Origin of the sequence: Micromonospora echinospora (assembly GCF_014203425.1) — a bacterium.
GTDB lineage: Bacteria > Actinomycetota > Actinomycetes > Mycobacteriales > Micromonosporaceae > Micromonospora > Micromonospora echinospora_A.
Map to the genome: position 1 here is coordinate 6,671,364 of NZ_JACHJC010000001.1, position 113,592 is coordinate 6,784,955.

The following is a 113,592-nucleotide window of genomic DNA, read 5'->3' on the forward strand; positions in this document are numbered from 1 at the left end:
ATGGCCACGATCCGCCCGACCGTGTGCCGCGGGTTCAACGACGCGTACGGGTCCTGGAAGATGATCTGCAGGTCCTGCCGCAACGCGCGCAACTCACGCCGCCCACCGTGGGTGATGTCCCGCCCCGCGAACTCGATCGACCCGGCGGTGGGCTCCAGCAGGCGCACCAGCATCCGCCCGGTCGTGGTCTTCCCACACCCCGACTCCCCCACCAGGCCCAGCGTCTCGCCCGGACGCACGTCGAAGTCCAGGCCGTCCACCGCCCGCACCGCACCCCGGGCGCGCAGGCCCTGCCGCACCGGGAAGTGCTTCGTCAGCCCCCGCACCCGCAGCAGCGGCTCGGTTTCGGCGCTCATCGGGCCACCCCCACCTGTGCGACCTCGTCGCGGTAGATCCGCTCCCGGTCGGCCGCCGACAGGTGGCAGGCCACCAGGTGACCGGGTGCTCCGGCCGGCCCCAGCTCGGGCACGTCGGTGCGGGAGCGGTCGCCGTTGACGTCGGCGTACCGGCAGCGCGGGTGGAACGCGCACCCCGACGGCAGGTTGATCAGACTGGGTGGGTTGCCGGGGATCGGCACCAGATCCGCGTCGGCGTCGGCGTCGGCGTCGGCGTGCAACGACGGCACGCTCGACAACAACCCCCAGGTGTACGGATGCTGCGGCGCCCGCAACACCCGCTCCACACTGCCGTGCTCCACCGCCCGCCCGCCGTACATCACCAGCACGTCATCAGCCACCTGCGACACCACACCCAGGTCATGGGTGATCAGGATGATCGCCGAGCGGAACTCCTCCTGCAGGTCGCTGAGCAGGTCCAGGATCTGCGCCTGCACCGTCACGTCCAACGCCGTCGTCGGCTCGTCGGCGATCAACAGATCCGGGTCGTTGACGAGCGCCATCGCGATCATCGCGCGCTGCCGCATCCCACCCGAGAACTCATGCGGATACTGGTCGAACCGCTTGGCCGGCTGCGGAATGCCGACCCGGTCCAGCATGTCCACCGCCCGCGTCCGCGCCTCGCGCCTGCCGGCCCTCGGGTGGTGCACCCGGTACGCCTCGGCGATCTGCTTCCCCACCGTGTAGTAGGGGTGCAACGCCGACAACGGGTCCTGGAAGATCATCGCCATGTCCCGGCCCCGCAGCCGACGGATCTCCTCCTCGGACAGCCCGACGAGCTGACGCCCACCGACGGAGATCTCCCCCGAGATGGTCGTGCGCTTCGCGTTGTGCAGACCCAGGATCGCCAGCGACGTGACGCTCTTGCCCGACCCGGACTCGCCCACGATCCCGAGCGTGCGGCCCCGCTCGACAGCGAACGACACGCCGTCCACGGCCTTGACCACGCCGTCCTCGGTGTCGAACCGCACCCGCAGGTCTCTGACCTGGAGATAGGGCCCGTCGCCGGATCGCTGCTCCGGCACCTCCGGACGGTCCGGCTCCCCGGACGGCACCGCCTCCGACCTGCCCATTGACCGCCTCCCCTTCGGTGATGAAGAGAACCTACAGGAAAACCCAGGAGGCGAAAATAAGCTACATCGAGCGGTCTGTCAGCGGCCTGAGCGTAACGACTGGGTTTCCGTCTCGCACGCCCGTCACCTGGGACATCCACGCCCGCGACTGCCCGTCGTCGCCTCGCCGCCGCACCCGTGGTGCGACGATGGTCCCGGCGACGAAGGGACGATTCCCGTCGGCACGAGGTGGAGGCGACCATGACCGCGGCGGTGTTCGGCCACGACGGCCGGCCTGGAACTACTACGCCGCCGCGGGCATCGAGTGGTACCTGCTGGTGGAGCAGGAGACCGGCACGCTGCACCTCCACCGGCGGCAGGGTCGGCACTACCGGGAGGTGTCGGTGACCAAGCCCGGTTCCGTGCTGGAGCTGACCGAGCCCGTCCGGGCCACGATCCGGCCGGAGGATCTCGTCCCCTGACGGATGTCGGCCCGCTCGCCTAGGGTCGGGCGCATGAGCGAGCGTCAGCGAGCGAATCATCGGGGCAGCGCGAAGGTGCCTCATGCCGGCACGCAGCGCAGCGGAGCGCCGGCATGAGCGAGTTCGACGCGGCGACCGCCGCCGTCCAGGCCGCTCTCGACGCGGGCGCCCGGTACGCCGACGCCCGGGTCATGCACCGCCGCTACGAGTCGATGTCGGCCCGCAACGGCGACATCGAGGAGCTGAGCCAGGACGAGAGCATCGGGCTGGGCGTACGCGCGCTCGTCGGATCGGGGTGGGGCTTCCACGCCGTACCCGATCTGTCCGACGCGGCGGCCCGCGACGCCGGCCGGCGCGCCGCGGCGATCGCCACCGCGAGCGCGCGGGTTCCCGGCCCGCCGATCGACCTGGTGCCGGCCGAGGCGGCGGTGGCGAGCTGGGCCTCGGAGTGCGCCGTCGACCCGCTCGGAGTGCCGCTGTCGGACAAGGGTGACCTGCTGGTCCGCGCCACGGCCACGATGCGTGAGCACGGCGCCGACCTGGCCGAGGGGCTCTACCAGATCTGGGACACCACGAAGTGGTTCGTCTCCAGCGAGGGCCATCGGATCGACCAGCACATCCGGGAGTGCGGCGGCGGCATCTCCGCCACGTCGATCGGCGACGGCGAGACGCAGCGCCGGTCCTACCCGAGCTACCGGGGGCAGTACGGCACCACCGGCTGGGAGCTGGTCACCTCACTCGACCTGGCCGCGCACGCCGCCCGGATCGCCGAGGAGTCCCGCGAGCTGCTCACCGCCCCGCAGTGCCCGGCCGGCGAGACCGACCTGATCCTCGGCGGCGAGCAGCTCGCCCTGCAGATCCACGAGTCGGTCGGGCACGCCATCGAGCTGGACCGCATCCTCGGCTGGGAGGCGGCGTTCGCCGGCACCTCCTGGCTCGACCTCGCCCGGCTCGGGTCGCTGCGCTACGGCTCGGAGCTGATGAACGTGACCATCGACCCGACCATCCCCGGCGCGCTGGGCAGCTTCGGCTACGACGACGAGGGCTCCCCGGCGGTCGCCCGGGACGCGGTCCGCGAGGGGCGGTGGGTCGGGGTGCTCGCCGGCCGGGACTCGGCCGCCGTCGCCGGCCTGGACTACGGCGGCAGCGTACGGGCCGACGGCTGGGCGCGTCTGCCGATGGTGCGGATGACGAACGTGGGCCTGGAGCCCGGCCCGCACACGCTGGACGAGATCATCGCGGCCACCGACGACGGGGTGCTGATGGACATCAACAGGTCCTGGTCGATCGACGACAAGCGGCTCAACTTCCAGTTCGGCTGCGAGGTCGGCTGGGAGGTGAAGAAGGGCCGTCGGGGGCGGATGCTGCGCAACCCGACGTACACCGGTATCGGGCCGGCCTTCTGGCGCTCGATGGACATGCTCTCCTCGGAGACCGTCGCCTGGGGCACGCCCAACTGCGGCAAGGGGCAGCCCGGCCAGGTCGGGCACACCGGCCATCCGGCCGCGCCGGCCCGGTTCCGGGGCGTCCGGGTGGGGGTGCGCGCATGAGCGAGCGCAGCGAGCGAATCAGCAGACTCAGGGCGACGGTGCCTCATGACGGCACGGAGCGAAGCGGAGTGCCGGCATGAGCGCCGAGTTGGGGATCGCCGCGGGGGTGGTGGACCTGGTCCGGCGTACCGCCGGGGCGGATGCCGAGGCCGAGGTGCTGGTGACCCGCTCCGACCTGGCGCTGACCCGGTTCGCCAACTCGTTCATCCACCAGAACGTGGCCGAGACCGGCGTCGCCGTACACCTGCGGTTGCACGTGGACGGGCGGACCGCGACCGGCAGCGGTAGCCGGGCCGACGCCGACGGGCTGGCCGCGCTCGTCGAGCGGACCCGGGCCGCGGCCCGGCTCGCGCCGCCCGACCCGGCCTGGCCGGGACTGACCGCGCCGACCGCGACGCCGTCCGGCCCGGCCGTCGACGAGGCCACCGCGTTCGCCTCGCCCGACGAGCGGGCCGAGCGGGTACGCGCGTTCGTGGACGCGGTCGACGGGCTGGAGGCGGCCGGCTACTGCCGCACCGCGTACCGGTCGGGGGCGTTCGCCAACTCCGCCGGGCACACGGCGGCCGGAAGCGCGGCCGAGGCGGCCATGGACGGCATCGCCCGCGCCGGCGCGGCGGACGGGGTGGCGCGGCTCTGCGCCGACCGGCTCGCCGACCTTGACGGCGCGGCCCTCGGCGCGCACGCGGCGGCGAAGGCACGGGCCGCGGCCGACCCGGTCGAGCTGCCGCCGGGGCACTACGAGGTGGTGCTCGAACCGGCTGCCGTCGCCGACCTGCTGCAGAACCTCGCCTGGTTCGGCTTCAACGGCAAGCGGTACGCCGAACGGCAGTCCTTCGCCGAGCCGGGCACCGCCCAGTTCGACCCGCTGGTGACGCTGGTGGACGACCCGCTGCACGCCGGCACGCTGCCGTTCGACCTGGAGGGCACGCCCCGGCGGGCGCTGCCGCTGGTGGAGGCGGGCACCACCCGGGCGGTGGCGTACGACAGGCGCGGCGGTGCGGCGGCGGGCGCCGGGTCCACCGGCCACGGTATGCCGGGTAGCGCGACCTTCGGGCCGATCCCGCACAACATCCGCCTACTGGCGGACCCGGGCGTCGCCGATGCGGGCGCGACCGTCGCGGCCGGGCCGGTGAGCGCGGGCGTCACCGGAGCGGTGGGCGACCCGGACACCGCCGCGCTGGTGGCCGGGATGCGGCGCGGGCTGCTGGTGAGCGACTTCTGGTACACGCGGGTGCTGGACCCGAAGCAGTTGGTGGTCACCGGGTTGACACGCAACGGGGTCTGGCTGGTCGAGGACGGCGTGCCGACCCGGGCGGTGCGCGACTTCCGGTTCACCGAGTCGTACCCGCGGGCGCTGGGGGCGGGGCGGGTGCTGGGCCTGGGCCGGGCACCGGTCCGGCTGCCGGGCCGGGTCGACGGGTCCTGGTACGAGGCGCCGGCGTTGCGGCTGTCCTCCTGGCACTTCACCGGCGGCGCGTCCGGGTGATCCCGGCGCGCCGCCGGGCGCACCGAGGCGCCGGTCGGCGCACCGTTCGACCGACCCGCCACATTGATCATGAAGTGACTCTTTCCAAGCTGCGGGACACACGGGACACTGCGTTGCGCGGCCGGGCCGTGAAGATCGGCGTAACGTGTGTCACTTAGCCGCACCGGTTCGCCGGTGTGGCCTCGTGCGTGCGCAAGACGTGACAGTGACGTCAGGGAGATGACTCGAATGACAACTACGTCGGCCAAGACGCCGAGATCGCAGCCGCGGGGAGGGCGGGCGCGCGCCGCCATCGCGGCGAAGACCTTGCGGACCGACCGATGGTGGTTCGCTCCGCTGATCACCGTGGTCGGGCTCAGCGCCTGGGTCATCTACGCGACGGTCCGGGTCTTCATGCACAAGTGGTACTGGGTGGAGCAGTACCACTACCTGACACCGTTCTACTCCCCCTGTGTCACCGACCGCTGCGTCGAGGGCTCCTCGCACTTCGGCCAGTTCCTGCCCGGCTGGTGGATCATCCCGGACGCGGCGCTCACCCTGCCGTTCCTGCTGCTGTTCCGGCTGACCTGCTACTACTACCGCAAGGCGTACTACCGGTCGTTCTGGCTGTCGCCGCCGGCCTGCGCGGTACCGGACGGGCACCAGTCGTACAGCGGCGAGACGCGGTTCCCGCTGCTCGGGCAGAACCTGCACCGCTACTTCTTCTACGCCGCCGCGATCATCTCGCTGGTCAACACCTGGGACGCGATCCTGGCCTTCCACTCCCCAGAGGGCTTCGGCTTCGGCCTGGGCAACATCATCCTGGTCGGCAACGTGGTGATGCTGTGGGCGTACACGATCTCCTGCCACTCCTGCCGGCACATCATCGGCGGGCGGCTCAAGCACTTCTCCAAGCACCCGATGCGCTACAAGGCGTGGACCGGGGTGTCCTGGTTGAACGTCCGGCACATGCAGCTCGCCTGGATCACCCTGGGCACCCTGGCCCTCACCGACTTCTACGTGATGGCGGTCGCCGCCGGCTGGATCAACGACCTGCGGTTCATCAACTGAGAGCCTGGACATGACTGAGACGCGAATCGAACGACACCACTACGACGTCGTCGTGATCGGGGCCGGTGGCGCCGGCCTGCGCGCGGCGATCGAGGCCCGGCTGGCCGGCAAGAAGACCGCGATCATCTCGAAGTCGCTGTTCGGCAAGGCGCACACGGTGATGGCCGAGGGCGGCGCCGCCGCCGCGATGGGCAACGTGAACTCGCGCGACAACTGGCAGGTGCACTTCCGGGACACCATGCGCGGCGGCAAGTTCCTCAACAACTTCCGGATGGCCGAGTTGCACGCCAAGGAGGCGCCGCAGCGGATCTGGGAGCTGGAGACGTACGGCGCGCTGTTCGACCGCACCAAGGACGGGAAGATCTCGCAGCGCAACTTCGGTGGCCACGAGTACCCGCGCCTGGCGCACGTCGGCGACCGGACCGGCCTGGAGCTGATCCGGACGCTCCAGCAGAAGATCGTCTCGCTCCAGCAGGAGGACAAGCAGGAGTTCGGCAGCTACGACGCGCGGATCCGGGTCTTCTCCGAGACCACGATCACCGAACTGCTGCTCGACGGTGACCGCGTCGCCGGCGCGTTCGGCTACTACCGCGAGTCCGGCGAGTTCGTCCTGTTCGAGGCGCCCGCCGTGGTGCTCGCCACCGGCGGCGTCGGACGGTCCTACAAGGTCACCTCGAACTCCTGGGAGTACACCGGGGACGGTCACGCGCTGGCGCTGCGCGCCGGGGCGACGCTGATCAACATGGAGTTCCTCCAGTTCCACCCGACCGGCATGGTCTGGCCGCCCTCGGTGAAGGGCATCCTGGTCACCGAGTCGGTACGCGGCGACGGCGGGGTGCTGAAGAACTCCGAGGGCAAGCGGTTCATGTTCGACTACGTCCCCGACGTGTTCCGCAAGCAGTACGCGGAGACCGAGGAGGAGGCGGACCGCTGGTACACCGACCCGGACAACAACCGGCGTCCGCCGGAGCTGCTGCCCCGTGACGAGGTCGCCCGCGCGATCAACAGCGAGGTCAAGGAAGGCCGGGGTACGCCGGCCGGCGGCGTCTACCTGGACATCGCCTCCCGTAAGTCGGCCGAGGAGATCCGCCGCCGCCTCCCGTCGATGTACCACCAGTTCAAGGAGCTGGCCGACGTCGACATCACCAAGGAGCCGATGGAGGTCGGCCCGACCTGTCACTACGTGATGGGCGGCGTCGAGGTGGACCCGGACTCCGGCGCGGCGTTCGGCACGGTGCGCGGGCTCTACGCCGCCGGCGAGGTGTCCGGCGGCATGCACGGCTCCAACCGGCTCGGTGGCAACTCCCTGTCCGACCTGCTGGTCTTCGGCAAGCGCGCGGGCGGGCACGCGGCCACGTACACCGATCAGCTCACCAGCCGCCCGGCGGTGTCGGTGGCGGCGGTGGAGGCCGCTGTGGAGACGGCGCTGGCGCCGTTGCAGCGCGACACCGGCGAGAACCCGTACCAGCTCCAGCAGGACCTCCAGGTGGTCATGGGCGATCTGGTCGGCATCATCCGGCGCGAGGGTGAGCTGGCCGACGCGCTCGGCCGGCTGGCCGAGCTGCGCGAGCGGGTGGCGAAGGTGAGCGCGGTCGGCGGCCGGCGCTACAACCCGGGCTGGCACCTGGCGCTGGACCTGCGCAACATGCTCGTGGTCTCGGAGTGCACCGCGATGGCGGCGCTGGAGCGGCAGGAGTCGCGCGGCGGGCACACCCGGGAGGACTACCCGGCGATGGACCCGAAGTGGCGCGGCGTCAACCTGGTCTGCTCGCTGGACGGGGAGACGGTCCGGCTGACCCACAAGCCGCTGCCGAAGATGCGGCCGGAGCTGATCGGGCTGTTCGACCGGGCCGAGCTGGCCAAGTACCTGACCGACGAGGAACTCGCCGAGTTCGACGCCCTCACCGAGGAGGCGAACAACTGATGGGAAACAAGCGCCAGTTCCGCATCTGGCGGGGCGACGAGACCGGCGGCGACCTGAAGGACTACACGGTCGAGGTCAACGAGGGTGAGGTGGTCCTCGACGTGATCCACCGGCTCCAGGCCACCGAGGCGCCCGACCTGGCGTGCCGGTGGAACTGCAAGGCCGGCAAGTGCGGCTCCTGCTCCATGGAGATCAACGGCAAGCCGCGGCTGGGCTGCATGACCCGGATGTCGACGTTCGAGGAGGCCGAGACCGTCACGGTGACCCCGCTGCGTACGTTCCCGGTGATCCGGGACCTGGTCACCGACGTCTCGTTCAACTACGAGAAGGCCCGGGAGACCCCGGCGTTCGCGCCGCCGGCCGACGTGGCGCCCGGCGACTACCGGATGCAGCAGGTCGACGTGGAGCGCTCGCAGGAGTTCCGCAAGTGCATCGAGTGCTTCCTGTGCCAGAACGTCTGCCACGTGATCCGTGACCACGAGGAGAACAAGCCGGCGTTCTCCGGCCCCCGGTTCTTCATCCGGGCGGCCGAGCTGGACATGCACCCGCTGGACGCCCGTACCGACCGCCGGGAGTACGCGCAGTCCGACATGGGACTCGGCTTCTGCAACATCACCAAGTGCTGCACCGAGGTCTGCCCCGAGCACATCAAGATCACCGACAACGGGATCATCCCCATGAAGGAACGGGTCGTCGACCGCAGGTACGATCCCCTTGTGTGGCTCGGTAACAAGATCTTCCGGAGGGGTCAGGTGCCTCAGACCAGCGCGACCAGCGGGCATTCCAGCGGTGCCGTCACGTCCGGAGGGGCGCACGGCGGGGCGCACGCGCACTCCGGCGGGACGCACTCGCACGGCGGGGTGCACTCGCACGCGGGCGGCTCGCACGACAGCGCCGCCGAGCGGCAGGCCCAGCAGGGCGTCAACTGGCACCGCGAGGTGCCGCACCCGACCGCCCCGGCGGTGGACGCCAACGGCAAGCTGCCGCTGACCGAGCTGACGTTCAACCGGGCCGCCGCGCCGTCGCCGTTCGGCGACGACGTGACGTTCCCGCTGCCCCCGGAGCACCTCAACTTCGCTCACCCGCAGCAGGACGAGCCGAAGCACTGAGCAGCGGCGCGACGACGACGGGGGCCAGCGGCACACGCCGCCGGCCCCCGTCCCGTTTCGGCCCGGCTGTCCGGCTCGGCCCGCCGCGCTCAGTCGGCGGCGAGCAGCGGGCGCAGCGCGGCCACGATCGGCACGTCGGCCGGCAGCCAGTCGACGCTGTCCAGCTCGGCGGCGGAGAGCCAGCGCAGGTCCGCGTGTTCCAGGGCCTTCGGCTGGTCGCCGTGGAGCAGCCGGGCGGCGTAGACGCGCAGCACGGACCGGCCATGAGCCATCCGTACGTCGCGACCGACGCGGGCGCCGACAACCACCCGTACGCCCAGCTCCTCGGCGCACTCGCGGGCCAGCGCGTCGGTCTCGGCCTCACCCGGCTCGACCTTTCCGCCGGGGAACTCCCACCGGCCCGCCACCTCGGGGGGCGCGGAGCGCTCGCACGCCAGCACCCGGCCGCCCTCGATGATCGCGGCTCCGACGACCACCCTCGGCTCCCGCCGGTCGGCCTGCCCGTTCCCGCTAATCCGTTCGGTCCGCACGGGCCACCAGCGTGCCAGATCAATCGGCGGTTTGGGTAGCTGCGTCGACCGTCAGGTCAGCAGAACACGGAAGTGTGGGCGTGGACACACCATCTGAGTGGCGAGAGACTAGAGGGCGTCGACTGGGACACGGGATGGCGACGATTTGGCCACAAGCCGGCAACGACGCCTGGGAGGTGCGGTGATGCGCGTGCTGTTCAGCGGCCGTGCGAAGCACGACTACCTCAGCGACGCACTGGCCCTGCTGTCCGGATGGACGCGCGAGGGCGAACAGATCCGCCGCACGATCGTTCTCGACGACACCCAGCACGCCGCGCTCACCGAGCGGGTCGCGGTGGTCGCCGACGCGCTGCGGCTGCGCCCGGAGATCAGCCGCCGGGCCGATCGTACCCAGATCCGGCTGGGCCACGGCGACGGCGAGCCGCTCACCGAGGGTGAGGTGCTGCTCGCGGCACGCATCGAGGACGCGGTCCGCGCGGTCACCGAGACCTGAGCGCTGGCGCGCCCCGCCTACCCTCGGGTACATGTCTGGCCCCACGTACGACCGCAAGGAACAGTTCCAGCAGATCCAGAGCGGGCTGCTGCCCGGTGAGCAGATCATCGCCGTCTACGACGCGGTGGGCACCGGCACCGGCTTCATCGGCCTGACCGACCGGCGGGTGATCATCCAGGACCGCTCCTTCGTCGGCAAGCGGTACGCGATCACCAGCATCCCGTACTCGAAGATCACCAGCGTGAGCGTGGTGAGCAACAAGTCCTGGGGCGGCTCGTTCTTCTCCACCGGGTCGATCGCTGTGCACGTCGGCACGCACACCTACGAGGTGGAGTTCCGGGGCGCGGAGAAGAGCCACCACGTGCACAACGTGATCCTGCACCACATCTCCTGACCCGCGCTGGCACAATCGCCGCCATGCGAGGGCTGACGGCGCGATGGCGGGCCTGGCGGGGCGACCATCGGCAGGCCGTACGCCTGGTCCGCCGGCTGCTGGTGCTCGCCACGGCCGCCGTGGTCCTGCTGGGCGCCGCCACCGTCGCCAGCGTGACCTGGGTCCGCGGCGCCGCCGAGGGTCGCCTGTTCGACGCCGCGGACGTGCCCGAGACGCCGGTGGCGCTGGTGCTGGGCACCAAGGTGGAGCCGGACGGCACCCCGGCGCCGTTCCTGGCCGGCCGGCTGGAGATCGCCCGCCAGTTGTACGCCGCCGGCAAGGTCCAGGTGCTCCTGCTCTCCGGCGACCACATGGACTGGGACTACGACGAGCCGGACGCGATGCGGCGCTGGCTCGTCGACCGGGGCGTCCCGGCGGAGAAGACGGTGCTGGACCACGCCGGCTTCGACACGTACGACTCGTGCGTCCGCGCGCACCGCGTCTTCGGAGTCCGGCGGGCCACAGTGGTCACCCAGTCGTTCCACCTGCCGCGCGCGGTGGCGCTGTGCCGGGACGCCGGCATCGAGGCCGTCGGCGTCGGCGACGACACCGCCCGCCGGTACGCCGACCAGTGGCGGATCAGCTCCACCCGGGAGCACGCCGCCTGCGTCAAGGCCGCCGTGGACGTGCTCAGCGGGCGTGATCCGGTGCACCTCGGCCGCCGGGAGACCGGTGTGGACGACGCGCTACGGGCGTAATCCGGTTGTCCCCCCGGACGGCTGCTGGTCTGCTGGACCCCTCGAAGCCGACCGGAGGGAGCACCGCCATGCCACACGCTGCGAAGCCCAGCCGACCCGTCGTCACCCTTGCCGAAACGAGGCTTCGTGTTTCCGTACCCCATTCCGGCGGAGGTCGCTGACCTCGCGCCGCGTCCTGCCCCTTCCGCCCGGCGGGAGGGCGTGTGATGTCCGTCTTCGACGATCCCGGCCTGTTCGGCCGGCTCTGGGCCGACACCTACGACGGCCCCGGCAATCCCGACCCGGCCCCGGCCGTCGACTTCCTCGCGCCGCTGGCCGACGGCGGCCCGGTGCTCGAACTGGCAGTCGGCACCGGCCGGGTGGCCCTGCCGCTGGCCGCCCGCGGTCTGACCGTGGAGGGCGTCGAGGCGTCCCCGGAGATGGTCGCGCACCTGCGCGCCAAGCCGGGCGGCGCGGACCTGCCGGTGACCATCGGCGACATGGCGGACGTCCCGGTCACCGGGCCGTACCGTCTGGTCTTCCTGGTGTTCAACACGCTGTTCAACCTGGTGTCCGAGGAACGCCAGGCGGCCTGCTTCCGCAACGTCGCCCGGGTGCTCGCGCCCGGCGGCGCGTTCGTCATCGAGACCTTCGTGCCCGACCCGGCGGACTTCGACCGGGACGAGCAGGTCCAGGTGCGGGAGGTGACCGAGGACTCGGCCACCATCCGCCTGCACCGGTACGACCGGGCGGCGCAGACGTTCGTGCGGCAGACCGTCACGTTCGACGCCTCCGGCGTGCACCTGAAGCCGTTCGCGATGCGCTACGCCTGGCCGGAGCAGGTCGATGAGCTGGCGGAGCGGGCCGGGCTCCGGCTCGCCGAGCGGTACGCCGACTGGGACCGGTCGCCGTTCGACGCGGACAGCAACTCGCACATCTCCGTCTACCGGCGGCGGTAGCGCTCACGTCGAGGGGCCGGGCATCACGTCCCGGCCCCTCGGCGCGCGACTACGCTGACGACCGCCGGGTCCGGACAGGGGGAACCGATGACCGTCACCGTCGCCGCCATGGACGACTCGCACGCCGACGCCGTGCTGGAGATCTACCGTCTGGGAATCGCCGAGGGCAACGCCACGTTCGAGACCGAACCGCCGGACTGGGCGCGGTTCACCGCCACCCGTCTGCCCGGCCACCGCTGGGTGGCGCTCGACGAGGCCGGCGACGTGCTCGGCTGGGTGGCCTGCTCGGCGGTCTCCGACCGCTGCGTCTACGCCGGGGTGGTCGAGCACTCCGTCTACGTGCATCCGCGCGGGCGTGGGCGCGGGGTCGGCCGGGCGCTGCTGGAGGCGTTGATCGCCTCGACCGAGGCGGCCGGGATCTGGACCATCCAGTCCGGCGTGTTCCCGGAGAACACCGCGAGCCTGGCGCTGCACGCGACGTGCGGCTTCCGCGTGGTCGGCACCCGGGAACGGGTCGGCCGCCACCACGGCCTCTGGCGCGACGTGACTCTGCTCGAACGCCGCAGCCCGCGCGTCACCTGAGCCGGCTGCCGTCGCTGATCACCGGGACGGCCGGTCAGCCGCCGACCAGGTGCCGGCGTACCAGGGCGTGCGAGCCGTGAGCGGCCGCGCGTACCCGAAGAAGACTTGACGCCCCGGCCCGCGAGCGCCATGGTTAGTTACATGAGTAATGAACCAAAGAACCAGGATGGATGACGGCCGGCCGATCTTCGTCCAGATCGCGGAGATGATCGAAAACTCGATCATCGACGGGACGTACGCGGAGGAGACCCAGGTGCCGTCGACGAACGAGCTGGCGGCGTTCCACCGGATCAACCCGGCGACCGCCGCCAAGGGGATCAACCGCCTGGTCGATGACGGGCTTCTCTACAAGCGCAGGGGGATCGGAATGTTCGTGGCAACGGGCGCCGTCGAAACACTCCGGGAACGCCGCCGGCGCGAGTTCTCCGACCAGTACGTGCGGCCCCTCATCGAGGAGGCACGCAAGTTGGGCATCGGCACCGAGGAGCTGAAGAAGCTCATCGACACAGGGGAGGAACAGCGATGAGCGTCGTGGCGGCAGCCGGACTCACGAAGCGGTTCGGCGAGGTGACCGCTCTCGATGACGTCACCTTCACGTTGACGGGCGACAAGATCTATGGGCTTCTCGGCCGCAACGGCGCCGGCAAGACGACGCTGATGCAGCTGATCACCGGCCAGAACAGCGGCACCAGCGGCGACCTCATGCTCTTCGGTGAGCGGCCGTACGAGAACGAGCGGGTGCTGTCGCGGGTGGTCTTCATCAAGGAGAGTCAGACGTACCCGACCGCGTACCAGGTCCGGCACGTGCTGAGCCTGGCCAAGCGGCTGTTCCCCAACTGGGACGAGGACTTCGCGCAGTCCCTGGTGGACGACTTCGACCTGCCGCGCAAGCGCAAGGTACGCAAACTGTCCCGCGGCATGCTGTCCGCGCTGGGCGTGACGATCGGCCTGGCCGCACGCGCGCCGCTGACCTTCTTCGACGAGCCGTACCTCGGTCTCGACGCGGTCGCCCGGCAGCTCTTCTACGACCGGCTGCTCGCCGACTACGCCGAGAACCCGCGCACCGTCGTGCTCTCCACGCACCTCATCGACGAGGTGGCCGACCTGATCGAGCACGTGCTGCTGCTCGACCGCGGCAAGCTGCTGCTCGACGCGCCCAGCGACGAGCTGCGCGGCGAGGTGGTGGAGGCGTCCGGCCCGGCCGCTGCGGTGGACGAGTTCGCCGCCGCGCACCAGGCGCTGCATCGTGAGCAACTCGGCGGCGCAGTCCGCGCGTCGCTGCGCGGGTCGTTCGACGACGCCGAACGGACGCGCGCCGAGAAGCTCGGCATCGACCTGGCGCCGGTGTCGCTCCAACAGGCCGTGGTGCGCCTGACGACGGAAAGGACGAACGCGCGATGACTCGTATCCTCGACGTCGCCCGGATGCACACCATCGCCTGGGTCAGCCAGTTGGCCTGGCCATGGGCCATCATGGCCATCTCGCTCGGCGTCAACCTGCTGATCTTCGCCTCGATCGACGAGGCCTCGCCGGGCAAGAACACCACGGGCGGTCTGGCCAGTATCTACATCGTCTGCTCGATCGTCGCCGCCGCCTCGATCAGCCAGGCGTTCCCGTTCGCGCTCGGCATGAGCGTCACCCGGCGCACCTTCTACCTCGCCACGGTGCTCGTCAACGTGGTGCAGGCGGTCGTCTACGGCGTCCTGCTCTACCTGCTCAACCTGATCGAGGGCGCCACCGGCGGCTTCGGGATCCAGCTGCGGTTCTTCCGGATCCCGTACGTCGACGTCGACAACGGGCTGCTGCAGATCGCCGTCTACGCGGTGCCGTTCCTGTTCCTGAACTTCGTCTCCGTCTTCGTCGCCGTCTGGTACGTCCGGTTCGGCATGAACGGCCTGTTCGGGGCCGGCGCGGCCCTGATCCTGGTGACCGGCCTGCTCGTCGCGTTGATCACCTGGCAGGGATGGTTCGGTGACATCTGGCAGTGGCTGAGCAGCCAGCACCAGGTCAGCCTGCTGGTGGGGTGGCCCGCCCTGATCGCCGCGGTGGCCGCCCTCGGGGGGATGGCGGCCATCCGCCGGGCCAACGCCTGACGGCGGGCACGGATGGTCGGCCGACGATCCGCGCGATGCGGGTCGTCGGCCGCCACCCGCAGCTCCCCGGTTCGGTCGCATCGACAGCTGTTGTCGGACCCGCTCGCTAGCATTGCCGCGATCGCCGACGGGAGGGGTGCGCCGTGGACCAGAGTGACCTCACGACGTTCGTGGACAGGGACCTGCAAGGCGCGCGCTTCACCAGGTCGACGCTGGCCGGCGCGGTGATGCGCGGCGTCGACGTGCGCGGGCTCGACATCGACGCGCCGTGGCTCACCGACGGCGCGCTGCTGGTCAACGGTGTCGACGTCGTGCCGCTCGTCGAGGCCGAACTCAACCGGCGGTTCCCCGGGCGCGAGCTGAGGCATGCCGAGGATCCCGACGGCCTGCGCGCGGCGTGGGCGGCGCTCGAACGAGCCTGGGCGGCCGCGGTCGACCGGGTCGTGTCCATGCCCGACGGCGCCGCCGACATCTCGATCGACGGCGAGTGGTCGTTCGCGCAGACCCTGCGCCACCTCGCGTTCGCCACCGACGCCTGGCTCGGCAAGGCGATCCTGCGACTGCCGCAGCCCTTCCATCCGCTCGGGCAGCCACACGCCGAGTACGAGACGGACGGACTCGACATGTCGATCTTCCCCGCGGCGCGTCCGAGTCTCGCCCAGGTGCTCGATCTGCGGGCCGAGCGGCAGGCCATGGTGCGGGAATTCCTCACGGGCGTCACTCCAGAGCTGCTCGCCGAGCCTCGACCGACAGCGTGGTCACCCGGACACGAGAAGCCGGTCCTGCACTGCCTCCACGTCATCTTCGACGAGGAGTGGGAACACCTCCGCTTCGCAGTGCGCGACCTGGACGCGCAGGAGTAGCGTCCGGTGTCCACGTGGACCGGCCTCGCATCGGAGGCCTCGTCGGACGGCTCTGGCAAGGCACGCATCGTCACCGGGTTGCTGTGCGACGGCGACCGGATACTCCTGTGCCACCGCTCTCCCCTGCGTCGTGTGCTGCCCGACGTCTGGGACCTGCCCGGCGGGCACGTCGAGCCCGGGGAACCGCCCCGTGTCGCACTTGCTCGTGAGCTCCGAGAGGAACTGGGCGTCGACGTGGCGGTGCCGTCGGGTCCGCCCGTGCACGAGGTTCACGCCGACACGTTCTCCATGCGGATCTGGCTGGTCGAAGCGTGGACGGGGTATCCGGCCAACCTCGCGCCGGAGGAACACGACGCCATCGGCTGGTTCACCGAAGACGCGCTCGGAGCGCTACCGCTGGCTCATGCCAGCTACCCCGCCCTGTTCCGCAGGGTCCTTGCCGAGCGTCGCGCCTGACCACGACGGACACGTTTCTCGGCACGAGCGCGCGCAGGGGGAGCCTGCGGCTCGGTCGATCCCTCGCCGGGCTGGGACCAAGGCTGAAGCAGGCTACCGGCGGCCCGGGTGGCGGTGGTCAGCGACGTCGCAGCCAGTCCGGCGTCGGCGGCGACGAGACCCGGATCGGTCCGCGGCGGTCGCGGACGTACGTCGCGTAGTCCGCGACATGACGGCGGCGGCTCAGGTAGTGCGGGTAGTGGTCGAAATGCCACCGGCACTCCTCGATGAACCCGGTGTGGTCGTCGAGTCCGAGGCGGGCACAGGTGCGAGCGAACTCGTCCAGACCGTCCAGCATCTCGGCGCACTGTGCGGGTGTAGCGCCGTCGGTGCCCCACAGCACCCCGGCCGGAAGCTCGTGCACCGCGTGTTCGAGCCACCGGCGGTCATGCCGGTAACGGTCCTGGTCAGCGCTCACGTCGCGCCTCGCGCCACAACTCGTGGCCGCGCATCAGCCAGCCGACCCAGAACACCGCGAACATGATCAGGAAGCACGCGAACAGCACCACGGCGAGCACCGCCGCGATCGGCTGGAACCGCCCTGCGTCGCCGTTCCATCCGCTCGCCGCAAGGGTCCCGAGGCCACCACAGACGATCATGGAGATGAGCAGGCCCGGCCGGTCAACCGGGTGGGGCTCACGGGGCAGACGCACATCGGCTCCTCGGTCGATGAGACACGAGACGTCCACACACGGCCGCCTCCGACGGCCTGCATCGTCGCAGTGCCAGCCAAGAGATCAAAGACCCGGAATCCGGCGTACGGGAGCCCGACCGCTCGGACCGATCGCCGGCCTGGCCGAACCCTCTCGCTGCCACTGCGCCGCCCGGTCGTCCCGCTCCCGCTCCCAGCGCTCCTGACCCCGCTCGCGTTCCAGCTCCCATCGCCGGTCTTCGCGACGCGTCGTCAGGACCTGAGCCGAGATGGCGGCCCCGAGAGTGCCGACAACGCCGAGCGCGGCGACGAGAGGCACTGGCCAGATCTGGTTCATGGTGGCAGTGTCCAGCCCTGATGCAACGAGACCCGCACCCGACCCGCGGCTGCGAACCGGAGGTGACGCGCGTGGATACCGGCCGGCTGGTGACCTGGCGGGAGGATCTGCGGAAGGCGGTCGCTTCCGCGGTGCTCGACTTCGAGCACCGCTACGGGTACCCGCCTGGCGAGAACGCCGTCAGTGAGCCCGCGACGACCTCAGCCGCGCTGATCGCCGCCGCCCGTCCCACCGTCCCCGCTGTCCTTGCCGGCCTGTACGCGGTGGTGGACGCCGTCGACCTGGCCGACATCGACAACGGGTTCTTCCTGCACAGCGCCTCCCACATGGTCCACGTCCACGAGGCACGGGACCTCTGGCGCGTACGTGGCCGCCACGACGCCGACGTCGTCGTGTTCGCCAGCGACGGCGGCGGCACACAGTACGCGCTGGCGACTCCGGACGGGTCGCCCGTCTACCGGCTCCCTCCCGACCTCGTCCTCGACGGCATCTACACCTCGGAGGACCCGCGCTTCGACGTGGCGGCCCCGGACCTGGCCACCTTCCTCGACCGCTTGCTCCAGGACGTGAAGACGTTCGCTGCGTCGAGCACGTGTCGGTAGCCTCGCGCAGTGACATCTGCTGATCGGGAAGGCTGGTCGTTCGCCACCGCACGGGTACCCGCCGAGTTCGGCGCTGCGATCCACCCGCTCACACCCGTTGTGCAGCACGCCTGGAACGGCGAGGAAACCCTGTGCGGCCTCATCGAGGATCAGATCGAGTTGTATCGGCACCTCTTCGACGGCGAAAACGACTCGGCCTGCCCGACCTGCCGGCAGCAGGCCGCCGCCGCCCCGACCCGGCCTTGCGCACAGGAACGCCTGCACGACCGGGTCCTGGCGACTGCGGCGGGGCCGATGCGCGAGGAGCTGCTCGCCGCTCTGCGCCGAGGCGCCCGGATCAAGCTATGGATCAACGGCCCCGCCGCCAGCCTGGCCAGGCACTACGCCCGGCTGGACCAGATCGTCGAAGGCGACCCCGCGATGGTCGCGGCACTTGGCGTCAACGGATCGATCGGGCTTGCCCGGGTCGAGCACGGACCGTGGCAGTTCATCGTCGTCCTGCCCGACCATGGGGCATCCCGGATCGCTCGCGCAACGGCCGACCGGTAGGCGCCCGCCTCCACCACCGGGCCGTACTCAACGTTGAAGCGGGCTGCTGTCACCAACTCCGCTCGCGCCTGTCAAGTCCTCAGCCCAAAGAAGCACCCGGAGGACTGCGGCTTGAGTCAGCCCCTCTGCCGGATCGACATCGACCAACAGCGTCGGTGCCTTGCGGCCCTCGGCCCAGGCATGCGCCTCCGGCGTCAACGCATCGTCGATCCACACCGCAGGTCGTGAGCCGACATAGCTGGCGATGGCAGGCACCTTCTCCCGTGGCTCGAACGGGATCGGAGGAAAGCCGATCACGGGTAGCTGTGGAAGCTGTAGCACCGGCGCGAGAAGTTGGTTCGCCTCGGCACCCCACCCGGTTGCCCAAGCCATCTCGAACCGGTCACCCAGTTCCCGAAGCCAGGCCACGTGAGCGCGGCACAGTCGTACCGGCTCCTCGTCAGGGAAGAAGTCGAACTCCTCGTAGCCAGGTGGACACCGGTCGGCCCCGAACGGGTTCAGAACCCCGTCGACGTCCAGCAGGAGAAGAGGCAGACCGCGTGACATGGCTGCCACGATACGGATCCGGAGCACACGTCGACTCGTCCGTCGGTGTGCCCCAGAGCGAGAGGCCGACGTACTGACCTGCGGAGCCGGGCCGGATTCAGACGTTGAAGCGGAACTTAGAGCCGCACTCCCACCGCCAGCGTGAACGCTGGTCGGCACCTGCTCACACGGCGTATCTGGCTGCCATCGTTGGTGGTCGGTTCACGACGTTTGACGCTGTCTTGTGCCCCCTGTGTGCCCCACCGGCCGGTGAGTTCCCCCCGCTTTGATGGAGCGGTGGTTACCTGCTGCCGGCTGGTGCAGGGGTGGCGATAGGTGGCTCGGCTGGCTCGGTTCGGTGGCTGTGCCAGGCGGTCTCGTACTCGTTTGGGCTGAGGTAGCCCAGTTCCTTCTGGATGCGGCGGGTGTTGTACCAGCCGTCGATGTAGGCGAAGATCGCGTTCTCGGCCTCGTCACGGGTCCGCCATGAGGTGCGGTAGACGAGTTCGATCTTCAACGTCGACCAGAAGTTCTCCATCAGCGCGTTGACGCTCCTATAGCTGTCAAGTGGCGATGGTGGTCGTGCGGAGAGGGCGGAGCAGGGCCCAGATCTCGCGGGCGAGGAGTCGTTTCAGGCAGCGGATGATCTCAGCTTTGGTCTTGCCGTCTGCGGTGCGGCGGGCGACGTAGGCGCGGGTGGGTTCGTGGTGTTGCATGCGGACGATGACGGCGCGGTAGAGGGCGGCGTTGGCTTGGCGGTGACCGCCGCGGTTGAGTCTGTGCCGGTTGGTCATGCCGGAGGAGGCGGGGATCGGTGCGACGCCGCAGAGCCTCGCCCAGGCGGGTTCTGAGCGGACCCGGTCGATGTTGTCGCCGGCGACGATGAGCATCTCGGCGGCGGTGTCGGCGCCGACGCCGAACGCGGCGACCAACTGCGGCACGAGCTGGCCGGTGAGCTCGACGAGTATCGCTTCGTGGGTTTTGATCTCGTCGTTGAGCTGTTGCCAGCGGCGGGCGATCGAGCGCAGGGTGTGTTTCGTTGCGGCGAGCACGGTGGTGACCGGACCGGGGCGCAGGCCGGCGCACCGTTCGATCAGGGCCATCTTCGACAAGGGCTGCAGAGGTTCACGTAGCTCGGGGCTGGCGGTGACCAGCACTGCCTTGAGGGTGATCATCGCGGCGGTGCGGGCCTTGACCGCGACGTCTTTGGCGACCTTGATCTGGCGGATCATCTCCACGATGCCGTCGTTGGTCTTCGGGACGCTGGTGGAGTTACCGGCCAGCACCGAGCGAGCGGCGTTCTCGGCGTCGAGGGTGTCGCTCTTGCCGCGTAGCCGACGGTCGCGGCGGTCGGTGCGCAGGACCTCGATGACTCCGAGGCCCCGTCGTCGGACAGCGGAGGTCAGTCCGGCGCCGTAGGAGCCGGTGCCCTCGATCGCGAAGATCAGCCTCTTCGCCTCGAAGCCGGCCGCCCAGTCGAGCAGCTGTTCATAGCCGCCTCGGTCGGCGGGGAATGAGCGGGCGTCGAGGCGGCCGCCGATGTCGTCCAGGGCGACGGCGACGTGGACGTGCTTGTGGGTGTCGACGCCGATGACGACTCGACGTCGACGCGGGTCGGGGCTCATGCTTGACATCGCGGGCTCCAGCTCAGACCAGGGCGACAGGGGTTCGTGACGCTGGCCGGCCGGGTGGACGGGACTGTGACGGGACCTGCTGCGATCAGGCTCCTATGAGGTCACTGCCCGCCCGGCCAGCACCACTGGTGCTGCACCGCCAGGCAGACGACAGATCAACAGCAAGGACACCCGAACTGCGGGGTCAGTCGTAAGCAAGAGTCAGGCCGCCTGACGGCGCCTCAAAGTCTCACAGTCGTAGGAGTCGCCGACGGATCCCATCAAGGGCAGGATCCCGTTGTCCTGTAAGCGTTCCGCGAAGCGAAACGACGTGTAGTTCGACCCGCGATCTGAGTGGTGGATCAACTGGCCGTCGCGGACGTCGCGCGACCAGATGCCGTATTCGAGGGCGGCGAGGATCAGGTCGGTGTCGCAGCGGTCGGAGGTCTTCCACCCAACGATCCGGCGGGAGAACGCATCGCGGACCGCAGCCAACCAGAACACGCCCTCACCGCAGGGGATGCGGGTGGCGTCGGCGACCCAGAGCCGGTTCGGCCCGTCGGCGGTGAACTGCCGGTTGACCAGATCCGGCGCCGGCGTGTGCCGGGGATCCTGGCGCGTGGAGCCGCCGCGCCAGCCTCGACGCAGAAACGCCCCCTGCCAGCCCTGCTGCGCCATCAACCGCTCGACCCGCTTACGGCCCACGCGGATGCCGTCACGGCGTAGCTGCCGGTGGACCCGGTCCGCGCCGTAGGTGCGCCCCGATGTCTCCCAGATCTCGTGGATGTTGGAGACCAGACCCAGGTCGACCACGTCGCGGTCGCAGGGCTGCTCGACCTGCTTCACCCACGCGTAGTAGGTCGAGGCGCCGATGTTCAGGACCCGTAGCAGGAGCGCGACCGCGAACTGGTCACGGTGTTCGTGGATGAACCTCATGACCGTCGCCGGGTCGGGTCGAGCTCCGCCGCGAAATACGCGCTCGCGGCCTTCAGGATCTCGTTCGCCCGCCGCAACTCGGCGACCTCCCTGCGCAGCCGGCGGTTCTCCTCCGCCATCTCGCTGGTCGGCCGGTCGTGACGCTCGTCGGCGTCGGCCTCGGCTTGGCGGATCCAGTTCCGCAACGCCTCGTGATGCACACCAAGCTGCTCGGCCAGGCGCCGGATCACCGGCTTCGGATCCGACTCGCGGTACAAACGCACAGCGCGCTGACGTAGCTCATCGGGGTACTTCTTCGGTGCTGCCACGGACAACTTCCTCCCCACGGCCATCAGACCATGATCAAGAAGCTCCATGAAAGCAGGGGTAGCTCATCCGTCGGCAGTCGGCATGTCCCGTCACGGGACATGCTTGACACTGGCGTTCCACCAGATGCTTGACATGATCGGGGCGCTTTCGGTGAGGACCAGGCTCACCCGGCGATCGCCCGGTCCGGCACGATGAGGCCGTGGGAATGAGTGTGCAGGTCCGGGAGTACAGCGGTGTCGTCGTAGAGCAACTTACGGACGCCGCGAGCATCGCGTCTCTCTGCTCCTTGGCTGCATCGGAGCCGTCCCGTTACCCGTTGCTCTCCGGAGTCGACCCCTACGACGACACCTGGTTCAACAGCCGCCAGACGGCCAGGCTGGCAACCGAACTTCAGTCGATCATCGAGCGATCCAAGGATGACAGAGTGCGAGCAGCCGGCCAGGCGATACTTCAGCTCGCATCGCTCCTAGAGATCGCGCCTCGACGTCCCCACCACCGACAGCTCCTGTTCAACGGAGACTGACCGCGAAGATTCTGCCGGCCGGCACTAGGCCATCTGGCAAGCATGTGCTGGGACGGATCTGTCAAGCATGTGGTGGGACTAGACACCGTCGGCAGTCGGCAGTCGGCCGCATCCGTCGAGACAGTCCATGTCGGAGGTAGAGTCCGCGACCGTGGATGAGGTGACTTGGCTCAATGTCATCACCGTGCTCATTGCCCTGGGCGGCGTGGTCGTGGCGGTACTGTCCTGGGTGGTGTCGCGTGGCTCACGTAGCGAGGCACGGCGCTCAGCCGACGCTGCCGAGGTGTCGGCAAAGGCAGCGCAGGACTCGGCCCGGGAGGCCGCCGCTATCGCGGCGATCGAGCGTGACCGTGAGCATGACCGGCTCGGCCCTGGGCCGGTAACCGGCATCGCTCTTGAGTTGGAGCCGAACCCACGCGATAGCGGTCTGCCCGAGACGCTGTTCGGCACGATCACCGTGCCTCGCGACTACCGCGTGCGCGCCGTCGCCGTACGGGGCAATTCCTCTGCGCCGATCGGCCTGGACTTGCTGCTGCATGCTGGTCGCCCCTACCGCTTCGCCATCGAGCAGATGCATCCGAATCGCACTGAGCCCGTTGCGGAGTACGTGCTGTTCCGATTCTGGCCGCCTGCTGAGATCGATGACGTGGACACGTGGCAATGCCCCTGCGATCGACCACAAGCCGACGGGGATAACCGGCCTGGTCATTGGGAGTGGCGTGCTCCGGTTGAGTATCGACGGCCACCTACACAGGTGTTCGTGTTGCGCTGAGCCGGCGGTGACGGCAGAGCGGCTTGCGGGTTAGTTGCGAGTACCGGGGAACGATGATTGCAAGGCGGTAGCTCGTGACTCGATGAGCTGCATGCGGAGCTGCCACTCTTCGTTCGCGCTCCAGTCGCTCTGGGCCGTGATCTGGTCCGGGTGCTTCGGTACAACAGCCCTGGCTCCGCGATGAAGTAGCCGTCGGTCACGACTGACGCGGCGATCAACAGCCCAGTGTCTTCCCCACCCGGCAGTGCCATCCAGCCGCCAAGGGCGAGGGCGAATTCTCGCCGGTTGCTCGCGCTTCGGGTGCAGGATGTCGACTTCGCCGCGCGCCTGGTGCGGATCGAGTGGCAGTTCGCGCCTCAGTCCAAGGTCCGGACGGTGCCCAAGACACCGCGCTCGCGCCGGATCGTGCCGCTGCCCCAGGTCGTCGCCGACGCGCTGCGGGCGCACATGGCACAGTTCCCGCCGGCTGATGACGGCACGCTGTTCACGACCCGCTTCGCCGGCCCCTACCGGCATGACTACTACGGCACGCTCATCTTTGGCGCGGCTGTGCGGAAGGCGGGCCTTCGGGAGAGCATCACGACTCACGACCTGCGTCACCATTACGCCTCGGTGCTGCTGATGCAGGGCGAGTCGGTCATTACAGTGGCCGAACGGCTGGGGCACGAGAACGCGACGCTGGTCCTGTCGACGTACGGTCACCTGATGCCGGACTCGGAGGAGCGCACCCGCCGGGCGGTCGATGAGGCGTGGGGTTGTGCCCCAGGTGTGCCCCAGGGCGAGGCATCAACCTCCTGACCTGCGGGAACGGGCCGGATTCAGACGTTGAAGCGGAACTCCACCACGTCGCCGTCCTGCATGACGTACTCCTTGCCCTCGATCCGGACCTTGCCGGCGGCCTTGGCCGCCGCCATCGATCCGGCCTCGACCAGGTCGCGGTAGGAGACCACCTCGGCCTTGATGAAGCCGCGCTGGAAGTCGCTGTGGATCACCCCGGCGGCCTCCGGCGCGGTCGCGCCGACCGGGATGGTCCAGGCCCGCGCTTCCTTGGGGCCGGCGGTCAGGTACGTCTGGAGCCCGAGCGTCCGGAAGCCCACCCGGACGAGCTGGTCCAGGCCGGGCTCGGACTGCCCGATCGACTCCAGCAGCTCGCGGGCCTCGTCCTCGGGCAGGTCCACCAGCTCGGACTCGATCTTGGCGTCCATGAAGACCGCCTCGGCGGGCGCGACCAGGCCGCGCAGCTCGTCGAGAAACTCGGCGTTGCCCAGCTCGGCCTCGTCGACGTTGAAGACGTAGATGAACGGCTTGGTGGTGAGCAGGTGCAGCTCACGCAGGTGTTCCAGCTCGACCTTCGCGGCGGCGGCGCCCGCGTACAGGGTCACGCCGTTGTCGAGGACCTCGACCGCCTTCTTGGCTGCCTCAACGGCGGCGGCCCGGTCCTTGCGGAGCTTGGCCTCCTTCTCCAGCCGGGGCAGCGCCTTCTCCAGCGTCTGGATGTCGGCCAGGATCAGCTCGGTGTTGATCGTCTCGATGTCGTCGGCCGGGGAGACCTTGCCGTCGACGTGCACCACGTTCGGGTCGGAGAAGGCGCGCACCACCTGGCAGATCGCCGAGGCGTCGCGGATGTTGGCGAGGAACGCGTTGCCCCGGCCCTGCCCCTTGGACGCGCCGCGGACCAGGCCGGCGATGTCGACGAACGAGACGGGCGCCGGCAGCACCTTCTGCGAGGAGAAGATCTCGGCCAGCTTGGCCAGCCGCTCGTCGGGCAGCCCGACCACTCCGACGTTCGGCTCGATGGTGGCGAACGGGTAGTTCGCGGCGAGCACGTCGTTCTTGGTCAGCGCGTTGAACAGGGTGCTCTTGCCCACGTTGGGCAGGCCGACGATGCCGATGGTGAGACTCACGACGAATCAGCTTACGCGCCTCGCCGTCACCGCCGGGCAGGCAGGTACGCGAAGCCGGTCACTGCGCCGCGGCGGACAGCAGGCGTGGCTCGATCCGGGTCTCCCGGACGGTGCCGGCCGCGGCGCGGACCAACTCGTACGCGGCCACGCCCGGCCGGTCGGCCACCACCTCGGCCAGCCGGGTGCCCCGGTAGATCAGTCCGACGCCGTCGTCGGTGCAGTGGCTGGCCGGCAGCGTGCCGTCGGCGACCAGCCGGTGCATCAGCGGTCGCCGCTGCTCCTCGCTGTCGTAGTGCACGCCGTTGCCGTACGGGAGCCAGCCCAGTCCTTCGGTGAAGGGCCGCAGCGTCGGGCCGTAGCTGTCGGTGGCGCCGCCGGTGTGCCAGCAGATCGAGCCGGCGGAGACGCCGCCGAGCACCACACCTGCCTGCCAGCACTCGTGCAGGATGTCCGGCAGGCCATGCACCCGCCAGACCGCACACAGGTTCGCCACGCTGCCGCCGCCGACCCAGATGACGTCCTGCGCGAGCAGGTGGGCGCGGATGTCCTCGACGTTCGGCATCGGATAGAGCGCCAGATGGGAGGCGCGGAACCGGGTGCCGGCGAAGGCGCCGTAGAAGACGGTGAACCCGGTCGGCTGGTCCCCGGTGGCCTGGCCGAGGTAGCAGATGCGGGGTGCGTCACCGGCCCCGGCCAGCTCGGCCATCAGGTCGAACAGGGCGCTGGGCCGGGCGTCCCACGGGCCGCGGCGCCGACTGGCGAAACCCATGCTGGTGGCGACGATCGTCGGTTCAGTGGCGGGCACGGGCGTCCTTCCGGCCGATGACAGTGGCGATCATTGTGCCGGACCGGTGGTGTCGGTGTCGGCCGCGGCGAGCAGCGTACGCAGGAGGTCGGCCAGCCGGTCCTGGTCGGCCGGGGGCAGCACGTCGAGGATCCGCCGCTGCACCGCGAGCCCGGCCTCGGCGGACTCCTCGACCACCCGGCGACCGGTGTCGGTGAGTGTGACCCGCAGCGCCCGCCGGTCGGCCGGGTCCGGCGAGCGGCGCACCAGACCGGCCCGTTCGAGGCGGTCGAGCCGCCCGGTCATGCCCCCGGAGGTGAGCATCAGCGAGGCGGCGAGCGCCTTCGGCGCCAGCGTGTACGGAGAGCCGGAGCGCCGCAGCGCGGCGAGCACGTCGAACTCGCCACGGCCGATGCCCCAGGCCGCGTACACCTTCTCCTGGCCGTCGCCGACCAGCCGGGCCAGCCGGTAGATGCGGCCGAACACGGCCATCGGCTCGGGCCGCATGCCTGGTCGTTCCCGCCGCCACTGCTCGACGATCGCGTCCACCTCGTCGCCTGTCACGGCTGCCGATTGTGCCCCACGTCCCACTTCCCCTTTTCGCTCGGGCCTGATTAGCTTAGCACTAAGATACTTACGGCTGAGAAAAGAGCGCCATGAACCGCCGCTGGACCGACGTCGCGCTGACCGCCGCCGCCCCCGTCACCTGGGGCACCACCTACCTGGTGACCGCCGAACTCCTTCCCCCGGACCGGCCGCTCTGGGCCGGGGCCCTCCGCGCCCTCCCGGCCGGCCTGCTGCTGCTCGCGTTGACCCGAAGGCGACCACACGGCCTCTGGTGGAGGCGGGCCGCTGTGCTCGGCGCGCTCAACATCGGGGTGTTCTTCCCGCTGCTCTTCCTCGCCGCGTACCGGCTGCCCGGCGGCACCGCCGCCGTGCTCGGCGCCGCGCAGCCACTGCTCGTCGCGGTGCTCACGGTGGCCCTGCTCCGCGACCGTCCCACCCGGCCGGCGCTGGTCGCCGCCGTGGCCGCCCCGCTCGGCGTCGCCCTCGTGGTGCTGCGCCCCGGTGCCGGCCTCGACCCGCTCGGCGTCGCCGCCGGGCTCGCCGGGGCCGTGGCGATGGCCGCCGGGCTGGTGCTCACCCGCCGCTGGGGCCGGCCGCCCGGAGTGGGCGTCCTGGCCGCGACGAGCTGGCAGCTCGTCGCCGGTGGCCTGATGATCGTGCCGGTCGCCGCCGCCGTCGAGGGCGCGCCGCCCGTGCCTGACGGGCCGGCAGTGCTCGGGTACGCATGGCTCGGGCTGGCCGGCACCGCGCTGGCGTACGTGCTGTGGTTCCGTGGCGCGACGCGGCTGCCGGTGGCCCAGGTCTCGGTGCTCGGCGCGTTGAGCCCGCTCACCGCGGCGACGCTCGGCTGGGTGGTGCTCGGCGAGGTGCTGGATCCGGTCCAGCTCAGCGGGTTCGCGGTGGCAGTGGCGGCGATGGTGCTGGCCCAGCTGCCGGACCGATCGTCGCGCCCGCTGCCGACCGGCGACGCGGACCGCCCGACGGCGGCGCTGGCCGGCGTTCGGACGGGCGGCGGGACGGCGGCCTGGTGGCGGCGCCGTCAGCCGGCTCGCAGCCGGCGCCAGTCGTCCGGCCACGGGTCGGCGGCGACGCCCTCGGGCAGCACACCGGCCGGTAGTTGCGCCGCGGCGGCCAGCGGCAGCGTGAACCGGTGCGCGGCGGCGGAACCGGCCTCGTACGACCGGTCGAGCAGCCACCGCACCTCGTCGGCAGTCCAGCCCAGGCCGGAGCGGGCGGCGATCTCCCGGACCAGCCGCAGGCCGACGCGGGTGTCGTCGTCGTAGAAGCGCATGCACCAGTGATGCGCCCACATGCCGAGCGCGCGCAGCCCGTCCGGGTCGAGCGAGCCGGCCAGCCGGCCGCAGGCGGTGTCGGGGAAGGGGCGACCGGCATCACCGGCCCGGTCGCGCTCGATCGCGCCGTACGCGGCCGGCGCCACCATCCTCATCCGCTCGTAGAAGCCCTGCACCACCGCGGCGTCCAACGGTGCCCGCCCCGATCGCATCAGCGGACACCCCGCCCGGCCACGCTCGCCATGCCCCGCACCTTTTCTTGAGTTGGTGGCGGGACCGTACCGACCACTTACGACACTTTCTCGGGTCCGCCGATCATGATCCACGCCATCTCGCCGAGGTGGCGGTGTCCCGGGGTCGGGGATACCGCCAGCTCCCCGAGCTGGCGCGACTGCCACACGTCATGTCCGAATACCGCCAGCCGCGGCCGGGGAGCGCGAGGCAGGATCGGGGCATGGAGCTGGACTTTGAACGGTGTTACCGGGCCGTCGACAGCCGCGACCCGCGGTTCGACGGCTGGTTCTACACCGGCGTGACGTCGACCGGGATCTACTGCCGGCCGTCCTGTCCGGCGATGACGCCGAAGCGGCAGAATGTCCGCTTCTTCCCGTCGGCCGCCGCCGCGCAGGGAGCCGGGCTGCGGGCGTGCCGCCGGTGCCGGCCGGACGCGGCGCCAGGTTCCCCCCAGTGGGACGTCCGGGCCGACCTGGTCGGCCGCGCCATGCGGCTGATCGCCGACGGCGTGGTCGACCGCGACGGGGTGCCCGGGCTGGCCGGCCGGCTGGGCTACACCGAGCGGCACCTGCACCGGATGCTCCAGGCCGAGCTGGGCGCCGGCCCGCTGGCGCTGGCCCGGGCGCAACGCGCGCAGACCGCCCGGATCCTCATCGAGACCACCGGTCTCGGCCTGGCCGAGGTGGCCTTCGCCGCCGGGTTCGGCAGCGTCCGGCAGTTCAACGAGACGCTCCGTGAGGTCTACGGCGGCACCCCGTCCGAGCTGCGCGCCGGGCGACGCGGCCCGGCCTCGGCCACCGGGGCGGGCACGCTCTCGCTGCGGCTGGCGTACCGGCCACCACTGCACGCGGTCGCGCTGCTGGACTTCCTCGCGCTGCGCGCTCTGCCCGGCGTCGAGGTGGTCCGCGACGGCACCTACCACCGGGCGGTGCGCCTGCCGCACGGTCCCGGCACGGTGGCGCTGACCCCGTCCGACGGGCACGTGGCCGCCACGCTGCAGCTGGCCGACATGCGTGACCTGGCCCCCGCGGTGGCCCGCTGCCGCCGCCTGCTCGACCTGGACGCCGACCCGGTCGCGGTGGACGCCACCCTGGCCGCCGACCCGGCGCTGGCCCCGGCAGTTGCGGCCGAGCCAGGCGTCCGGCTCCCGCACGCGGTAGACGGCTTCGAGCTGGCCGTCCGCGCCGTCGTGACCCAGCAGGTCTCGCTGAGTTCGGCGCGGACCACGCTCACCCGCCTGCTCTCTGCCACCCGGTCGGCGAGCGGTTCAGGCACCGACGACCCGGCGGACGGCCTGGTGGCGTTCCCGGGTCCGGCGGAGGTGCTCGCGGCGCCGGACCCGGCGTTCCGGATGCCGGCGGCCCGCCGGGAGACGATCCGGGCGCTGGCCCGCGCCGTCACCGACGGGAAGCTGGACCTGGAACCCGGGGGCGACCGGGAGGAGACGGTCCGGCTCCTGGCAGCGGTGCCCGGCGTCGGCCCGTGGACCACCGGCTACCTGGCCATGCGCGCACTCGGCGACCCCGACATCGCCCTCACCACCGACCTGGGCGTACGCCGCGGCGCAACCGCGCTCGGCCTGCCCGACACCCCGAAGACCCTGCTCGCGTACGCCGACCGCTGGCGCCCCTGGCGGTCCTACGCGACGATCCGACTCTGGAGAGCAGCATGAGCACTGTGGACAGCACCGTCATCGACACACCCGTCGGCCCGTTGAGCGTGCTCGCCGGCCCCGACGGCGCGGTACGCGCGGCCGGCTTCACGCCCGACCCGGCGGCCCTGGCGCCGTTGACCCACCAGAGCCTGCGCGGCGACCTGCGGGAGCGGGCCGACCTCGGGCCGGTGACCGCTGCCGTACGGGCCTACCTGGACGGAGACCTCGCCGCGATCGACGCGATCCCGGTGGAGCAGCACAGCGGCGGGCTCTTCCTGACGCACGCCTGGCAGGTGCTGCGCGACGTCAAGCCCGGCGATCCGGTCACCTACACCGGGTTCGCCGCACTGGCCGGGCGACCCGCCGCGGTCCGCGCCGCCGCGGCGGCCTGCGCGCGCAACGCCGCAGCGCTCTTCGTGCCCTGTCACCGGGTGCTGCGCACCGACGGCACGCTCGGCGGCTACCGCTGGGGCCTGCACGTGAAGAAGTGGCTTCTCGGGCATGAGGGACGGGTGACGGCTAGCTGACAGCGGAAACGTCACCCCCGACGGCTACCGTCGGGTAGTGCCCGCGCCCAGCGACGGCAACCCCGCGGCGCATATCGACGCCCGGTCCCAGCCCCTGCGCAACCTCTGGCGGCTGCGGTCCTACCTGCGCCCGTACGCGACCGAGTTCGCCTGGCTGCTGGTGGCGGCGCTCGCGGCCACCGCGGCGAGCCTGGCCGTTCCGCTCGTGGTGCAGCGGGTGGTCGACGGGCCGGTGGCCCGGCACGACGAGGCCGGGCTGCTGCGGCTCGGCGGCCTCGCGCTGCTGCTCGGGCTGGCCGAGGCGGTCCTCATCTTCATCCGCCGGTGGACCCAGTCGTCGTCCTCGGTCGGCATGGAGGCGGCCATCCGCGCCGACATCTACGCCCACCTGCAACGCCTCCCGGCCGGCTTCCACGACCGTTGGCAGTCCGGCCAACTGCTGTCCCGGATCACCAGCGACCTCTCGGTGATCCGGCGGTTCCTCTCCTTCGGACTGCTGTTCCTGGTGCTCAACCTGATCACCTACGCCGCCGTGGTGGTGCTGCTGATCCGGCTGCACCCCTGGCTGGGGTCGCTCGTCGCGGCCAGCGCCGTACCGCTGTTCCTGATCAGCCGCCGCTTCGCCCGGCACTACCACGCGGCGTCGCGCCGGATGCAGGACCAGCAGGGTGACGTCGCCACGCTCGTCGAGGAGACCGCGCAAGGGCTGCGCACCATGCGGGCCTACGGGCGAGGGCCGGAACTGGCGGCCCGGTTCACCGTCGGCGCGCGCCGGCTGCACGACACCGGGATCGGCAAGGCGCGGCTGCTGGCCCGCACCTCGGCGCTGTTCGACCTGGTGCCCAACCTGACCCTCGGCGCGGTCCTGGTGACCGGCGCGGCCGCGGTCGCCGGTGGCGGGATGTCCATCGGGGAGCTGGTCGCGTTCGTCAGCCTTCAGCTCATGCTGATCTGGCCGGTGCAGTCGCTCGGCTGGATCATCGCCAACGGTCAGGAGGCCGCCACCGCAGCCGACCGGATCCAGGAGGTGCTCGACACCCGGCCGACGATCGTGGACGCGCCGCACGCCCGGTCGCTGGATCGCGCCGACGTACGCGGCCGGCTCCGCTTCGAGGGGGTCACCTTCCGCTACCCGGGCACCTCGGCGCCGGTGCTGCACGACCTGGACCTGACCGTCGAGCCGGGCGAGACGATGGCGATCGTCGGCGTCACCGGCTGCGGCAAGAGCACGCTGCTGTCGCTCGTCCCCCGGCTGCACGAGGTGACCGGCGGCCGGATCACAGTCGACGGGCGCGACCTGCGTGACCTGCGGCTCGGCTCGCTGCGCCGGCTGGTCGGGGTGGCGTTCGAGGAGCCGACCCTGTTCTCCATGTCGGTCTGGGAGAACCTGACGCTGGGGCGGCCGGACGCGGGCGAGGAGGAGGTCCGGGCGGCGCTGGCGCTGGCGCAGGCGGACTTCGCGTACGAGCTGCCCTGGGGGCTGGCCACCCGGGTCGGCGAACAGGGGCTGTCGCTGTCCGGCGGGCAGCGGCAGCGCCTCGCGCTGGCCCGCGCGGTGCTCGGGCGGCCCGCCCTGCTGGTGCTCGACGATCCGCTCTCCGCGCTCGACGTGCACACCGAGGCGCTCGTGGAGGCGGCGCTGCGCCGGGTGCTGCGGGAGAGCCGCACCACGGCGCTGCTGGTGGCGCATCGCCCATCCACTGTGGCGCTGGCGGACCGGGTGGCGCTGCTGGACAGCGGCCGGATCGTCGCCGTCGGCACCCACTCGGAGCTGCTGGCCCGGGTACCGGCGTACCGGGCGGTGCTCTCCGCCGAGCCGGAGCGCCGTTCCGACGGCGTCGGTCTGGTGCGCTCGTGACCGGCGGCGCGCCGCGGGTGCCCCGGCCCCGCGACGCGCCAGGCGACACCGGCGCGCGCACCGCCGGGCACCGGAGGTCGCACGACGCAACCGGTGCACGCCACGACGACGCGAACCGCACCGGCGGACGCGACGACCTCTCCCGCTGGCGCGGACGGGCCACCGACCCGGACGCCGACCGCAGCCGCGCCGAGGACTCCTCCCCGGCGGCGGTGACCCGGCTCCGCGCCCGCAGCCGGCTGCTGCTGCGGCAACTGCTGCGCCCGCACCGGCGTGCGCTGGGGCTGGCGGTGGCGCTGCTGCTGGCCCAGAACGCCGCCGCGATGTCCGGGCCGTACCTCGTCATGCTCGGCATCGACCGGGGCATCGGGCCGTTGCGGTCAGGCGATCCCGGCCCGCTGATCGCGGTCGCCGCCGCGTTCGTCGTCGCAACCGCCGTCGAGTACGCGGCCCGGCGCGCGTTCCTCAGCCTCGCCGCCCGGATCGGCCAGGCCGTCCTGCTGGACCTGCGACGACGGGTGTACGGGCATTTCCTCCGCCTCGACGTCGGTTTCCACGAGCGCTACACCTCCGGCCGGATGGTGGCCCGGTTGACGAGCGACCTGGAGTCGATCGCCGAGCTGGTCGACGGGGGCATCGACAAGCTGGTGATGGCGGGGCTGTCGGTGCTGTCCGTGGCGGGCATCCTGCTCTGGCTAGACCCGCCGCTGGCGGCGGTGACGTTGCTGGCCTTCCCGTTCCTGTTCATGCTGTCGCGCTGGTTCGCCCGCGCCTCGGCGGGCGCGTACCGGCGCACCCGGGAGGCGGTGGCGCTGGTCATCGTGCACTTCGTCGAGTCGCTGCGCGGGATCCGGGCGGTGCAGGCGTACCGCCGGGAGCCCCGCAACGAGCGCATCTTCGCCGCCGTGAACGACGACTACCGGCGCTCCAGCCTGCGCGCGTTCCGGCTGATCGCGATCTACTCGCCGGGTATCCGGCTGATCGGCAACCTGACCACGGCGGTGGTGCTCGGGTACGGCGGGTGGCGGGTGCTGGGCGGCGGCGTGGAGGTGGGCGTGCTCGCCGCGTTCCTGCTCTACCTGCGCCGGTTCTTCGAGCCGATGGAGGAGCTGAGCCAGTTCTACAACGCGCTCCAGTCGGCGACCGCCGCGCTGGAGAAGCTGGCCGGGGTGCTGGACGAGCGTCCGGCGGTGGCCGAACCGGCGGACCCGGTGCCGCTGCCGGCCGGGTCGCCGCGCGGGGCTGTGACGTTCCGCGCCGTCGACTTCGGCTACCGACGGCAGACGCCGATCCTGTCCGGCCTGGACCTGACCGTGCCGCCCGGGCAGACAGTGGCGCTGATCGGGCCGACCGGCGCCGGGAAGTCCACAGTCGCGAAACTGCTGGCCCGGTTCCACGACCCGGACGCGGGCGCTGTCGACCTGGACGGGGTGGACCTGCGCGACCTGGCCGACGCCGAGCTGCGCCGGGCGGTGGTGCTGGTGACCCAGGAGACCCACCTGTTCAGCGGATCCGTGGCCGACAACATCAGGTTCGGGCGGCCGGACGCCGACGACGAGGCGGTGGTCGCGGCCGCGCGGGCGATCGGCGCGCACGACTTCATCGCCGCGCTCCCCGACGGGTACGCCACGGACGTGCACCGGCGCGGCGGCCGGCTCTCCGCGGGGCAGCGGCAGCTCGTCGCGTTCGCCCGGGCGTTCCTCGCCGACCCCCGGGTGCTGATCCTGGACGAGGCGACCTCGGCGCTGGACGTGCCGACCGAACGGCTGGTGCAGCGGGCGCTGCACCAGGTGTTGCGCGACCGGACCGCGCTCGTCATCGCCCACCGGCTGTCCACCGTGGAGACGGCGGACCGGGTGCTGGTGCTCGACGGCGGCCGGATCGTGGAGGACGGCCCACCGGCCGAACTGGTCGCGGCCGACGGCCGCTACGCCGCCCTGCACCGCCAATGGCGCGACTCCCTCCTCTAACCCTCCCTCTGGCCCTCGCCGATCTTGCACTTACGGCCCACGGGATGCCCCAAAAGCGGCTTGTGCCGGGGCGGCAAGTGCAAGATCGGCGCGGACGCGCAGGGTGGGGAAAGTCGTGGATCGGGGCAGCCGGGCTGCCTACCATCGGCTGATGACCGACACGACGATCAGCGCCCGCGGCGGCGTCCCCGAGCGTCCGAGCCTGGACGGCCTCGAGGAGACCTGGGCCCGCCGCTGGCAGTCCGACGGGACGTACGCGTTCGACCGCACAAAGGAGCGGTCGGACGTATACGCGATCGACACTCCCCCGCCGACCGTGTCGGGCGAGCTGCACATGGGGCACGTCTTCTCGTACACCCACACCGACGCGGTGGCCCGGTTCCAGCGGATGCGCGGGCGGACCGTCTTCTACCCGATGGGCTGGGACGACAACGGGCTGCCCACCGAACGCCGGGTGCAGAACGTGTACGGCGTGCGCCCCGACCCGGCGCTGCCGTACGACAGGGACTGGCGACCGCCGGCCGCGCCGGTCGACGACGCGGCCCGGAAGAACCCGACGGCGATCTCCCGGCGCAACTTCATCGAGCTGTGCGAACTGCTCACGGTGGAGGACGAGAAGGCGTTCGAGGCGCTGTGGCGGCGGCTCGGGCTGTCCGTGGACTGGTCGCTGACGTACACCACGATCGGGTCGGCGGCCCGCGCGGCCAGCCAGCGCGCGTTCCTGCGCAACCTGGCGCGGGGCGAGGCGTACCAGGCCGAGGCGCCGACGCTGTGGGACGTCGGGTTCGGCACCGCTGTGGCGCAGGCGGAGCTGGAGGACCGGGAGCGGCCGGGCGCGTACCACCGCCTGCGGTTCACCGGTCCGGACGGCCGCGAGGTGCTGATCGACACCACCCGGCCGGAGTTGCTGCCGGCCTGCGTGGCGCTGGTCTGCCACCCGGACGACGAGCGGTACGCGGACCTGGTCGGCGCGGCTGCGCGTACCCCGGTGTTCGGGGTCGAGGTGCCGGTGCGCGCGCACCCGCTGGCGGACCCGGCCAAGGGCACGGGCATCGCGATGGTCTGCACGTTCGGTGACCTGAACGACGTGACCTGGTGGCGTGAGCTGCGGCTGGACACCCGGGTGGTGATCGGCCGGGACGGGCGGCTGCTGCCGGAGCCGCCGGCCGGCGTGCCGGCGGAGCCCTACGCGGCGCTGGCCGGGCAGACCGTCAACGGCGCCCGGCGGACGCTGGTGGAGCTGCTGGCGGACGCGGGTGACCTGGTGGGCGAGCCACGTCCGATCACCCACCCGGTGAAGTTCTACGAGCGCGGCGACCGGCCGCTGGAGATCGTCTCGACCCGGCAGTGGTATCTGCGCAACGGTGGCCGGGACGCCGACCTGCGGGCGGAGCTGCTGGCCCGGGGGCGGGAGCTGCGCTGGGTGCCGGAGCACATGCGGCACCGGTACGAGCACTGGGTGGGTGGCCTCACCGGTGACTGGCTGGTCAGCCGGCAGCGGTTCTTCGGCGTGCCGGTGCCGGTGTGGTACCGGCTCGACGACACTGGCGAGCCGGACTGGTCCCACCCTCTCACACCGGACGAGGCGACACTGCCGATCGACCCGAGCAGCGAGCCGCCGCCCGGATACGAGGAGTCGCAGCGCGGCGTGCCCGGCGGTTTCACAGGTGACCCGGACGTGCTGGACACCTGGGCCACCTCCTCGCTGACCCCGCAGATCGTCGGCGGCTGGGAGAGCGATCCGGACCTGTTCGCCCGGGTCTTCCCGATGGACCTGCGCCCGCAGGGGCACGACATCATCCGTACCTGGCTGTTCGCCACAGTGGCCCGCGCCCATCTGGAGCACGGCACGCTGCCCTGGCACACGGCGGTGCTCTCCGGCTGGATCCTCGACCCGGACCGCAAGAAGATGTCGAAGTCCAAGGGCAACGTGGTCACGCCGATGGCGCTGCTGGAGCAGAACGGGTCCGACGCGGTCCGCTACTGGGCCGCCAACGGCAAGCCGGGCACGGACCTCGCCTTCGACCCCGCCCAGGTCAAGGTGGGCCGCCGGCTGGCCACCAAGCTGCTCAACGCGTCGCGGTTCGCGCTCGGGCTGGGCGCCGCCGACGCGCTGCGGGCCGCGGCGACGCAACCGCTGGACACCGCGATGCTCGCCGAACTGTCCGGCGTGGTCGCGACCGCGACCACCGCCTTCGACGGGTACGACCACACAGCCGCCCTGATGGCCACCGAGGCGTTCTTCTGGCGGTTCTGCGACGACTACATCGAGTTGGTGAAGGAGCGCGCCTACGGCACCGGGCCGGCGGCGGACTCGGCCCGGGCGGCGCTGGCAACCGCGCTGTCGGTGCAGTTGCGCCTGTTCGCGCCGGTGCTGCCGTTCGTCACCGAGGAGGTCTGGTCGTGGTGGCGGTACGGCTCGGTGCACCGCGCGCCGTGGCCGACCACGTACGAGGTGGGCCGCGCGACGCAGGCGCCGGGCGACCCGGAGCTGCTCCGGCTGGCCGCGGACGCGCTGGGTCAGGTGCGCCGCGCCAAGTCGGAACGGAAGCTGTCGATGAAGGCGGACGTGCCGCTGGCCGAGGCGCTCGGACCGGCGGCGGTGCTCGACAAGCTCGGCACGGTCGCCGACGACCTGCGGGCGGCGGGCCGGATCGCGAAGCTGGACCTGCTGCCCGACCGCACCACCGAACTGGTCATCGCCTGCGCGTTCTGACCAGCTCCGCGCACACGAGGGGCGGCCGGCGTGACGCCGGCCGCCCCTCGGTGGTGCGTGGCTCAGTCGGCCGCGCAGGCCGCCTTGAGCTTGTCCCGGGCGGCGGTGAGATCCGCCCTGCTCGGCGCCTTGCCCGGCGCCTTGGCCCAGGCGTCGGCGAGGTCGGCCATCTCGGTCGCGACGCCCTTCACCGCGCTGTTGACCTCGTCGCTGCTTGTGAAGGCGTGCGTGTAGAGCGTCGCCGCTCCGGCCGAGTACTGCGCGCTGACCGCGGAATGGCCGGCCGGCGGGCCGATCTTCTCCGCCTCGGCCACCTCCTTCAGGGCGGCCGTGATGTCCTTCTCCGCCGTCGCGCAGGTCGTCCGGGTGGCGGCGTCGAGACCCGCCGGAGCCGGGGTCACCGGCGGCACGGACGTGGCGGCCGGCGCGGAGGGCGCCGCCGACCCGGCCGAGGGCGTGTCGTCGCCGCAGCCGGACATGACGATCATCGCCACCGCGGCCGGAGCGAGCAGGGCGAGTCGAGCTGAACGCAAGGTGTTCTCCCCGTGTCGGTGTCGTAGCCGCCGCAAACTAGCAGACCGGACACGGCAGGGCGGAACCCGTTTTCCGTCGCGAACGCCGGAAAACGGGTTCCGCCCCGGGGATCAGCTCGTCTCGCCGGCCACGCTGAACGAGCGCAACCGGTCAATCGCCAGCACGGTGAAACCGACCGCCACCAGCGCGGTGAGCACCGCCGCGACCGGCACCGAGACACTGGTGCCGAGCAGCGGCGTCGGCGCCATCTTGTCGGCCAGGGCGATCACCCACTGCTGGATCGACAGCACCCGGGTGCCGCCGACGAACCGGCCGAGCAGGCCCTCCCAGATCAGCACGTAGACCAGGCCGAGCAGCACCGGCCGCCGGGTCACCAGGCTCAACGCCAGGAACAACGCCGAGTACGCCAGCGCGCCCGCCGCCGAGGCGACGACCAGCGCGAGTCCGAGGCGTACCGAGTCGGCCAGCACGCCCGCGACGTAGATCGGAATGCCCACCGTGACCGCGCTGACGCCGGCCGCCACCGCCAGCTTCGGCAGCACGATCTGCCAGCGCGGCAGCGGCTTGGTGAGGATGTGCACCACGGTGCCGTCGTCGATCTCCGCGCCCAGCACGCCGGTGCCCACAACCAGGGCGACCACCGGCAGCACCACTGCCAGGCCGAGGCCGACGAGCACCGGCGGCCCCCACTGGCCCGGGTCCACGCCGAGCGACCGGCAGAGCACCGCCAGGCCGATCAGGATCAGCGGCAACGGCAGCAGCATGAGGAACCGGCTCCGGCCGAACAGGCCGCGCGCGGTGATCCAGGTGACTGTCGACATCATGCCTCCACCAGATACGAGAAGACGCTCTCCAGCGACTCGTCCTCCGGCAACAACTGCCGGACCCGGATGCCGTGCCGGAGCGCGATCCGGGGCAGGGCCCGGGTGAACGCGCCGTAGTCGCCGGCCTTGACGGTCAGGCCGGTACGGCCCAGCTCGACGCCGGAGACCGACGCCTCGGCCATCAGCGCCACCGCCAGGGCGCGGTCGTCGGTGGAGCGAACCGCGAAGACGTGCGGCCGGTTGGTCATCAGGCGGCGGATGGTCCGGTAGTCGCCGGAGGCGGCCAGCCGGCCGGCGACCATCACCTGGACGGTGCCGGAGACCTGCTCGACCTCCTCCAGGATGTGCGAGCTGAACAGGATGGTCCGTCCCGTGTCGCCGAGCCGGTGCAGCAGCGCCATCATGTGCAGCCGCTGGCGCGGGTCCATCCCGTTGAACGGCTCGTCGAGCAGCAGCACCTGCGGGTCGTGCACCAGCGCGGCGGCGACCCGGGTGCGTTGCCGCATGCCCTTGGAGTAGGTGCCGATGCGGCGGTTCTGCGCGTCCTCCATCTCGACCAGCTCGATCGCCCGCCGCGCCGCCGCCTCCGGGTCGGGCAGCTGGTGCAGCTTCGCGCTCGCCAGCACGAACTCGTACGCGCTGAGGAACGTGTGCACCGCCTCGCGCTCGCTGACCAGGCCGAGCTGCCGGTAGACGGCGGGGTTGCGCCAGGTCGGCGCCCCGTCCAGCGTCACCGTGCCGCGCGACGGCGACAGGAAGCCGGCCATCATGTGCAGCAGCGTCGTCTTCCCGGCGCCGTTGGGGCCGAGGAGACCTGTCACGCCGGGGCCGAGCCGCATGGTGACGTCGTTCACCGCCACCACGTTGCCGTACCAGCGGGAGACGCCCGCCAGGTCGAGCGTGCTCGTCGCGGTGGCGGGCGCGCCGGCCGTCGACTGGGTGCTGATCGCCGTCATCGGGCGGCCACCTTCCGGTATCGCAGGAGCAGCAGGCTGACGCAGCCGGCGACCAGCAGCACGGCGACCGCGGCGTAGACCGGCCCGAAGTCGCCGATCGGGATGCCGCCGCCCTGGCCCTGGGTCAGCGCGTCGCCGAGCGCCCAGTTGCCCACGCCGGCGACGAGCGTCGGCGGCGAGGCGAGGAACGCCAGCTCGTTGACTGTGGTCGACGGCAGGATGCTCAGTACGCCGACCACCGGCGTGGTCATCAGGAAGACTGCCACGATGCCGCCGGCGGCGAACGCGCGCTTGCCGGTGAGCGAGGCGACCAGCAGGGCGATCGAGCCGAACACCACCGCCCACAGCCCGGCGTAGAGCAGGCCGGGCAGCAGGTCGAGCAGCTCGTCCCACACCCCGCGTACGCCCCGGTTCGCGGTGAACGCGGCGCCGAGGAACATCACCAGCTGGGGGCCGCCGAGCAGCAGCCAGAGCGCTGTCACGAGCGCCAGTAGCTTGGACAGGGCGTAGTCGCCGCGCGGCAGCGGCCGGGAGAAGTACAGCGGCAGCACGCCGCTGCGCAGGTCGCGGGAGACCAGCTCGGGCGCGGCCACCGCGGCGAAGAAGATGACGAGCCAGCTCATCGCGTCGGCGAACTGGGCGTACGTCATCACCACCTCGCCGATCTGGCTGCGTACCGCGGTGAGCCCGGCGGCCACGACGGTGACCACGGCGACCACCAGCCAGGGGAAGATCTTCGCCTTGGCGCTGCGGCCGAACCCGAAGACGGTACGCACACCGTGCGCGTAGAGCGCGCCGAAGACCTGCCGGCGGCCGAGCCGCGGCCCGGTGTAGCGCTGGTAGCCGATGTCGTGGATGACCCCGGTTGCGTCAGACATGGCTGGGCTCCCTCGTGGCGAAGAGCTCGGCCACCCGGTGCCGCCGCTGGTCCAGCCGGTGCAGCGGCAGGTCCAGCTCGGCGACCGCGCCGAGGATCTGGTCGTAGGTGGCGTCGTCGGCGAGCGGGACGAGCAGCAGCCGCCCGTCGCGGGTCACCGGCAGGTCGAGCGCGGCGAGCCGGGCGGCCAGCTCGTCGGTGCCCTCGCTCACCTCGACGGCGAGCACGTCGGTGGCGGTGGTCATGGCGGACACCCGGTCCGCGCGCAGCAACCGGCCGCCGTCGATGGCGACGAGCGTGTCGCAGATCCGCTCCACCTCGCCGAGCAGGTGCGAGCAGACCACCACCGAGATGCCGAATTCCGTGCCGATCCGGTGGATCAGCGCGAGCATGGCGTCCCGGCCGGCCGGGTCGAGGCCGTTGGTCGGCTCGTCGAGCAGCAGCAGATCGGGATCGTGTACGAGCGCCTGGGCGAGCTTGACCCGCTGCTTCATGCCGGTGGAGTAGCCACCGACGGCCCGGTGCCGCTCCTCGTGCAGGCCGACGTGGCGCAGCGCCTCGGAGGCGCGTTCCCGGGCGACGGTGCGCGGCAGCCCGCTGATCCGCCCCAGGTGGGTGACCAGCTCGGCGGCGGACAGGTCGGGCGGGAGGGCGTCGTGCTCGGGCATGTAGCCGACCCGGGCGCGGACCGCGGCCGGATCGGTGGTCGGGTCGAGGCCGAGCACCTGTACCCGGCCGCTGGTCGGCGGGAGCAGACCCAGCAGGATCTTGATCAGAGTGGACTTGCCGGCGCCGTTCGCGCCCACCAGCCCGATGATCCCCGGCTCGACCGACACGGTGAGGTCGGCCAACGCGGTGACCCGGCCTCCGTACGTCTTGGTCAGCGACTCGGTCGCGAGCAGTGTCACGCCGTTCAGCGTAGGACTCCGGCGCCGCGCCGGAGCCCGTCCTGACCCGGGCGATCCCCTGATCCCTCGGCTCCGGGCCCCCTAGGTGGCCCGGGACGGGGTAGCGGCGGCGTGAGGAAGCTGCCACCGTGTGTGGGCGGAACGGACCGGGCGCCCCGGTCCGATCGGACCGTAGGGGGCGGTATGAGCGGGGGAACCGACCGGCCGGCGGTGAGCGTCGTGGTGCCCACGTACAACTGCGGGGCCCACCTCGACCCGCTTGTCGCGTCGCTGTCGCGGCAGGGGCTGCCGCCCGGCGGATACGAGGTGATCTTCGCCGACGACGGATCGACCGACGACACGCCGCGTCGCCTGGACGAGCTGGCCGCCGCCGACCCGCAGGTACGGGTGCTGCACCTGGAGCACTCGGGCTGGCCGTCGCACCCGCGCAACCAGGGGCTGGAGCAGGCGCGCGGCGAGTACGTCTTCTTCGCCGACGACGACGACTGGTTCGGCGACGAGGCGCTGGCCCGCCTGCACGCCTGCGCCCACGACCACGACGCGGACATCGTCATCGGGCGGATGATCGGGCACCGGCGGGGCGTACCGCGGGAGCTGTTCCGGGAGAACCGGTTCGACGCCACGCTGGCGAACGCGCCGCTGGCCGACAGCATGACCTGCCACAAGCTGTTCCGGCGGTCCTTCCTCGACCGGCACGGGCTGCGGTTCCCGGAGGGCCGTCCGCGACGCCTGGAGGACCACCGGCTGATGGCGGCTGCCTATCTGCTCGCCGAGCGGGTCTGCGTGCTGGCCGACCACCCCTGCTACCACCACGCCCGCCGGGAGGACGCGGGCAACGTCACCGCCACCCGGATGGACCCGGCGGAGTACTACGCGGCCCTCCGGAAGGCGCTGGACATCGTGGACGCCCACCGGCCGCCGGCCGCGGCCCGCCTCCGGCTGCACCGGCGCTGGCTGCGCAAGGAGATGCTGAACCGGCTGCGCGGGCAGGCCCTGCTGAGCGCGCCGGAGCACTGGGTCGAGCAGGTGGCGGACGAGGTGGGGCAGCTCGTGAAGGAGCGTGTCGCGCCGGACGCCGTCGCCGGGGTGCCGCCGATGTACCAGGTGATCGCCCATCTCGCCGCGCAGGGGCGGATGGCGGACCTGCGCCGGCTGGCGGAGTGGGAGGTGAGTGTCCGGGCCCACGCCGCCGTCGACCGGTGGCAGGTGGAGGGACGGACGCTGACTGTCGCCGTCTCCGCCCACCTGCGCGCCGGCGACGAGCCGCTGCGCTTCGACGAGCGAGGGCTGCCGGTGCTCCCGGTGGCCGAGGCGACGCCCGACGGTGTCGTGATGCGGGCCGGCGGGGCGAGGACCGACGTCGTGATCCGCCGCCGGGAGACCCGGGAGGAGTTCTTCCTGCCGGTCGACGCCACCACCGAGCCGGCCGCCGACGGCCAGGTCTGCCACCGCAGCACCGCCACCGTCGACTTCGCGGCGCTCGACGGAGGCCGGGCCCGGGGCACCTGGGAGGTCCGGGCCCGGGTGATCCAGGCCGGGTGGGCCCTGGACGCGAACCTGCCGCTCGTGGTGCGCTGCGCGGCCGACGGCGGCCCGCCCCGGGTGGAGGACCCGCGCCGGCTCCGCGCCCGGATCCGGCGGGCGGTCCGGCGGATCCGGGATCGCACGCTCGGCCGGACGGCGCGCGCCGGGAGCCGTTCGCACGATCGACCGGCGGCGGCCCGCCGGTAAGGATTCGATGACCCCGGTTCGTCCTCGGCGCTCTCGCCGGAACGCGCGATTACCGGGAGGCCGGGTGGCGCTCTCGACCGATCGCCGGTGGGCTGCGAAACTGTGTGCCGGCCGGCGAGTTGGGGGTTCGATGAGCAACGGGTGGCTGCTGCCCGAGGACGTTCTGCGGGATGCGCCGTCGTACGCGCCCAGGCCCGCTGAGCTGGCCGATCTCCAGTTGTTGCTGAGTGGGGCGTACGCGCCGCTCACCGGTTTCATGAGCCGGGCCGACCTGACCTCGCTGAGCCGGCGCGGCCGGCTGGCCGACGGCACGCCGTGGCCGGTGCCGGTGACGCTCCAGGTGCCGGCCGCGCTGGCCGACGGGCTCGACCCGGCGGACCCGGCCCGCCGGGCGGTGGTGCTCACCGACGGCGAGGGTGCGCCGGTGGCGGCGATGGACGTGACAGACGTCTGGCCGGGCCGTGAGGGCATGGTGGGCGTCGGTGGCACCGTACGCCGCCTGGGCGACGGCGGCCACGGACCGTTCCAGCGCCTGCGGCGCGGCCCGGAGGAGGTACGCGGCCTGCTGCCGCCGGGCCGGGTGCTCGGGGTCTTCGCCGACCGTCCGCTGCACCGCCCGCAACTGGCGCAGATCGCGCACGCGGCCCGCACGCTCGGCGCGCACCTGCTGGTGCTGATCCCGGTGGGCGAGGGGTCGAGCGGTGGTCTGCCGTCCGAGGCGCTGGTGCGTACCGTGTTCGCCGCCCGCGACCGGATGCCCCCGGCGACGCTGGTGGCGGTGCCGCTGGCCCGTCGGCGCGACGAGATCAGCGACGCGCTGCTGCGGGCGCGGGTCGCCGCCGCGTACGGCGTGACCCACCTGCTCTCCACCGAGGGCATGCTCTCCGGCGCCGGCCTGCGCGTGCTGGTGCCCCGCGAGCTGGCCTACGACAACCGGGACGGGCAGTGGCGCTGGCGCGAGGACATCCCGCCGCGCAACCGCCGGCTGGCGCTGAGCGCGGAGGAGATCGACGACCTGCTGGACCGGGGCTTCCCGCTGCCCGAGTGGCACACCCCGCCGGCGGTGGCGAAGGAACTGGTCCGGGCCCGCCCGCCGCGGCGGTACCGGGGTCTGGTGATCTTCCTGACCGGGCTGTCCGGCTCGGGCAAGTCGACCATCGCCCGGGGCCTGGCCGACGTGCTCCGCGAGCAGGGCGACCGCACTGTGACGCTGCTCGACGGCGACGTGGTGCGGCGGGAGCTCTCCGCCGGGCTCGGGTTCAGCAAGGCCGACCGGGATCTCAACGTGCGCCGGATCGGCTGGGTGGCCGCCGAGATCGCCCGGCACCGCGGGGTCGGCATCTGCTGCCCGATCGCGCCGTACGCGGCGGCCCGCGCCAACGCGCGGGAGATGGCCGAGGCGGCCGGCGCGGGCTTCCTGCTGGTCCACGTGGCGACGCCGCTCGAAGTCTGTGAGCAGCGCGACCGCAAGGGCCTGTACGCCCGCGCCCGGGCCGGCCTGCTCACCGGGATGACCGGCATCGACGACCCGTACGAGGAGCCGACCGACGCCGATCTCGTGGTGGACACCTCCGACCTGTCCGTCGAGGAGGCCATCGGCCGGGTGATGGAACACCTCACCGAGACTGGCTGGGTGGAGCCCCGCCTCCAACCCGCCTGACCGCCGGCCGCGTACCGGCACGTCAGCACCGACCGCCGTCGTCCAGCCTCTGGACGGCGGCGGTCTCGCGTCGTCCCTCATTGCGCGGTAGTGTTCGTCTTTGTTGGAACACGTTCGACCACGTGACATCGCGCGGTCGGTGACGCTCGGAGGTGTGCCCGGGATGCTGGCGCGGCAGCGGCAGACGGCGATCCTGGAACGACTGCGTCTCGCCGGTGGCGTCCGGGTCACCGAGCTGGCCGCCGAGTTCGGCGTGTCCGACATGACCATCCGCCGCGACCTGGACACGCTGCACGAGCAGGGCCTGCTCGCCAAGGTGCACGGCGGCGCGACGCCGGCCGGCCCCGGTTCGACAGACGAGCCCGGCTTCCGCGCCAAGGCCGACCGCCAGGCCGCCGAGAAGGCAGCGATCGCCGACCACGCCGCCCGGCTGGTCCGGCCCGGCGCCGCCATCGCGCTCTCCGCCGGCACCACCACCGCCGAGCTGGCCCGGCGGCTGGTCGACGTGCCCGGCCTCACAGTGGTCACCAACTCGCTGCCGGTGGCGGAGGCGCTGCACGTCGGCGGCCGGCCCGACCAGACAGTGGTGCTCACCGGCGGGGTACGCACGCCGTCGGACGCGCTCGTCGGTCCGCTCGCCGTGGCCGCGATCGCCGCGCTCCACCTGGACGTGCTCTTTCTCGGCGTGCACGGGATCAGCGAACGGGCCGGGTTCACCACGCCCAATCTGATGGAGGCGGACACGAACCGGGCGCTCGTGGCCGCCGCGGACCGGCTCGTGGTGCTGGCCGACCACACCAAGTGGGGCACCGTCGGCATCTCGTCGATCGTGCCGCTGGACGCGGCAGACGTGCTGGTCACCGACGGCCGGTTGGCACCCGAGGCACGACGGGTACTCGAGGACAGGGTGGGCGAGCTGGTGACGGTGCCCGCGAAGAGGGGGGCGGAGTGAAGCGTACGCAGATCGCGCTGGCCGACGGCCGCGAGCTGATCTACTTCGACGAGCGGGACGACGCAGTCCGGGACCAGCCGGACCGGCGGGACCTGCCCCCTCCCCCGCCCGCCTCGCAGCTGCGGTACGACCCGCTGACCGACGAGTGGGTGGCGGTGGCGGTGCACCGGCAGACCCGCACGTTCCTGCCCCCCGCCGACCAGTGCCCGCTGTGCCCGTCCCGGGGCGACCGGCACAGCGAGATCCCGGCGCCGAACTACGACGTGGTCGTGTTCGAGAACCGGTTCCCGTCGCTGAGCCAGCGGGTGGCCGACGAACCGGCCGAGATCACGCCGTTCACCCCGGTACGGCCCGGGCGCGGCAAGTGCGAGGTGGTCTGCTTCACCGACGACCACAACGCCTCGTTCGCCCGGCTCTCCCCGAGCCGGGTGCGCACGGTGCTGGACGCGCTCGCCGACCGCACCACAGCGCTGAGCGCGCTGCCCGGCGTGGAGCAGGTCTTCCCGTTCGAGAACCGGGGCGTGGAGATCGGCGTGACGCTGCATCACCCGCACGGCCAGATCTACGCGTACCCGTTCGTCACGCCGCGCACCCGCGACATGCTGGCCGCCGCCCGGCGGCACGCCGAACGCACCGGGGGCAACCTGTACGCCGACGTGCTGGCCGCCGAGCGCGCCGCCGGGGAGCGGGTGGTGACGAGCAACGAGCACTGGACCGCGTACGTCCCGGCGGCGGCGCGCTGGCCGTTCGAGGTGCACGTGGCGCCGCACCGGCCGGTGCCCGACATCCCGGCGCTCGACGACGCCGAGCGGGACGCGTTCGGGCCGCTCTACCTGGACCTGCTGCGCCGCTTCGACGGGCTGTTCGACCTGCCCATGCCGTACATCGCGGCCTGGCACCAGGCGCCGGTACGGATCGACCGGGAGCTGGGCCACCTGCACCTGCAGCTGTTCAGCATCCGGCGCGCCAAGGACAAGCTGAAGTACCTGGCCGGGTCGGAGTCCGGCATGGGCGTGTTCATCAACGACATCGCCCCCGAGCGAGCCGCCGAACTGCTCCGCGCCGCGTGAAAGGAAGGGCCCCCTGTTAACGCCTGCGGTAGAGGAAGGGCCCCTTGTTAACAACCGCGGCCCGCGCATGGGGGCGCGGGGGGCCCGGGACAGGACCCCCCGCAGGGAAGGGACGGCTGGCTGCGCTCAGCAGCCACGAAGGTCGGCCGGCCGGCGCGCGACCGTGACCCACCTTCCTGGACGCGACTGGCATCTCGTCCACCCTGTCAACGAGAGCGCACCGAGCGAGGTCACGCCGCCCCGACGGCCCTGAGGTGTTAAAAAGGGCCCCTTCTACAACGCGAGGCGTTAAGAAGGGGCCCTTCCTTGCACGTCAGGCGGCGAGCCGGCGGGCCAGGTTCTCGTCGAGCGCGTTCATGAACTCGTCGGTGGTCAGCCACGGGGCGTCCCGCGAGATGAGCAGCGCGAGGTCCTTGGTCATCTGGCCGCCCTCGACGGTGTCCACGATGACCTTCTCCAGCGTGTCGGCGAACTCGGTGACCGCCGGGGTGCCGTCCAGCTTGCCCCGGTGGGCCAGGCCCCGGGTCCAGGCGTAGATCGAGGCGATCGGGTTGGTCGAGGTCTTCTCGCCCTTCTGGTACTGCCGGTAGTGCCGGGTGACGGTGCCGTGGGCGGCCTCGGCCTCGACGGTGCGGCCGTCCGGGGAGAGCAGCACCGAGGTCATCAGGCCGAGCGAGCCGAAGCCCTGCGCCACGGTGTCGGACTGCACGTCACCGTCGTAGTTCTTGCAGGCCCAGACGTACCCGCCCTCCCACTTGAGCGCGGCGGCGACCATGTCGTCGATCAGCCGGTGCTCGTAGGTGAGGCCGGCGGCGTCGAACTCGGCCTTGAACTCGCTCTCGAACACCTCGGCGAAGATGTCCTTGAACCGGCCGTCGTACGCCTTGAGGATGGTGTTCTTGGTGGACATGTAGACCGGGTAGTTGCGGTCCAGGCCGTACCGGAACGAGGCGCGGGCGAAGTCCCGGATCGACTCGTCGTAGTTGTACATGCCCATGGCGATGCCGCCGCCGGGGAATTTGGCGACCTCCATCTCCATCGGGGTGCCGCCGTCGGCCGGGGTGTAGGTGATGGTCACCGTGCCCGGGCCGGGGACGACGAAGTCGGTGGCCTTGTACTGGTCGCCGTGCGCGTGCCGGCCGATGATGATCGGCTTGGTCCAGCCCGGGACGAGCCGCGGCACGTTCGACATGATGATCGGCTCGCGGAAGACCACGCCGCCGAGGATGTTGCGGATGGTGCCGTTCGGCGACCGCCACATCTTCTTCAGGCCGAACTCCTCCACCCGGGCCTCGTCCGGGGTGATGGTGGCGCACTTGACGCCGACGCCGTGCTCCTTGATGGCGTTCGCGGCGTCGACCGTGACCTGGTCGTCGGTGGCGTCACGGTGCTGGATCGACAGGTCGTAGTAGTGCAGGTCGACGTCGAGGTAGGGCAGGATCAGCTGCTCCCGGATCTGCTTCCAGATGATCCGGGTCATCTCGTCGCCGTCGATTTCCACGACCGGGTTGTTTACCTTGATCTTCGCCATCGGCCGGCGCTCCTCTCGGGGGACACGTGCTCAAGCAGTACGAGCGTACTGGAAACTGGTCGGCAGTCCCCAGGCGGCCCGGGGTGGACCGCCGGAAAGCGGGCTGCGCCGCACCGCGACCCGCTGGCATCATCGTCCGGATGCCGCGCAGCCGCACTCTCGGGTCTATCACGGTCACCGCGCTCTCCGACGGCGAGGGGCCCTTCTTCCAGCCCCGCGGCGAGGCGTTTCCCGGCGCCACGGAGGCGCACTGGCGGGCGGCCGACCGGCTCGACCCGGGCGCGGTGACCGCCGACGGCCGGTGGTGGCTGCGGTTCCGCGCCTTCGCCGTGCGGTCCGGCGACGGTCCGGTCACCCTTGTCGACGCCGGGATCGGCCCGGCCGACTCGCTCGCCGCGAGCTGGGCGCCGGTCCCGGGCCGGCTGCCCGCGGAGCTGGCGGCCGCCGGCATCGACCCGGCCGACGTCCGCACGGTGGTCCTCACCCATCTGCACACCGACCACGTGGGCTGGGCCGGCCCGCTCTTCCCGAACGCGGATCACCTGGTCCAGCGCGCGGAGCTGGACGCGCTGGAGCTGTTCCACCCGGAACTGCCGGCCCGGCTGCTGGGGCCGTTGCGCGCCGCCGGCCGGCTGCGGGTGGTCGACGGCGAGACCACCCTCACCCCGGGGGTACGGCTGCTGCACACGCCCGGGCACACGCCGGGCCACCAGTCGGTGCTCATCGAGGCGGACGACGATCGTCTCCTGGTCACCGGCGACCTGCTGGTGCACGCGATCCAACTGGTCGCCCCGGAGCTGGCATACGCCCACGAGGAGGACCCGGACACGGCCCGCCATTCCCGTCAGCACCTGCTGGCAACCCTCTCCCCCGCCGTCCTTGCCACCCCTCACCTGACCGCCCCCTTCACCCCCCACCCACCCCCCGATTGATCATGAGGTTGGCGGCCGAGTTGATCTCCATTTCCGCCGTCAACTTCATGATCGACGGGGAGAACCGCGGGCAGGACAGCAGAAGGCCCGCCGCGGAAGCCGGCGGGCCTTCGACGCGGTGGTACGGGCGTCACATGCTGGCGACGTCGCCCTGCTTGGCGCGGACCGCCTCGGCGGCCTCCTTCAGCGCGGCCAGCTCGTCGGCGTCCAGGTCGGTCTCGACGACCCGCTTCACGCCCTCGGCGCCGATCTCGGCCTCGACGCCCAGGTAGACGCCGGCGATGCCGTACTCGCCGTCGACCCAGGCGCAGACCGGCATGACCTCGCCGGAGTCCTCGGCCACGGCCTTCGCCATCCGGGCCGCGGCGGCGGACGGGGCGTAGTACGCGGAACCGGTCTTGAGCAGCGCGACGACCTCGGCGCCACCGTTGCGGGTCTTGACGACCAGCTCCTCGATCTGCTCGGCCGGCATGACGTCACGCAGCGGCTTGCCGTTCACAGTGCTCTTGGACGGCACCGGGACCATGGTGTCGCCGTGCGAGCCGAGCGTCAGGGTCCGTACCGACTTCACCGGTACGCTCAGCGCCTCGGCGACGAAGTTGGTGAAGCGGGCGGTGTCGAGCATGCCGGCCTGGCCGAGCACCCGGTTCTTGGGGAACTGGGTGGCGAGCTGGGCCAGCGCGGTCATCTCGTCGAGCGGGTTGGACACCACGATGACGACGGCGTTCGGGGCGTACTTGGCGACGTTCTCGGAGACCTGCCGGACGATCTTGGCGTTGGTCTCCAGCAGGTCCATCCGGCTCATGCCCGGCTTGCGCGGCAGGCCGGCGGTGATGACGACCACGTCCGAGCCCTCGATGGCGTCGTAGCCCTCGCCGTTCGGGCCGGTGGTGACGCCGACGACCTTGGTCTCGAAGCCCTCGACCGCGCGGGACTGGTTGAGGTCGAGCGCGAGACCCGCCGGCTTGCCCTCCACGATGTCGGTGATCACGACGGTGTCGAAGACGTCGTACTCGGCCAGGCGCTGTGCGGTGGTCGAGCCGTAGAAACCGGCGCCGACGACAGTGACCTTCTTACCCATGGTCGTCCCACTCCCTGATACCAGTCGGTTTTCCGGACCGTATCAGCCATCCTGGCACCGATCGGGCCAGGGGCAGACGGTTATGACCTGGCTGAGTGTCAGCCCGCCCGCTCGGCCCGTTCGACCACGTTGGTCAGGAGCATCGCGCGGGTCATCGGGCCGACGCCGCCGGGCATCGGCACCACCTTGCCGGCGACCTCGGTCACCTCCGGGTCGACGTCGCCGGTGTAGCGCCCCTTGCCGTCTTCGCCGATCACGCGGGTGATGCCGACGTCGACCACTGTCGCGCCCGGGTTGACCATGTCGGCGGTGAGCAGGCCCGGCACCCCGGCGGCGACGATGACGACGTCCGCGGCGCGGGTGTGCGCGGCGAGGTCGAGCGTGCCGGTGTGGCAGAGCGTCACTGTGGCGTTCTCGCTGCGCCGGGTCAGCAGCAGGCCCAGCGGGCGGCCGACGGTGTTGCCCCGGCCGACGACGGCCACGTTCGCGCCGCTCAGCGGCACGTCGTGCCGGCGCAGCAGCTCCACGATGCCGCGCGGGGTGCAGGGCAGCGGCGCGTCGTACCCGAGGACGAGCCGGCCCAGGTTGACCGGGTGCAGCCCGTCGGCGTCCTTGTCCGGGTCGATCGACTCCAGCGCGCGCTGGGTGTCGAGGTGCCCGGGGAGCGGGAGCTGGACGATGTAGCCGTGGCAGGCCGGGTCGGCGTTCAGCTCGGCGAGCGCCGTGTCGAGCTGCTCCTGGGTGGCGTCGGCCGGCAGCGTGACCCGCAGCGAGGCGATGCCGACCTCGGCGCAGTCGCGGTGCTTGCCGTTGACGTACGCCTGGGAGCCGGGGTCCTCCCCGACCAGCACCGTGCCGAGGCCGGGGGTGATGCCGCGTTCCGCGAGCGCCTTGACCCGGGCTCGTAGCTCGTCCTTGATCTCCGCCGCGGTGGCCTTGCCGTCCAGGATCGTCGCCGTCACGTCGTGATCGTCTCACGCCCGCGGGCGGGCCCGGACGACGACGGCCGACGATCACGCTGCGCAACGTGCCCTAAATCACGGAGAGTGACCAGTCACTGTGACGCAGCAGCCTGATCGCACCCTCGCAGGCAGGGACCGGACAGTGGTCACGGGCACCCCAGAACCTCCCGGGCACACCCGCACGGAACACCAACGGCCAAGGAAAGGCCAGGAAGGAGCGGGGTTTAGCACGCGTCAGCGGCAGCGACAAGGCGGGGCGAGCACGATCCGTCATCGATCCACCACGCGCCAGTTGTCGATGGGCCGGACCGCGACCTACCGTTACCGCTCGTTGCGCAGAGTCACCCAATGTCGGGACGACCGCGCAGCGTGAGGAGATGAGGAGACCACATGCGTGTTCGTAGGCTCGCGGCCTGGGCCGCGCTCCCGCTCGCGGTGACGCTGGGTCTGACGGCCTGCGGCTCGGGCGGCGGCAGCGGCGGTGCCAGCAACCCCGACGCGGCCGTGCGGATCGAGATCGCCGAGCCGCAGCACCTGGTGCCCACAAACACCAACGAGACGAGCGGCTCCCAGGTCCTGTCGGCCCTGTTCAGCCCGCTCGTCGACTACGACGAGGCGAACAAGCCGCACGAGGTGGCGGCGGACTCGGTGACGACGTCGGACAACAAGGTCTGGACGATCAAGCTGAAGCCCGGCTACACGTTCCACAACGGCGAGAAGGTCACCGCCGACAACTACATCGACGCCTGGAACTACGGCGCGTACGCCCCGAACGGCCAGAACTCCAGCTACTTCTTCGAGAAGGTGGCCGGCTACGACGACCTCCAGGGCGAGACGCCGAAGGCGAAGACGCTCAGCGGCCTGCAGAAGGTCGACGACCTGACCTTCACGGTGACGCTCGCCGAGCCGTACGTGGACTTCAAGTCCATGCTCGGCTACACCGCCTTCTACCCGCTGCCCGAGGCGGCCTTCTCCGCGCCGGGCGTGCTGGCCGAGGGCTACGAGCAGGCCCCGATCGGTCAGGGCCCGTTCAAGATGAAGGGCAGCTGGCAGCACGACGCCAAGGTCGAGGTGGAGCGCTACGACGCCTTCCCGGGCCAGCAGCCCAAGGTCGGCGGCGTCGAGTTCCGCATCTACCAGCAGCCGACCGCCGCGTACGCCGACGTGCTGTCGGACAACCTCGACGTGATCAAGACGATCCCGACCGAGAACCTGTCCACCGCCGCGACCGACCTGGGCGACCGCTACCAGCAGAGCCCGGCCTCGTCGCTGCAGGTGCTGGCCTTCCCGACGTTCCAGGAGGAGTTCAGCAAGCCCGAGGTGCGCAAGGCCATCTCGATGGCGATCGACCGGGACGAGATCACCAAGTCGATCTTCAAGGACTCGCAGCAGCCGGCCCGCTCGTTCGTCTCGCCGGTGGTCGCCGGCTACCGGGAGAACACCATCGGCACCGCCGGCGCGTTCGACCCGGTCAAGGCCAAGGCCGTGTACGAGGCCGCGGGCGGCCCGAAGAAGATCGAGCTGTCCTACAACGGCGACGGCGGTCACAAGGACTGGATCGACGCCACCTGCAACCAGCTCAAGGCCAACCTGGGCGTGGACTGCGTCGGCACCGCCGAGCCGAAGTTCGCGGACCTGCTGACCAAGCTCAAGCAGAAGCAGCCGGTCGGCCTGTTCCGGATGGGCTGGGTCATGGACTACCCGTCCATGGAGAACTACCTCGGCCCGCTGTACAGCAGCACCGGCTCGTCGAACTACTACGGCTACAGCAACCCGGAGTTCGACAAGCTGCTCGCCGAGGGCGCCCGGGCGGCGTCGGAGGACGAGGCGATCAAGAAGTACCAGGCGGCGGAGGACCTGCTCGCGCAGGACATGCCGGTGATCCCGCTGCGGTACGGGCAGAACAACTTCGGCCACTCGACCAAGGTCAAGAACGTCCACGTGGACCTCTTCGACCGGGTGGACCTGCTGAAGATCGAAATCGCCTGACACCCTGCTGACGGGCCGGGCCACCCCCACCGGGTGGCCCGGCCCTGGCATTGGCACGCATTTAACCCGTTTTCGGCAGACTTGCCAGCATGCTCCGGTTCATCCTGCGGCGACTGCTCCAGATGGTCCTCGCCTTCTTCGGGACCACTCTGATCGTCTACGCGCTGATGTTCGCCGGGCAGGGCGACCCGATCCAGGCCCTCGCCGGGGAGCGGCCGGTGACCGCCGCGCAGCGGGCCTACCTGACCGAGAAGTACCACCTGGACGCGACGGGTGTCGGCGGCTTCTTCTACCGCTACTTCGACTACCTCGGCAGCCTGGTCCGGGGCGACCTCGGACAGTCGCTGACCGGGCGGCAGATCAGCGACATCCTCGCCGCCGCCTGGCCGGTCACCCTCAAGCTGGCAGTGATCGCGATGGCGGTCACCGTGATCTTCGGGGTCACCGCCGGCGTGATCGCGGCCATCCGCCGCTCCGGCGTGTTCGACCACGCCACGCTCGTGGTCACGCTGCTGGTGCTCGGCATACCCACCATCGTGCTCGCGCCGCTGGCGCAGTACTTCCTCGGCGTACGGTGGCCGATCTTCCCGCCCACCGCCGGCGCCCAGCCGTCCTTCTACGCGCTGCTGCTACCAGGCATCGTGCTCGGCTCGCTGTCCCTGGCCACCGCGCTGCGGCTGACCCGGACGTCGGTGACCGAGAACCTGCGCGCCGACTACGTCCGCACCGCCCGCTCGAAGGGCCTGCGGCGACGCCGGATCGTCGGCGTGCACGTGCTGCGCAACTCGCTCATCCCGGTGATCACCTTCCTCGGCGTCGAGCTGGGCAACCTGATGGGCGGCGCGATCATCACCGAGGGCGTTTTCAACGTTCCCGGCGTCGGCTTCAACCTGTTCCGCGGCATCCGCACCGAGGACGGCCCGCTCGTGGTCGGCATCGTCAGCGTGCTCGTCGTGGTCTACCTGCTCTCCAACCTGGTGGTGGACGTGCTCTACGCCGTCCTCGACCCGAGGATCCGCTATGAGTGAGCGCAGCGAGGTGCGGCCGTGAGTGACTTCGAGACGGTGGCGGCGACGGAGAACCAGGCGGCGCGGCGCGGCGTCTCCGGCGAACCGGGCACGCCCGGCCGGGCCGGGCGGCCGGACCGGGCCCGCAGCCTGGCCGGGGACGCCTGGCGGGACCTGCGCCGCAACCCGGTCTTCTGGATCAGCCTGCTCCTGGTGGTGCTGGTCGCCGCGATGGCGGTGGCCCCCGGGCTGTTCGCCGCGAACGACCCGCGCGACTGCGTGCTCTCCCGCCAGCACGCCGGGCCGTCCGGCGGGGCCATCTTCGGGTACGACTTCCAGGGCTGCGACACGTTCGCCCGCGCGGTCTACGGCGCCCGCGCCTCGCTGCTCGTGGGCGCGCTCTCCGCGCTGATCACCGGCGTGATCGCGCTCGTCGTCGGGATGCTCGCCGGCTACTTCGGCGGCTGGGTCGACGCGGTGCTCTCCCGGGTGATCGACATCGTGCTCGGCATTCCCCTGCTGCTGGCCGCGATCGTCCTGCTCAAGCGGGTCAGCACCAGCGGCGACACGGTACGGCTGTTCGCGGTGATCTTCGTGCTGGCGCTGCTCGGGTGGACCACTGCGGCCCGGGTGGTCCGCTCCTCGGTGATCACCGCCCGGGAGCAGGACTACGTGGCAGCCGCCCGGATGCTCGGGGCCGGCAACGGCCGGATCATGTGGCGGCACATCCTGCCGAACGCGCTCGCCCCGGCCATCGTGGTGCTCACCATCGCGCTCGGCTCGTTCATCGCGGCCGAGGCGACGCTGAGCTTCCTCGGCATCGGCCTGAAGGCGCCGACCATCTCCTGGGGCATCGACATCGACGCCGGACGGGTGCACATGCGCGAGTCGGCGACGCCCCTGATCGTGCCGTCGGCCTTCCTCGCCCTGACCGTCCTCGCCTTCATCATGCTCGGCGACGCGATCCGCGACGCCTTCGACCCGAAGCTCCGGTGACCTCTCATGACGCAGAACGCGGTCCGGCCGACGCCGGCCTCACCCACCCCGCCGGGCGGGCACCTGCTGGAGGTACGGGACCTGCACGTGGAGTTCCGCACCCGCGAGGGCGTGGCCCGGGTGATCAACGGGGTGACGTACCACCTGGACGCCGGTGAGACGCTCGCCGTGCTCGGGGAGTCCGGCTCCGGCAAGTCCGTCACCGCGCAGGCGATCATGGGCATCCTGGACACCCCGCCCGCGTACGTGCGCGGCGGGCAGATCCTCTACCAGGGGCGTGACCTGCTCACCCGCCCGGAGGAGGAACGCCGGCAGGTACGCGGCACCGAGATCGCGATGATCTTCCAGGACGCGCTGTCGGCGCTGAACCCGGTCTTCCCGGTCGGCTGGCAGATCGGCGAGTCGCTGCGCGAGCGGGCCGGGATGTCCCGGGCCGACGCGCGCAAGCGCACTGTCGAGCTGATGGACCTGGTCCGGATCCCGGCGGCGGCGAAGCGGCTCGGCGACTACCCGCACCAGTTCTCCGGCGGCATGCGCCAGCGGGTCATGATCGCCATGGCGCTGGCGCTCGACCCGAAGGTGCTGATCGCCGACGAACCGACCACGGCGCTGGACGTCACCGTGCAGGCGCAGATCATGGACCTCCTGGCCGACCTGCGTCGCGACCTCGGCACGGCGCTCATCCTGATCACCCATGACCTGGGTGTGGTCGCCGGCGTGGCCGACCGGATCGCGGTCATGTACGCGGGCCGCATCGTCGAGCACGCCGACGTGCACACGCTGTACCGGGCGCCCGCCCACCCGTACACGAAGGGGTTGCTGGAGTCGATCCCGCGCCTGGACGTGCGCGGCCAGGCGTTGTCGAGCATCCGCGGGCTGCCGCCGAACCTGATGGCGATCCCGTCCGGCTGCCCGTTCCACCCCCGGTGCCCGTACGTCCAGCAGGTCTGTGTGGACGAGGTGCCGCACGACCTGGTGCTCGGCGACGGTCGGACCAGCGCGTGCCACTTCGCGCAGGAGGTGCACGATGACAGCGCCGGCTGAGCCCGCCAAGGTGCGCGGCGAGACCATCCTCGCCGTCGACGACCTGGTCAAACACTTCCCGATCAGCCAGGGCGTGCTGTTCAAGAAGACCATCGGCCAGGTCAAGGCGGTCGACGGCGTCTCGTTCGAACTGCGGCGCGGCGAGACGCTCGGCGTGGTCGGCGAGTCCGGCTGCGGCAAGTCCACGCTGGCCCGGCTGCTCATGCGGCTGGAGACCCCGACCGCCGGGCGGGCCACGCTGGAGGGCCGGGACCTGTTCCGCGCCAAGGGCGCCGAGCTGCGCCGGCTGCGCCGCAACATGCAGATGGTGATGCAGGACCCGTACACCTCGCTGAACCCGCGGATGACAGTCGGCGACATCGTCGGCGAGCCGTTCGAGATCCACTCGGAGGTCGCGCCGAAGCGCAGCCGACGGCAGCGGGTGCAGGAGCTGCTGGACGTGGTCGGGCTCAACCCGGAACACGTCAACCGGTACCCGCACCAGTTCTCCGGCGGTCAGCGGCAGCGCATCGGCATCGCCCGGGCGCTCGCGCTGCGCCCCGAGATCATCGTCTGCGACGAGCCGGTGTCGGCCCTGGACGTCTCCATCCAGGCCCAGGTGATCAACCTGTTGGAGCAGCTCCAGGACGAGTTCGGGCTGTCCTACGTCTTCATCGCCCACGACCTGTCGGTGGTGCGGCACATCTCCGACCGGGTCGCGGTGATGTACCTGGGCCGGATCGTCGAGATCGGCACCGAGGAGCAGATCTACGAGCGGGCCACCCATCCGTACACCCAGGCACTGCTGTCGGCGGTGCCGGTGCCCGACCCGGAGGCCCGCGACCGGCAGACCATCATCCGGCTGAGCGGCGACGTGCCCAGCCCGGCCGAGCCGCCGTCCGGCTGCCACTTCCGGACCCGCTGCTGGAAGGCCGAGGAGGTCTGCGCGGTCCAGGACCCGCAGACCGTGCTCCGGGCCGCCGACCCGCACCCCAGCGCCTGCCACTTCGCCGAGGTCCGCGCCGACGTCTGAGCGCGACGAAGGCCCCGTCCCCCGGAGGAAGAGGGGGCGGGGCCTCCGCTGCGGGCACGCGTGCGGAAGGCGGACCCGGAACGAACCCGAGGCGGACCCGGCGGCGTGAGGCGCGCCGCCGTACCGGTGGACGGGCAGCTCGCGGCGGAAACCGCCGGGTCGACGCGGCGGATTCCGGTGCGGCGCGAGTGCGGCGTCCCGGTGCGGACTGCGGGTTCGGTGCGGCTCAGGCGGCCGGCGGGGCGCGCGCGGCGAGCGGGCCGCGCGGCGGCAGCGGCACGACCGGCGGCCGGGGCGCGGGCACGACGGGCTCCGGGACGGCCGGACCGGCCACGCGCGGGAGCGCGGCCGGGGCCAGGTCGTCCGGTCCGTCGGCGTAACCGAGGCCGCCGCCGTGGTCGTGCCAGGGCCCGGCGGCAAGCTCCGACCAGGACCGTTCGGGGTACGCGGCACGCAGCGCGGCCGGGCTCGTTCCGCTCGCCGCGGCGGCGAGCGCTTCGGCGGGTGGCGCGGCGGCGAGGGCGGGCGGCGCGGCGGCGGGAGCGGGCGGCACGGCGGCGGATGCGCCGAGCGCTTCGACGGTCGCGGCGGCGGCCGGTGCGGTGACGGCGGGTGCGGCGGCCGATCCCAGTCCGGCCAGGACGAACGCCAGCGTGACGACGACGGCGGTCAACCGGTCGCGAACGCGCATGGCACACCTGCCGGTCTCACGGGCGGCGGAGACGGTCGATCGTCGCCGCGCACACGCTAGCAACCGGTTCCGGCGGCGGGCAACGGCGCGACGTCCGGGTGCGTCCGCCGTGTGGACGACAGGCGCACCCGGACGGGTCGGGCCGGACTCGTCAGTGGAAGAAGTGCCGCGTCCCGGTGAGGTACATGGTGACGCCGGCCGCCTTGCAGGCCGCGATGGTCTCCTCGTCCCGGATCGAACCGCCCGGCTGGACGATCGCCCGCACCCCGGCGTCGATGAGGATCTGCGGGCCGTCGGCGAACGGGAAGAACGCGTCCGAGGCGCAGACCGAGCCGCGGGCCCGCTCGTCACCGGCCCGGCTGACCGCCAGCCGCGCCGAGTCCACCCGGTTGACCTGACCCATGCCGACGCCGACGGTGGCGCCGTCGCGGGCCAGCAGGATGGCGTTGCTCTTGACCGCGCGGACCGACCGCCAGGCGAACGCCAGGTCGCGCAGCGTCGCGGGGTCTGCCGGGTCACCGGTGGCGAGCGTCCACCCGGACGGGTCGTCGCCGGGCGCGTCGACAGCGTCCCGCATCTGCACCAGCACGCCGCCGCTGACCTGCCGCCACTCCGCCGGCCGGGTGGCGAACGCGGGCGCCCGCAGCAGCCGGATGTTCTTCTTGGCCCGCAGCACCTCCAGCGCGCCCTCGTCGAAGCCCGGCGCCACGAGCACCTCGGTGAAGATCTCCGCGACCTGACCGGCCAGCTCCACGCTCACCGGCCGGTTCACCGCGATCACGCCGCCGAACGCGGAGACCGGGTCGCAGGCGTGCGCCTTGCGGTGCGCCTCGGCCACGTCCGCGCCCACAGCGATGCCGCACGGGTTGGCGTGCTTGATGATCGCCACCGCCGGCTGGTCCGGGAAGTCGTTGGCGGCCCGCCAGGCGGCGTCCGCGTCGACGTAGTTGTTGTAGGACATCTCCTTGCCGTGCAGCTGCTCGGCCTGGGCCAGCCCGGCCGGCGCGCCCGGGTCGGTGTAGAGCGCGGCCGCCTGGTGCGGGTTCTCGCCGTACCGCAGCACGGCCTGGCGGCGCAGCGCCAGGCCGGCGAACTGCGGCCAGCCGTCCTCGGCCGGCGCCACAGTGGTGGCGAACCAGTCGGCCACCGCCACGTCGTAGTCGGCGATGTCGGCGAAGGCCCGGGCGGCGAGCGCCCGGCGCTGGGCGACAGTGAAACCGCCGTCGGCGAGCGCGGCCCGCACCGCCGGGTACGCAGCCGGGTCGGTCACCACCGCCACCGAGGCGTGGTTCTTCGCCGCGGCCCGCACCATCGCCGGACCGCCGATGTCGATCTGCTCCACGCACTCGTCGGTGTCGGCGCCGGAGGCGACTGTGGCCTGGAACGGGTAGAGGTTGGACACCAGCAGGTCGATGCCGGCGATGCCGTGCTCGTCGAGCTGGGCGGCGTGCGCGTCCTTGCGCAGGTCGGCGAGGAGACCACCGTGGATCTTCGGGTGCAGCGTCTTGACCCGCCCGTCGAGGATCTCCGGGAAGCCGGTGACCTGCTCGACCGGCGTGACCGGCACGCCGGCGCCGGAGATCGTCGACGCGGTGCTCCCGGTCGACACGATCTCCACGCCGGCCTCGTGCAGGGCGCGGGCCAGCTCGGCCAGGCCGGTCTTGTCGTAGACGCTGACCAGCGCGCGCCGGATCGGGCGGCGGCCGGCGTCCTCAGTGGCGTTCACGGGATGGTGACCTTTCTTCCGGTGATCGTCCAGCCTTCACGGACCAGCCGGCCGACCTGCTCGACGAGCTGGCGCCGCTCGGCGGACTTGATGCGCTCGGTGAGCGTGTCCTCGTCGTCGCCGTCGAGCACCGGCACGGCGACCTGGGCCACGATCGGCCCGGTGTCCATCCCGGCGTCGACGAAGAACAGCGTGGCCCCGGTGACCTTCACGCCGTACGCCAGCGCGTCACGGGGGCCGTGGATGCCGGGGAACGCCGGCAGCAGCGTGTTGTGCGTGTTGAGGTAGCGGTCGCCGAACGCGGCCAGGAACTCCGGCCCGACCAGCTTGAGGAACCCGGCGCTGATGACCAGATCGGGCCGGTGCTCGGCGACCCGCGCCGTGAGCGCCTTGTCCCAGTCGGCGCGGGTGGGGTGGTCCTTGAGTCGCTCGACGAAGGACGGCACGCCCGCGGCGGCGGCCCGGTCCAGGCCGGTGATCCCGTCCCGGTCGGCGCCGACGGCGACAACCCGGGCGCCGTAGCCGGGGTCGGCGGTGGCGTCCAGCAGCGCCTGGAGGTTGCTGCCGGAACCGGAGACGAGGACGACGAGGCGGGCGACGGACGCGGGCTCGGTCACGCGGCAACCCTATCGGGCAGGTCAGGCGCTCCGGCCACGGGGAGGCGGGCCGGTCGCGTCACCTCGGGGATGGCGTGCTCGCGGTACGCTGCCGGTCGCCCGGTGTCCGGTCTCTCCCCGGCCCGCACCCCCACGAAGAAAACCGGCACCCGCGTGCCGCCGGACCGAGGAGTACTCGCATGCAGCCCGGATACCCCCCGCAGCAGCCGCAGCAGATCGACAACAACATGACGATGTCCATCGTCGCGATCTTCCTGTTCTGGCCGCTCGCGATCCCGGCCATCATCAACGCGTCGAAGGTCAACCCGCTGATCCAGCAGGGTGACTACGCCGGCGCCCAGGCCGCCGCCGCCGAGTCCAAGAAGTGGTCCAAGTGGGCCCTCATCGCCGGCCTGGTCTGGCTCGGCATCATCGTGGTGATGTGTTGCCTCTTCGGCGGCCTGGCTGGCCTCGCCGGCAGCAGCGGCACCAACTGACGCACAACCGAACCGAACTGAGGAGCACCCAGACATGCAGCCCGGTTACCCCGGACAGGACCCGTACGGCCAGCAGCCGAACCAGGACCCGACCGCTCAGCCGAACGACCCGTACGCCCAGCCGCCGCAGGCCCCGCAGTACGGCCAGCAGCCGCAGTACGGCCAGCAGCCGACCTCGGGCCAGCCGTACGGCCAGCCCACCTCGGGTCAGCCCGCCTACGGCCAGGACCCGTACGCCCAGCAGCAGCCGCCGTACGGCGCGGCGCCGCAGTACCCGGCCGCCGGCTACCCGACCGGCCCGGCCCAGGGCCAGGGCCAGAACAACACCATGGGCCTCGCCGGCATGATCGTCGGCATCGCCTCGGTCGTGCTGGGCCTGTGCTGCCCGCTGCTGGGTGTCCCGGCCGGCATCGTGGCGGTCGTCCTCGGCGTGCTCGGCCAGAAGAAGGTCCAGGCAGGCGAGGCCAACAACGCCGGCCAGGCGCGGGCCGCCCTGATCTGCGGCGCCGTCGGCGTGGTCGTCGGCATCATCAGCGCCATCGCCGGCGCTGCGATCAACATGAACAACTTCGGCGCCTGACCGTCGTTCGAACGAGGGGCGTCCGGCGACCGCCGGGCGCCCCTCGCGCGTCTCTCCCCCCGCGCAGCGCCGGACGGGTCAGCGGGGAGCCGGGGTGGCGCGAGGCGGGGGCGTCGGACGCGCCGGTCGGGTCAGGGTGCGGGTGGCGGCGGCGCCGAGTACCGCGCCCACCGCGATCACCAGGGTGGCCACCACTGCCACCGGCCAGGGCGACGGGCCGACCTCGGCCAGCCGCCCGCCGCCGAGCGACCCGCCGGAGGCCGCCGCGACCAGTCCCAGCAGCGCGCCGGCGACCGGTCCGGCAAGCGCGGCCGGCCCGAGCAGCGCCGGCCATCGCACATCGGCCCGTTCCTCGGCGGCGGCCCGGATCAGCCGCCGGGCCAGGAGCCAGCCGGCCGCCATCGCGGCCAGCACCGGCACCGCGAGCAGCGCGGCGCCGAGCCCGTCCATCGGGCCGCGCGGCAGGCCGGCCAACAGCGGTACGGCCGGCAGCGCGCCGACCGACACCTCACTCGTGCGGACGGCGGTGTCGGTGCCGACGGCGAACCCGGGACCGAGCAGGTAGCTGACCGACCAGGCGATGGCGTTCGGCGCGTACGCGAGGCTGACCAGGGTGATGCCGGCCTGACCGGCCACCCCGGTCCGGTAGGCGCCGATCATGTCGGCCGCGTCGCCGCCGCCGGTGGCCACCGCCAGTCCGGCCGCGCCCGCACCCGCGCCGAGCAGCAGCAGCGCCGCGACCAGCCCGGTACGCAGGCCGTCGCGCAGCGGCAGTGGGCAGCGGGCGGTCAGCAGCGCCCAGACGCCTGTGGTGCGCAGCGCCCCGACCAGGGCGGCCGGTACGCCGAACGCCGCGAACATGAGCGCGGCGGTGACCGGGGAGACCTGCAGGCCGCCCGCGTCGACAGCGAACGCGGCGAGCGCGCCGATCAGCGCGTATCCGATCCCGACGGCGACCGCGACGGTGAGCGCCTGGCGGGGCGAGCCGGCCCCCCGCGCGCCGACGGCCCGGCTGACGTGCACCCCGGCGCGGGTGAGCCGCCAGACGGCGAGCGCGCTCAGCGCGAGCGGGATCAGGCCCAGCGGCCCGGCGGTGGTCTGCAGCGGCACGCCGTGCCCGAGCAGCCAGCCGGCCAGGCCGGCGCGCAGCGCCCCGCCGAGTGAGCCGGCGTCCTCGCTGAGCTGGGCCAGGCCCAGCACGACGGAGACCGGCAGCCACGAGGTCAGCGCGGCCCAGAGCGCCGCCACCCCGGCCGCGACGGGCAGTGGGGCCCGGCTGCGCGGCTCCTCGCCCGAGCGCGGCGCGGGCACCCGTGCGGCCGGACGGGCGCGGCCGGGTGGCCGGTCCCCGGCGCGGGGACCGGTGGCCGGGCGGCGTGGCTGGTCAGGGGTGACACGTGACATCGCGTCTACTCTGGCACGCCGCGGGAAGGACGGCAGTCCGATACCGGGTCGGCAGCGTGGCGAGTTCGCCGAACCCCCGCTCAGCGGTGGTGATCCGGTCTAGCCTCGGCCTCAGACGCGACTTTCCCGTCGCGGCGCCTACCGCTCGGAGGAAGCCGTGCACGCTCCGTATCCGCCACCACCGCCGCCACCGGCCGTCGGCCGGGACCGGACCACGCTCTGGGGCGTCCTCGGCATCGTCTTCGGCCTGTTCTGCTGCGGCATCCTGGGCATCGTCTTCGGCGCGCTGTCGATCCGCGACGCGCGGCGCAACGGCAGGTCGCAGCTGCTCGGCTGGCTGGGCATCGCGTTCGGCGTGATCAACATCGTCGCCAGCGCCATCGTGCGGGCCCGGGGCAACTCGTACTACCCGTACTGGTACCGCTGAACGCGAGGGGGCCGACCGGCTTCCCGGTCGACCCCCTCGGCGCGCGTCGTACGGCCGCTCAGCGGCCGGACATGAGTTCCCGCATCAGGTTGGCGGTCTCGGTCGGGGTCTTGCCGACCTTGACGCCCACCGCCTCCAGCGCCGCCTTCTTGGCGTCGGCGGTGCCCGCCGAGCCCGAGATGATCGCGCCGGCGTGACCCATGGTCTTGCCGGGCGGGGCGGTGAAGCCGGCGATGTAGCCGACCACCGGCTTGGTGACGTTGGCCTTGATGAACTCGGCCGCCCGCTCCTCGGCGTCGCCGCCGATCTCACCGATCATGACGATCGCGTCGGTCTCCGGGTCCGCCTCGAAGGCGGCCAGAGCGTCGATGTGGGTGGTGCCGATGATCGGGTCACCGCCGATGCCGACGCAGGTGGAGAAGCCGATGTCGCGCAGCTCGTACATCATCTGGTAGGTCAGCGTGCCGCTCTTGCTGACCAGGCCGATGCGGCCGGAGCCGGTGATGTCGGCCGGGATGATGCCGGCGTTGGACGCGCCCGGCGAGGCGATGCCCGGGCAGTTCGGGCCGATGATCCGGGTGCGCTCGCCCTTGGACTTGTTGTACGCCCAGAACGCGGCGGTGTCGTGCACCGGCACGCCCTCGGTGATGACCACGGCCAGGTCGATGCCGGCGTCGATCGCCTCGACCACAGCGGCCTTGGTGAACTGCGGCGGCACGAAGATGACTGTGACGTCCGCCCCGGTGGACTTCATCGCGTCCGCGACGGACGCGAAGACCGGTAGCTCGGTGCCGTCGAAGTCGACAGTGGTGCCGGCCTTGCGCGGGTTCACGCCGCCGACCACGTTGGTGCCGGCGGCGAGCATCCGCCGGGTGTGCTTGGAACCCTCGGAACCGGTCATCCCCTGCACGATGACCTTGGAGTCCTTGGTCAGCCAGATAGCCATTGTCAGACCCCCGCAGCTGCCAGCTCGGCGGCCCGCTCGGCCGCGCCGTCCATGGTGTCGACCCGCTGGATCAGCGGGTTGGCCGCGCCGTCGAGGATCGCCCGACCGGCCTCGGCGTTGTTGCCGTCGAGGCGGACGACGAGCGGCTTGGTGGCCTTCTCGCCGCGCTGCTCCAGCAGAGCCAGCGCCTGCACGATGCCGTTGGCGACCGCGTCGCAGGCGGTGATGCCGCCGAAGACGTTGACGAAGACGCTCTTGACCGACGGGTCGGACAGGACGATCTCCAGGCCGTTCGCCATCACCTCGGCGCTCGCGCCGCCGCCGATGTCGAGGAAGTTGGCCGGCTTGACGCCGCCGTGCCGCTCGCCCGCGTACGCGACCACGTCGAGCGTGGACATGACCAGGCCCGCGCCGTTGCCGATGATGCCGACCTCGCCGTCGAGCTTGACGTAGTTGAGGTCCTTGGCCTTGGCGGCCTGCTCCAGCGGGTCCACCGACGCCTGGTCGACCAGGGCCTCGTGGTCCGGGTGCCGGAACGCGGCGTTCTCGTCCAGGGTGACCTTGGCGTCCAGGAGCAGCAGCTTGCCGTCCTTGGTGGTGGCCAGCGGGTTCACCTCGACGAGCGTGGCGTCCTCGGCGACGAACGCCTGCCACAGCTTCACCGCGACGTCGACGACCTGGTCGGCGATCTCGGCCGGGAAGTTGGCCGCGGTGACGATCTCCCGGGCCTTCGCCTCGTCGACGCCGGTGTTGGCGTCGATCGGGGCCTTGACGACCCGCTCCGGGGTCTCGGCCGCCACCTGCTCGATGTCCATACCGCCGGCCACGCTGGCGATGCAGAGGAAGGTGCGGTTCGCCCGGTCGAGCAGGTAAGAGAAGTAGTACTCCTCGGCCACGTCCGCGGTCACGGTGATCATGACCTTGTGGACGGTGTGACCCTTGATGTCCATGCCGAGGATGTCGGTGGCCCGGGCCACCGTCTCCTCCGCGCCCTCGGCCAGCTTCACGCCGCCGGCCTTGCCGCGGCCACCGACCTTCACCTGCGCCTTGACGACCACCCGACCGCCGAGGCGTTCGGCGATCGCGCGGGCCTCCTCCGGGGTAGTGGCGACGCCGCCGGCGAGCACGGGCAAGCCGTGCCGCTCGAACAGGTCCCGCCCCTGGTACTCGTACAGGTCCACGTTTGCGCGTCCCGTCCCGTCTCCGCGGCGCGCCGTCGCGCCGCCACCAGCTTTGGAAAATCAGTTTGACGCCTGTCATCAGAAGAGACAGGCCATTTGCCGCAGCCTAACGAGATGGGAACCGGCGGCAACCGAGCGGGTGCGGGGTGTGCGGTAATGCACAGCCGTCTCCGGCCGGCGCCGGTTCCGGGCGGGTCGCCGCCGGGGAGCCGCCGCGACGGGCGGGTGGCACGCGTCGACGACCGCCGACGTCAGCCGTCCGGGGGATGTGCCGGACCGGGCGTAACCGCCGGTCGGGGGCGTCGTTGAGTGTGATGTCGGAGCGCTGGTCAAGCGCGACGACGGGAGCGGCCGATGCCCTGTCGGTCGAGGGGTGGCGGCGGGGCATCGTGCATAGAGGGGCCGGGCGTGTGAGGGGTGCGTCCGGCCCCTCCCCCGTGCCCGGAGCCGCAATGCGGCGGGTCAGCCGACCGGCTGGGCGACGTTCTCCCGCACCCATTCGACGATCGACCCGGTGGTGGCGCCGGGGGTGAAGATCTTCGCGACGCCGAGCCGCTCCAGTTCCGGCAGATCGGCGTCGGGGATGATGCCGCCGCCGAACACCACGATGTCGGTGGCGTCGCGCTCGGCGAGCAGTTCGAGGACGCGCTTGAACAGCGTCATGTGCGCACCGGAGAGCACCGACAGGCCGACCGCGTCCGCGTCCTCCTGGATGGCCGTCTCCACGATCTGCTCGGGCGTCTGGTGCAGGCCGGTGTAGATGACCTCCATGCCCGCGTCACGCAGGGCACGCGCGACGACCTTCGCGCCCCGGTCGTGGCCGTCCAGGCCGGGCTTCGCGACGACGACCCGGATACGAGAGCTCATCTGCGCACACCTTTCACCAGGACACTGACCTGAACGAACGGTAACCCGGCGGAGCGGAGGGCGGAAAGCGGGGCCCGGACCGTCCCACGCACGGGCCACTCCCCTACCGCTCATGCGCGTACGCGGAAAGCCGGACACCTCCGCCGATCGGTCACTATCCGCGACGAATGGACAGTCGGAGGCCCACCCGACCGGCGGTACGGGATATGACAAGACAGGATGGAAACGGACAAAAGAAACGCCAGTTCGGCGCTTCGGCTTGTGACAGGAGTGGCAGTTGGCTAACGTGTCCACGGTTGTCATCAGGTCCACGGACGGGTGACGACGCGACACCGGAAGTTCGACCGAGCTTCACCGAACGGTCCGGAGTCGCATCGGATCCCCGACAACGGAGGGTGTGCGTGCGCCAGCGCCTGTCGTCTGAGCCCGACCGCTATCGCGGCCGCCGCCGCGTGCCCACCCCCCCGCGGAGCCGCTACGCGGCGGTGGTCACCACCGCATTCGTCGGCGCCGGCATCGTCGCCATCGGCGCGAACGCCCTGCCCGACGCCAAGAGCGTCAACCCCTCGGTCCTCGACGAGCTCCGGCAGGCCTCGGTCGCCAGCCAGGACGCAGCGGCCCGTGCCGACAGCGCCGACCGCGCGTCCCGGTCCGACCGCACCGACAGCAAGATCACCGAGCAGGACCCGTGGCTCCTGCCACTGCACGGCTACGACTTCAAGTCCCCCTACGGCGTGCGCTGGGGCAAGCTGCACACCGGCATCGACCTGGTCGCGCCGGAGGGCACGCCGTACAAGGCGGTCCACGCCGGGACGGTCACCAAGGCCGGCTGGTTCGGCGGCTACGGCTACGCGGTGATCGTGGAGCACTCCGACGGCACCGAGGCCATCTACGGCCACTCCTCCGCCGTGTCGGTCAAGGAGGGCCAGGAGGTGAAGGCCGGCGACCAGCTCGGCCTGGTCGGCAACACCGGCCACTCCTACGGCTCCCACCTGCACCTGGAGATCCATGTCAAGGGCCAGCCGCAGGACCCGGTGGCGTTCCTCAAGGAGCGCGGAGTGGACATCCAGCTCGAAATCGAAGCGATTTACGGCGACGTAGCCGCCTCCTGACGCTCAGTACGCCCCGTCACCGCCCGGATCACACGATCCGGGCGGTTTCGTTTGGCCGAAGTCTGCCACGTCACACCCGCCGATGTGAGCGGGGCCACAGCCGTCGGTGATCGTCTTCGCCGCGGAACCGCCCGTCCGGTCGGGAACCGGGCACGAGGCGACGGCCCGCGCCCCTTGCCCCGGCCACCCGATACCCGCAGCCACCTGCGCCGACACCAGTATTTCGTGGTCACGTGCCCCTCGACTGGTGAAGGATCCCGTGCAGCACAGCAGCCCCACCCCGTACAACGCTCCCGCCCGGCACCGGCGCCCCCGCCGCGCCCGGCGCACCGCATACGTGGTCACCGGCGCGGTCGCCCTGCTCGGCCTCGGCATCGGCGGCGTAGTCACCGTCGCCGACCGCTCCGCACCGACGCCCGCCGCCGTCGACCTCGGCGTACAGGCCCGCGTCGACGACGCGGCCCGCGCCGACCGTTCGGCCCGCGAGCCACTCACCCCGTCCGCCGTCCCGGCCAGCCCGTCGCCGAGCCCGAGCGCGACCACCCCGGCGCCGAAGAAGTCAGCGACCGCGAAACCCAAGCCCAAGCCCAAGCCCAAGAAGACGACAGTGGCGAAGAAGCCGGCCTGGGTCATCCCGATGAAGGGCGCCGGCATCACGTCCTGCTACGGACCCCGCTGGGGCACCCAGCACGCCGGCATCGACTTCGCCATGCCGGCCGGCACCCCGATCCACGCCGCCGCGGCGGGCACCGTGGTCAAGGCCGGCGACGTGGGCGACGGTTACGGCATCTCGGTCTTCATCGACCACCACAACGGCTACCTGACCCACTACGCCCACCAGAGCCGGCTCGCCGTCGCCGTGGGCGACAAGGTCAAGGCCGGTCAGGTCATCGGCTACGAGGGCTCCACCGGCGACTCCACCGGCCCGCACCTGCACTTCGAGGTGCACCAGGGCGCCATGTGGAACCAGATCGACCCGGCGCCGTTCCTGCGCGCGCGGGGCATCAACGTGGCCTGCTGACCGCGCCACGACAGGATGAGGGCCCGGTCCGGCCACAAGCCGGACCGGGCCCGCTCACGCTCAGAGCTTGTCGATGGGCGCGTGCCGCAGCACCAGCCACATGGTCTGGTCGCCGAAGTCGATCTGGGCCCGGGCGCCCGGACCGGCCCCCTCCACCGCCAGCACGCGGCCCAGGCCGTACCGCTGGTGGTTGACCCGGTCCCCGGCCGAGACCTTCGGGGCCTGCTTCAGCTCGCTCGCCGTGGACAGGCGGCTGGCGTCCACGCCCAGCCGCTTCGCCAGCTCGGTCGCCTTGGGCGTACCGCCGGCGAAGCCGCCGCGGCCCAGGCGGTCCGCCCGGCCGCCGACGCCGCCGCCCCCGCCACCCCACGAGGTGTACGACCCCTCGGTGCGCTCCCAGCGGACCAGCTCCGGTGGCAACTCCTCCAGGAACCGCGACGGCGGGTTGTACGCGGGCGCGCCCCACGCCGACCGGGTGACCGCGCGGGACAGGTAGAGGCGCTGGCGGGCCCGGGTGATGCCGACGTACGCCAGCCGCCGCTCCTCCTCCAGCTCGCGGGTGTCGCCGAGCGACCGCAGGTGCGGGAAGACGCCGTCCTCCAGGCCGGTCAGGAAGACCACCGGGAACTCCAGGCCCTTCGCGGTGTGCAGCGTCATCAGCGTGACCACGCCCTGGTGGTCCGGGTCGTCGGAGGGGATCTGGTCGGCGTCGGCGACGAGCGCCACCTGCTCCAGGAACCCGGCCAGGGTGGCCCGCTCGTCGTCGGCGCCCAGCGCCTCGATCCGTTCGGTGTACTCCCGGGCGACGCTCACCAGCTCCTGGAGGTTGTCCACCCGGCCGGCGTCCTGCGGATCGAGGCTCTCCTCCAGCTCGGCCAGGTAGCCCGAGCGGGTCAGCACCGCCTCCAGCACCTCCTCCGGCGTGCCGGTGTCGGCCAGGTCCCGCGCCGCGTCGAGCAGCGCCACGAACTCGGCGATGCCGTTCGCCGCCCGGGTGGAGATGCCGGGCGCGTCCTTGGCCCGGCGCAGCGCGGCCCCGAAGGAGATGCGGTCCCGCGCGGCCAGCGCCTCCACGCACGCCTCGGCCCGCTCGCCGATGCCCCGGCGCGGCGTGTTGAGGATCCGCCGCAGGCTGACCGTGTCGTCGTCGTTCACCACCGCGCGCAGGTACGCGAGCGCGTCGCGGACCTCCTTGCGCTCGTAGAAGCGCACCCCGCCGACCACCTTGTAGGGCAGGCCGACCCGGATGAACACCTCCTCGAACACGCGGGACATGGCGTTGGTGCGGTAGAAGACCGCCACGTCGCCCGGGCGGGTCTCGCCGTCGTCGACCAGCCGGTCGATCTCCCGGGCCACCCAGTCCGCCTCGGCGTGCTCGGTGTCGGCGACGTACCCGACGATCTGCTCGCCGGACCCGGCGTCGCTCCACAGCCGCTTCGGCTTGCGGGAGGTGTTGCGGTCGATGACCGCGTTCGCCGCGTTGAGGATGGTCTGGGTCGAGCGGTAGTTCTGCTCCAGCAGGATGGTGCGGGCGTCGGTGAAGTCCCGCTCGAACTCCAGGATGTTGCGGATGGTCGCGCCGCGGAAGGCGTAGATCGACTGGTCGGCGTCGCCGACCACGCAGAGTTCGGCCGGCGGGATCCCCTCGGTCCCGGAGACCAGCTCCTTGATCAGCACGTACTGGGCGTGGTTGGTGTCCTGGTATTCGTCGACGAGCACGTGCCGGAACCGCCGCCGGTAGCTCTCCGCCACGTGCGGGTGCGACTGGAGCAGGTGCACCGTGGTCATGATCAGGTCGTCGAAGTCCAGCGCGTGGGCCTCGCGCAGCCGCCGCTGGTAGAGCGTGTACGCCTCGGCCAGCGCCCGCTCGTTCGGCCCCTTGGCCCGGCCGGCGAACTCCTCCGGGTCGACCAGCTCGTTCTTCAGGTTCGACACCTGGGCGGCCAGGCCCCGGGCCGGGTAGCGCTTCGGGTCCAGGTCCAGCTCGCGGGCGACCATCTGCATCAGCCGGCGCGAGTCGTCCGCGTCGTAGATCGAGAACGTCGACTTCAGGCCGGCGTGCTCGTGCTCGGCCCGCAGGATGCGTACGCACGCCGAGTGGAACGTCGACACCCACATCATCCGGGCGCGCGGGCCGACCAGCGCGGCCACCCGCTCCTTCATCTCACCGGCGGCCTTGTTGGTGAAGGTGATCGCGATGATCTCGCCGGGGTGCACGTCCCGGGCGGCGAGCAGGTAGGCGATCCGGTTGGTCAGCACCCGGGTCTTGCCGGAGCCGGCGCCGGCCACGATGAGCAGCGGGGAGCCGGCGTGGGTCACCGCGTCCCGCTGGGGGCCGTTCAGGCCGTCGAGGAGGGCCTGCGGGTCCGACCCGGCGGCCCCGGGGCGGCGCGGCGGGGTCGGCCGGGACTCCGGCGCGGGCGGGGACGCGGGGATGTCGAAGAGAGGATGCATCGCAGCCCGAGTCTATGCCGCCGGCCGGACACTTCCCCGCCCGCGGCCGGTCGGCGCGCGGCGGCACGTCTCACCTGTTGGTGCGTCTTCTTGCGCGCCCGCCCGGGTGGTCGGCATACTCGACGACGTGTTCGATCAGCGCTTCTACTTTTACTACGGCACCGGGAGTCCGGCAGCCGTGGGTCGCGCCTGATCACAGACCTACGAAACGCCCCGGGCTCCCCGAGCCCGGGGCGTTTTCGTCCCGGGATCCGGGTACCGGGCCCGAGCCCCGAGAGGGACGACGATGATGACTGACGTGGTGGAGTCCAGCGGCAGCCTGGCGCGCAACGGCCGGCCTGCCGGCGCCGACCCGACCGGCGCCGCGGCGGCCCGGACCGGCACCGACGACGCGGCGGCGGCCGAGCGGATCGGCGAGATCCGGCGGCGGATCGACGAGATCGACAGCACCCTCATCGCGCTCTGGCAGGAGCGGGCCGCGCTCTCCCAGGAGGTCGGCGCGACCCGGATGGCCTCCGGTGGGACCCGGCTCGTGCTCTCCCGCGAACGGGAGATCCTGGAGCGGTTCCGCGCCGAACTCGGCGCCGACGGCACCCAGCTCGCGCTCCTGCTGCTGCGCGCCGGCCGCGGCCCGCTGTGACGTCCGCGGAGACGCCGTGACGCCCCCGGAGACGACGAACCGCCTGCCGGCGTCGAGCTGACGCCGGCAGGCGGTCCGGTTCGGGTCAGGCCGCGTCGTGGGTGACGACGATCTCCCGCTTCTCCGCGAAGTGGCAGGCGCTCGGGTGATCCGAGCCCGGCCGGATCTGGAGCAGCGGAACCTCCTGGGCGCAGACGTCCTGCGCCTTCCAGCACCGGGTCCGGAACCGGCAGCCCGAGGGCGGGCTGATCGGCGAGGGGACGTCGCCCTGGAGCCGGATGATCGCCTTCCTGTCGCGCACCGTCGGGTCGGGCACCGGCACCGCCGACAGCAGCGCCTGGGTGTACGGGTGGGTCGGCCGCTCGTAGATCTCGTCCTCGGTGCCGATCTCCACCATCTTGCCCAGGTACATCACCGCGACCCGGTCGGAGAGGTGACGCACCACCGACAGGTCGTGGGCGATGAAGACGTACGAGAGACCGAACTCGCCCTGGAGCTTCTCCAGCAGGTTCATCACCTGCGCCTGGATGGAGACGTCGAGCGCCGACACCGGCTCGTCGCAGACGATCACCTCGGGGCGCAGTGCCAGCGCCCGGGCGATGCCGATGCGCTGCCGCTGACCGCCGGAGAACTGGTGCGGGTACCGGTTGATGTGCTCCGGGTTGAGGCCGACCAGGTCGAGCAGCTCCTTGACCTTGCTGCGCCGGCTGCCGCGCGGAGCCACCTCGGGGTGGATCTCGAACGGCTCGCCGATCAGGTCACCCACAGTCATCCGGGGGTTGAGCGAGGTGTACGGGTCCTGCATCACCAGCTGGATCTGCCGGCGCAGCCGCCGCAGCGCGCCACCGGAGAGCTTGGAGATGTCCTGGCCCTTGTAGAGCACCTGACCGGCGGTCGGCTTCTCCAGGTTCATCAGCACCCGGGCCAGCGTCGACTTGCCGCAGCCGGACTCGCCGACCACGCCGAGCGTCTCGCCGGCCTTGAGTTCGAAGGAGACGCCGTCGACCGCCTTGACCTGGCCGATGGTCTTCTTGAACACCACGCCCCGGGTCACGGGGTAGTGCTTGACCAGGTCACGAACCTCGATGATGTTCTCAGTCACGGTTCACCAGTTCCTCGGCGAAGTGGCAGGCGCTGGCCCGGCCGTTGCCCAGTTGCAGCAGCGGCGGGACCTTCTCCCGGCACACCGGCTGCGCCATCGGGCAACGCGGGTTGAACGCGCAGCCCGGCGGGATGTTCATCAGGTTCGGCGGGAGGCCCTTGATCGTGCGGAGCTCCTGCCCCTTCTCGTCCATCCGCGGGATCGAGTTGAGCAGGCCGAGCGTGTACGGGTGTGCCGGCTTGCGGTACAGGTCGTAGACGTCGGCTTCCTCGACGATCCGGCCGGCGTACATGACCGCGATCCGGTCCGCGACGTCGGCGACCACGCCGAGGTCGTGGGTGATCAGGATCATGCCCATCTGCCGTTCCCGCTGGAGCTCACCGAGCAGGTCCATGATCTGGGCCTGCACTGTCACGTCCAGGGCGGTGGTCGGTTCGTCGGCGATCAGCACCTCGGGGTCCAGCGCCAGCGACATGGCGATCATGGCGCGCTGCCGCATACCGCCGGAGAACTGGTGCGGGTAGTTGCTGAACCGGCCCTTGGCGTTGGGGATCTTCACCTGGTCGAGCATCTCGATCGCGCGCTTCTTGGCGTCCGAGCGGCTCATGCCGCGCCGGATGCGGAACTGCTCGGCGATCTGGAAGCCGACCGTGAAAACCGGGTTGAGGGCCGAGAGCGAGTCCTGGAAGATCATGGCGATGCCCTCGCCCCGGATCCGCCGCCGCTGCTCGGGGGACATGGTGAGCATGTCCTTGCCGTGGAAGCGCACCTGGCCACCGGTGACGAACCCGGGCGGGGTGTCCAGGATGCCCATGATGGTCTGCGCGGTGACGCTCTTGCCGGAGCCCGATTCGCCGAGCACGGCGAGGGTCTCCCCCGCCTCGACGTGGTACGTGACTCCGTTGATGACCTTGGCGACGCCGTCCCGGGTACGGAACTCCACCCGAAGGTCGTCGACCTCGAGCAGCCGGCCCGAGGGGCGGCCGGATCCGTCGGCGCCCGGCGAGGACTGCTCGGACACGAGAATGTCGGACAACTCAGTTCCCCTATCGGAGCTTCGGGTCGAGGGCCTCGCGGACCGCCTCGCCGAGCATGACGAAGCTCAGCACGGCGGCGACGAGGAACGCGGCGGGGAAGAACAGCAGGAAGGGCGAGACCCGGATGTAGTTCTGCGCCTCGCTGATCATGATGCCCCAGGAGACGACCGGGCTCTTCAGGCCGATGCCCAGGAACGAGAGCGTGGCCTCCGCGCCGATGAACGAGCCGACCATGATCGTGCCGTAGACCAGAAGCGGGGCCAGGCAGTTCGGCAGCAGGTGCTTGAGGATGATCCGGCCGGTGCTGGCGCCGAGCGCGCGGGCCGCGACGATGTAGTCGGCCTCCTTGGTGGAGAGCACCGAGGACCGCATCAGCCGCATCACCACCGGCCAGCTCAGCACGCTCAGGGACAGGATGACCAGACCCATGATCGTCCACTCGCCGTTGTCGCTGCCGGACCCGTTGAACGTGGTCAGGATGACGATCGAGCCGAGCACGAACGGCAGGCCGAAGAAGATGTCCGCGATACGGGACAGCAGCGCGTCCACCCAGCCGCCGCGGTAGCCGGCGATGATGCCCATCGTGCCGCCGACGAGCAGCGTCAGGACGGTGGAGACCACTGCCACCACGATCGAGGCGCGGGCACCGTAGATGACCCGGGCGTAGACGTCGCGGCCCTGCACGTCGTAGCCGAACCAGGCGGCCGACGACGGCTCGACCCGGCTGCGGTCCAGCGAGCCGTTCACCGCGTCGCCGGAGGTGAACAGCCACGGGAAGGCCGCCATCACGAGGAACACCAGGATGATCGTCGCCGAGATCCAGAACAGCGGCTTGCGGCGCAGGTCGATCCAGGCGTCACCGAGCAGGCCACGCGGCTTGTTCTGCTTCGCGCTCTCCGGCAGGCCCGCGTTGGTGGGCGCGCCCGACCCCGCCTCGGTGGGCATGGTCGCGGGCGGCGTCGACACGATCGACGCGGTATTCGGGTCACTCATGCCCGTACCTCGCTGCGCTCGGCACGGGCGTGGTTGCCCGCGCAGACTGCTGGGACGTTTCGTACGCTGCGGCGGTCACTCATAGCGGATCCTCGGGTCGAGGGCGGCGTAGAGCAGGTCCACCACCAGGTTCATGATGAGATAGACGAGCACCAACACCACGACGATGCCGACAACGGTAGCGCTCTCCTTGGTGACGATCGAGCGGAGCACCTGCCGGCCGATGCCGTTGATGCCGAAGATGCCCTCCGTCACGATCGCGCCACCCATCAGCGCGCCGAGGTCGGTGCCGAGCAGGGTGACCACCGGGATGAGCGAGTTGCGCAGCAGGTGCACGCCGACCACGCGGCGCATCGGGAGGCCCTTGGCGATCGCGGTGCGGACGTAGTCGGCACGCCGGTTCTCGGCGATGCTCGTACGCGCCACGCGGGCGATGTACGCCATCGATGCGCTTCCGAGCACGAAGCCCGGCACGATCAGTTCACTGAACCGCATCTCGTTGGACACGGTCGGGTTGATGATGCCCCACTTAACACCGAGCAGCCACTGCAGCACGAAGCCGATGACGAAGACCGGGAGGGCGATCAGGAAGAGGGTGGAGACCAGGACCAGGTTGTCCAGGAAGCCGTTGCGCCGCAGGCCGGTCAGGATGCCCGCGCCGAGACCGATCACGGCCTCGATGGCGAGGGCGACCACCGCCAGCTTCAGGGTGTTCGGGTACGACGTGGCGATGATGTCGCTGATCTCGCGACCGCCGAACGTGATACCGAAGTCACCCTGCATAAGGTTCTTCATGTAGCTGGCGTACTGCACCCAGATCGACTCGTCGAGGTTGTACTTCTCGGTCATCATGGCGCGGTAGTTCGGCGGGCAACCGCGGTCGCCGCACTTGCCGGCGAAGGGGTCACCGGGCACTGACCAGACGAGCCAGTAGATCAGGAACGTCGTACCGATGAACACCGGGACGAGTTGCAGCAGCCGTCTCAAGAGATAACGGCCCATGGGGTGGTCCTCCAGACAGGGAGCGCCGGGGCGGGCCGGCGCGACGGCGACAACGTTGCGAGGGGTTCGTTGTACACCCCCTCGCGGAACGGCCCCGGGCCGGACTCACCGGTAGGCGAGCCCGACCCGGGGTCAGAGCGTTCGGATCAGAGCTCGACCGAGGTGATGTCGAGCTCGCCGACGTTGGTCAGCTCCAGCTTCTTGATCTTCTCCGAGTGGCCGGACTGCTGGCCACCGAAGTAGATCGGCATGGTCGGAACGTCCTGGTCGATCAGCTTGACGGCCTCAGCGAACTTCTTGTGGGCCTCCTCGATGCTGGGGGCCGCGGTGGCCTCCTTCGAGAGGGCGTCCACCTGCGGGTTGCTGTACTTGCCGTCGTTCGAGGAACCACCGGTGACGTAGAGCGGGTTGATCCAGTTCTCCACGTCCGGGTAGTCCTGCTGCCAGCCGGCCCGGTACGCGCCGGTCATCTTGTAGGCGTTGATGTTGGCGCGGAAGACCGCGAAGGTCGGCACGCCGACGGCGACCGCGTCGATGCCCAGGTTGGTCTTGATCTGCTGGGCGACGGCCTCCATCCACTCCTTGTGGCTGGCGTCCGCGTTGTACGACAGGGTCAGCTTGCCCTTGAAGCCACCGGACTCGGCGTACAGCTGCTTGGCCTGGGCCACGTCGAACTTGCAGGCGGTGCAGTTGCCCGGCTCGGCGCCCGGGGTCAGCGGGTTGGCCCAGCTGTCGGCCGGCTTACGGGTACCGAAGAAGATCTTGTCGGTGATCGCCTGCCGGTCGATGGACAGCGAGATCGCCTTGCGCAGCTTCGGGTCCTTGAAGCGGGCGTCGTAGATCGGGAAGGCGATGATGCCGGTCGACGGGGTGGTCGAGGCCATCGCCCGCTCGCCCAGGTCGGTCTTCCACTTCTCACCGGCCAGCGCGGAGACCGGAACCTGCTGCTGGAAGTCCAGGTTGCCGGCGAGCAGGTCGTTGTAGGCCGCCGTGTCGTCCTGGTAGATCTTGACGGTGACGTCCTTGACCTTCATCTTGTCGCGCAGGCTGTAGTCGTCGAAGCGGGTCAGCTTGATCTCGACGTCGTCCTGCCAGGAGACGAGCTTGACCGGGCCGTTACCGATCGGCTTCTTGCCGAACTCCGCCGGAGTGGTGGAGAAGAAGGCGTCCGGCAGCGGCACGAAGGCGCTGTAGCCGAGCTTGGTCGGGAACACGGCGGTCGGCGCGTTCAGCGTGACCTCGAAGTTCCAGTCGTCGACGACCTTGAGGCCGGACATGTCCTTCTTGGCCGGCTCCGGAGCCTTCTGCGCGCCGTCCGGGCCGTCCGGGTCCTCGGTGTAGACCTCGTCGAAGCCCTGGATGTCGGAGAAGAAGGAGGCGTTCTGCGCGCCGTTCGGGCCGTACGCCGCCCAGTTCCAGGCCTTGACGAAGCTCTCGGCCTTGACGGTGGTGCCGTCGTGGAACTTGGTGTTCTGCTTGATCTTGATCTTGAAGACCTTCGAGTCGCTCGTCTCGATCGACTCGGCGAGCAGGTTCTGCGGCGCCCCACCGTTGTTGGGGTACTCGACCAGACCGCTCCACATCCAGTCGATGATCGCGCCGCCACCGGTCTCGGTGGTGTTCGCCGGAACCAGGGGGTTCTCCGGCTGGGTACCGTCGATGACGATCGCGCCGTCCGAGCTGGCGCCGGCGTCGCCACCGTCGTTGTTCCCGCTGGAGCAGCCGGACGCGACGAGCGCGAATGCCGCGCCCACCGCGAGCGCGCCGCTCGCCCGCTTCGAGACTCTCATTCCGAGGGGCCTCCTCTTTCTTAACCTGGTTCCGTCGTGGGTTTCACGCACGTTTGGGGGTGACACCACCGGCGACCCGGACAGCGGGACGTCGGTTTACCGCAGAGGATTTCGGGACACCCCAGGGGTACCGATCCGCCGGGCGCCACACCTTGGACGTGGGCACCGCGCAGGGTCGACAACCACGCGGCGGACGCTGGTGGCGGCGTCACGTGGTCGGCAGGCCCGACGAGATGCCTCACACCGGGGGGTGAGGTGCTGCAACTGTGACACCCACCGGGCCTTTCCGTGAAGGTGCCGTTATCAAGACGTTAGTTGCCCGCCACGTTGCCGATACTTGAGAAAAGATCACAAAGCGTACGGACGATAGGGCCCTGAACAGGCAAGACGGGCAGGTAGGGGTTGACGGACGTCCCTGCCGCCCGCAAGCGCTGTGACGAGGACCGCGCCCGCTCCGGGCCCGTCGACAGGCGCACGACTGCGGCTTTTTTGTCCGTCCGGAGGATACCGACGTCAACTTGCGGACACCAACAACCCCCGGGGGGACGATGTCTCCCAGGGGGTCACCGTGCGGCGCGGGCTCAGACCAGGCGGCGGTCCGCGGCCCAGCGGGACAGCTCGTACCGGTTCGACATCTGGAGCTTGCGCAGGACGTTGGAGACGTGCGTCTCAACCGTCTTGATCGAGATGTACAGCTCCTTGGCGATCTCCTTGTAGGCGTAGCCGCGGGCGAGCAGCCGGAGCACCTCGCGCTCCCGGTTGGTGAGCTGGTCCAGCTCGGGGTCGGCCACCGGCGCGTCCGGCCGGGACGCGAACGCGTCCAGCACGAACCCGGCCAGCCGAGGGCTGAAAACGGCGTCACCCTCGGCCACCCGGCGGATCGCGTCGGTCAGCTCCTCCGGGGAGATCGTCTTGGTGACGTACCCCCGCGCGCCGGCGCGGATCAGCCCGATGACGTCCTCGGCCGCGTCGGAGACGCTCAGCGCGAGGAACCGCACCTGCGGGTGGGTACGCCGCATCGCCTCCAGCACGGCACGGCCACCGCCGTCGGGCATGTGCACGTCGAGAAGCACCACGTCCGGCTGGGTGGCCGCGATCCGGGTCACCGCCTCGGCCACCGAGCTGGCCTCGCCGACCACCTCGACCCGCGCGCCCAGCTCGGCGCGGACGCCGGCCCGGAACATCGCGTGGTCGTCGACGAGGAAGACCCGCAGCGGCCCTCGCGGCGCCGTGCCCTCGACCGGTTCCTGCTCGGACATGTCACCTGTCCCTTTCCGCCGTGGAGCCGGAGCCGCTGATCGGCAGGATCAGCCGGACCTCGGTCCCCTCTCCCGGCTCGGACCGGATCTCCGCCCGGCCGCCGTGCCGCTTCATCCGCCCGATGATCGATCCTCGGACGCCGTGCCGGTGATTCTCCACCGTATCCGGGTCGAAGCCCTTGCCCCGGTCCCGGACGAAGACGCTCACCTGTTCCGGCTCCACCTCGGCGAAGAGCGACACGGTCTGCACACCGGCGTGCCGGGCCGCGTTCACAAGAGCCTCCCGGGCGGCGGCCACGAGGGCGCCCACCCGCTCGTCGGTCTCCCGGTCGCCGACGACCACCGCCTCGACAGTGATGGCGAACGTGTCCTCCACCTCGGCGGCGGCCTGCTCCAGCGCGGCCGCGAACCGCTCGGTCGGCGAGGCGGTCGGCTTGTAGAGCCAGTTGCGCAGCGAGCGCTCCTGGCCACGGGCCAGCCGCTGCACCGTCTTGACGTCGCTGGCGTTGCGCTGGATCAGGGCCAGCGTGTGCAGCACCTGGTCGTGGACCATGGCGGCCAACTCGGCCCGCTCCTGCTCGCGGATGCGTCCCTCCCGCTCCGACCGGAGCTGGTTCCAGGTCCGCCAGAGGACCGGACCGGTCACCACGCCGACGCCGGCCAGCCCGACCAGCGCGAAGATCACGCCGTTGAGCACCGCGTCGAAGTTCTGCGCCGGTGAGTAGACGGCCGCCACGCCGATGATGCCGACCGCGACGAGCACGCCGCCGCCGATGAAGCGCAGCACGAACGCGCGCCGGTCGGTCTCCTCCACCACCGCGCCCAGCCAGGGCACCGCCGCGTCGCCCCACTGCCGGCGCCGCTCCGGGCCGGACTGGTGCCAGATGACGCCCGCGCCGACCGCGATGATCGCTACCAGCCAGCCGGCGGTGCCGGCCGCGCCCACCGAGTTGAAGGCGAACACCTGCAACAGCAGTACGCCCAGCCCGATCGCCACGAACGGCAGCAGCTGGGCGAGGTCACGGCGCGGTGGGACGGCGGTGTCGCCGGGGCGGGGTGGCACCACCGCCCAGAAAGCGGCGTAGAGCAGCAGCCCGAGGCCGCTGAGCCCGAGCAGGACCATGAACGCCATCCGCACCCGCAGCACCGGGATGCCCAGGTGCTCGGCGATGCCCGCGGCCACCCCTGCGGCCAGCCGGTGCTCGGTGGCCCGGTAGAGGCGCGGGACGTGCGGGGCGGGGGTGCTGCTGATCGGAAACTCCCAGGTCGAGGTGGAGACGCCGGCGACGCCGACGCTCAGATCGTCACACGACGGCGACGTTCCGGACCACGGGGACGCCCCGGACTTTCGTCGCCGGCGGATCTCAGGGTGGGGTCAGGGTCGGGTCCTGAGGCAGTCCGGGCGGCCGGGGCAGCAGTATCGGAGGCATGACCGAGGACGCTGCCCGTCCGCCCCGCCCCTGGGCGGCAGCACAGGACGCCCCGCCGCCGCCCCCACCGGGGTCGGCGCCCCCCACCGACCACGCGACCCCACCGCCCGGCGGCGCGCCGTTCACCGGCCCGCCACCCGGCGGGTACGCCCCGCCGCCCGGCGCTGCCGGCTTCACCACCCGGTACGGCCTGGTGCGCCCCCGCGAGGGCCGCTACCTGGCCGGGGTGTGCGCCGCCATCGGCCGGGCCACGAACACCGACCCGGTGCTGTGGCGCGTGCTGCTGGCCGTGCTCGGCTTCTTCGGCGGCATCGGCATCATCGTGTACGTCGCCGGCTGGCTGATCATCCCGGGCGAGGGCGACACCGCGTCACCTGTGGAGGCCATGCTCGGCCGCGGCCGGTCCAGCATGTCGCCGATCACAGTGATCGTGCTCGGCATCGTGGTGGCCCTCGGCTTCGCCTACGTCGTCACCGACGGCTTCCGGGCCATCCTGCTGGGCGCGGTGATCCTGATCGGCGGCGCGCTGCTGCTCAACCGCGAACAGCGCGGCCCGGGGCAGCGGCCGGCTCAGCCGACGCCGCAGCCCGGCCCGCCGCCGGGTCCGGTGCCACCGGTGGCCTGGCCCGCGCCGCCGGCCTCGGCGCCGGGCGCCTGGGCCGCAGGGCCCGCCGGGGCGCCGTGGACCGCCGCGCCGACGGTCCGCCCCGAAGCAGCGTCGTACGCCGAGCCCGGCTACCCGCCGGCCGGCCGCCCCGAGCCGGGCTACCCCCCGGCGACCACGTCCGAGCCGGGCTACCCACCCGCGTCCCCGTCCGAGCCGGGCCATCCGGCAACCTCCGAGCGCGAGCCGGGCCGTCCGGCGACGTCCGAGCGCGAGCCAGGGCTCGCGGGGTCCGGGACGAGCTACCCGACGCTGCCGGCGCCGGGCTGGCCCGCCGCGGCCGGCACCCGGCCGGGCTGGCCCGAGCCGACGACCGCAGCGCTGCCGCCGGTGAGTGGTCCGGTCGCTGACACCGCCACCTGGCCGGCCTACGGCGCGGCGCCCTCCTGGCCGGGTACCCGGAGCACCGACGCCCCGCTGGGTGGACCCGCAGCCGTGCCGCCCCCCGGGCCGGTGGGCGCGCCGCTGCCGCCCGGCGGCTACCGCCCGCCGTTCGCCCCGCACGGCCCGTACGCCGGGTCGCCGCCCCCGCGGCCGCCGGTCCGGGCGCCACGACCGCCGAAGCGGCCGAAGGAGCGCTCCCCGCTCGGCGCGATCACGTTCTCGCTGATCTTCCTGGCGCTGGGCGTGGTGGCCATGCTCGACCTGCTCGACGTCTTCCCGGTCGGCGCGGCCGGCTACTTCGCCGCGGTGCTCGCCACCATCGGCCTCGGCCTGCTCGTGGGCACCTGGTTCGGCCGGGCCCGCTGGCTCATCGCCCTCGGCCTGGTGACCGCGGCGGCGCTCGGCGTCGCCACCATCGCCGAGTCCTACGACCGGGTACGCGGCATCGACGGCAACGTCACCTGGGCGCCGACCGACCTGCGCGACCTGGCCAACCGCTACGAGAACAACCTCGGTGACGCCGTGCTCGACCTGCGCGGGATCAACTTCGACAAGCAGGACGTGCAGGTGACAGTCGACGTGAACCTCGGCAACGCGACTGTGGTCGTACCGCCGAACGTCGACGTGACCACAGTGGCCGACGTCAACGCCGGTGACGCCACGGTCTTCGGCCGGCGCAGCGGCGGGCTCGGCGGTCGCCAGTGGGAGACCACCGACGTCGGCGCCGACGGTCCCGGTGGCGGCAAACTGCGTCTCTTCGTCCACGTGAACGCCGGCAAGCTGGAGGTGACCCGATGAAGGCGCACCGCACCGACGTCGTGTCGTTCGCTTTCGGACTCGTCTTCCTCGGCCTGTCCGTCTGGTGGCTGCTGGCCCGGATCCTCGGGCTGTCCGTACCTCCGGTGGGCTGGTTCCTGGCCGGCGGGCTGGTCCTGATCGGGCTGCTCGGGCTGATCGGCGCGCTGCGCTCCGGGCAGGCTGCGGAGCAGCCCGCGCCACCGGAGGCGACGGTCTCCGCGCCGTACGGGGACGACAGCCCGGCCGGCGGCGGCGACGTGACGTCCGACGTGGCCGACGAGTGGGCCACCGAGGCGACGACCGACGTGTCGGAGCCCGCCACCCGCGAGATGCCGACGGTGGACCCGCCGGCGGACGAGACGCGCGAGGAGCGGCGTACGCCGGGCGACCCGGCCTGACCGCGTCACTGCGGGGCCTTCGGAACGCGGCCTATGCTGGTCGGCGGAGATCTCGCCTCCGCCGGCCGGCCCGCGCACCCGACCACGCCGGAGCCGTGTCGGGTCGCCGGAGCCGCTGCCCGCCCGTCCGCTACCTCGTCAGGAGCCCGCCCGACATGACCCAGTCCCCCGCCGTGCGCGTCACCGGTCCCTCCGGTGCGGTCCGCATCGGCGAGCGCGCCGCCCGCACGCTCGTCAGCGAGTTCGCCCGGCGCAACGACCCGAAGGCCGGCCTGCTGGTCGGCGCGACCCCGGAGTCCGCGGTTCTGGCCGCGGCGATCGAGGCGCTGCTCCCCGGCGACCGGCTCACAGTGGTGCCGGCGGAGGGCAGCGCGACAGCGGCGCTGCGGGAGCACGTGACCGCGCAGGGCCGCTGGGTCGCCGACCGGGTACGCGTGGTCGACACCCTCGCCGAGGCGGACACCGCCGCCGTGGTGGTCGTCGCCGAGCCGTTCACCGGCACCGCCGAGCAGGCGCGCGCCGCTGTCGACGGGCTGACGAAATACCTGGCCGACGGCGCGGTGCTGAGCGTCGCCGCGCCGCTGTTCCGCACCGAGGGCGCGGACGGCGAACTGGACCGGCAGGGCGTGCTGCACGGCGTGCGCACCGACCTGGTGCTGCGCAACACCCCGCCGGTACGCGTGCACCACCTGCGTTTCACCCCGGCGCCGGTCGCGCTCGCGGCCTCGCTGTCCCCGGCGTACCGGCCGTCGAGCGTGCCGCTGACCCGGGGCATGCACATCGACTCCAACGGGGTGGCCGCCGCCGGCATCACGCTCGGCCTGGCCGCCCTGACCCGCGCCGCCCGGCCGAAGTCGAATCTCTGGCTGCTGCCGGCGCTGGCCGCCGCGCCGGTGGCCGCGTTCTTCCGGGACCCGGAGCGGGACGTGCCGGAGGACCCGTCGGCGGTGGTCGCCTCGGCGGACGGCCAGGTGCTCTCCGTGCAGCGCCTGCAGGACGAGCGCTTCGGCGACGGCGAGTGGCTGCGGATCGCGGTGTTCCTGTCGGTGCTGGACGTGCACGTCAACCGCGCCCCGGTGGCCGGCAAGGTGGTCGACTACTTCGTCGCCGACGGCGGGTTCGTCAACGCCATGAAGCCGGACGCCGAGCACAACGTGGCGGCGTACACGGTGCTGGACACCGACCACGGCACCGTGGTCGTGGCGCAGCGCACCGGGCTGATCGCCCGCCGGATCGTGCAGCGGGCGCCGGTCGGCTCGCTGCTGGCGCGGGGCGAGCGCTTCGGCCTGATCCGGTTCGGCTCGCGGACCGACGTCTACCTGCCGGCCGACGCGGCGGACCCGCTCGTCGGCCCGGGCGACAAGGTGGTCGGCGGCGCGACGGTCATCGCCCGCTGGCGCTGAGCGCCGGACACGAAGAAGGGGCGCCGCTTCTCGCGGCGCCCCTTCTGTCGTTCTCGGGGATCAGGCGGTACGGCGCTGGTGCAGCCAGAGCAGCGGCCCGCTGACCAGGTAGCCCACCACCACGAGGGCGAACGTGAGCCGGATGTCGACGAGCGCGCCGATCACCGGGGCCAGCCAGAGCCACGGCGGCAGCTTCAGCAGCCGGGCGAGCTTGGCGTACGGGAAGCTCGACACCATCGCGAAGGCGAGCAGCGCCACGGCGGCCACCATCACCAGGCCGGGGACCGGCACGCCGATGGCCACGGTCAGGGCGAGCACTGCTGCCGCCATGGTGGTCGGCACGCCGCAGAAGAAGCGGCCGTCCTTCGGCGAGACGTTGAACCGGGCGAGCCGGACCGCCGCGCACGCGGCGACGAGCGCGCAGGAGACGGCGGCGGCCGCCGGGGGCGCGGAACCGGCGAGCGAGGCGTAGACCACGACCGGCGCGGCGAGGCCGAAGGAGCACATGTCGGCGAGCGAGTCCATCTGCGCGCCGAACGGGCTGGCCACACCGAGCTTGCGGGCCAGCGCGCCGTCGAGGCCGTCGAAGGCCACGCAGGCGATCAGGAAGATCGCCGCGACCTGCACGTCACCGCGCATGGCCAGGAAGATGGCCAGCATGCCGAGCATGAGGCTGCTCAGCGTGCACGCGTTGACGAGCGCGAACTTGGCCCGGCGGGCGGCGGTGCGCTCACCCGGCAGGAGCGGGATCGACATCGCCGGGGACTCGTCGTCGACCGGAGCGGCCGGCGCGAGCGCCGGGCTGACCGGGCGTACCGCCTCGATGTCGGTGTCGAGCCGGCCGTAGCGGAGGCGCTGGCGGTCGGCGTAACGGTGGTCGGGGGTGACCAGGTCGGTCCCCGGAACGGCCGCGCCGTCCCGGCGGCCCACCCGGACCAGTAGCACCTGGCGGGCGAACGTACTGCTGCGGCGCAACCTGCCCGCCCAGCGACGCCCTGCGGGGCGCGGACTGTCAGTCGTACGACGCCGGCGCCATGGGGCTCTCGGCACGTTTCCTCCATCACCGGATCGGCTGGCCGCCCTCGACGGGGCGGGTGTCCGGCTGTCTCGTGCCGGACCTTTCGGGTCCGGCAGCCCTTTTGCGGAGTACACCATTGCACAGGGAACAGGGGCTTGGCGATAGCTGCCGGCGGTACTTATATCTCCCCTAACCGCGCGAACCGCTCAATCATTCCCATCTCGGGCTTCAACGTCCGTTTTCGTCGGCCAATCCCTACTTCCGACTGTACCGGAGCTCACCCAGGGCGGCTCGGCGAGCGATTCACCTCACCCGTTGCCCGGTGGCGCGGGCCGCCACGTCGGTCATCGACAGGCCGCTGACCTGCTCCGGCGCGAACCAGGCCGCCCGTGCGGTGGAGCCTCCGGCCAGCTCGGTCACCACCGCCTCGGTCGGCGCGTCCACGCGTACCCGGTAGATCACCCGGATGCCGTGCCAGTCCAGCGGACGGCCCTCCGGGCCGAGCGCGGCCGGGTTGTGCAGGTTGTCCACCGCCATCAGGTCGACCACCCGGCCCAGCTGGCCGGCCTCCTCGACCAGCTCACGCAGCAGCCCGGTGGCCGGCTGCTCGCCGTGGTCGGTGCCGCCGCCGGGCAGGTGCCAGCGGCCCGCGCCCGGGTAGCCGTCGGCGATCATGGTGAGCAGCACCCGGTCGGCGGGGTCGGTGACCAGCCCGTACGCGGCGAAGCGCTGGCGGCGGTCGGCGGCGAGGTCGGCCGGTTCGACGGGCAGGCCCCGGGGCATGTCGGCCCGCAGCGGGGACACCGGCAGGCCGAGCAGCTCGGCGGTGAACACCATCAACGGGAGGCCGGCGGCCTCCTCCGGGGTGAACCAGCCCACCTCGTCGGTGCCACCGTCCGGCTCGGGTCGCAGCCGCCCGTCCCGCGCCTCGACCTCGAAGATCAACCGATCCGTGTGCATCGCGACGTCCTCGGCGCGGAACGCGGCCACGTCGGCGACGGCGGCCCGGATCGCGCCGGGCGCGACGGTCAGCCCGGTCTCCTCGGCGAACTCGCGGACCACCGCGTCGGCCGGGTGCTCCGCGTGCTCGACGCCGCCGCCGGGCAACTGCCACACCCCCGGGTACGGGCACCGCGCCGAGCCACGCGCCAGCAGCACCCGCCCGTCGGAGTCCCGCAGCATCCCGTACGCCCCGACCCGCCGCCGCTGCTCCACCCGCACCACTCCCCCGCGCCCCGCGCACACCCGCGCCCCACTCCGTCGATCATGAGGTTAGCGGTACCGAGGCGGACATTTCCCGCCGTCAACTTCATGATCGCCGGAGTGGGGCGCGGGTGTGCGCGGGGTGGGTCTAGAGGAGGTGGGCGGCCTGGACCGCCTCGGCGGTCACCTCGGTGAGGCGATCGGTGGGCAGCGCGTCGAGCTCCTCGCGGCGGAACCAGCGGGCCTCGCAGGTGGAGCCGCCGACGTCGGCCACCGTGGGCGTCGCCGGCTGGTCCACGACCACGCGGTAGAAGGCGCGTACGCCGTGCCAGTCGATCGGGTAGCCCTCCGGGCCGAGCGAGGCCGCGTCCCGGTGGCTGGCCACGCCGAGCAGCTCGACCAGGCGGCCGGTCTGCCCGGTCTCCTCGACCAGCTCCCGGATCAGCGCGGCGCCCGGCTGCTCCCCGTAGTCGGTGCCGCCGCCGGGCAGGTGCCAGCAGCCGGCGCCCGGGTAGCCGTCGGACACCCGGGTCAGCAGTACGCGCTCCTCCGGGTCGGTCACCACCGCGTACGCGGCGAAGCGCTGCGCCCGGTGCAGCCCGTCCGGGCCGGGTACGGCGTAGAACGAGGGGAACTCGGGCACCTCCTCCGGCACGATGTCGTCGGTGGAGGTGGGCAGGCCCAGGGCACGCGCGGTGAACGACCGCAGCGGCAGTTCCCGCGCCTCGTCGAGGGTGAACCAGCGGGCCAGGTCGGTCGGGCGGTCGACCCGCTCGGTGAGCGTCCCGCCGCGTACCGAGACGGTGTAGAGGAGGCGGTCGGTGTGGATCGTGATGCGCCGCTCGGGCAGCGCCCGCATATCGGCGAGCACGTCCTGAAGGCCGGCGACCGCCACCGAGAGCCCGGTCTCGGCCGCGGTCTCCCGGACGACTGTGTGCTTGGGGTCCTCACCGTGGTCGACCGCTCCTCCGGGGAGCGACCAGGTGCCGGGGGTGCCGGAGCGCTCCGATGCGCGGACCAGCAACACTCGGCCGTTCGAATCAGCACAAACTGCGTATGCCGCGATCCTGCGGAGCGGCTCCAGCGAGGTGGTCACGGGGTCAAATTCTCCCCGCAGCGGGTTACCGGGATCGAAAAGAGTCAGATTCCTGACTCTTCGCTGGCGTCTCAGGGATGCGTCAGGGTAGGGGTCCGGGCGGTCACCGAGGTCGCCCGCCGCGGCGCGCGGCACCGTTGAGACATGACCTCCCCGCATCCCTCCCACGCCCCGTACAAGCAGCTCCGCCGCCCGGTCAGCGACCGCATGATCGCCGGCGTGGCCAGCGGCCTCGGCCGCTACTTCGCCGCCGACCCCACGCTCATCCGGGTGATCTTCGCGACCGCCACGGTGCTCACCGGCGGACTCGCCGCGCTCGCGTACCCGATCATGTGGTTCCTGATGCCCGAGGAGCCGACCGGCGCGCCCGCCTGGCCGCACCCGCCGGGCACCGCGCCCGGGTGGCCGCCGGTCCCGCCGACCGGGCCGACCTCGCCGACCACTGTCGTCCCGCCGACCGCCGTGGTGCCGCCGACCGCGCCGGCTACGCCGCGGACGCCGGCCGGGCCGGACGCCGGACCGCCGCCCGCGGCCTGACGCCGGACCGCCGCCCGCGGCCTGAGCCGCGTCACTCCCACTCGATGGTGCCCGGCGGCTTGCTCGTCACGTCCAGGACCACGCGGTTGACCTCGGCGACCTCGTTCGTGATCCGGGTCGAGATCCGGGCCACCACGTCGTAGGGCAGCCGGGACCAGTCGGCGGTCATCGCGTCCTCGCTGGAGACCGGGCGCAGCACCACCGGGTGACCGTAGGTGCGCCCGTCGCCCTGCACCCCGACGCTGCGGACGTCGGCCAGCAGCACCACCGGGAACTGCCAGACGCCCCGGTCCAGGCCGGCCGTAGTCAGCTCCTGCCGGGCGATCAGGTCGGCCTTGCGGAGCACGGCGAGGCGCTCCTCGTCGACCGCGCCGATGATCCGGATGGCCAGGCCCGGGCCGGGGAACGGGTGCCGCCACACCATCGCCTCGGGCAGTCCCAGCTCCAGGCCGATCGTGCGGACCTCGTCCTTGAACAGCGTGCGCAGCGGCTCGACCAGCGAGAACTTCAGGTCCTCGGGCAGGCCGCCGACGTTGTGGTGGCTCTTGATGTTGGCGGTGCCGGTGCCGCCGCCGGACTCCACCACGTCCGGGTAGAGCGTGCCCTGCACGAGGTATTCCACGTCGCCGTGCGCCGCGATCTCCCGGGCGGCGGCCTCGAAGACCCGGATGAACTCCCGGCCGATGATCTTCCGCTTCTGCTCCGGGTCGGTCACCCCGGCCAGCGCGCCGAGGAACCGCTCCCGGGCGTCGACCACCTTCAGCCTGATGCCGGTGGCGGCGACGTAGTCCTTCTCGACCTGCTCGGCCTCACCGGCCCGCAGCAGGCCGTGGTCCACGAACACGCAGGTGAGCTGGTCGCCCACCGCGCGGTGCACGAGCGCCGCGGCGACCGCCGAGTCGACGCCGCCGGAGAGGCCGCAGATGACCTCCTTGTCGCCGATCTGCTCCCGGATCCGGGCGACCTGCTCGTCGATGATGTTCGACGGCGTCCACGTCGGTTCGATGCCGGCGATGTCGTACAGGAAGCGGTTCAGCATCTCCTGGCCGTGCGCGGTGTGCCCGACCTCCGGGTGGAACTGCACGCCGGCCCGGCGGCCGGCCAGGTCCTCGAACGCGGCGACCGGGGCGCCCGCCGACTCGGCGGTCACGGTGAAGCCCTCCGGCGCCTCGGTGACGCAGTCGCCGTGGCTCATCCACACCGGCAGGTCGGCCGGGAGGTCGCGCAGCAGCACACCGGGCTCGGTCAGGCGCGGGCGCAGCGGCGTGCCGCCGTACTCGCGGTTGCCGGTGCGCGCGACAGTGCCGCCGAGCGCCTGCGCCATGGCCTGGAAGCCGTAACAGATGCCGAAGACGGGCACGTCGGCGGTGAACACCCCGGCGTCGATCTGGGGCGCGTCCGGCGCGTACACGCTGGCCGGACCACCGGAGAGGATGATCGCGGCCGGGTTCTTCGCCAGCATCTCGGACACCGGCATGGAGTGCGGGACGATCTCCGAGTAGACCTTCGCCTCGCGGACACGGCGCGCGATGAGCTGGGCGTACTGGGCTCCGAAGTCCACCACGAGGACGGGGCGAGGCGTGCTCATGTGCGCAAAGCCTACCGACAGTCACCGGGCCGCCGGACGCGCCCCGGCGGTGTGGCGGGGTGAATGTGTTAACAAGGGCCCCTTCCTCTACCGGAGGCGTTAAGAAGGGGCCCTTCCTTTCACCGCAGGGCGGCGGGGGCGTGGGCGGGGACGGCGGGGCGCCGCGGCGGCACCGGCCCCACCCGGGTGTACGGCGAGCCGGGCGCCGGGCGCGGGTCCGCCTCGCCCTTGTTCGGCCAGTACGACATCGCCCGCTCGGCCTGCGCGGTGATCGTCAGCGACGGGTTGACGCCCAGGTTCGCCGAGACCGCCGCGCCGTCGACCACGTGCAGCCCCGGGTGGCCGTACACCCGGTGCCACGGGTCGATCACCCCCTCGTCCGGGGTGGCGCCGATGACCGCGCCGCCGAGGATGTGCGCGGTCACCGGGATGTTGAACGGCTCGGTGACCGCCCCGCCGGGGGTGCCGCCGATCTCCTCGGCGAGCAGCCGGGCCGCGGCGTTGCCGGCCGGGATCCACGTCGGGTTGGGCGCGCCGTGGCCGGGGCCGGAGACCAGCCGGCCCTTGCGGTACCGGGTGGTCAGCGAGTTGTCGACCGACTGCATGACGAGCGCTATCACGGTGCGCTCGGACCAGCGGCGCACGGACAGCATCCGTGCGGCCAGCACGGGCTGCCGGACGATGCTGCCCAGCCAGCGCCGGGCCCGGCGGGGACCGCCGTCGATTAGCAGCGACTGGAGCAGCCCCATCGCGTTGGAGCCCTTGCCGTAGCGGACCGGCTCGATGTGGGTCTGCGGGTCGGGGTGGAACGAGCTGGTGATCGCCACCCCCTCGGTGAAGTCGAGGCCGCGCCGCCGGGCCGCGCCGGGCGCCACCGAGGCGCCGAGGATGGCCTCGGAGTTGGTCCGGGTGAGCTCGCCGAGCCGGGGCGAGAGCGCCGGCAGCGCGCCGGTCGCCTTCATCTGGTGCAGCAGCCGCTGGGTGCCGAGCGCGCCGGCCGCGAAGACGACCTGGTCGGCGTGGATCACCTCGCGCCGCTTGCGCAGCCAGGCGCCGGTGCGTTCGGTGTGCACCGCGTACCCGCCGGCCGGGTCCGGGCGGACCGCGGTCACAGTGGTCAGCGGGTGCACCTGCACGCCGAGCCGTTCGGCCAGCCAGAGGTAGTTCTTCACCAGCGTGTTCTTGGCGCCGTGCCGGCAGCCGGTCATGCACGACCCGCAGTGGCTGCACCCGGTGCGGTCCGGCCCGGCTCCACCGAAGTACGGGTCGGCCACCCGCTCGCCGGGACGCCCGATGTGCACGCCGACCGGCGTCGGGTGGTAGGTGTGCGCCACCCCCATCCGCTCGGCCACTGCGCGAACGGCCTGGTCCGCCCGGGTGTCGATCGGGTACGTGGTGACGCCGAGCATCCGCTTCGCCTGGTCGTAGTGGCGGGCCAGCTCGTCGCGCCAGTCGGTGATGTCCCGCCACTGCGGGTCGGCGTAGAACGCGTCGAGCGGCTCGTAGAGCGTGTTCGCGTAGACCAGCGAGCCGCCGCCCACTCCGGCGCCGGAGAGCACGAGCACGCCACCGCCGGCCTTGCGGTCGGCCGAACGCAGCAGCGTGATCCGCTGGAGCCCGAAGCAGCCGAGCCGGGGCGCCCAGAGGAACCGCCGCGCCCGCCAGGACGTACGCGGGAACTCGTCGTCGGCGAAGCGCCGCCCCGCCTCCAGGACGCCTACCGAGTAACCCTTCTCGGCCAGCCGCAGCGCGGTGACGCTGCCGCCGAACCCGGACCCGATGACGACCACGTCGTAGCGCATGGACGCATCATTACCGACGAGTAGCTATAGCGCCAACGAGGCTTTTTCGCACATCATGCAGAGCGCTCGATCGCCGGGATTCCCGCCGCTGCAACCTGTCGGCCACCCTGGCGCGTCGAATCACACGGGGAGGCACGAACGTGACGAGACGACGCCTGCTGGGCCTGGCCGCGCTGGTGGCCGCGCTGCTGGTGGCCACCGCAGCGGTGGTGACCACCCGGCTGGTGGCCGACCGCCCGGCCGCCCCGTCCGCCGGACCGAGCACCACCCCGCCGGCCTCGCCGACGCCCGCCCCGACCACCGCCAGCCCGACGCCGCCGCCCGGCGCCGACCTGAAAGGCCCGCTCAACCTGCTGCTCGTCGGCGTCGACACCCGGGTCAGCATCCCCGGCTGGGAGCCGCACGCCGACGCCGTGCTGCTGCTGCACGTACCCGCCGGGCTGGACCGGGCGTACCTGTTCTCGCTCCCCCGCGACCTGGTGGTGGACATCCCCGCCTACCCGAAGGCCCGCTACCCGGGCGGCCGGACCAAGCTCACCCACGCGATGAGCTACGGCAGCCGGGTGCCGGGCGACAAGGCCAACCCCAGCACCGCCCAGGGGTACGAGCTGCTGCGCGCCACCGTCTCCCGCTACACCGGGCTGCGCATCGACGCCGGGGCGGTGATCACGTTCGGCGGCTTCGACAAGCTGGTGGACACGCTCGGCGGGGTGGACCTCTACGTGGACCAGCGGGTCGCATCCCGGCACCGCCGCCCGGACGGCACCATGCGGACGCTGAGCGGCGGCGGCTACATCGGTCCGCAGATGGTCTACGAGAAGGGCACCCGGCACCTGACCGGCTGGCAGGCGCTGGACTACGCGCGGCAGCGCTACACCGCCGGTGGCGACTACACCCGGCAGCGGCACCAGCAGCAACTGCTCCGGGCGCTGGCCCGCAAGATCGTCGACGAGGGCACCGCCCGCGACCCGCAGCGGGTCGAGCAGGTCGTCGCCGCGCTCGGCAGGACCCTGGTGTACGCCGGAGGCGGCCGGCAGCTGATCGACTTCGCGTATGCCCTGGGTGGCGTGCCGGCGGACCGGCTCACGCTCGTCGTGCTGCCCGGCGCCGGGGTGAGCAGCGGCGGCGCGTACCGGGGCGAGCAGCTCAAGCCGCTCGGCCGCGACTTCCTCACCGCGCTGCGCGGTGGACGGGTCGACGCCTTCCTGACCGCCCACCCGTCGCTGCGCGTCAAGAACTGACGCGACCTACAGCGGCTTCGGGGTGGGCGGGCGTTCGGTGCCGTACAGCCACGGGTCGAAGACCTTCGCCAGCTTCTTGCCGGAGACCCGCTCGGCCAGCGCCACGAAGTCGGCGGTGGTGGCGTTGCCGTTCTTCCGCTCCGCCGCCCAGGTACGCAGGACGGAGAAGAACGCGGTGTCGCCCACCGCCACCCGCAGCGCGTGCACTGTCATCCCGCCCCGCTCGTAGACCGAGCGGCTGAACAGGTTCTCCACCCCCGGCTTGCCCGGCGGCGTCCGCCACACCTGCGCGCCGGCGTTCGCGTACTTCTGGTCGAACGTGCGTTGCACGGTGGTCGAGCCGCTGTGCTCGGCCCACAGCCACTCCGCGTACGTGGCCAGCCCTTCGTTGAGCCAGATGTCCTGCCAGCGCTGGATCGACACGCTGTTGCCGTACCACTGGTGGGCCAGCTCGTGCGCGACCACGCCGGTGTTGTCGCCCTGCCGGAAGAAGCTGGCCGAGTAGACCGGACGGCTCTGCGTCTCCAACGCGTACCGGATCCGCTCGTCGGCGATCACCACCCCGCCGTACGAGTCGAACGGGTACGGCCCGAAGACGCTCTCCAGGTAGTCGGCGACCTCGACGGTGCGGGCGATCGACCGGTCCGGGGCGCCCTGGGGCAGCTGCGTAGTGACCGCGCTGTACACCGGCCGTCCCTTGTGCTTGCCGGTGGTGACCCGGAACTTGCCGATCGCCACAGTGGTCAGGTAGCTGGCGGTCGGCGCGCCCTCCGACCACTTCCAGGTGGTCCAGTCGCCGCTTGTCGTCTTCCCCTTCGGCACGCCGTTGGAGACCGCCGTCAGTCCCTTCGGGACGGTCAGCTCGATGTCGTAGGTGGCCTTGTCCGACGGGTGGTCGTTCACCGGGTACCAGGTGCTCGCCGACTCCGGTTGCCCGAGCGCGATCGCCCCGTCGGAGGTGTGCAGCCAGCCGCCCTCGCCCAGCGCCTCGGTCCGCAGCGCCTCCGGTCGCCCGTCGTACCGGACCTCGGCGGTGAACCCGTTGCCGGAGGTCAGCCCGGTGGCCGGGGTGATCACCAGCTCGTTCCCGGTGCGGCGGTGCCCGGCGGCGGCACCGTCCACGCTGACCGAGCGGACGGTCAGCCCGGCCAGGTCCAGGTTGAACGCGGACAGGTCGGCGGTCGCGGTGGCCCGAAGCGTGGTGGTGCCGTTGAGCCTGTCCGTCTCCGGGTCGTAGCGCACCTTCACCGTGTAGTGCGCGACGTCGTAGCCGCCGTTGCCGTAGCTCGGGAAATAGGGGTCTCCGGCGCCGGCCGCGCCCGCCGCGAAGCTGCGCGTGGCCGCCGGGGCGGCAGTGGTGGGAGCCGCCGGTCCCGGGTCCGGCTCGGCCGAGCCGCAGCCGGCCACCAGCAGCGTCGCGCAGGCCAGCAGCCCGAGCCGTCGTCGTCCGCCGCGCCGCGTCATCGCCTCGATCCCTCCGGGGTCCCGAACAGCGGCCCCGCCCACGGGCCGCTCCGCCCGCGGCAGCCTACCCAGCGGCGGTCACGCCCACGTCACGGCAGTCCCGGTGGCGTCGCGCCGACCAGCCAGGCGTCCAGCAGCGACCGCAGTGGCCGCCCGGACGTGCGTTCGGCGTACCCGACGAAGTCGGCGGTGGTGACGTTGCCGTTGCGGTGCTGCGCCAGCCAGCCGCGCAGGACGCGGTAGAACGTCTCGTCGCCCACCGCGCGGCGCAGCGCGTGCACCGCGAGCGCGCCCCGCTGGTAGACCGCGTCGCCGAACATCCCGGACCGGCCCGGGTCGACTGTGGGCTTCGACCAGTCCGTCACCGCGTACCGCTCGGCCGCGGTCTGCGCCACCGTCCGCCCACCGTCGTGCTCGGCCCAGAGCCATTCGGCGTACGTGGCGAAGCCCTCGTTGAGCCAGATGTCGCTCCACCGGGCCACCGAGACGCTGTCGCCGAACCACTGGTGGGCCAGCTCGTGCGCGACCACTTCGGTGTTCGGGCGGTCGTCCCGGAAGAAGCCCGGCCCGTAGACCGGCCGGCTCTGCGTCTCCAGCGCGTACCGGATGCGCTCGTCGGCCACCACGATCCCGCCGTACGCCTCGAACGGGTACGGGCCGAAGCGCGCGGCCAGGAAGTCGGCGATCTCGCCGGTGCGGGCCACCGACGCGGCGGCCGGCCCGTCCGCGGGCAGCGCCGCGGCGACGGCGGTGACCAGCGGCTTGCCCGCGTGCGTGCCGGTTCTGACCCGGTAGTCGCCGATCACCAGCGTGCTCAGGTAGCTGGCCATCGGCGCGCGCTCCGACCAGCGCCAGGTGGTCCAGCCGCCGGCGCTGGTGCGGCTTTGCGGCACGCCGTTCGCGAGCGCGGCGAGCCCGTCCGGCACGGTGACCGCGAAGTCGTACGTGGCCTTGTCCGACGGGTGGTCGTTGACCGGGTACCAGGTGCTCGCCGACTCCGGCTGGCCGAGCGCTATCGCGCCGTCCGGTGTGGCGTGGAAGCCGCCGTCGCCGAGTTCGGCGTTCGGCAGCGGTTCCGGCACACCGCCGTACGTCACCTCGACGGTGAGCCGCTTCCCCGACGGCAGCCCGCGCGGCGGGGTGACGATCAGCTCGGCGCCGTCGTGGCGGTGTTTCGCCGCCTCCCCGCCCACCCGGACCCGCTCGACGTCCAGCCCGGCCAGGTCGAGCTGGAACCGGGACAGCGCACGGGTGGTGGTGACGGTCAGCGTGGCCGTTCCGGTGAGCTTGTCGCCGGCCGGGTCGTAGCGCACGTCCAGCGCGTAGTGGCCCACGTCGTAGCCGCCGTTGCCTGCTCCCGGCACGTACGGGTCACCGACGTCCGCCGCGCCCGCCCGGAACCCGTTGTCGTCGCCGCCCGTGCACCCGCCGGCCGCGAGCGCCACCGCCACCAGCCCTGCCGCCCAGATCCGCCGCCGCCTCACCCGGCGAGCCTAGACGCGCGACGGCGCGGGCGGGGCCGGAACACGTCCGGGCCGCCGCCCGCGCCGTCGTGCGGTGCTCAGCGGTGCTCAGCGGTGCTCAGCGGTCGAGGACCAGCCCGACCTTCTGGAACTCCTTCAGGTCGCGGTAGCCGCACTTGGCCATCGCGCGGCGCAGGCCGCCGAAGAGGTTGAGCTGGCCGTCCGGCTCGTCGGCCGGGCCGAACAGCAGCTTCTCCATCGAGCCGAGCGGCTCGCCGGCCACCTCGAACGCGCCCCGGGGCAGCGACGGGTGGCTGGCCGCGGAGTGCCACCAGGCGCCGCCGGCCGGCGCCTCCGCGCAGAGCGAGAGCGGCTCGCCGAGCATCACCGCGTCCGCGCCGCAGCCGAGCGCCTTGGCGATGTCGCCGGAGGTCTGCATGTCGCCGTCGGCGATCAGGTGCACGTACCGGCCGCCGGTCTCGTCCAGGTAGTCGCGGCGGGCCGCGGCGGCGTCGGCGATCGCGGTGGCCATCGGCACCCGGATGCCGAGCACCGACTCGGTGGTCGACCAGTCGTCGCCGCCGATGCCCACGATCACGCCGGCCGCGCCGGTACGCATCAGGTGCAGCGCGGTCTTGTAGTCGGTGCAGCCGCCGACGACGACCGGCAGGTCCAGGTCGGCGATGAACTCCTTGAGGTTCAGCGGCTCGTCGGTGGTGGAGACGTGCTCGGCCGAGACGAGCGTGCCCTGGATGACCAGGATGTCCACACCCGCGTCGAGGATCACCGGGGCCAGCGCCAGGGTGTGCTGCGGGGAGACCCGCACCGCCACCGTGCCGCCGCCGTCGCGCAGCTCGCGTACCCGCTCGGCGATCAGGTCGGGCCGGATCGGCTCGGCGTAGACCTCCTGGAGGCGCTTGGTCGCCCGCGCGTCCTCGCCGAGACCGGCAAGCTCCTCCAGCACCTTGGCCGGGTTCTCGTACCGGGTCCAGAGGCCCTCGACGTTGAGCACCCCGAGGCCGCCGAGCTGACCCAGCCGGACCGCCGAGGCGGGGCTCATGGTCGCGTCCGAGGGGTGGCCGACACAGGGGATGCCGAACTGGTACGCGTCGAGCTGCCACGCGGTGGAGACGTCGTCGACGTCCCGGGTGCGGCGGCTCGGCACGATGGCGATGTCGTCCAGGTGGTAGCCGCGCTGCGCGGTCTTGCCCAGCCCGATCTCGACCACGTCACGCATGGGGGACTCCAGGTGGTTGGGGGTGGTGGGTCAGCGGGAGTGGTAGTTGGGCGCCTCGACGGTCATCTGGATGTCGTGCGGGTGGCTCTCCTTGAGCCCGGCCGCGGTGATCCGGATGAGCTGGCCACGCCGGTGCAGCTCCGGGATGCTCTCCGCGCCCACGTACCCCATCGCGGCGCGCAGGCCGCCGATGAGCTGGTGGGCGACCGCGGACAGCGGCCCCCGGTAGGGCACCTGGCCCTCGACGCCCTCCGGGACCAGCTTGTCCTCGGCGAGCACGTCCTGCTGGAAGTAGCGGTCCTTGGAGTAGGACTTGCCCTGGCCGCGCGACTGCATCGCGCCGAGCGAGCCCATTCCCCGGTACGCCTTGTACTGCTTGCCGTTGATGAAGATCAGCTCGCCGGGGCTCTCCTCGCAGCCGGCCAGCAGGCTGCCGAGCATCACCGTGTCGGCGCCCGCGACGAGCGCCTTGGCGATGTCGCCCGAGTATTGAATGCCGCCGTCACCGATCACCGGCACGCCGGCCGGGCGGGCGGCGCGGGCCGCCTCCATGATCGCGGTGATCTGCGGTACGCCGACCCCGGCCACGATCCGGGTGGTGCAGATGGCACCCGGGCCGACGCCCACCTTCACTCCGTCCGCGCCGGCCTCGACGAGCGCCTTCGCGCCCGCGTACGTGGCGATGTTGCCGCCCACGATGTCGATGCTGACGTCCCGCTTGAGCCGGGCGACCATCTCCAGCACGGCGCGCTGGTGGCCGTGCGCGGTGTCCACGATGACCACGTCCACACCGGCGTCGACGAGCGCGCGGGCCCGCTTGTAGCCGTCCTCACCCACGCCCACCGCGGCGGCGACCCGAAGCCGGCCCGCGTCGTCCTTGGTGGCGTTCGGGTACTGCTCGCTCTTGGTGAAGTCCTTGACCGTGATCAGGCCGCGCAGCTTGCCGCCCGCGTCCACGATCGGCAGCTTCTCGATCTTGTGCTGGCGCAGGAGGCCGAGCGCCTCGTCCTTGCTCACCCCGACCGGGGCGGTGATCAGCGGGGTGCGGGTCATGATGTCGCGGACCGGCGTGGCCGGGTCGGAGACGAACCGCATGTCGCGGTTGGTGACGATGCCCACGAGCTGGCCCTGCCCGTCCACCACCGGCACGCCGGAGATGCGGTAACGCCCGCAGAGCGCGTCGACCTCGCGCAGCGTGTCCTCCGGGCTGGCGGTCACCGGGTTGGTGATCATGCCGGACTCGGAGCGCTTCACCAGATCGACCTGGAGCGCCTGGTCCTCCACCGAGAGGTTGCGGTGCAGCACGCCGATGCCGCCCTGGCGGGCCATGGCGATCGCCATCCGCCCCTCGGTGACCGTGTCCATCGCGCTGGACAGCAGCGGCACGGTCAGCTCGATGTTGCGGGTGAGGCGGGTGCGGGTATTGACACGGCTGGGCACGACGTCCGACTCGCCCGGCTGCAGGAGCACGTCGTCGAAGGTCAGCCCGAGCGGTACCACCCGGGCCGAACCCGCCGGCAGCTCGGGCAGATGGCCACCCAGCTCCCCACCGTCGGTGCCGGCCGGGATCTCGGTGCTGGGCGAATTCTCCACGATTGCTCCCCTGAGCTGGTCGATCGGGCTGCAGCGAGGCGGCGCGCACGGGCACCGGCGGGCGCCTGGTGACGGCGCGTCGCCTCATCGTACCCACTGGCCCGTCCCCGCCCGGGCAGCGGCGGGCCCGGGGGTAGGCAGGGCCACAGCGCGGGCTGGGGCGGGCTTTCCGGCGGCCCGGGGTCTACGGTGAGGGGGTGCACGACGAGCCCATCGACCCGTTCAACGGCGATCCCGCCGATCCGGCTGCCGGTCTGCACGATCCCGGCGACGACGACGCGCTCGACCCGCTGACCGACGTCGAGCGCCAGGACGTGCTGGAGGATCTCGCCGACCTGGAGATCTACCAGGCGCTGCTCCAGCCGATCGGGGTGCGCGGCCTGGTGATCGAGTGCGAGGACTGCCGCGAGCCCCACTACTTCGACTGGGACCTGCTGCGCGGCAATCTGCGCCACCTGCTCAACTCGGGGCGCCCCCGGGTGCACGAGCCGGCCTACGACCCGGACCCGGACCATTACGTGAGCTGGGACTACGCCCGCGGCTACGCCGACGGCGTGCACGACACGCTCACCGAGGGCACCGACGAGTCCAGCGAGAGCTGAGCGCCGACGGCCTGGGCGTCAGGCCACCAGGCCGGCCCGGAACCCGGCCGCCACGGCGTGTGCCCGGTCCCGCGCGCCGAGCTTGCGGAACAACCGCCGGGCGTGCGTCTTGACCGTGTCCTCGGAGACGAACAGCTCCCGCCCGATCTCCGCGTTGCTCTTGCCCTCGGCCATGCCGAGCAGCACCTGAAGCTCCCGCTCGGTCAGCCCGACCGCGCCGCGCGGCGTCCGCGCCGGGCGCTGGGCGGCACCCGGCCGGGGCGCCTCCGCCGCGTCCGCCGCCGCCGGGTCCTCCGCGTCCTCACCCCGTTGCACAGGCACCACGGTGGGCAGGCCCGCGGCATCCACCGGCACCGCCGCCGGCCAGCCGGGCCCACCCTGGGTACGCCCCGCCGACCGGGCCGGGCCGCCGACCGCGGCCGCGTCCCGGGCGGTGTCCGCCACCCGGTGCCGGTTGCTCCGCCCGGGGGCGGAGAGCAGCAGCAGCGCCTTGGCGACCGCGCTGGTCAGGTCGTGGTCGGCGTTCTGGATCAGTCCGCGAGCGCCGGCGCTGATGGTGGCCGCCGCCGACTCCGACTCCTCGGCGCCGAGCAGCAGCACCGCCGCCTGCGGCGCGCGGGCCAGCACCCGGCGCACGAAACCGACGCTGTCCGGCCGGGTCAGGGCGGTGTCGGCGAGCACCACGTCCACCGGACGCTCGGCGAGCCGCAACATCACCTCCGGATCGGAGACGGCCGTCCGGACGACGCCGGACAGCCCGAGCCGCGCCGCGGCGGAGGTCAGATGCTGGGCCGCCAATGGTGTCCGAACGCACACAAGAACACTACGCACAGTGGGCTCCTCTCCGACTCAGAGCAGACCATGCGGAGGTGGGCTCGGGAGGGGGTTCCGGGCAATCATCCGAACTTTTCCGACAGATGGGGCATATGCCGCCGAGTGTCCGAGGTTTTCGATCACAGATGTGTGAGGCGGGGACGGCTCGGGTACCGAGGGGTTCATCCGGAACCGGCATCCCGCGCGGACCGCCGCCCGGTAGCTGGCCACGAACATTCTCCGCGGTGCCGCGCGGGAGGAGGGGTGCTGATGTCGAACGTACGTAGGCTGCCTGGACCGATCGACGAGCTCTGGGACTGGCAGCGGCTCGGGGCCTGCCGTGGCCGCGACAGCGCGCAGTTCTTCCACCCGGACGGCGAGCGCGGCTCCTCCCGGCAGCGCCGTGAGATGGGTGCCAAGTCCGTCTGCCGCGCCTGCCCGGTACGCGCCGAGTGCGCAGCGCACGCGCTCTCCGTCCGCGAGCCGTACGGCGTCTGGGGCGGGTTCAGCGAGTCCGAGCGGCTGCGGCTGCTCGCGCTCGGCTGGGAGGACCTGGCCGACCGCCGGCAGACCCGAGTGGACATCGCCCGGCTGGAGACCCGCCTCGGCCGGCCGCACAACACCGCCGTGCCGGACCAGCGCAAGGTCGCCTGACCGGCTTCACGACCCCCGACGCCGCGCCCCGATTCCGGGGCGCGGCGTCGTCGCGTCGGGCCCGCTCGGCCCCCGCGTGATCAACACCAGCTCGGCGAAATGGTCATATCGCGGAGCCTCTGATGCCACCACTTCCGGGAACTGGTGTTGATCTTTCGAGGGTGGGCGGCGGTGGTCAGGTGACCGTGACTCGCACTGTGTGCCAGCCGGTTGCGCCGTCGGGGGCGACCGGGGCCCGCTGTTCCGTCTGGGTCTCGCCGGTCGCGTCCGTCGCCCGCACCTGAAGCGTGTGCTCGCCCGGCGTGGCGTCCCACCGCCAGGACCACTGCACCCAGGTGTCCGCCGACACCGCCGGGGCCAGCGTCGCCTCCTGCCACGGGCCGCCGTCGACACGTACCTCGACGCGCCGGACACCGCGGTGCTGCGCCCACGCCACACCGGCGACAGTCACCGGACCCGCGGCGGGACGGCTGCGAGGCCGGGGCGTGTCGATCCGGGACTGCGTCTTGATCGGCCCCTGCGCGGACCAGCCGCGCGGCACCCAGTACGCGTCGAAGTCGGCGAAGCTGGTCAGCTCCAGCTCGGTGAGCCACTTGCAGGCCGAGACGTACCCATAGAGGCCGGGCACCACCATCCGCACCGGGAAGCCGTGCCGGATCGGCAACGGCTCGCCGTTCATACCGACCGCGAGCAGCGCGTCCCGCCCGTCGCGCAGCACCGAGGTGGGCGTGCCGCAGGTCCAGCCGTCGACGGCCCGGCCGACCACCTGGTCCGCGCCGTCCTCCGGGTCGGCCTCGTCGAGCAGTTCCTTGATCGGTACGCCGAGCCAGCGCGCGTTGCCGATCAGGTCGCCGCCCACCTCGTTGGAGACGCAGGCGAGCGTCACGTAGCGCTCGACCATCGGACGGGCGAGCAGGTCGTCGAAGCTCAGCTCGATCGGGTTGCGGACCCGCCCGTGGATGCGCAGCCGCCAGGTGACCGGGTCCACCTGCGGCACCACCAGCGCGGTGTCGATCCGGTAGAACTCCCGGTTCGGCGTGACGTACGGCGCGAGCCGGGACAGCGACAGGTCGGCTCCGGCCGGCAGCGGTGGGGCAGGCACGGCCGGGGCGGGCAGCGTCACCGCGTCCCGGGCCGTCGACACGCCGCGCCGGCCGGCCAGCCAGTGCCCGCCCAGCCCGGCCACCGCAGCCGCGCCGGTGAGCAGCCCGGCGCCACGCAGGAACCGTCGTCGCGACTCCGCGTCGTCGGGCCGGGCCGGCTCCCAGCCGCCCGGCGTCTCCCCCTCCCGGGCAAGCGCGGCGACCGCCGGAGGCGGCGCGGACGGCAAATCGGCGCCCAGCGGGCCGGCCACGAACGCCCAGAGCGTCAGCGCGCCGAGACCGCCGCCGACCAGTGCGGGCAGCGCGTCGAACGCGTCAGCGCCGGCCCGGCTCAGCGCGGCGGCGACACCGAGCGCGGCGAACGCGGCGATGCCGGCCAGGCCGATCGCCAGCCGCCGGACCGCCGCCAGACCGAGCAGCGCCCCGAAGGCGGCCAGCAGCAGCGCCGTCCCGATCAGCAGCGCGATCTTGTCGTACGTGCCGAAGACGCTGATGGCGAACTGTTTGAGCGGCTCGGGCACCAGGTCGACGACGAGTCCGCCGACGGCGACGAGCGGAGCCGACCGGGGGCCGGTCAGGACCGCCACGGGTTCGGCGGCGCCGAGCGCCACCACGGCGGCGACGACACCGGCCAGCGCCGCGCGGCGGCGGGAGAGGGTGCTCACGGCATCCAGTCTGGTCGACTCGCGGGGACGGCTGCCAATTCCGTCAGCGTTCCGTAAGGGGACCCGGCCCGGGAAAGCCGTCAGGGCACACCACCGGTCGGCGGTGTGCCCTGACGTCGAGCCGTACTCCTCGGGTCAGAAGCCCGGGCCGTGCTGGTGGCCGTGACCGTGCGAGTGGCCGTGCCCACCGGAGCCGGCCGGCTCCGGCTCGGCCGGCTTCTCCACCACGAGGCTCTCGGTGGTGAGCAGCAGGCCGGCGATCGAGGCGGCGTTGCTGACCGCGCTGCGGGTCACCTTCACCGGGTCGATGATGCCGGACTTGGCCAGGTCGACGTACTCGCCGGTGGCGGCGTCGAGGCCGTGGCCCCAGTCCTTGCCGACGACCTTCTGCACCACCACGTAGCCGTCGTGGCCGGCGTTCTGGGCGATCCAGCGCAGCGGCTCGACGAGCGCCTTGCGCACGATCGAGACGCCGACCTTCTCGTCACCGGTGAAGCCCAGGTCGTCGTCGAGCGCCGGCAGGATCTGGGCCAGGGCGGCGCCGCCACCCGGGACCGTACCCTCCTCGACCGCGGCCTTGGTCGCGGCGATGGCGTCCTCGATGCGGTGCTTGCGCTCCTTCATCTCGACCTCGGTGGCCGCGCCGACCTTGATCACGGCGATGCCGCCGGAGAGCTTCGCCAGCCGCTCGGCCAGCTTCTCCCGGTCCCACTCCGAGTCGGAGGCCTCGATCTCCTTGCGGATCTGGGCGACCCGGTCGGCGACCTCGGAGGCCTGCCCGCCACCGTCGACGACTGTGGTGTTCTCCTTGTCGACCACGACGCGGCGGGCGGTGCCGAGCACCTCCAGGCCGACCTGGTCGAGCTTGTAGCCCAGCTCCGGGGCGACCAGCTCGGCGCCGGTCAGGATCGCCATGTCCTGGAGCATGGCCTTGCGGCGATCGCCGAAGCCGGGGGCCTTGACCGCGCAGACCTTGACGGTCTTGCGCAGCGCGTTGACCACGAGCGTCGACAGGGCCTGACCCTCGACGTCCTCGGCGACGATGAGCAGCGGCTTGTTGTTCTGGAGGACCTTCTCCAGCAGCGGCAGCAGCTCCTCGATGGCCGAGATCTTCTGCGTGGTGATCAGGATGTACGGGTCCTCCAGGACCGCCTCCTGCGCCTCCAGGTCGGTGACGAAGTTCGGCGAGATGAAGCCCTTGTCGAACTGGAGACCCTCGGTCACCTCCAGCTCGGTGGTGAGCGCGGAGCCCTCCTCGACGGTGATGACGCCGTCGCGGCCGACCTTCTCCATCGCCTCGGCGATCAGCTCGCCGATGGTGGCATCCTGCGCGGAGACGGTCGCGACGTGCGCGATCGACTCCTTGGTCGAGACCTCGACGGCCTTGCCGAGCAGCGCCTCGGAGACCTTGGCGGCCGCCGCGTCGATGCCCCGCTTCAGGCCGATCGGGTTCGTGCCGGCGGCCACGTTGCGCAGGCCCTCGCGGACCATGGCCTGGGCCAGCACGGTGGCGGTGGTGGTCCCGTCGCCGGCGACGTCGTTGGTCTTGGTCGCCACCTCCTTGACCAGCTGCGCGCCGAGGTTCTCGTACGGGTTGGTGAGCTCGATCTCCTTGGCGATGGTGACGCCGTCGTTGGTGATCGTGGGCACACCGAACTTCTTGTCCAGGACGACGTTGCGCCCGCGCGGGCCGAGGGTGACCTTGACCGTGTCCGCGAGGGCGTTGACACCGTGCTCCAGCAGGTGCCGGGCATCGTCCGAGAAGCTGAGGATCTTCGCCATCAGTATCCCTTCGAAGCGACGTTGCCCCGGCCCGGCGAGCCGGACCGGGGCAACGACACTGATCGGTTGCTTACTTCTCGATGACCGCGAGGACGTCGCGGGCGGAGAGCACCAGGTACTCCTCGCCGGCGTACTTGACCTCGGTGCCGCCGTACTTCGAGTAGAGGACGGTGTCGCCGACCTTCACGTCGATCGGCACGCGGTTGCCCTTGTCGTCGATCCGGCCCGGGCCGACAGCGAGGACGGTGCCCTCCTGCGGCTTCTCCTTGGCGGTGTCGGGGATCACGATGCCCGAGGCGGTGGTGGTCTCGGCCTCGTTCGCCTGGACCACGATGCGGTCCTCGAGCGGCTTGATCGCAACCTTGGTCGCGGTAGTCACGGGCATACCCTCCCGGGTACTTGGTGTCGTTGCCGGCCGGCGTGCCGACCAGCGTCAATCTGCCACATGCCACCGGGCGGGGCCGTCGTCGCGGGTGCCGGTCCGCCTGGCGCTCAACTCCCGGGCACCAGGCCCGGGCGTTGGCACCCTCAGGGTGAGAGTGCTAATCGCAGGTTATTCCTCGGCTAGCACTCCGTCAAGGAGAGTGCCAACGCGTCGCCCTCCGTGTCGCGCCGAAACCGGGCCGGGACAATGGGCGCGTGGATCTCGACCAGCTCGCCGCGCTGCGTACCCCCGAGGGGTCGGCCGCGCTCGCCGCGGCCGCTCGGGTGGCCGGCGGCGACCCGCTGGCGGCGGCCGCCGCGCTGCGCTCGGCCGGGATTCCGGGCGACCTCGCCGCCGCCGCGCTGACCCAGGCGGAGCTGCGCCGCCGCGCGGTCGGCAAGTTCGGCGCGGCCGCCGCCGGGATGTTCCTCACCCGGCCCGGGCTGGAGCAGGCCACCCGCGGGGTGGTCGCCGACCGGCGGGCCGCGCGGCTGCGCGCCGCGGGCGTGACCACCCTGGCCGACCTGGGCTGCGGCCTGGGCGCCGACGCGCTCGCTTCGGCCCGCGCCGGGATCCGGGTGTACGCGGTGGAGGCCGACCCGCTGACCGCCGCGATGGCCGCCGCGAACGCCGGGGCCGCCGGGCTGGCGGAACTGGTGACCGTCGAGTGCGGCGACGCCACGGCGTTCGACGTGAGCCGGGTCGACGGCGCGTTCTGCGATCCGGCGCGGCGGCGGGCCGGCACCGGGCGGCGCGTCTTCGACCCGAGGGCCTACTCACCGCCGTGGGACTTCGTCACCGGCCTGGCCGCGCGGGTGCCGCGCACCGTGGTGAAGGTGGCGCCGGGCCTGGACCACGCGCTGATCCCGGCGGGCGCCGAGGCGGAGTGGGTGAGCGTGGACGGCGACCTGGTGGAGGCGGCGCTGTGGTGCGGCGAGCTGGCCGGCGTCCCCCGCCGCGCCACAGTGCTGCGCGAGAAGGAAGGGCCCCTTCTTAACGCCTCCGGTAGTAAAAGGGTCCCTTCCTATCACCTCACCGGCACTGGGGCGGCCGAGGCGCCGGTGGGGCCGGTCCGGCGGTTCCTGTACGACCCGGACCCGGCCGTGGTGCGCGCGCACCTGGTCGCCGAGCTGGCCACGGATCTCGACGCCACGCTCGCCGACCCGTCGATCGCCTACCTGTACGCCGACGAGGCCCGGCCCACCCCGTTCGCCCGCTGCCTGGAGATCACCGACGTGCTGCCGTTCTCGCTGAAGCGGCTGCGCGCCCTGCTGCGGGAGCGGCGGGTCGGCCGGGTCGAGATCCGCAAGCGCGGGTCGGCCCTGGAGCCGGAGAAGCTGCGCCGTGACCTGCGACTCTCCGGCAACGCGGCGGCGGACCTGGTGCTGACCCGGGTCGCGGGCGACCCCACGGTGCTCGTCTGCCGGCCGGTCCCGGCCGGCGGCTGACCCCGATGCGGTTTCGGCTCGCGACCGGCCGGCGACGGGGCTAACTTGATCCGGTGGCGGGCCCTGGCACTCCGGCGATCGCGTTGCTGAGCAAGCGGAAGATCGCCCACAGCACCCACACCTACGACGTCTCGCCGGACGCGCCGAACTACGGCGCGCTGGTCGCCGCGGCGCTCGGCGTGGCGCCGGAGCGCGTGTTCAAGTCGCTCGTCACCGAGGTCGACGGCGGGTTGACAGTGGCGGTGGTGCCGGTGACCGGCGAGCTGGACCTGAAGGCGCTCGCCGCCGCGGTGGGCGGCAAGCGAGCGGCGATGGCGGATCGCGCGGTGGCGGAGCGGGCGACCGGGTACGTACGGGGCGGGATCAGCCCGCTGGGCCAGCGCAAGCGGCTACCGACAGTCGTCGACTCCTCGGCGATGGCGCACCCGACCGTGTACGTCTCGGCGGGCCGCCGGGGCCTGCAGGTGCAGCTCACGCCGACGGATCTGGTGACGCTCACCGGGGCGGCCACGGCATCGATCGCCGCCGTCTGACGGACCTCGTGACGGTACGTGTGGGAGCGTTCCCGGAACGCGCCCGCCCGGCGGTGTCTCGCGGGTGACAACCGCGTTGCTGAATTGTTACCGCCGCCAACAAACTTCTGACCTCGGCAGTCTTGCGGCCCATGGGAGGTGAGGAATACGTTGCCGGACACAACAAAACATCACCACTCCCCCACCTCCGAAAGGACCCTGCACATGCGCAAGGGCTTCCTCACCTTCGCGGCCGTCGGTCTCCTCGCGACCGGCAGCATGGCCGCCTGTGGTGACAACGGCGGTTCTTCCGACGAGGCCGGCGGCTCCAACGCCAAGAAGCCGAAGATCGGCGTGATCCTGCCCGACAGCAAGTCCTCCGCCCGCTGGGAGGGCGCGGACCGCAAGTACCTCAAGGCGGCGTTCGACGCGGCGGGCGTCGAGTCCGACATCCAGAACGCGCAGAACGACAAGACCGCGTTCCAGACCATCGCCGACCAGATGATCACCAGTGGCGTCAACGTCCTGATGATCGTCAACCTGGACTCCGGCACCGGCAAGGCCGTGCTCGACAAGGCCAAGTCGCAGGGCGTGGCGACCATCGACTACGACCGGCTGACCCTGGGCGGCTCCGCCCAGTACTACGTCAGCTTCGACAACGAGGCGGTCGGCAAGCTCCAGGGCGAGGGCCTGAGCAAGTGCCTGACCGACAAGGGCGTCAAGAACCCGTCGATCTCGTACCTCAACGGCTCGCCGACGGACAACAACGCCACCCTGTTCAAGAACGGGTACGACTCGGTGCTCAAGCCGAAGTTCGACTCGAAGGAGTACACCAAGGTCGCCGACGACCCGGTACCGGCGTGGGACAACGCGCAGGCCGCCACGATCTTCGAGCAGCAGATGACCAAGGCCGGCGGCAAGATCGACGGCGTGCTCGCCGCCAACGACGGTCTCGGCAACGCGGCCATCTCGGTGCTGAAGAAGAACAAGCTCAACGGCAAGGTCCCGGTGACCGGTCAGGACGCCACCAAGGAGGGCCTGCAGAACATCCTCGCCGGTGACCAGTGCATGACCGTCTACAAGGCGGTCAAGAAGGAGGCGGACGCCGCCGCCGATCTGGCCATCGCGCTCGCCAAGGGTGAGCGGAAGGACACCGGCCAGACGGTCAAGGACCCGGAGGGCAACCGGGACGTGCCGGCCGTGCTGCTGGAGCCCAAGGCCATCTACAAGGACAACGTCAAGGACGTGGTGGCCGACGCCTACATCACCAAGGAAGAGCTCTGCACCGGTGCCTTCGCGAAGCTCTGCACCGACGCCGGCGTGAGCTGACCCACCCGCCTCAGGCGGCGCCGCCCGGCACGGGGAACCCGTGCCGGGCGGCGCCCGCGCCGGACGGGATCCGAGACCTCCCTCCGCCCAAAGGAGAACCCCGTGTCCGCAACCCCCCTGCTGGAGCTACGCGGGATCGACAAGAGCTTCGGTCCCGTCCAGGTGCTGCGTGACGTCGCCCTCACCGCGCACCCCGGCGAGGTGACCGCGCTTGTCGGCGACAACGGCGCCGGCAAGTCGACCCTGGTCAAGTGCATCAGCGGCATCCACCCCACCGACGCCGGTGAGTTCCTCTTCGACGGCCGGCCGGTGAGCATCAACAGCCCGCGCGACGCCGCCGCGCTCGGCATCGAGGTCGTCTACCAGGACCTCGCGCTCTGCGACAACCTCGACATCGTGCAGAACATGTTCCTCGGCCGGGAGAAGCGCAGCGGCATCGTGCTCGACGAGCCGACCATGGAGCAGATGGCCGCCGAGACGCTCGCCGGCCTGAGCGTGCGCACCGTGAAGTCGCTGCGCCAGCACGTGGCAAGCCTCTCCGGCGGCCAGCGGCAGACCGTCGCCATCGCCAAGGCCGTGCTCTGGAACAGCCGGCTGGTCATCCTGGACGAGCCGACCGCCGCGCTCGGCGTCGCGCAGACCGCCCAGGTGCTGGAACTGGTGCGCCGGCTGGCCGACAACGGCCTCGCAGTGGTGCTCATCTCGCACAACATGAACGACGTCTTCGCCGTCTCCGACCGGATCGCCGCGCTCTACCTCGGCCAGATGGTCGCCCAGGTGAAGACCACCGACATCACCCACTCGCAGGTGGTCGAGCTGATCACCGCCGGTCGATCCGGCAGCCTCGGCCTCACCGGCGAGCCGGGCGGCAACGGCGCCGCGCCCGCCGACAGCACCCCAGGAGCCATCCGATGACCGCCATCGTCGTGAAGAAGGAAGGCCCGGCCGGCGTCGCGCCGACACCGACCCTGAACAGCCACGTGAACAACTACTGGCGCCGGGTACGCGGCGGCGACATCGGCGCGCTCCCCGCGGTGGTGATGCTCGTGGCGCTGGCGGTGGGCTTCTCGATCGCCCGCCCGTCGTTCTTCACCGCCGGCAACCTGGCGAACCTGTTCACCCAGGGCGCGGCGGTCACGCTCATCGCCATGGGCCTGGTCTTCGTCCTGCTGCTCGGCGAGATCGACCTCTCCGCCGGCTTCGCCAGCGGCGTCTGTGCCGCGATCCTGGCCAACGTCGTCACAGTGCTCGGCTACCCCTGGTACGTGGCGGTGCTCGCCGCCGTCGTCACCGGTCTGGTGATCGGCACCGTGCTGGGCCTGCTGGTCGCCAAGGTCGGGATCCCGTCCTTCGTGGTGACGCTCGCCGGGTTCCTCGCCTTCCAGGGTGTCGTGCTGACGCTGATGGACGAGGGCGCCAACATCGCGATCCGCGACGACGTGCTCGTCGCGATCGCCAACCGCAACCTCTCCCCCGCGCTGGGCTGGGCGCTCGCCGCGGTGGCCGTCGCCGGGTACGCGGCAGTGCAGTTGCTCCGGTACCGCAACCGGGCCGCCCGTGGCCTGCTCACCGACCCGCTCACGGTGGTCGGCGCGCGGATCGCCGGCCTGGCCGTGATCCTCGGCGTGGCGGTCTACGTGCTCAACCTGGAGCGCAGCCGCAACGTGCTGATCACCTCGCTCAAGGGCGTGCCGATCGTGGTGCCGATCATCGCGGTGCTGCTGATCGTCTGGACGTTCGTGCTCCAGCGCACCAGCTACGGACGGCACATCTACGCGGTCGGCGGCAACGCCGAGGCGGCCCGCCGGGCCGGCATCAACGTCGACCGGATTCGTATCTCCGTCTTCGTCATCTGCTCCTCGATGGCCGCCATCGGTGGCATCGTGGCTGCCAGCAGGGGCAACTCGGTCGACCCCAACACCGGTGGCAGTAACGTACTGCTCTACGCCGTCGGCGCGGCGGTGATCGGCGGCACCAGCCTCTTCGGCGGCAAGGGCCGGGTCCTCGACGCCGTGCTCGGGGGCGCGGTGGTCGCGGTCATCGACAACGGTATGGGACTGATGGGATACAGCTCGGGCGTCAAGTACGTGGTCACCGGCGTGGTGCTGCTCGCCGCGGCGACCATCGACGCGCTGTCGCGTCGGCGGGCCGCCGCCACCGGCAACCGCTGAGCAGGGGCACGGAAACACCATGGCAGTGGCAATGCGCGCAGGCCCCAGTCAGGACGAGATCCGTCGGCAGAACCTGGGCGCATTGCTCCGCTACGTACACGTTCACGGGGCCACCACCCGTGCCGAGCTGACCACCGCGCTCGGACTCAACCGCAGCACCATCGGCGCGCTGACAGCGGACCTGACCGGCGCCGGTCTGGTCAGCGAGGGGACGCCGAAGGAGACCGGCCGGGCCGGACGACCGTCACTCGTCGTCCGGCCCGAGTCGGAACGGGTCTACGCGTACGCGTACAGCGTCGAGGTGGACCGGCTGCGGGCCGCGCGGGTCGGGCTCGGCGGTGAGGTGCTCGACCGCCGGGAGATGGAGCGGCCGCGCAACCTGATCGCCGGGGAGGCCGCCCCGCTGCTCGCCGGGGCGGTCAAGAAGATGCACCAGTTGGTGCCGCCGGACGCGATCTGCGTGGGCGCCGGGGTGGCGGTGTGCGGCATGGTCCGCCGCGACGACGGGCTGGTCCGGCTCAGCCCGACCACCGGCTGGGTGGACGAGCCGATCGGTGCGGCGCTCGCCGTCGAGCTGGGGATAGACGTACCGATCACGGTGGGGAACGTGGCCGACGTGGCCGCCTACGCCGAGCACGCCCGCGGCGCGGCCGTCGGCTGCGACAACGTCATCTACATCTACGGCGACGTCGGTGTGGGCGCCGGCATCATCGCCGGGGGCCGGCGGCTGACCGGGCACGGCGGCTACGGCGGCGAGGTCGGCCACATGGTGGTGGTCCGCGACGGCGTGCGCTGCGACTGCGGCCGGCGCGGCTGCTGGGAGACCGAGATCGGCGAGCACGGGCTGCTGCGCGCCGCAGGCCGGTCCGAGGCGCGCGGCCGGGACGCGCTGCTCGCCGTCTTCGACGCCGCCGACCGCGGCGACGCCCGCGCGCAGACCGCGGTACGGCAGGCCGGCGACTGGCTCGGCTTCGGCGTCGCGAACCTGGTGAACATCTTCAACCCGGAGATGGTCATCTTCGGCGGCACCATGCGTGACCTCTACCTGGCCGCCGCGGCGCAGGTGCGCAGCCGGCTCAACTCCAACGGGCTGCCCGCGTGCCTGGAGCACGTGCGGCTGCGTACCCCGAAGCTGGGCGACGACGCGGCGCTGATCGGCGCCGCCGAGCTGGCGTTCGAACGACTCCTCGCCGATCCGCTGAACTGATCGGCCCGGTGATCCGTACCAGTGTGCGGACGGGCGGCCGTCCACGACACCCCGCGTACCGGTCCGGACCGAGGAGGCACCGCAACCATGGCATCGCTGGAATCCGCACGCCGCAAGCTGGCGCACCGGGTGGTACTGCTGCTCGCCGCGCTGGGCGCGGGGATCGGCGTCGTTCCCGGGACGGCGCAGGCCGCGCCCAACCCCGGCGTGCAGATGAACGCCGCCGACATGACGCTGCTCAACGGGGTACGGCTGGCCGGGCTGTGGGAGATGCCGGCCGGGCAGATGGCGGCCGAGAAGGGCCAGTCCGCCCGGGTACGCGAGGTCGGCGCGGAGATCGCCAAGCAGCACGCGGAGCTGGACCAGCTGGTGGTCGAGGCGGCCAACAAGCTCGGCGCCACCCTGCCGACGGATCCGACGGCCGAGCAGCAGGGGTGGCTGACCGAGATGCGGAACGCCAACGGCGCCCGGTTCGACCAGATCTTCGTCACCCGGCTGCGGGTCGCCCACGGCAAGATCTTCCCGGTGATCGGCGCGGTCCGGGCCAGCACCCGCGACCCGATCGTGCGCAAGCTGGCCGAGGACGCCAACAAGTTCGTCAACGACCACATGACCATGCTGGAGAGCACCGGGCTGGTGCGGTGGCAGCAGCTGCCGCCGGCCGCGCTGCCGCCGGCGCAGAGCGACTCGCTCGTCGCCGCGGCCCAGGCCAACGTGGGCAACGGTGGTGGACTCCAGGTCGGCACCGGACTGGTGTGGGCGGTGTTCCTGATCGCGCTGGCCACCGGCGGGTACGCCACCTGGCGGCTGACCCGCCGCTCGTGACCCGGCCGTCGAGCGGGCCCCGGCGCACGTCCGCCGGGACCCGTCGCGCGTTCTCAGCCGTGCCAGGACCGCCACAGCGCGGCGTACGAGCCACCGGCCGCGACCAGTTCGTCGTGTGAACCCAGCTCGGTGATGCGCCCGTCGGCGACCACCGCCACGCGGTCCGCGTCGTGCGCGGAGAAGAGCCGGTGCGCGATGGCGATGACGGTACGGCCGTCCAGCACCGCCGCCAGCGACCGCTCCAGGGCCCGGGCCGCCCGCGGGTCGATCAGCGACGTGGCCTCGTCCAGCACCAGCGTGTGCGGGTCGGCGAGCACCAGCCGGGCCAGCGCGAGCTGCTGCGCCTGCGCCGGGGTGAGTGGGTGGCCGCCCGCGCCGACCGGCGTGTCGAGCCCGTCCGGCAGGGCCAGCGCCCAGTCCAGCGCGTCGACGGCGGCGAGCGCAGCGCGTACCCGTGCCGGATCGGCGTCCGGCCGGACCATCGCCACGTTGTCGGCGAGCGTGCCGATGAACACGTGGTGCTCCTGACTGACGAGCGCGACATGGGTACGCAGCTCGGCCAGGGGCATCCCGGCCAGCGGGCGGCCGTCCACGGTCACCGTGCCGGCGTTCGGCGCGTGCACGCCGGCCAGCAGCCGTCCCAGCGTCGACTTGCCCGCCCCGGACGGGCCGACCATCGCGAGCCGCTCCCCCGGCCGGGGTTCCAGCGTCACGCCGTGCAGCACGTCGTGTCCCGGGCGGTACGCGTACCGCACGTCGTGCGCGGCGAGCCGGCCCTCGCCGCCCGCCCGGACCGGCGCGGCGGGCGCCGGGGAGCGCTCGTCCGGCTCGGCGGCCACCCCGAGCAGCCTGGCCAGCGAGGCGCCGCCGACCTGGAACTCGTCCAGCCAGCCGAGCAGCCGCTCGATCGGGTCGGTGAGCTGCTGGGCGTAGAGCGTGGCGGCGGTGACCTGGCCGAGGCTGACCCAGCCCTTCAGGTGGAACCAGCCGCCGATGAGCAGCGTCGCCACCATCGGCACCAGATAGCCGAACTCGGCCACCGGCCAGAACACGGTCCGCAGGTGGAGCGTGTAGCGCTCGGCGGCGTACGACCGGCGGATGTCGGCGTCACCGCGAGCCCGGCGGCGGGCCGCCTGACGCAGCGCCTCGGTGGTCCGCGCCCCGTCGACCGTCTCGCTGATCCCGTCGGTGATGTCCGAGTAGGCGGCGTTCTCCCGCAGGTAGCCCTGCGGCGCGCGGCGCAGGTACCAGCGCGTGCCGGCCCACAGCACCGGCACCGACAGCAGGCTGGGCAGCGCCAGCAGCGGGCCGGTCAGCAGCAGCGCGCCGAGGATGAGCAGCACGGTCAGCGCCGAGATCAGCGTCTCCGGTCCGGCGAACCGGACGGTACGGGACAGCGCGGCGACGTCCCGCGAGGTGCGCGTGAGCAGGTCGCCGGTGCCGGCCCGCTCCACAGTGGCGAGCGGCAGCGCGAGCACCCGGTCGACGAACTCCTCCCGCAGCTCGGCGAGCACCCGCTCACCGAGCCGGGCCGAGGCCAGGTGCGCGAAGCGGACCAGCACCGCCTGCACCACCACGAACACGGCGATGGCCGCCACGACCCGGTCCACTGTCGTCGCGGCGATGCCCTGGGAGATCCCCTCCACGAGGTCACCGAGCAGGCGCGGTGCGACGAGCCCGGCGCCCGCGGCGAGCGCGTGCAGGCCGAGCGCGGCGGCCAGGCCCCGCGGGTGGCGGCGGACCAGCTCCCGCGCGTACCGGCGGACCTGGGCGCCGTCGGCGACGGGCAGCGCGTTGCTCATCGCTCCTCCTCCCGGCTCACCGTGGCGGCGTAGCGCGGCTCACCGGCGAGCAGTTCCTCGTGCCGGCCCTCGGCGACGACCTTGCCGTCCTCCACGAAGACCACGTGGTCGGCGTGGCCGAGCACCAGCGGGCTCGTGGTGCAGACGAGCGTGGTGCGGCCCCGGCGGGCCGGGCCGAGCCGTTCGGCGATGCGCGCCTCGGTGTGCGCGTCCACCGCGCTGGTCGGCTCGAGCAGGATCAACGTCTCCGGGTCGGCGACGAGCGCGCGGGCCAGCCGCAGCCGTTGCCGCTGCCCGCCGGAGAACTCCCGGCCGCGTTCGGCGACCTCGCCGTCCAGGCCGCCGGGCAGCGCCTCGACGATGTCGGTGGCGCTCGCCGCGGCCAGCGCCGCCTCCACGGCGCCGGGCCCGGCCCGGTCGTGCGGGTCCAGCTCCGTGCGCAGCACGCCGCTGAACAGCTGCGCGTCGTTGTCGGCCACCAGGATCCGCTCCCGCACCGTCGCCAGCGCCACGTCCCGCAGCGGTACGCCGTGCAGCGTGACGTCCCCGTCGGCGTACCGGCCCAGCCGGTCGGCGATCTCGACGGCGTCCTGCGGGGTGGCTACGGCCAGCGCGGTGAGCCGGCCGGGTCGCAGCACGAGTCCGGAACGCACGTCCGCCAGTTCGCCCGGGCCGGCCTGCACCGGCACCGGGGTGGCCGGGTCGGTGAACTCCGGCGCGAGCCGCAGCAGCCGGACCACCCGGCGGGCCGCGACGTGTCCCCGGGTCAGCTTGTCGGCCGCCTCGGTGAGGTTGCGTAGCGGGCTGACCAGGAACACGGTGTAGCCGTAGAACGAGACCAGCTCACCGGCGTTGATCTCGCCACGCAGCGCGAACCGGGCGCCCAGCCAGGTCACCAGCACCACGAAGACACCGGGCAGCAGGATCTGCGCGGCCTGCAGCAGCGACTCGACCCGGGCCACCCGCAGCCCGTCCGCGCGCAACGCCTGCGACCGTTGCCGGTAGCGCTCGGACAGCATCGGCTCACCGCCGACTCCGCGCAGCACGC

The 113,592-nt window shown here is 72.1% G+C and carries 108 protein-coding genes and 1 pseudogene (2 of these 109 running past the window's edge); 57 read left to right on the plus strand and 52 right to left on the minus strand.

Features of this window, described 5'->3' with window-relative positions; all coding sequences use genetic code 11:
• On the minus strand, positions 1-356 hold the beginning of the coding sequence (locus FHU28_RS30010; RefSeq protein WP_184688358.1) for an ABC transporter ATP-binding protein. Its footprint begins 667 nt before the window's first position; 356 of the gene's 1,023 nt are visible here — the first part of the coding sequence; its start codon is at positions 354-356; its stop codon lies beyond the left edge, outside the window.
• Positions 353-1,468: an ABC transporter ATP-binding protein gene (locus FHU28_RS30015; protein ID WP_184688360.1), complete on the minus strand. Its 1,116-nt coding sequence runs from the start codon at positions 1,466-1,468 to the stop codon at positions 353-355. The genes FHU28_RS30010 and FHU28_RS30015 overlap by 4 nt, the downstream gene beginning before the upstream one ends.
• A gap of 188 nt (positions 1,469-1,656) precedes the next feature.
• Between FHU28_RS30015 and FHU28_RS30020 the strand changes: the two genes are divergently transcribed.
• The 6 genes from FHU28_RS30020 (at position 1,657) to FHU28_RS30045 (ending at position 9,048) form a co-directional block, all read left to right on the plus strand.
• Positions 1,657-1,929 (plus strand): Uma2 family endonuclease, encoded by a 273-nt coding sequence (locus FHU28_RS30020; RefSeq protein WP_260413205.1) that lies wholly within the window; start codon positions 1,657-1,659, stop codon positions 1,927-1,929.
• A 113-nt stretch (positions 1,930-2,042) separates the two neighbouring features.
• Positions 2,043-3,479, plus strand: coding sequence for a TldD/PmbA family protein (locus FHU28_RS30025; protein WP_184688362.1), 1,437 nt, complete (start codon positions 2,043-2,045; stop codon positions 3,477-3,479).
• Positions 3,480-3,555: 76 nt separating this feature from the next.
• A complete protein-coding gene (locus tag FHU28_RS30030) occupies positions 3,556-4,965 on the plus strand; it encodes a TldD/PmbA family protein (protein WP_184688365.1) in 1,410 nt (469 codons plus the stop codon).
• Positions 4,966-5,193: 228 nt separating this feature from the next.
• Positions 5,194-6,015: a hypothetical protein gene (locus tag FHU28_RS30035; RefSeq protein ID WP_073828811.1), complete on the plus strand. Its 822-nt coding sequence runs from the start codon at positions 5,194-5,196 to the stop codon at positions 6,013-6,015.
• 10 nt (positions 6,016-6,025) lie between these two features.
• Positions 6,026-7,939, plus strand: coding sequence for a fumarate reductase/succinate dehydrogenase flavoprotein subunit (locus tag FHU28_RS30040; protein ID WP_184688367.1), 1,914 nt, complete (start codon positions 6,026-6,028; stop codon positions 7,937-7,939).
• The gene (locus FHU28_RS30045) at positions 7,939-9,048 is read left to right on the plus strand and encodes a succinate dehydrogenase/fumarate reductase iron-sulfur subunit (protein ID WP_073828813.1); all 1,110 of its coding nucleotides are present in this window, start codon (positions 7,939-7,941) and stop codon (positions 9,046-9,048) included. Before FHU28_RS30040 ends, FHU28_RS30045 begins: the two co-directional genes overlap by 1 nt.
• Before the next feature lie 89 nt (positions 9,049-9,137).
• Here the strand turns inward: FHU28_RS30045 and FHU28_RS30050 are convergent, their stop codons facing one another.
• A complete protein-coding gene (locus FHU28_RS30050; RefSeq protein ID WP_184688369.1) occupies positions 9,138-9,578 on the minus strand; it encodes a (deoxy)nucleoside triphosphate pyrophosphohydrolase in 441 nt (146 codons plus the stop codon).
• Positions 9,579-9,762: 184 nt separating this feature from the next.
• Here FHU28_RS30050 and FHU28_RS30055 point away from each other — a divergent pair, with 184 nt between their 5' ends.
• The 10 genes from FHU28_RS30055 to FHU28_RS30100 all read left to right on the plus strand — a co-directional run bounded on the left by FHU28_RS30055 (position 9,763) and on the right by FHU28_RS30100 (position 16,134).
• Positions 9,763-10,071: a 4a-hydroxytetrahydrobiopterin dehydratase gene (locus FHU28_RS30055; protein WP_073828815.1), complete on the plus strand. Its 309-nt coding sequence runs from the start codon at positions 9,763-9,765 to the stop codon at positions 10,069-10,071.
• Between the two features lie 31 nt (positions 10,072-10,102).
• Positions 10,103-10,465: a PH domain-containing protein gene (locus FHU28_RS30060; protein WP_018784695.1), complete on the plus strand. Its 363-nt coding sequence runs from the start codon at positions 10,103-10,105 to the stop codon at positions 10,463-10,465.
• Between the two features lie 23 nt (positions 10,466-10,488).
• On the plus strand, positions 10,489-11,202 hold the full coding sequence (locus FHU28_RS30065) for a SanA/YdcF family protein (RefSeq protein ID WP_184688372.1): 714 nt from the start codon (positions 10,489-10,491) through the stop codon (positions 11,200-11,202).
• Positions 11,203-11,408: 206 nt separating this feature from the next.
• Positions 11,409-12,140 (plus strand): class I SAM-dependent methyltransferase, encoded by a 732-nt coding sequence (locus FHU28_RS30070; protein WP_184688374.1) that lies wholly within the window; start codon positions 11,409-11,411, stop codon positions 12,138-12,140.
• An 87-nt stretch (positions 12,141-12,227) separates the two neighbouring features.
• Positions 12,228-12,722 carry a GNAT family N-acetyltransferase gene (locus tag FHU28_RS30075; RefSeq protein WP_184688377.1) on the plus strand — a complete coding sequence of 165 codons (495 nt, stop codon included), beginning with the start codon at positions 12,228-12,230 and terminating at the stop codon, positions 12,720-12,722.
• A 166-nt stretch (positions 12,723-12,888) separates the two neighbouring features.
• Entirely contained in the window at positions 12,889-13,248 is a 360-nt protein-coding gene (locus tag FHU28_RS30080) for a GntR family transcriptional regulator (RefSeq protein ID WP_043328406.1), read from the plus strand.
• Positions 13,245-14,123, plus strand: coding sequence for an ATP-binding cassette domain-containing protein (locus FHU28_RS30085; RefSeq protein WP_116508525.1), 879 nt, complete (start codon positions 13,245-13,247; stop codon positions 14,121-14,123). Before FHU28_RS30080 ends, FHU28_RS30085 begins: the two co-directional genes overlap by 4 nt.
• The gene (locus FHU28_RS30090; RefSeq protein WP_184688379.1) at positions 14,120-14,815 is read left to right on the plus strand and encodes an ABC transporter permease; all 696 of its coding nucleotides are present in this window, start codon (positions 14,120-14,122) and stop codon (positions 14,813-14,815) included. The genes FHU28_RS30085 and FHU28_RS30090 overlap by 4 nt, the downstream gene beginning before the upstream one ends.
• A gap of 143 nt (positions 14,816-14,958) precedes the next feature.
• A complete protein-coding gene (locus FHU28_RS30095) occupies positions 14,959-15,678 on the plus strand; it encodes a DinB family protein (RefSeq protein WP_221453338.1) in 720 nt (239 codons plus the stop codon).
• Positions 15,679-15,684: 6 nt separating this feature from the next.
• A complete protein-coding gene (locus tag FHU28_RS30100) occupies positions 15,685-16,134 on the plus strand; it encodes an NUDIX domain-containing protein (protein WP_311773676.1) in 450 nt (149 codons plus the stop codon).
• Between the two features lie 118 nt (positions 16,135-16,252).
• Here FHU28_RS30100 and FHU28_RS30105 read toward each other — a convergent pair whose 3' ends face one another.
• Positions 16,253-16,591 (minus strand): hypothetical protein, encoded by a 339-nt coding sequence (locus FHU28_RS30105; RefSeq protein ID WP_184688381.1) that lies wholly within the window; start codon positions 16,589-16,591, stop codon positions 16,253-16,255.
• Complete coding sequence (locus tag FHU28_RS30110) at positions 16,581-16,826, minus strand: hypothetical protein (RefSeq protein ID WP_073828823.1); 246 nt, start codon at positions 16,824-16,826, stop codon at positions 16,581-16,583. The genes FHU28_RS30105 and FHU28_RS30110 overlap by 11 nt, the downstream gene beginning before the upstream one ends.
• A 407-nt stretch (positions 16,827-17,233) precedes the next feature.
• Here FHU28_RS30110 and FHU28_RS30115 point away from each other — a divergent pair, with 407 nt between their 5' ends.
• Positions 17,234-17,764, plus strand: coding sequence for a hypothetical protein (locus FHU28_RS30115; RefSeq protein ID WP_184688384.1), 531 nt, complete (start codon positions 17,234-17,236; stop codon positions 17,762-17,764).
• A gap of 9 nt (positions 17,765-17,773) precedes the next feature.
• Positions 17,774-18,313: a phosphoheptose isomerase family protein gene (locus tag FHU28_RS30120; protein ID WP_184688386.1), complete on the plus strand. Its 540-nt coding sequence runs from the start codon at positions 17,774-17,776 to the stop codon at positions 18,311-18,313.
• A gap of 27 nt (positions 18,314-18,340) precedes the next feature.
• Here the strand turns inward: FHU28_RS30120 and FHU28_RS30125 are convergent, their stop codons facing one another.
• The 5 genes from FHU28_RS30125 to FHU28_RS30145 all read right to left on the minus strand — a co-directional run bounded on the left by FHU28_RS30125 (position 18,341) and on the right by FHU28_RS30145 (position 21,743).
• Complete coding sequence (locus FHU28_RS30125; protein ID WP_073829334.1) at positions 18,341-18,859, minus strand: HAD domain-containing protein; 519 nt, start codon at positions 18,857-18,859, stop codon at positions 18,341-18,343.
• A gap of 280 nt (positions 18,860-19,139) precedes the next feature.
• Positions 19,140-19,376 (minus strand): IS3 family transposase, encoded by a 237-nt coding sequence (locus tag FHU28_RS30130; protein ID WP_116509107.1) that lies wholly within the window; start codon positions 19,374-19,376, stop codon positions 19,140-19,142.
• A 25-nt stretch (positions 19,377-19,401) separates the two neighbouring features.
• The gene (locus FHU28_RS30135; RefSeq protein ID WP_116509105.1) at positions 19,402-20,472 is read right to left on the minus strand and encodes an IS110 family RNA-guided transposase; all 1,071 of its coding nucleotides are present in this window, start codon (positions 20,470-20,472) and stop codon (positions 19,402-19,404) included.
• A 201-nt stretch (positions 20,473-20,673) separates the two neighbouring features.
• Positions 20,674-21,387 (minus strand): IS3 family transposase, encoded by a 714-nt coding sequence (locus FHU28_RS30140; protein WP_184683714.1) that lies wholly within the window; start codon positions 21,385-21,387, stop codon positions 20,674-20,676.
• Complete coding sequence (locus FHU28_RS30145) at positions 21,384-21,743, minus strand: transposase (RefSeq protein WP_083791297.1); 360 nt, start codon at positions 21,741-21,743, stop codon at positions 21,384-21,386. Before FHU28_RS30145 ends, FHU28_RS30140 begins: the two co-directional genes overlap by 4 nt.
• Positions 21,744-21,895: 152 nt before the next feature.
• Here FHU28_RS30145 and FHU28_RS30150 point away from each other — a divergent pair, with 152 nt between their 5' ends.
• The 3 genes from FHU28_RS30150 to FHU28_RS30160 all read left to right on the plus strand — a co-directional run bounded on the left by FHU28_RS30150 (position 21,896) and on the right by FHU28_RS30160 (position 23,789).
• Positions 21,896-22,219: a hypothetical protein gene (locus tag FHU28_RS30150; protein ID WP_184688389.1), complete on the plus strand. Its 324-nt coding sequence runs from the start codon at positions 21,896-21,898 to the stop codon at positions 22,217-22,219.
• 151 nt (positions 22,220-22,370) lie between these two features.
• Positions 22,371-22,991: a hypothetical protein gene (locus FHU28_RS30155; RefSeq protein ID WP_184688391.1), complete on the plus strand. Its 621-nt coding sequence runs from the start codon at positions 22,371-22,373 to the stop codon at positions 22,989-22,991.
• Positions 22,992-23,276: 285 nt separating this feature from the next.
• Positions 23,277-23,789: a tyrosine-type recombinase/integrase gene (locus FHU28_RS30160; protein ID WP_260413209.1), complete on the plus strand. Its 513-nt coding sequence runs from the start codon at positions 23,277-23,279 to the stop codon at positions 23,787-23,789.
• 20 nt (positions 23,790-23,809) lie between these two features.
• Here FHU28_RS30160 and ychF read toward each other — a convergent pair whose 3' ends face one another.
• The 3 genes from ychF to FHU28_RS30175 are packed head-to-tail and all read right to left on the minus strand — an operon-like array spanning position 23,810 to position 26,243.
• Positions 23,810-24,895 (minus strand): redox-regulated ATPase YchF, encoded by a 1,086-nt coding sequence (ychF, locus tag FHU28_RS30165; protein ID WP_184688393.1) that lies wholly within the window; start codon positions 24,893-24,895, stop codon positions 23,810-23,812.
• A gap of 58 nt (positions 24,896-24,953) precedes the next feature.
• Positions 24,954-25,700 carry a Type 1 glutamine amidotransferase-like domain-containing protein gene (locus FHU28_RS30170; RefSeq protein ID WP_184688395.1) on the minus strand — a complete coding sequence of 249 codons (747 nt, stop codon included), beginning with the start codon at positions 25,698-25,700 and terminating at the stop codon, positions 24,954-24,956.
• A gap of 30 nt (positions 25,701-25,730) precedes the next feature.
• Positions 25,731-26,243, minus strand: a complete 513-nt coding sequence (locus tag FHU28_RS30175) for a MarR family winged helix-turn-helix transcriptional regulator (protein ID WP_184688397.1) — start codon at positions 26,241-26,243, stop codon at positions 25,731-25,733.
• Positions 26,244-26,335: 92 nt separating this feature from the next.
• On the opposite strand from FHU28_RS30175, the pseudogene FHU28_RS30180 reads away from it, so the two are divergent.
• Positions 26,336-27,109, plus strand: a pseudogene (locus FHU28_RS30180) (EamA family transporter); the annotation flags it as partial.
• Between the two features lie 176 nt (positions 27,110-27,285).
• Here FHU28_RS30180 and FHU28_RS32930 read toward each other — a convergent pair.
• Positions 27,286-27,750: a hypothetical protein gene (locus FHU28_RS32930; RefSeq protein WP_260413211.1), complete on the minus strand. Its 465-nt coding sequence runs from the start codon at positions 27,748-27,750 to the stop codon at positions 27,286-27,288.
• A 242-nt stretch (positions 27,751-27,992) separates the two neighbouring features.
• Here FHU28_RS32930 and FHU28_RS30185 point away from each other — a divergent pair, with 242 nt between their 5' ends.
• The 5 genes from FHU28_RS30185 to valS all read left to right on the plus strand — a co-directional run bounded on the left by FHU28_RS30185 (position 27,993) and on the right by valS (position 36,497).
• Complete coding sequence (locus tag FHU28_RS30185) at positions 27,993-29,444, plus strand: AlkA N-terminal domain-containing protein (protein WP_184688401.1); 1,452 nt, start codon at positions 27,993-27,995, stop codon at positions 29,442-29,444.
• Positions 29,441-29,953 carry a methylated-DNA--[protein]-cysteine S-methyltransferase gene (locus tag FHU28_RS30190; protein ID WP_116508550.1) on the plus strand — a complete coding sequence of 171 codons (513 nt, stop codon included), beginning with the start codon at positions 29,441-29,443 and terminating at the stop codon, positions 29,951-29,953. The genes FHU28_RS30185 and FHU28_RS30190 overlap by 4 nt, the downstream gene beginning before the upstream one ends.
• Positions 29,954-29,990: 37 nt before the next feature.
• The gene (locus FHU28_RS30195; protein WP_184688403.1) at positions 29,991-31,811 is read left to right on the plus strand and encodes an ABC transporter ATP-binding protein; all 1,821 of its coding nucleotides are present in this window, start codon (positions 29,991-29,993) and stop codon (positions 31,809-31,811) included.
• Positions 31,808-33,781: an ABC transporter ATP-binding protein gene (locus FHU28_RS30200; protein WP_184688405.1), complete on the plus strand. Its 1,974-nt coding sequence runs from the start codon at positions 31,808-31,810 to the stop codon at positions 33,779-33,781. Before FHU28_RS30195 ends, FHU28_RS30200 begins: the two co-directional genes overlap by 4 nt.
• Positions 33,782-33,932: 151 nt before the next feature.
• Positions 33,933-36,497, plus strand: coding sequence for a valine--tRNA ligase (gene valS / locus FHU28_RS30205; RefSeq protein WP_184688407.1), 2,565 nt, complete (start codon positions 33,933-33,935; stop codon positions 36,495-36,497).
• A 62-nt stretch (positions 36,498-36,559) separates the two neighbouring features.
• On the opposite strand, the gene FHU28_RS30210 is transcribed toward valS, so the two are convergent.
• From FHU28_RS30210 to FHU28_RS30230, 5 genes are all read right to left on the minus strand, one after another.
• Positions 36,560-36,991: a hypothetical protein gene (locus FHU28_RS30210; RefSeq protein ID WP_184690050.1), complete on the minus strand. Its 432-nt coding sequence runs from the start codon at positions 36,989-36,991 to the stop codon at positions 36,560-36,562.
• 150 nt (positions 36,992-37,141) lie between these two features.
• The gene (locus FHU28_RS30215; RefSeq protein ID WP_184688409.1) at positions 37,142-37,852 is read right to left on the minus strand and encodes an ABC transporter permease subunit; all 711 of its coding nucleotides are present in this window, start codon (positions 37,850-37,852) and stop codon (positions 37,142-37,144) included.
• Positions 37,852-38,811 (minus strand): ABC transporter ATP-binding protein, encoded by a 960-nt coding sequence (locus tag FHU28_RS30220; RefSeq protein ID WP_184688411.1) that lies wholly within the window; start codon positions 38,809-38,811, stop codon positions 37,852-37,854. The genes FHU28_RS30215 and FHU28_RS30220 overlap by 1 nt, the downstream gene beginning before the upstream one ends.
• The gene (locus FHU28_RS30225) at positions 38,808-39,689 is read right to left on the minus strand and encodes an ABC transporter permease (protein WP_184688413.1); all 882 of its coding nucleotides are present in this window, start codon (positions 39,687-39,689) and stop codon (positions 38,808-38,810) included. The genes FHU28_RS30220 and FHU28_RS30225 overlap by 4 nt, the downstream gene beginning before the upstream one ends.
• Positions 39,682-40,596, minus strand: coding sequence for an ABC transporter ATP-binding protein (locus tag FHU28_RS30230; protein WP_030501490.1), 915 nt, complete (start codon positions 40,594-40,596; stop codon positions 39,682-39,684). The genes FHU28_RS30225 and FHU28_RS30230 overlap by 8 nt, the downstream gene beginning before the upstream one ends.
• Positions 40,597-40,779: 183 nt before the next feature.
• Between FHU28_RS30230 and FHU28_RS30235 the strand changes: the two genes are divergently transcribed.
• The 4 genes from FHU28_RS30235 (at position 40,780) to galT (ending at position 46,009) form a co-directional block, all read left to right on the plus strand.
• Positions 40,780-42,327, plus strand: coding sequence for a glycosyltransferase family 2 protein (locus FHU28_RS30235; RefSeq protein ID WP_184688415.1), 1,548 nt, complete (start codon positions 40,780-40,782; stop codon positions 42,325-42,327).
• A 130-nt stretch (positions 42,328-42,457) separates the two neighbouring features.
• Complete coding sequence (gene cysC, locus FHU28_RS30240; RefSeq protein ID WP_184688417.1) at positions 42,458-43,987, plus strand: adenylyl-sulfate kinase; 1,530 nt, start codon at positions 42,458-42,460, stop codon at positions 43,985-43,987.
• Between the two features lie 163 nt (positions 43,988-44,150).
• The gene (locus FHU28_RS30245; RefSeq protein ID WP_184688419.1) at positions 44,151-44,939 is read left to right on the plus strand and encodes a DeoR/GlpR family DNA-binding transcription regulator; all 789 of its coding nucleotides are present in this window, start codon (positions 44,151-44,153) and stop codon (positions 44,937-44,939) included.
• Positions 44,936-46,009, plus strand: a complete 1,074-nt coding sequence (gene galT, locus FHU28_RS30250; RefSeq protein ID WP_184688421.1) for a galactose-1-phosphate uridylyltransferase — start codon at positions 44,936-44,938, stop codon at positions 46,007-46,009. The genes FHU28_RS30245 and galT overlap by 4 nt, the downstream gene beginning before the upstream one ends.
• 313 nt (positions 46,010-46,322) lie before the next feature.
• Here the strand turns inward: galT and FHU28_RS30255 are convergent, their stop codons facing one another.
• On the minus strand, positions 46,323-47,540 hold the full coding sequence (locus tag FHU28_RS30255; RefSeq protein WP_184688423.1) for an NADP-dependent isocitrate dehydrogenase: 1,218 nt from the start codon (positions 47,538-47,540) through the stop codon (positions 46,323-46,325).
• Between the two features lie 140 nt (positions 47,541-47,680).
• On the opposite strand from FHU28_RS30255, the gene FHU28_RS30260 reads away from it, so the two are divergent.
• A complete protein-coding gene (locus tag FHU28_RS30260) occupies positions 47,681-48,472 on the plus strand; it encodes an MBL fold metallo-hydrolase (protein ID WP_184688425.1) in 792 nt (263 codons plus the stop codon).
• Between the two features lie 130 nt (positions 48,473-48,602).
• Here FHU28_RS30260 and mdh read toward each other — a convergent pair whose 3' ends face one another.
• Both mdh and FHU28_RS30270 read right to left on the minus strand, forming a co-directional pair.
• A complete protein-coding gene (gene mdh, locus FHU28_RS30265) occupies positions 48,603-49,553 on the minus strand; it encodes a malate dehydrogenase (protein WP_116508574.1) in 951 nt (316 codons plus the stop codon).
• Between the two features lie 98 nt (positions 49,554-49,651).
• Positions 49,652-50,515: a bifunctional methylenetetrahydrofolate dehydrogenase/methenyltetrahydrofolate cyclohydrolase gene (locus tag FHU28_RS30270; RefSeq protein ID WP_184688427.1), complete on the minus strand. Its 864-nt coding sequence runs from the start codon at positions 50,513-50,515 to the stop codon at positions 49,652-49,654.
• A 390-nt stretch (positions 50,516-50,905) separates the two neighbouring features.
• Between FHU28_RS30270 and FHU28_RS30275 the strand changes: the two genes are divergently transcribed.
• The 5 genes from FHU28_RS30275 to FHU28_RS30295 all read left to right on the plus strand — a co-directional run bounded on the left by FHU28_RS30275 (position 50,906) and on the right by FHU28_RS30295 (position 56,563).
• Complete coding sequence (locus FHU28_RS30275; RefSeq protein ID WP_184688430.1) at positions 50,906-52,504, plus strand: peptide ABC transporter substrate-binding protein; 1,599 nt, start codon at positions 50,906-50,908, stop codon at positions 52,502-52,504.
• Positions 52,505-52,593: 89 nt separating this feature from the next.
• Positions 52,594-53,532: an ABC transporter permease gene (locus tag FHU28_RS30280; protein WP_184688433.1), complete on the plus strand. Its 939-nt coding sequence runs from the start codon at positions 52,594-52,596 to the stop codon at positions 53,530-53,532.
• A gap of 18 nt (positions 53,533-53,550) precedes the next feature.
• Complete coding sequence (locus FHU28_RS30285) at positions 53,551-54,507, plus strand: ABC transporter permease (RefSeq protein ID WP_030501500.1); 957 nt, start codon at positions 53,551-53,553, stop codon at positions 54,505-54,507.
• Positions 54,508-54,513: 6 nt separating this feature from the next.
• The gene (locus tag FHU28_RS30290) at positions 54,514-55,551 is read left to right on the plus strand and encodes an ABC transporter ATP-binding protein (protein WP_184688436.1); all 1,038 of its coding nucleotides are present in this window, start codon (positions 54,514-54,516) and stop codon (positions 55,549-55,551) included.
• Positions 55,535-56,563 (plus strand): ABC transporter ATP-binding protein, encoded by a 1,029-nt coding sequence (locus FHU28_RS30295; RefSeq protein WP_184688439.1) that lies wholly within the window; start codon positions 55,535-55,537, stop codon positions 56,561-56,563. Before FHU28_RS30290 ends, FHU28_RS30295 begins: the two co-directional genes overlap by 17 nt.
• 226 nt (positions 56,564-56,789) lie before the next feature.
• On the opposite strand, the gene FHU28_RS30300 is transcribed toward FHU28_RS30295, so the two are convergent.
• The 3 genes from FHU28_RS30300 to purN form a co-directional block, all read right to left on the minus strand.
• The gene (locus FHU28_RS30300) at positions 56,790-57,254 is read right to left on the minus strand and encodes a hypothetical protein (protein WP_184688441.1); all 465 of its coding nucleotides are present in this window, start codon (positions 57,252-57,254) and stop codon (positions 56,790-56,792) included.
• 151 nt (positions 57,255-57,405) lie between these two features.
• Positions 57,406-58,980 carry a bifunctional phosphoribosylaminoimidazolecarboxamide formyltransferase/IMP cyclohydrolase gene (purH, locus tag FHU28_RS30305; protein ID WP_184688443.1) on the minus strand — a complete coding sequence of 525 codons (1,575 nt, stop codon included), beginning with the start codon at positions 58,978-58,980 and terminating at the stop codon, positions 57,406-57,408.
• On the minus strand, positions 58,977-59,597 hold the full coding sequence (gene purN, locus FHU28_RS30310; protein ID WP_184688446.1) for a phosphoribosylglycinamide formyltransferase: 621 nt from the start codon (positions 59,595-59,597) through the stop codon (positions 58,977-58,979). Before purN ends, purH begins: the two co-directional genes overlap by 4 nt.
• A 179-nt stretch (positions 59,598-59,776) precedes the next feature.
• Between purN and FHU28_RS30315 the strand changes: the two genes are divergently transcribed.
• Positions 59,777-60,073 (plus strand): CD225/dispanin family protein, encoded by a 297-nt coding sequence (locus FHU28_RS30315; RefSeq protein WP_073828855.1) that lies wholly within the window; start codon positions 59,777-59,779, stop codon positions 60,071-60,073.
• A 34-nt stretch (positions 60,074-60,107) separates the two neighbouring features.
• The gene (locus FHU28_RS30320) at positions 60,108-60,653 is read left to right on the plus strand and encodes a DUF4190 domain-containing protein (RefSeq protein ID WP_184688448.1); all 546 of its coding nucleotides are present in this window, start codon (positions 60,108-60,110) and stop codon (positions 60,651-60,653) included.
• A gap of 78 nt (positions 60,654-60,731) precedes the next feature.
• Here the strand turns inward: FHU28_RS30320 and FHU28_RS30325 are convergent, their stop codons facing one another.
• The gene (locus FHU28_RS30325) at positions 60,732-62,057 is read right to left on the minus strand and encodes a cell division protein PerM (protein WP_184688450.1); all 1,326 of its coding nucleotides are present in this window, start codon (positions 62,055-62,057) and stop codon (positions 60,732-60,734) included.
• Between the two features lie 157 nt (positions 62,058-62,214).
• Here FHU28_RS30325 and FHU28_RS30330 point away from each other — a divergent pair, with 157 nt between their 5' ends.
• Complete coding sequence (locus FHU28_RS30330) at positions 62,215-62,484, plus strand: DUF4190 domain-containing protein (protein WP_135241993.1); 270 nt, start codon at positions 62,215-62,217, stop codon at positions 62,482-62,484.
• A gap of 58 nt (positions 62,485-62,542) precedes the next feature.
• On the opposite strand, the gene sucD is transcribed toward FHU28_RS30330, so the two are convergent.
• The 3 genes from sucD to icmB form a co-directional block, all read right to left on the minus strand.
• Positions 62,543-63,430 carry a succinate--CoA ligase subunit alpha gene (gene sucD, locus FHU28_RS30335; RefSeq protein WP_030501510.1) on the minus strand — a complete coding sequence of 296 codons (888 nt, stop codon included), beginning with the start codon at positions 63,428-63,430 and terminating at the stop codon, positions 62,543-62,545.
• Between the two features lie 2 nt (positions 63,431-63,432).
• The gene (gene sucC / locus FHU28_RS30340; protein WP_184688453.1) at positions 63,433-64,611 is read right to left on the minus strand and encodes an ADP-forming succinate--CoA ligase subunit beta; all 1,179 of its coding nucleotides are present in this window, start codon (positions 64,609-64,611) and stop codon (positions 63,433-63,435) included.
• 462 nt (positions 64,612-65,073) lie between these two features.
• A complete protein-coding gene (icmB, locus tag FHU28_RS30345) occupies positions 65,074-65,478 on the minus strand; it encodes a coenzyme B12-dependent isobutyryl CoA mutase small subunit (protein WP_073828860.1) in 405 nt (134 codons plus the stop codon).
• Positions 65,479-65,879: 401 nt separating this feature from the next.
• On the opposite strand from icmB, the gene FHU28_RS30350 reads away from it, so the two are divergent.
• Entirely contained in the window at positions 65,880-66,590 is a 711-nt protein-coding gene (locus tag FHU28_RS30350) for a M23 family metallopeptidase (RefSeq protein WP_184688455.1), read from the plus strand.
• Positions 66,591-66,849: 259 nt separating this feature from the next.
• Positions 66,850-67,611 carry a M23 family metallopeptidase gene (locus tag FHU28_RS30355; RefSeq protein ID WP_376700852.1) on the plus strand — a complete coding sequence of 254 codons (762 nt, stop codon included), beginning with the start codon at positions 66,850-66,852 and terminating at the stop codon, positions 67,609-67,611.
• Between the two features lie 60 nt (positions 67,612-67,671).
• Here FHU28_RS30355 and pcrA read toward each other — a convergent pair whose 3' ends face one another.
• A complete protein-coding gene (gene pcrA, locus FHU28_RS30360) occupies positions 67,672-70,065 on the minus strand; it encodes a DNA helicase PcrA (RefSeq protein WP_184688459.1) in 2,394 nt (797 codons plus the stop codon).
• A 286-nt stretch (positions 70,066-70,351) separates the two neighbouring features.
• Between pcrA and FHU28_RS30365 the strand changes: the two genes are divergently transcribed.
• On the plus strand, positions 70,352-70,705 hold the full coding sequence (locus FHU28_RS30365) for a chorismate mutase (RefSeq protein WP_184688461.1): 354 nt from the start codon (positions 70,352-70,354) through the stop codon (positions 70,703-70,705).
• Positions 70,706-70,790: 85 nt separating this feature from the next.
• Here FHU28_RS30365 and FHU28_RS30370 read toward each other — a convergent pair whose 3' ends face one another.
• The 7 genes from FHU28_RS30370 to FHU28_RS30400 form a co-directional block, all read right to left on the minus strand.
• Positions 70,791-71,807 carry an ABC transporter ATP-binding protein gene (locus FHU28_RS30370; protein WP_184688463.1) on the minus strand — a complete coding sequence of 339 codons (1,017 nt, stop codon included), beginning with the start codon at positions 71,805-71,807 and terminating at the stop codon, positions 70,791-70,793.
• The gene (locus tag FHU28_RS30375; RefSeq protein ID WP_184690052.1) at positions 71,800-72,828 is read right to left on the minus strand and encodes an ABC transporter ATP-binding protein; all 1,029 of its coding nucleotides are present in this window, start codon (positions 72,826-72,828) and stop codon (positions 71,800-71,802) included. The genes FHU28_RS30370 and FHU28_RS30375 overlap by 8 nt, the downstream gene beginning before the upstream one ends.
• Positions 72,829-72,853: 25 nt before the next feature.
• Positions 72,854-73,837 carry an ABC transporter permease gene (locus FHU28_RS30380; protein ID WP_184688465.1) on the minus strand — a complete coding sequence of 328 codons (984 nt, stop codon included), beginning with the start codon at positions 73,835-73,837 and terminating at the stop codon, positions 72,854-72,856.
• 75 nt (positions 73,838-73,912) lie between these two features.
• The gene (locus FHU28_RS30385) at positions 73,913-74,839 is read right to left on the minus strand and encodes an ABC transporter permease (RefSeq protein ID WP_184688467.1); all 927 of its coding nucleotides are present in this window, start codon (positions 74,837-74,839) and stop codon (positions 73,913-73,915) included.
• Between the two features lie 146 nt (positions 74,840-74,985).
• A complete protein-coding gene (locus FHU28_RS30390) occupies positions 74,986-76,629 on the minus strand; it encodes a peptide ABC transporter substrate-binding protein (protein WP_184688469.1) in 1,644 nt (547 codons plus the stop codon).
• Between the two features lie 581 nt (positions 76,630-77,210).
• The gene (locus FHU28_RS30395) at positions 77,211-77,888 is read right to left on the minus strand and encodes a response regulator (RefSeq protein ID WP_184688471.1); all 678 of its coding nucleotides are present in this window, start codon (positions 77,886-77,888) and stop codon (positions 77,211-77,213) included.
• Between the two features lies 1 nt (position 77,889).
• Complete coding sequence (locus FHU28_RS30400; protein WP_184690054.1) at positions 77,890-79,140, minus strand: PspC domain-containing protein; 1,251 nt, start codon at positions 79,138-79,140, stop codon at positions 77,890-77,892.
• A 176-nt stretch (positions 79,141-79,316) separates the two neighbouring features.
• Here FHU28_RS30400 and FHU28_RS30405 point away from each other — a divergent pair, with 176 nt between their 5' ends.
• The 3 genes from FHU28_RS30405 to FHU28_RS30415 all read left to right on the plus strand — a co-directional run bounded on the left by FHU28_RS30405 (position 79,317) and on the right by FHU28_RS30415 (position 82,965).
• Positions 79,317-81,164 carry a PspC domain-containing protein gene (locus tag FHU28_RS30405; RefSeq protein ID WP_184688472.1) on the plus strand — a complete coding sequence of 616 codons (1,848 nt, stop codon included), beginning with the start codon at positions 79,317-79,319 and terminating at the stop codon, positions 81,162-81,164.
• Positions 81,161-81,562: a hypothetical protein gene (locus tag FHU28_RS30410; RefSeq protein WP_184688474.1), complete on the plus strand. Its 402-nt coding sequence runs from the start codon at positions 81,161-81,163 to the stop codon at positions 81,560-81,562. The genes FHU28_RS30405 and FHU28_RS30410 overlap by 4 nt, the downstream gene beginning before the upstream one ends.
• A gap of 155 nt (positions 81,563-81,717) precedes the next feature.
• Positions 81,718-82,965 (plus strand): phosphatidylserine decarboxylase, encoded by a 1,248-nt coding sequence (locus FHU28_RS30415; RefSeq protein ID WP_184688477.1) that lies wholly within the window; start codon positions 81,718-81,720, stop codon positions 82,963-82,965.
• A gap of 60 nt (positions 82,966-83,025) precedes the next feature.
• Here the strand turns inward: FHU28_RS30415 and FHU28_RS30420 are convergent, their stop codons facing one another.
• The 3 genes from FHU28_RS30420 to FHU28_RS30430 form a co-directional block, all read right to left on the minus strand.
• Positions 83,026-83,940: a CDP-alcohol phosphatidyltransferase family protein gene (locus FHU28_RS30420; protein WP_184688479.1), complete on the minus strand. Its 915-nt coding sequence runs from the start codon at positions 83,938-83,940 to the stop codon at positions 83,026-83,028.
• A gap of 346 nt (positions 83,941-84,286) precedes the next feature.
• Entirely contained in the window at positions 84,287-85,198 is a 912-nt protein-coding gene (locus FHU28_RS30425; protein WP_184688481.1) for an NUDIX hydrolase, read from the minus strand.
• Between the two features lie 136 nt (positions 85,199-85,334).
• Entirely contained in the window at positions 85,335-86,282 is a 948-nt protein-coding gene (locus FHU28_RS30430; RefSeq protein WP_184688483.1) for an NUDIX domain-containing protein, read from the minus strand.
• 144 nt (positions 86,283-86,426) lie between these two features.
• Here FHU28_RS30430 and FHU28_RS30435 point away from each other — a divergent pair, with 144 nt between their 5' ends.
• Positions 86,427-86,819: a PspC domain-containing protein gene (locus FHU28_RS30435; protein ID WP_184688485.1), complete on the plus strand. Its 393-nt coding sequence runs from the start codon at positions 86,427-86,429 to the stop codon at positions 86,817-86,819.
• A gap of 31 nt (positions 86,820-86,850) precedes the next feature.
• Here the strand turns inward: FHU28_RS30435 and guaA are convergent, their stop codons facing one another.
• Together guaA and FHU28_RS30445 are read right to left on the minus strand one after the other, a co-directional pair.
• Entirely contained in the window at positions 86,851-88,407 is a 1,557-nt protein-coding gene (guaA, locus tag FHU28_RS30440; protein WP_184688487.1) for a glutamine-hydrolyzing GMP synthase, read from the minus strand.
• A 119-nt stretch (positions 88,408-88,526) separates the two neighbouring features.
• Positions 88,527-90,209: an FAD-dependent oxidoreductase gene (locus FHU28_RS30445; RefSeq protein ID WP_184688489.1), complete on the minus strand. Its 1,683-nt coding sequence runs from the start codon at positions 90,207-90,209 to the stop codon at positions 88,527-88,529.
• 140 nt (positions 90,210-90,349) lie between these two features.
• Here FHU28_RS30445 and FHU28_RS30450 point away from each other — a divergent pair, with 140 nt between their 5' ends.
• Positions 90,350-91,450 (plus strand): LCP family protein, encoded by a 1,101-nt coding sequence (locus tag FHU28_RS30450; RefSeq protein WP_184688491.1) that lies wholly within the window; start codon positions 90,350-90,352, stop codon positions 91,448-91,450.
• Between the two features lie 6 nt (positions 91,451-91,456).
• Here the strand turns inward: FHU28_RS30450 and FHU28_RS30455 are convergent, their stop codons facing one another.
• The 4 genes from FHU28_RS30455 to guaB form a co-directional block, all read right to left on the minus strand.
• Positions 91,457-92,914: a M1 family metallopeptidase gene (locus FHU28_RS30455; protein ID WP_184688493.1), complete on the minus strand. Its 1,458-nt coding sequence runs from the start codon at positions 92,912-92,914 to the stop codon at positions 91,457-91,459.
• 89 nt (positions 92,915-93,003) lie between these two features.
• Positions 93,004-94,398, minus strand: a complete 1,395-nt coding sequence (locus FHU28_RS30460) for a M1 family metallopeptidase (RefSeq protein WP_184688496.1) — start codon at positions 94,396-94,398, stop codon at positions 93,004-93,006.
• A 97-nt stretch (positions 94,399-94,495) separates the two neighbouring features.
• The gene (locus FHU28_RS30465) at positions 94,496-95,614 is read right to left on the minus strand and encodes a GuaB3 family IMP dehydrogenase-related protein (RefSeq protein ID WP_184688499.1); all 1,119 of its coding nucleotides are present in this window, start codon (positions 95,612-95,614) and stop codon (positions 94,496-94,498) included.
• A 30-nt stretch (positions 95,615-95,644) separates the two neighbouring features.
• Entirely contained in the window at positions 95,645-97,207 is a 1,563-nt protein-coding gene (guaB, locus tag FHU28_RS30470; protein WP_184688501.1) for an IMP dehydrogenase, read from the minus strand.
• 197 nt (positions 97,208-97,404) lie between these two features.
• Between guaB and FHU28_RS30475 the strand changes: the two genes are divergently transcribed.
• A complete protein-coding gene (locus FHU28_RS30475; protein WP_073828883.1) occupies positions 97,405-97,809 on the plus strand; it encodes a DUF5319 domain-containing protein in 405 nt (134 codons plus the stop codon).
• 18 nt (positions 97,810-97,827) lie between these two features.
• Here the strand turns inward: FHU28_RS30475 and FHU28_RS30480 are convergent, their stop codons facing one another.
• Positions 97,828-98,640 carry a response regulator transcription factor gene (locus FHU28_RS30480; protein WP_184688503.1) on the minus strand — a complete coding sequence of 271 codons (813 nt, stop codon included), beginning with the start codon at positions 98,638-98,640 and terminating at the stop codon, positions 97,828-97,830.
• Between the two features lie 252 nt (positions 98,641-98,892).
• On the opposite strand from FHU28_RS30480, the gene FHU28_RS30485 reads away from it, so the two are divergent.
• Positions 98,893-99,276 (plus strand): WhiB family transcriptional regulator, encoded by a 384-nt coding sequence (locus FHU28_RS30485; protein ID WP_184688506.1) that lies wholly within the window; start codon positions 98,893-98,895, stop codon positions 99,274-99,276.
• Between the two features lie 175 nt (positions 99,277-99,451).
• Here FHU28_RS30485 and FHU28_RS30490 read toward each other — a convergent pair whose 3' ends face one another.
• The 3 genes from FHU28_RS30490 to groES form a co-directional block, all read right to left on the minus strand.
• Complete coding sequence (locus FHU28_RS30490) at positions 99,452-101,044, minus strand: molybdopterin-dependent oxidoreductase (protein WP_184688509.1); 1,593 nt, start codon at positions 101,042-101,044, stop codon at positions 99,452-99,454.
• A gap of 135 nt (positions 101,045-101,179) precedes the next feature.
• Positions 101,180-102,826 carry a chaperonin GroEL gene (groL, locus tag FHU28_RS30495; protein WP_184688511.1) on the minus strand — a complete coding sequence of 549 codons (1,647 nt, stop codon included), beginning with the start codon at positions 102,824-102,826 and terminating at the stop codon, positions 101,180-101,182.
• 70 nt (positions 102,827-102,896) lie between these two features.
• Positions 102,897-103,211 (minus strand): co-chaperone GroES, encoded by a 315-nt coding sequence (gene groES / locus FHU28_RS30500; protein ID WP_018222648.1) that lies wholly within the window; start codon positions 103,209-103,211, stop codon positions 102,897-102,899.
• Between the two features lie 254 nt (positions 103,212-103,465).
• Between groES and FHU28_RS30505 the strand changes: the two genes are divergently transcribed.
• From FHU28_RS30505 to FHU28_RS30535, 7 genes are all read left to right on the plus strand, one after another.
• A complete protein-coding gene (locus FHU28_RS30505; RefSeq protein ID WP_184688513.1) occupies positions 103,466-104,698 on the plus strand; it encodes a class I SAM-dependent methyltransferase in 1,233 nt (410 codons plus the stop codon).
• Positions 104,699-104,751: 53 nt separating this feature from the next.
• Positions 104,752-105,231, plus strand: a complete 480-nt coding sequence (ybaK, locus tag FHU28_RS30510; protein ID WP_184688515.1) for a Cys-tRNA(Pro) deacylase — start codon at positions 104,752-104,754, stop codon at positions 105,229-105,231.
• A gap of 204 nt (positions 105,232-105,435) precedes the next feature.
• Positions 105,436-106,539, plus strand: coding sequence for a sugar ABC transporter substrate-binding protein (locus FHU28_RS30515; protein WP_184688518.1), 1,104 nt, complete (start codon positions 105,436-105,438; stop codon positions 106,537-106,539).
• A gap of 102 nt (positions 106,540-106,641) precedes the next feature.
• On the plus strand, positions 106,642-107,454 hold the full coding sequence (locus tag FHU28_RS30520) for an ATP-binding cassette domain-containing protein (protein WP_184688520.1): 813 nt from the start codon (positions 106,642-106,644) through the stop codon (positions 107,452-107,454).
• Positions 107,451-108,710 carry a sugar ABC transporter permease gene (locus FHU28_RS30525; protein WP_043328321.1) on the plus strand — a complete coding sequence of 420 codons (1,260 nt, stop codon included), beginning with the start codon at positions 107,451-107,453 and terminating at the stop codon, positions 108,708-108,710. The genes FHU28_RS30520 and FHU28_RS30525 overlap by 4 nt, the downstream gene beginning before the upstream one ends.
• Before the next feature lie 31 nt (positions 108,711-108,741).
• Entirely contained in the window at positions 108,742-109,917 is a 1,176-nt protein-coding gene (locus FHU28_RS30530) for an ROK family protein (protein ID WP_184690056.1), read from the plus strand.
• 87 nt (positions 109,918-110,004) lie between these two features.
• Positions 110,005-110,742: a DUF4142 domain-containing protein gene (locus FHU28_RS30535; protein WP_184688522.1), complete on the plus strand. Its 738-nt coding sequence runs from the start codon at positions 110,005-110,007 to the stop codon at positions 110,740-110,742.
• A gap of 53 nt (positions 110,743-110,795) precedes the next feature.
• On the opposite strand, the gene FHU28_RS30540 is transcribed toward FHU28_RS30535, so the two are convergent.
• Positions 110,796-112,544 carry an ABC transporter ATP-binding protein gene (locus FHU28_RS30540; RefSeq protein WP_184688524.1) on the minus strand — a complete coding sequence of 583 codons (1,749 nt, stop codon included), beginning with the start codon at positions 112,542-112,544 and terminating at the stop codon, positions 110,796-110,798.
• On the minus strand, positions 112,541-113,592 hold the 3' portion of the coding sequence (locus tag FHU28_RS30545; protein WP_184688526.1) for an ABC transporter ATP-binding protein. It continues 655 nt past the right edge of the window; the window shows 1,052 of its 1,707 coding nt (coding positions 656-1,707); its start codon lies off the right edge, out of view; its stop codon occupies positions 112,541-112,543. Before FHU28_RS30545 ends, FHU28_RS30540 begins: the two co-directional genes overlap by 4 nt.

Coding starts and splice junctions, on each gene's coding strand:
- FHU28_RS30190 (WP_116508550.1), top strand. CDS start 29,441: ATGAGCACTGTGGACAGCACCGTCATCGACACACCCGTCGGCCCGTTG.
- FHU28_RS30235 (WP_184688415.1), top strand. CDS start 40,780: ATGAGCGGGGGAACCGACCGGCCGGCGGTGAGCGTCGTGGTGCCCACG.
- FHU28_RS30485 (WP_184688506.1), top strand. CDS start 98,893: ATGTCGAACGTACGTAGGCTGCCTGGACCGATCGACGAGCTCTGGGAC.
- FHU28_RS30015 (WP_184688360.1), bottom strand. CDS start 1,468: ATGGGCAGGTCGGAGGCGGTGCCGTCCGGGGAGCCGGACCGTCCGGAG.
- sucD (WP_030501510.1), bottom strand. CDS start 63,430: ATGGCTATCTGGCTGACCAAGGACTCCAAGGTCATCGTGCAGGGGATG.
- FHU28_RS30445 (WP_184688489.1), bottom strand. CDS start 90,209: ATGCGCTACGACGTGGTCGTCATCGGGTCCGGGTTCGGCGGCAGCGTC.
- mdh (WP_116508574.1), bottom strand. CDS start 49,553: ATGGGTAAGAAGGTCACTGTCGTCGGCGCCGGTTTCTACGGCTCGACC.
- FHU28_RS30030 (WP_184688365.1), top strand. CDS start 3,556: ATGAGCGCCGAGTTGGGGATCGCCGCGGGGGTGGTGGACCTGGTCCGG.
- guaA (WP_184688487.1), bottom strand. CDS start 88,407: ATGAGCACGCCTCGCCCCGTCCTCGTGGTGGACTTCGGAGCCCAGTAC.
- FHU28_RS30325 (WP_184688450.1), bottom strand. CDS start 62,057: ATGTCACGTGTCACCCCTGACCAGCCACGCCGCCCGGCCACCGGTCCC.
- FHU28_RS30390 (WP_184688469.1), bottom strand. CDS start 76,629: ATGAGAGTCTCGAAGCGGGCGAGCGGCGCGCTCGCGGTGGGCGCGGCA.
- FHU28_RS30140 (WP_184683714.1), bottom strand. CDS start 21,387: ATGAGGTTCATCCACGAACACCGTGACCAGTTCGCGGTCGCGCTCCTG.
- FHU28_RS30255 (WP_184688423.1), bottom strand. CDS start 47,540: ATGGCGAAGATCAAGGTAAACAACCCGGTCGTGGAAATCGACGGCGAC.
- FHU28_RS30060 (WP_018784695.1), top strand. CDS start 10,103: ATGTCTGGCCCCACGTACGACCGCAAGGAACAGTTCCAGCAGATCCAG.
- FHU28_RS30130 (WP_116509107.1), bottom strand. CDS start 19,376: ATGGAGAACTTCTGGTCGACGTTGAAGATCGAACTCGTCTACCGCACC.
- FHU28_RS30410 (WP_184688474.1), top strand. CDS start 81,161: ATGAAGGCGCACCGCACCGACGTCGTGTCGTTCGCTTTCGGACTCGTC.
- FHU28_RS30395 (WP_184688471.1), bottom strand. CDS start 77,888: ATGTCCGAGCAGGAACCGGTCGAGGGCACGGCGCCGCGAGGGCCGCTG.
- FHU28_RS30040 (WP_184688367.1), top strand. CDS start 6,026: ATGACTGAGACGCGAATCGAACGACACCACTACGACGTCGTCGTGATC.
- FHU28_RS30045 (WP_073828813.1), top strand. CDS start 7,939: ATGGGAAACAAGCGCCAGTTCCGCATCTGGCGGGGCGACGAGACCGGC.
- FHU28_RS30525 (WP_043328321.1), top strand. CDS start 107,451: ATGACCGCCATCGTCGTGAAGAAGGAAGGCCCGGCCGGCGTCGCGCCG.
- FHU28_RS30315 (WP_073828855.1), top strand. CDS start 59,777: ATGCAGCCCGGATACCCCCCGCAGCAGCCGCAGCAGATCGACAACAAC.
- FHU28_RS30135 (WP_116509105.1), bottom strand. CDS start 20,472: ATGTCAAGCATGAGCCCCGACCCGCGTCGACGTCGAGTCGTCATCGGC.
- FHU28_RS30065 (WP_184688372.1), top strand. CDS start 10,489: ATGCGAGGGCTGACGGCGCGATGGCGGGCCTGGCGGGGCGACCATCGG.
- FHU28_RS30090 (WP_184688379.1), top strand. CDS start 14,120: ATGACTCGTATCCTCGACGTCGCCCGGATGCACACCATCGCCTGGGTC.
- groES (WP_018222648.1), bottom strand. CDS start 103,211: ATGCCCGTGACTACCGCGACCAAGGTTGCGATCAAGCCGCTCGAGGAC.
- FHU28_RS30300 (WP_184688441.1), bottom strand. CDS start 57,254: ATGCGCGTTCGCGACCGGTTGACCGCCGTCGTCGTCACGCTGGCGTTC.
- FHU28_RS30530 (WP_184690056.1), top strand. CDS start 108,742: ATGCGCGCAGGCCCCAGTCAGGACGAGATCCGTCGGCAGAACCTGGGC.
- FHU28_RS30290 (WP_184688436.1), top strand. CDS start 54,514: ATGACGCAGAACGCGGTCCGGCCGACGCCGGCCTCACCCACCCCGCCG.
- valS (WP_184688407.1), top strand. CDS start 33,933: ATGACCGACACGACGATCAGCGCCCGCGGCGGCGTCCCCGAGCGTCCG.
- FHU28_RS30025 (WP_184688362.1), top strand. CDS start 2,043: ATGAGCGAGTTCGACGCGGCGACCGCCGCCGTCCAGGCCGCTCTCGAC.
- FHU28_RS30365 (WP_184688461.1), top strand. CDS start 70,352: ATGATGACTGACGTGGTGGAGTCCAGCGGCAGCCTGGCGCGCAACGGC.
- FHU28_RS32930 (WP_260413211.1), bottom strand. CDS start 27,750: ATGCGATCGGGGCGGGCACCGTTGGACGCCGCGGTGGTGCAGGGCTTC.
- FHU28_RS30085 (WP_116508525.1), top strand. CDS start 13,245: ATGAGCGTCGTGGCGGCAGCCGGACTCACGAAGCGGTTCGGCGAGGTG.
- FHU28_RS30280 (WP_184688433.1), top strand. CDS start 52,594: ATGCTCCGGTTCATCCTGCGGCGACTGCTCCAGATGGTCCTCGCCTTC.
- FHU28_RS30380 (WP_184688465.1), bottom strand. CDS start 73,837: ATGAGTGACCCGAATACCGCGTCGATCGTGTCGACGCCGCCCGCGACC.
- FHU28_RS30225 (WP_184688413.1), bottom strand. CDS start 39,689: ATGTCTGACGCAACCGGGGTCATCCACGACATCGGCTACCAGCGCTAC.
- FHU28_RS30145 (WP_083791297.1), bottom strand. CDS start 21,743: ATGGAGCTTCTTGATCATGGTCTGATGGCCGTGGGGAGGAAGTTGTCC.
- FHU28_RS30405 (WP_184688472.1), top strand. CDS start 79,317: ATGACCGAGGACGCTGCCCGTCCGCCCCGCCCCTGGGCGGCAGCACAG.
- FHU28_RS30535 (WP_184688522.1), top strand. CDS start 110,005: ATGGCATCGCTGGAATCCGCACGCCGCAAGCTGGCGCACCGGGTGGTA.
- FHU28_RS30320 (WP_184688448.1), top strand. CDS start 60,108: ATGCAGCCCGGTTACCCCGGACAGGACCCGTACGGCCAGCAGCCGAAC.
- FHU28_RS30435 (WP_184688485.1), top strand. CDS start 86,427: ATGACCTCCCCGCATCCCTCCCACGCCCCGTACAAGCAGCTCCGCCGC.
- FHU28_RS30220 (WP_184688411.1), bottom strand. CDS start 38,811: ATGACGGCGATCAGCACCCAGTCGACGGCCGGCGCGCCCGCCACCGCG.
- groL (WP_184688511.1), bottom strand. CDS start 102,826: ATGGCGAAGATCCTCAGCTTCTCGGACGATGCCCGGCACCTGCTGGAG.
- icmB (WP_073828860.1), bottom strand. CDS start 65,478: ATGAGCTCTCGTATCCGGGTCGTCGTCGCGAAGCCCGGCCTGGACGGC.
- FHU28_RS30125 (WP_073829334.1), bottom strand. CDS start 18,859: ATGTCACGCGGTCTGCCTCTTCTCCTGCTGGACGTCGACGGGGTTCTG.
- FHU28_RS30070 (WP_184688374.1), top strand. CDS start 11,409: ATGTCCGTCTTCGACGATCCCGGCCTGTTCGGCCGGCTCTGGGCCGAC.
- FHU28_RS30185 (WP_184688401.1), top strand. CDS start 27,993: ATGGAGCTGGACTTTGAACGGTGTTACCGGGCCGTCGACAGCCGCGAC.
- FHU28_RS30080 (WP_043328406.1), top strand. CDS start 12,889: ATGGATGACGGCCGGCCGATCTTCGTCCAGATCGCGGAGATGATCGAA.
- FHU28_RS30215 (WP_184688409.1), bottom strand. CDS start 37,852: ATGTCGACAGTCACCTGGATCACCGCGCGCGGCCTGTTCGGCCGGAGC.
- FHU28_RS30540 (WP_184688524.1), bottom strand. CDS start 112,544: ATGAGCAACGCGCTGCCCGTCGCCGACGGCGCCCAGGTCCGCCGGTAC.
- FHU28_RS30055 (WP_073828815.1), top strand. CDS start 9,763: ATGCGCGTGCTGTTCAGCGGCCGTGCGAAGCACGACTACCTCAGCGAC.
- FHU28_RS30035 (WP_073828811.1), top strand. CDS start 5,194: ATGACAACTACGTCGGCCAAGACGCCGAGATCGCAGCCGCGGGGAGGG.
- FHU28_RS30385 (WP_184688467.1), bottom strand. CDS start 74,839: ATGGGCCGTTATCTCTTGAGACGGCTGCTGCAACTCGTCCCGGTGTTC.
- FHU28_RS30515 (WP_184688518.1), top strand. CDS start 105,436: ATGCGCAAGGGCTTCCTCACCTTCGCGGCCGTCGGTCTCCTCGCGACC.
- FHU28_RS30075 (WP_184688377.1), top strand. CDS start 12,228: ATGACCGTCACCGTCGCCGCCATGGACGACTCGCACGCCGACGCCGTG.
- FHU28_RS30245 (WP_184688419.1), top strand. CDS start 44,151: ATGCTGGCGCGGCAGCGGCAGACGGCGATCCTGGAACGACTGCGTCTC.
- FHU28_RS30260 (WP_184688425.1), top strand. CDS start 47,681: ATGCCGCGCAGCCGCACTCTCGGGTCTATCACGGTCACCGCGCTCTCC.
- pcrA (WP_184688459.1), bottom strand. CDS start 70,065: ATGCATCCTCTCTTCGACATCCCCGCGTCCCCGCCCGCGCCGGAGTCC.
- FHU28_RS30020 (WP_260413205.1), top strand. CDS start 1,657: ATGGTCCCGGCGACGAAGGGACGATTCCCGTCGGCACGAGGTGGAGGC.
- FHU28_RS30295 (WP_184688439.1), top strand. CDS start 55,535: ATGACAGCGCCGGCTGAGCCCGCCAAGGTGCGCGGCGAGACCATCCTC.
- cysC (WP_184688417.1), top strand. CDS start 42,458: ATGAGCAACGGGTGGCTGCTGCCCGAGGACGTTCTGCGGGATGCGCCG.
- FHU28_RS30455 (WP_184688493.1), bottom strand. CDS start 92,914: ATGACGCGGCGCGGCGGACGACGACGGCTCGGGCTGCTGGCCTGCGCG.
- FHU28_RS30275 (WP_184688430.1), top strand. CDS start 50,906: ATGCGTGTTCGTAGGCTCGCGGCCTGGGCCGCGCTCCCGCTCGCGGTG.
- FHU28_RS30415 (WP_184688477.1), top strand. CDS start 81,718: ATGACCCAGTCCCCCGCCGTGCGCGTCACCGGTCCCTCCGGTGCGGTC.
- FHU28_RS30465 (WP_184688499.1), bottom strand. CDS start 95,614: ATGCGTGACGTGGTCGAGATCGGGCTGGGCAAGACCGCGCAGCGCGGC.